The sequence below is a fragment of the Rhizobium sp. 57MFTsu3.2 genome (assembly GCF_012932765.1).
Lineage (GTDB): Bacteria > Pseudomonadota > Alphaproteobacteria > Rhizobiales > Rhizobiaceae > Rhizobium > Rhizobium altiplani.
Window position 1 is genome coordinate 55153 of sequence record NZ_JDWI01000006.1, and the last position, 113129, is coordinate 168281.

Sequence of the window (113129 nt, forward strand, 5' to 3'; positions counted from 1 at the left end):
TTTTCGCTTAGCCGGCAAACTTACCGCTGCGCGGGAAGCCTTTCGGAACGGTCCGACCAGCGGTGGCACGATCGCCAAGCCATTCGGCAAGCTCGTCCTTGTTCTTCGTGAAGGTGCGGCCCGCGCTGTCTTCCCAGACGAGGCCGTCTGATATTGCGAAGCAGCGTACGTCGGAAATGCCGCCATCCTTGTAGCGCTGCAGGCGGACGCCCTTGCCGCGACCCATTTCCGGGACCTGCGACAGCGGGAAGACGAGCAGTTTGCGATTGTCGCCGACGACAGCGATATAGTCGCCACTGACGGGAACGATCAGCTTCGTCTCATCAGGCATGGAGACATTCATTATCTGCTTGCCCTTGCGGGTATTGGCGACCATGTCGGTCTCGGCAACAACGAAGCCGTTGCCCGCCGTCGAGACGATCATCTGCTTGCGGGCAGGATCGTGAACGAAGGCGGTCAGGACGTCCTGATCGTTGTCCATATCGATCATGATGCGCAGCGGTTCGCCATGACCTCGACCGCCGGGCAGCTTGTCGCCGCCAAGTGTGTAGGCCTTGCCACCGGTGGTGATGATCAGGATCTTGTCGGTCGTCTGCGCAGGGAAGGCAACCTTCAGCGCGTCGCCTTCCTTGAAGGTCAGGGTCGCGGTGTCGGAGATGTGCCCCTTCAGAGCGCGTATCCAGCCCTTTTCGGAGACGACGACGGTGATCGGCTCCTTCTCGATCATCGCCTGCTGGATAGCCTGCTCGTCGGCTTCCGGCGCGTCGGCGAACTGGGTGCGGCGACGACCGAGCTCGGTCGCCTTGGCGAACTTCTTCTTCACTTCGCCGATTTCCCAGGCGACGGTCTGCCACTGCTTTTCTTCCGATGCCAGCAGTGCCTCGATCTCGCCCTTCTCCTTGGTGAGTTCGTCGAACTCGGTGCGAATCTCGAACTCCTCGAGCTTGCGCAACGACCGCAGCCGCATGTTGAGGATCGCTTCGACCTGATTGTCGGTCAGGGACCAGCGCGCGATCATCACCGGCTTCGGCTCGTCCTCTTCGCGGATGATGCGAATGACCTCATCGATGTTGAGGTAGGCGATCAGCAAGCCGCCGAGGATTTCCAAGCGGCGGTCAATGGCCGCCAGGCGGAAGCGCGAGCGGCGCTGCAGCACTTCGCGGAGATGGTCGAGCCACTCCTTCAGGACCTCGTTCAACGCCATGACGCGCGGGATGCGGCCCATGGAGAGAACGTTCATGTTCAGCGGGAAGCGGCTTTCCAGTTCCGTCAGCTTGAACATCGATTCCATGAGGATCGTCGGATCGACCGTCCGGTTCTTCGGCACCAGCACGACGCGGACATCTTCGGCGGACTCGTCGCGAATGTCCTCGAGCAAGGGCAGCTTGCGCGCCAAGAGAAGTTCGGCGATCTTTTCGATCAGGCGGGACTTCTGTACCTGGAACGGGATTTCGGTGACGACGATCTGATAACCGCCGCGGCCAAGATCCTCGGTCTCCCACTTGGCGCGTGTACGGAAACCGCCACGGCCAGTCTTATAGGCCTCGATGATGCTTTCACGGCCATCGATGATGATGCCGCCGGTCGGGAAATCCGGACCGGGAATAAACTCGACCAGCTTCTCGACGGTAGCATCGGGATGCTTGATGAGATGGAGGGCCGCGTCGCAGAGTTCGTGGACATTGTGCGACGGAATGGACGTCGCCATGCCGACTGCAATGCCCGACGAGCCATTCGCCAGCAGGTTCGGAAAGGCGCCCGGCAGGACGACCGGTTCTTCGTCTTCCTCGTTGTAGGTCGGGCGGAAATCGACCGCGTCCTGATCGATACCCTCAAGCAAGAGGCCGGCCACATCCGTCATGCGCGCTTCGGTGTATCGATAGGCGGCAGCGCTGTCGCCGTCGATATTGCCGAAATTTCCCTGCCCGTCGACGACAGGGTAACGCTGTGAGAAATCCTGCGCGAGACGCACGAGCGCATCGTAGACAGACTGGTCGCCATGCGGATGGAACTTACCGATGACATCGCCGACGATGCGAGCACATTTCTTGAACGCGGAATTGGGCCGAATGCCCATTTCGCTCATGGCGTGAATGATGCGGCGATGCACCGGCTTCAGGCCGTCGCGCACGTCAGGGAGCGCACGATGCATGATCGTCGATAGCGCATAGGCCAAGTAACGCTCTTCAAGCGCCGCCTTCAAATCGACCGGAAGGATACTGTCGTCGTCTCCGCCAGAGGGCGGCAAAATCTCTTGTCCCATATGTCCTGACTAGCCGAGATGGTTGTTTTGAGCAAGGAATCCGGGCATTCCGGCTGTGGATGAAGTCTTGGCGTACGAGAAAAGAATGACCCGAGACGCTTTGCCTGAATTTCGTCGTTGTTTCGTTTTCCCTTCAACACAAATTTAGAAATCCGCAAATATAAACCACGACCGAACCACAATAGACCGACGGCGAATTCTCGCTCGCCGCACAACGCCGCCACCAGAGGACCCAAATGACTTTTTACCGGACGACACGGCTGATGCTTTCGAGCGTCGCCTTTCTTTCTCTCGCCGGCTCGGCTTTCGCGCTCGACGGCCAGGATCTGCTGAAGAAGATCAACGCAGCCTATAGCCAGCAGGGCGGTACGATCGTTGCCGACGGCGTCGATGTCAACGGAACCACCGTGACGCTGAAGAAGGCAAGCTTCAAACCAAACAGCGGCGAAGCGGTGTCCATCGGCGACATCACCATGACCGGCGTAGAAGCAGACGAGGATGGCAGCTACTATGTCGAGGAAGCATCCTTCCCGAACGTCAGCGCCACGAGTGAAGGCTCCACCTTCACGGCATCCGACCTGACCCTGAGCGGCATTTCGATCCCCGCGGATCCGAAGGGCGAAGGGCTCGACGCAATGCTCCTCTACGAAAATGCCCACAGCGGCCCCGTGAAGGTTGTCCAGAATGGAGAGGAATTGTTCTCTCTCGCCGAAAGCGACCTCAATCTGACGCTTCGCGAAGATGACTCCGGCTTCGATTTCGATGGTGCCTTCAAGGGCTTGAAGGCCGATATCAGCAAGGCAAGCGACGCACAGAGCAAGGAAGCAATCGAGAAGCTTGCCCTCCAGCATATCCAGGGCGACATCACGATGAAGGGCGCCTGGGACCTGACGCCCGGCACGATCGACGTTTCCGAGTTCGCCTTCGACTTCAACAACGTCGGCAAGCTGAACCTGGCCTTCAAGATCTCCGGCTATACGATGCCCTTCGTGAAGTCTCTGCAGGAAGCCGCCAAGCAGGCCGAAGCGAACCAGAACAAGGAAGAGGCGCAGCAGGCCCTCGGTCTCTCGATGCTCGGGCTAATGCAGCAGCTGTCGTTCGAGAGCGCCCGGATCCGCTTCGACGACGCTTCCATCACCAAGCGTGCGCTCGACTACGCCGGTGGCCAGCAGAACATTTCCGGCCAGCAGATGGCGGACTCGCTGAAGGCAATGACGCCGATCATGCTGGCACAGCTCAACATTCCGGAGCTGCAGAACGCCATATCGGCAGCCGTCAACACCTTCCTCGACAACCCGAAGAGCCTGACGCTTGCCGCCGCACCGGCGAAGCCCGTTCCGTTCCCGATGATCATGGGCGCTGCCATGGGCGCACCGAACACGCTGCCGCAGGTGCTTGGGGTCAAGGTTTCGGCGAACGACTGATGCGCCGAGCTCGAGTTTTTGATACCCGGCGTGCAGTTGCCCGCCGGGTTTCTTTGTTTTTGCAAGGTGGTCGCTGCCGGTTAGGCGGCGTAGCGGCGTAGCTCGTTCATAGCGTGCCCGACCATCTCCAGCAGTTCTGCAGTCGTGGCACCGTCACGCGCCTGTACCGACATGCCCTGGACGATCGCACCGAGGAAGCGCGCAAGCGATCCGGCGTTCGCATCCTGCCTGATATCCCCTTCCTTCATGCCGCGCTCGATGCGAGCGGTGAACAGGCCAAGCGTCTGCAATCGCAACGACGAGACGTGGTGCGCAATGTCCCCGCTCTCGGAAGCACAGTTCAGAACTGCAGTGGAGATCATGCACCCCTTGGGATGTTCCGGGGCGGTGAATAGGGCAGCCGATGTCTCGAGGAAGCGCCTGAACGTCGACACCGTATCGATCTTTTCTTCAAACGGATTGCCGGGATTCGGCCGCGGCATGCGCCGGTACTGATTCAACGCCTCGCGATAGAGTTCCGCCTTCGAGCGGAACGCCGCATAGAGGCTTTGCGGGGTGATCCCCATCGAGGCGGTCAGATCGGCAATCGAGCTGCCGTCATAGCCGTGCTCCCAGAAGACGTCGCGCGCGGCCGAAAGAACCGTTTCGCGATCGAAGGCCGGCGGGCGGCCGCGCTTTCTTTGTCCGCTATCTTGTGTGCCGTCATTATTTTTCACAATGGTCACTCTAGAAATATTTCTCGATCCGGTTTATTCAGGAACGGTCATTGTGATTATAGGAGGTTCGATCCGATGAGTCTTCCCCTTGAACCCCAGGATGCACAGCAGACAGTCGGCTTCGCGAACGCGCTCGATGCGGTGATCGACCGCACCATCGCCGCAAAGCGCCTCGTCGGTGCGGTGGTCCTGATCGCCCAAGACGGTGATATCGTCTATAGCCGCACCGCCGGCCTGGCCGACCGCGAAAGGGGACAGGCCATGGCCGAGGACACGATCTTCCGGCTCGCCTCGATCACCAAGCCGATCGTCACGATCGCCGCCATGCGGCTTGTCGAGGAAGGCCGCATCGGCCTCGACGACCCAGTGACGAAATGGCTGCCGGATTTCCGCCCGCGTCTTGCCGACGGCACGGAATCGGTCATTGTCATCCAGCATCTGCTCACCCATACATCCGGCCTCAGCTATGGCTTCACCGAGGAAGACGGCCCCTATGCCCGGGCCGGCATTTCCGACGGCCTCGATCAGCCCGGCCTGCCGATTGCCGAAAACCTGAAGCGGCTTGCGAGCGCCCCTCTTCTCTTCGCGCCCGGTTCGAACTGGCAATATTCGCTCGCCATCGATGTCATCGGCGGCGTCATCGAGAAAGAGACCGGCAGTTCGCTCGGCGAGGCGGTGGCAAGACTGGTGACCGAGCCACTCGGCCTGGCTGACACCGCCTTTGCGGTGCGCGACCGGGATCGGCTGGCCGCCGCCTATATGAGTGCCTCGCCGCAGCCGGAGCGGATGGGCAAGGAAGCGTCCGTGCGGGCGCTGACCGGTTTCGTGCGTTTCGCGCCGGACCGCATCTTCGATCCGAACTCCTATCATTCCGGCGGCGCCGGCATGGCGGGAACGGCAGGCGAGGTGTTGGCGGTTCTGGAGACGATCCGCAAGGGTGGCGCGCCGCTTCTCTCGTCCGAGACGGTCAAGACCATGATGGCGGATCAGGCGAACGGCGTGCGCCAGCCTCTCGATCCGGGCGTCGGCTTCGGCTTCGGCTGGGCGGTGGTGACCGATCCGGTCGCCGCACAGGTGCCGTGGTCGAAGGGGACGATCCGCTGGGGCGGCGCCTACGGCCACAGCTGGTTTGTCGATCCCACAAAGAACCTGAGTGTCGTGGCGCTGACGAATACGGCACTGGAGGGGATGTGGGGGCAGTTTACGGTGGATCTGCGCGACGCGATCTACACAGCGCTCTGAAGCCAGAAACAAAAGAAGCCCGACGCGCGCCGGGCTTCTTTTCAATCATGTACTCTGCCTCAGTCCTTCTTGACCGGCGGGATCGGGCGGATCGCAAGTTCGCGCAGCTGCGTCGGCGTTGCCGGGGTCGGCGCGCCCATCAGAAGGTCCTGCGCCTGCTGGTTCATCGGGAACAGCGAGATCTCGCGCAGGTTCTTGGCGCCGACGAGCAGCATGACGATGCGATCGATGCCGAAAGCGGCACCACCGTGCGGAGGCGCACCGTACTGGAAGGCGCGGTAGAGGCCGCCGAAACGATCTTCCACGTCCTGCTGGCTGAGGCCGATCTTTTCGAAGGCGGCGACCATAGTTTCCGGCGACTGGTTACGGATCGAGCCCGAAGCGATTTCGAAGCCGTTGCAGACCGCGTCGTACTGATAGGCCTTGATGCCAAGCGGATCCTGGTTCATCAGCGCGTCGAGGCCGCCCTGCGGCATCGAGAACGGGTTGTGGGCGAAGTCGATCTTCTTTTCTTCCTCGTTGTATTCGAAGAACGGGAAGTCGACGATCCAGCACAGCTCGAAGCGGTCGCGGTCGATGAGGTTCAGCTCGTCGGCGGCGCGGGTACGGGCTTCGCCTGCAAACTTGTAGAACTTGGACGGCTCGCCGGCGACGAAGAAGCAGGCGTCGCCCGCATCAAGGCCAAGCTGCGTGCGGATCGCTTCGGTGCGTTCCTCGCCGATGTTCTTGGCGAGCGGGCCGGAGCCGCCGATCTTACCGTCTTCTTCCTTCCAGAAGATGTAGCCAAGGCCGGGCTGGCCCTGGCTCTGCGCCCAGGCGTTCATGCGGTCGCAGAATGCGCGCGAGCCGCCGGTCTTTGCCGGGATCGCCCAGATCTCGACCTTCGGGTTCGAGGCGATCATGCCTGCGAAGACCTTGAAGCCAGAGCCGGCGAAGTGATCGGTGACGGCTTCCATGACGATCGGGTTGCGCAGATCCGGCTTGTCGGAACCGTACTTGCGGATCGCTTCGTCGTAAGGAATACGCGGCCATTCCTTGGTGACTGGCTTGCCTTCGGCAAATTCCTCGAAGATCGAGGTCATCATCGGACCCATGGTGTTCCAGATGTCTTCCTGCTCGACGAAGCTCATTTCGAGGTCGAGCTGGTAGAACTCGCCCGGCAGGCGGTCGGCGCGCGGGTCTTCGTCACGGAAGCACGGCGCGATCTGGAAGTAGCGGTCGAAGCCGGCAACCATCAGCAGCTGCTTGTACTGCTGCGGCGCCTGCGGCAGGGCATAGAAGGTGCCGGGATGAATGCGTGATGGCACCAAGAAGTCGCGCGCACCTTCCGGCGAGGAGGCCGTCAGGATCGGCGTCGTGTATTCGGTGAAGCCGATATTGCCCATCTCGCGACGCATGGCAGAGATCACCTGCGTGCGCTTGACGATGTTCTTGTGCAGCGTTTCGCGGCGCAGGTCGAGGAAACGGTACTTCAGGCGCACGTCTTCGGGATAATCGGGCTCGCCGAAAACGGGCAGCGGCAGTTCCTTGGCGGCGGAGAGAACTTCGATCTCCTGCGCATAGAGTTCGATCTCACCGGTTGCCATGTTCTTGTTGACGGTGTCTTCGGTGCGCGCCTTCACGAGACCGTCGATGCGGATGACCCACTCGCCACGAACCAGTTCAGCCTGCCTGAAGGCCGGAGAGTCCGGATCGGCGACGACCTGTGTAATGCCGTAGTGGTCGCGAAGATCGATGAAGAGAACGCCGCCATGGTCGCGAACACGATGGACCCAGCCGGAAATCCGGACGTTCGCGCCGACATCCGACTTGCGGAGGGCTGCACATGTGTGGCTGCGATAGCGATGCATAATCTCAATTCCCGGTATTTGGCTTAAGACGGCAGCAAGGGGCTCTGATGGCTCTCCCGTACCGACAAGAAAATCGGGCGGAAAAGCGCATGGACGGTCTGATTTGTCAAGGGTTGGCGCACCGAGCCTGCGCTTTGCGAGCGGTTATAGCGTGGTGCAACCCCGTGCTGGTGAACAGCCGTGCGGCAGTTTAGCAGCCTCGCACCATATTGCTGAAACTCTCGGTCAACTTTAAAGAGGAGCGATATCGTTCGTGTGGAGCCTCGAAATGCCTCTTCTCACTCGCCGCAATCTGCTGAAAACGTCTGCAGTCGCAGGTGCCTACGGCGTAGGGATCGGGATCGCGGGCAAGTTCGGGCTGGCGGAGGCTGCACCCGCGCCGCAGGTGCTGAAGGCCGTGAGGACGACCGCTGGTATCACCGACGCAGGCATCACGAAGGACATCCTGACCTGGGGCGATGGCGGCATGCCGCCCATCTTGCGAATGACGAAGGGGAAGCCTTTTGCTGCCAGGCTCACGAATACGCTCGACGAGCCGACTACGATCCACTGGCACGGTCTGAGAATCGCCAACAAGATGGACGGGGTGCCCTTCCTGACACAGCCCTACGTCTATACCGGCGACAGCTTCGACTACGCCTTCACCCCGCCGGATGCCGGCACCTTCTGGTACCACCCGCATTGCAACACGCTGACGCAAATGGGTCACGGCATGACAGGCCTTCTCGTGGTGGAGGATCCTGACGACCCCAAATTCGACGCAGAGGTATTGCTCAACTTGCGCGACTGGCGCCTCGGCGGCGATGGCCAGTTCATTGCGGCTTTCCGCCCGCGCGACGCGGCAAAGAGCGGCACCTACGGCACTGTCAGGACAGCCAATTGGCGTCAGGAGCCCCAGTATGATGCGCCCGCCGGCGGCCTCGTTCGGCTGCGGATCGCCGCGACCGACGTCACCCGCATCTTTTCGTTGAGGATGCAAGGGGCCGAGGCGACGATCATCGCAATCGACGGCAATCCGGTGCCAAAACGTTTCTCGCTCGATCTGCTGCTGATCGGCCCCGGCCAGCGTCTCGATCTCGCCGTGCGGATGCCGGATAGCGAAGGCGCCATTGCCGCGCTTGAAGACATCCGCGGTACAACACCGAAGACGATCGCCAAGCTTCGAGCCGTCGGAACATCGCTGAAGCGCAATGTCGGCGATCTCGCCGCGCTCGGCGAGAACCCTGTGGCCAAAGCCGACCTGTCTTCCGCAGAGAAGATCCCGCTCGTCCTCAGCGCCACGGCAGAAAGCGGAGCGGCCGACAGCATCTGTGGCACGCTGGGCTACAACTTCTGGGCCATCAACAAAGTGCCGTGGCCGGGTGACGGGCCAGACCCGACTGCGCCCCTGGCAGAACTGAAACTTGGCAAAAGCTACATCCTGCAGCTCGAAAACGTGACGCCGCACACGCACCCCATCCACCTGCACGGCATGAGTTTTACGGTTCTGTCGTCATCGACGCGGGATGTCACGCCCCTTGTCAGCGACACTTATCTCGTCCAGCCTGACGAAAAGGTGCAGCTCGCCTTCGTGGCCGACAATCTCGGCGACTGGGTGCTGCATTGCCACATCATCGAACATCAAAAGACCGGTATGACCAGTTATGTTAGAGTTGTTTGATAGGTCTTTGCGGGTTCTAGTTGACATATCCGGCCGAAAGGAGAAGGAAGGTTCAACTATGTCTATCCTGCGAATGAATTGAGATGATCGAAACTACCGCCGATTTGGAGGCGGCCTGCAAAGAGCTGGCCAAGTCAGAATTCATTACCATCGACACCGAGTTTCTCCGAGAGACGACGTTCTGGCCGGAACTCTGCCTGATCCAGATGGCAAGCCCGACGACCGAGGTGCTGGTCGACCCGCTCGCCAAGGGTCTCGACCTCCGACCGTTCTTCGAGTTGATGGCCAATCCGGCCGTCCTAAAGGTCTTCCATGCCGCGCGCCAGGATATCGAAATCATCTACAACCGCGGCGGACTGATCCCGCATCCGATCTTCGATACGCAGGTTGCCGCGATGGTATGTGGCTTCGGCGACTCGGTCTCCTATGATCAGCTGGTCAGCCGCACCAAGGGCGTTCAGATCGACAAGTCTTCGCGCTTCACCGACTGGAGCCGCCGGCCGCTTTCTGAAAAGCAGCTGGACTATGCGCTTGCCGACGTGACGCATCTGCGCGACGTCTACCGCTATCTCAAAGCCGAGCTGGAACGCGAAGGCCGCTCCTCCTGGCTGCGGGAGGAGATGGATATCCTTGAGGCCCGCGAGACCTATGACATGCATCCTGATGATGCGTGGCAGCGCCTGAAAATGCGCCTGCGCAAGCCGCAGGAGCTTGCCATCCTGAAATATGTCGCCGCCTGGCGCGAGCGCGAGGCCCGCTCCCGCAACGTGCCGCGCTCACGCGTATTGAAGGATGACGCGATTTACGAGATCGCCCAGCAGCAGCCGAAGGACGCCGAAGGGCTCGGTCGCTTGCGAACGATCCCCAAGGGTTGGGAGCGATCGGCTGCCGGCGTAGCTGTCATCGACGCCGTCAATGCGGCCCTTGCCTTGCCAAAGGCCGACATGCCGCACGCCCCGCGGCAGACGCAGCAGCCGGAAGGTGCTGCCGCTGCCGCCGAACTTCTGAAGGTCCTTTTGAAGCTGATCTCGGAAAAACATGGCGTCGCGCCGAAGGTCATTGCCAACAGCGAGGATCTCGACAGGATCGCAGCGGAAGGCGAAATGGCAGAAGTCGCGGCGCTGCACGGCTGGCGCCGGGAGCTTTTCGGCGAGCCGGCGCTGCAGCTTATCCAGGGCCAGGTCGCTCTTCGCTTCGTCGGCAAGAAAGTGGAGACGGTGGCGCTCTAAGCGCCATCAAGCGGACTTTTTTCGCGCATAGTCATCGCCAGATCGATTTGATCCAAGAACGCCGGCTTGGCGCGCCTTTCGGAAGCGCAGTAGTGTTCCTATATGGCTTGAGCACCGCCGGCGAAGCGACCGCGAAAAGGACGACATGAGGGAAATATCTCCAGTTCAGAACTGGTTGTTGATCGCGCTTGTTATCGCTGCGAGCGGCGTTCTCTACGACATGCGCTTCTATGGCGGCCATCCCTTCGTGGGCGCAACCTTTGCGCTGTTCATCGGCATGCCGATCATGGCCTTTGAGCGCAAGGTGATCCTGCGTGGTCTTTACCGGCGCATGCAGGCGTTGCCGACGGTAACGTTCTTCCTCGCCAAGATCTTCGCCTACGAAATCCTGATGAGCATCGGGTTCGCGATCGCCGGCCTATCCATGTGGTGGCTCGGCGTCTTTAGTCCGGCATCTTGGGTCAATGCCGTTGTCCTGCCTTTCGATGCCTTCCTCTATGCACTTGCGGTGTGTGCGCTTATCATCTTCGTGCTGCGCATCCGCGAATTGCTGGGCCGAGACATCTTCACGAGCATGCTTTTCAGCCGCTACAGGAAGCCAATCAGTGAGGAGCGGGTTTTCCTGTTCATCGACCTGGTGGATTCGACGTCCTTCGCCGAGAAGCATGGCGATCTCCGCGCGCAACAGATGCTGAGCTCGCTGTTTGCCACCTTTGCGGAGCCGGTGAGAAAGTACAGGGGCACCATCGACGACTACGTGGGCGACGCCGCCATCATCAGCTGGCCATTGGAGCGCGGGATCAAGTTCGCGCGATGCGTGAACTGCATCTTCGACATCATCGGATCGATAGAGGCGGATGCCGAGAACTGGCTGAAGACATACGGCCAAGTCCCTCGCCTGCGCGCCGCTCTCCACGGCGGTACGGTGATCACCGCCGAAATCGGGGTCGACCACCATAAGATCACCTATTTCGGCGACACCGTAAACACCGCCTCCCGACTTGAATCGCTCTCCAAGACGCTGAACCGATCAGTCCTGATCTCGAGCGACCTTGCCCAGCGGATCAAGATGCCGGAGACCGTCTCGGTCGAGGACCTTGGAAGCCACGCCGTCAAGGGCCGGGGCCAGAGCCTCGGTGTCATCGCGCTCGCCAAAGCGGACAACCACAAGACGTCACCAAAGCTTCATGCAAGCGTCAACGCACCGACATGAAAGCCTTGCTATTCGAGACCCGCATTCCAATCCCTGGGGGTTTCGATGAAAAATACTCTTCTTGCTTCTGTTTCATTTCTTTTTTTGATCGCCGGTTCAGCCGCCGCTGACCAGCAGGAATTTCCGGCAAAGCTTGCAAGCCAGGCCATCCTACCCGCCAACACGCTCGTGGCGGCTCCCGCCGATGCGCCAGAGTTCCTCAAGCATTCCGGCAAATTCACCACTGCTGACCGCAAGCGCACCGAAGCGCTCAACAGCGTTCCCGGCAAGGACGGCGCACGCGTCACCGATCTGAAACTGCCCTTCGATGGGCAGCCGATCCAGGGCTTCTCCGGCATCAAGAGCATGCCGGACGGCACGTTCTGGACGCTCTCGGATAACGGCTTCGGCGCCAAGGCCAACTCCAGCGACGCGATGCTCTCCCTGCATCAGGTCAAGTTCGACTGGCAGGCCGGCAAGGTCGATGTCGTCAAGAACCTCTTCCTCTCCGATCCGGACAAGAAGGCACCCTTCCCGATCGTGCTCGAAGGCGCCGAAAACCGCTATCTTACGGGTGCGGACTTCGACATCGAATCCGTGCAGCCCGTCGCAGACGGCTTCTGGATCGGCGAAGAATTCGGACCGTACCTTCTCAAGTTCGACACCGAAGGCCGCCTGACCGACGTTACTGCGACCACGGTCGATGGTAAGCCGGTCATGTCGCCCGACAATCCGGTGCTTTCCATCCAGGCAAACCCGACCGCGAAGACGCCGATCTTCAACCTGAAGCGCTCGGGCGGCTTTGAAGGTCTTGCTATGTCCAAGGACGGCAGCAAGCTCTATGGCCTGCTGGAAGGCGCGCTTTATCAGGACGACGGCAAGATGGAATCGGTTGACGGCCACACCGCCATCCGCGTCATCGAATTTGACACTGCTTCCAAAAGCTGGACCGGTCGTACGTGGTTCTACCCCTTCGAAGACAAGGGCGTTTCGATCGGCGACTTCAACATGCTCGATGGCTCGACCGCACTCGTGATCGAGCGCGACAACGGCGCCGGCACCAAGGACAAAGCCTGCGCCGATTCCAAGCAGCCGAAGCCGGATTGCTTTGAAGCCCCAGCCGAACTCAAGCGCATCTACAAGATCGAATTCAACGACGCCAACGTCGGCAAGGCTGTTCGCAAGATCGGCTACATCGACCTCCTGAACATCAAGGACCCCGACAACAAGAAGAAAGCTGGCAGCAAGGATGGCGTCTACGACATGCCGTTCGTGACGATTGAGAACGTCGATCGCGTCGATGCCACGCACATAATCGTCGGCAACGACAACAACCTGCCCTTCTCGGCCGGCCGCGCCGTCGATAAGGCCGACAACAACGAGTTCAGCCTGCTTGAAGTCGGCGAACTTCTGAACGCGAAGTAAGTCTCGGGCTTCGCCAAGAAGCCCCGCTCGGAAGAGCGGGGCTTCTTTGACTGGAATGCTCGATCTACGGACGTTCGAAAGTTCGGCTCAGCGCTCGGTCGCGCCCTTTCCGGCAATAATGTGATCGCGAAACTTCACAATGCGTGACGTGCGCGTAACGGACGTCTTCGCCCCGTTGAGATTGATCACGTAACTCTTCTGTCGCCCGGGCGTCAATTCGTGAAAGGCTTCTGCAAGTTCAGGGTCGGAGTCCAATGCCTCGACCAACTCGTCAGGCAATTCGAGTTCGCTTTCTTCCTTTGGCGGTTTAATGCCTGCCTCTGCATATCCCATCGCCTCCTTAAGGTAGGACAGGATGACAGGTTCCATCTTTGCCACTAGGGCGTTGTCCACAAAGCGGATCATGTCGGGATGCCGGGTATTCGGCCCCTGCTTCTCGAGAACGCCTTCGGAATCCTTCATGAGCGCTGCGTTGAAGAACGTGGCGCGAAAGTCGCTGCGAAAGGCACCGAGAATCACGATATTGCGGCCTTCGTGCATGTAGCAGGGATGCGCCCATTTCACCGTCTCGACGAGCCCGGCCTCGAGGCAAATTCGGCGAAGGTCGTTCAGGCCGTCGATCCATTGCCGCGTCGAACAGTCCGGAGTCGCAAAGCGCTCGCAGCGTCCGCATCCCTTCGTGAAGAAGTCCTCGATATCTGTGATCATGTCTCTGCCCGCATTTCGTTTGTGTCATTGGCCAGTTGAAGCATGTCAAACAGATACGTCAACCTCGCCGATAGCCGCCGGACTGCGCTACGCTGCATGCATCGGCAATATTGGCGGGCCAGGCATCGGGGCATGCGGTCTCCCGCTATCCGCAGCGCCAGCCTTCGGATCACCGGACGTCGATGGGCCATCCGTTGGTCGGCTTTCGCGGAACGTCAGTTCCGCGCCGAGTGCTATTCGAAGCGGAAAGCCAGACGCTTGTCCGCCAGCTTGGCAAGCTGCTGCAGCCGGCCATCGAGACGCTCACCTGCAAAGTCGTGATATTCCGCCGGCACTACGAACTCCAGGTCGAGATCGGGTTTGGACGATTTCTGGAAGGTGAGATTGCGCACGACGCCGGGCATCGATGCCGAAAAGAGATAGACGACACGCAGCAGGCCGCCGAGGAGCTTGGCGCGCTCGATAAATCGCGGCGTTGCGATCGTACCAAGAGGCCCCGTGGCGCCATCGTCATAAGGCCCTTCGAACCTGTAGTAGTTCGTCAGCGCAATGAAGGCGCGGCCAGGATGGCTGATGCCGACAAAGGATGAGTGAGCGATAATGTTCAGCGCCTGCAGGCCGCGGTAATCGGGATGCGCGCGCCAGCTGATGTCGGCAAGCAGACACGCAGCCTGGCGATAGCGCGCCTCCTCTTCCGTCTCCGTGATGCCGAAATAGGGCATCATGCGGCCTGTCCAGTCCGCCAGCTCCCTGGCGTGTTCCGGCGAACGGGCGCGCAGAATGGCGAGTTCGCCAGCGGCCGCCAGCAGTGGATCGCTGCGGCGCTCGCTCTCGGAGAGCAATGAATAGAGGTAGCCTTCACGCACGCCCTGCCCCGAGAACGAGATGACAGAGGGTTTCATCGCGCTCAGGACTTCCTTCATGGCAACCGCGCCGAAGGGAAGCAGCGCACGGCGATGCTTCGAAACGGCCATCCACGCAGGATCCTTCGAGTCCTTGGCAATCTCCACCTGATCGAGGAATTGCATCATCGCATCGAACGGAACCTCATAACCCTGCATCATGTGCAGCGGATATTCCGTCATTTCCATGTGCAGCTTCGCGATGTTTCGCCAGGTACCGCCAACGGCATAGAAAGTGCGCCCAGCCCCCTTCGCCAGCAGCTTCGAACTTGTTTTCACATGCTTGCGAGCAAACGTCCTGGCCTTCTCCATCGAGCCGCCGGCATATTCGGACAGACGAAGCCCACCGAGCGGCAAGGTAACCCCCTTGCCGACTTCCTTGCCCTTGATGTCAATCAATTCCAACGAACCGCCGCCGAGGTCACCGGCAATACCGTCTGGCGCATAGAAGCCGCTGACAATGCCGAGGGCGGAGAATTTCGCCTCTTCCTCGCCGGAGAGAACGCGGACCTTGCGCTGAAGAATGGTCTCGGCCTGATGGATGAAGTCGGGGCCGTTCGATGCTTCGCGGGCAGCCGCGGTCGCGAGAACGTACATGGTGGCAGCGCGCGCCTGATCGGACAAAGCCTTGAACCGGTGCAAAGCCGCCAGAGCGCGCTCGACGCTTGCCTCGTCCATCTTTCCGGTCAGCGCGATGCCCCGTCCGAGGCCGCACAACACCTTTTCGTTGAAAAGGATCGTCGGCGATCGGGACATGCCTTCATAGATGACCACACGGATCGAGTTCGACCCGATGTCGACGACGGAGACCGGGGCAATACCGGGAAGGCGCCCCTGGGCTTCTGATTCAACCATGCAGGTCCAATATTACTTGTTGTTTCGGCCAGAAAGCAGACCGGCGATCAGCTTGGGTGCACTGGATTTCAAGGCTTCGCCACGGCCGGACAGGCTGGGGTTGGTCATGAAATACTGCTGCGCATTGAACGGCTCTTCGCCCTTGCGCACTTCCATGCGCCTTGACGTTCCGTCGGGCAATATCTCGTAGCTTTGCTGGTTGTCAATGATATTGCCGAGCATAATCTGTGACAGGACCTGCTCGTGAACCGTCGGATTCTTCAAGGGTACCAGCGTTTCGACCCGGCGATCGAGGTTACGCGGCATCATGTCGGCCGAGCCGATATAGACCAGCGCCTTGTCCGACGGCAGCCCGTGACCATTGCCGAAGCAGAAGATGCGGCTATGCTCCAGGAAACGGCCTACGATCGATTTCACGCGGATATTTTCAGAGAGACCGGCAACTTGTGGACGCAGGCAGCAGATGCCGCGGATCACGAGATCGATCTCAACGCCGGCGCGGCTTGCCGTGTAGAGCGCGTCGATGATCTCCGGGTCGACAAGCGAATTCATCTTCATCCAGATCGCCGCCGGCGCACCACCCTTGGCGTGTTTGATCTCCTCGTCGATGTGACGAAGGATTCGGGTGCGTAGCGTGTAAGGCGAGACCGCAAGCTTCATGCTTTCTTCCGGTTCGCCATAGCCGGTAATGAAGTTGAAGATGTTCGCCATGTCGTGGGCGACCACCGGATTGCACGTGAAGAACGACAGGTCGGTATAGATCTTCGCGGTGACCGGATGATAGTTACCGGTGCCGAGATGGCAGTAGCTGCGCAGCTTGCCCTCTTCCCGCCGGACGATCAGCGACATCTTGGCGTGGGTCTTGAGCTCGATGAAACCGAAAACGACCTGTACGCCGGCGCGCTCCAGATCGCGGGCCCAGCGAATATTTGCCTCTTCGTCGAACCGTGCCTTCAGCTCCACCAGAGCGGTGACAGACTTCCCGGATTCGGCCGCGTCGATCAGCGCACGCACAATCGGGCTGTCGTTCGACGTGCGGTAGAGCGTCTGCTTTATCGCCAGGACGTCAGGATCGCGCGCAGCCTGGAGCAGGAACTGGACCACCACGTCGAAAGACTCGTAGGGATGGTGAACCACCATGTCCTTTTCACGGATGGCAGCGAAGCAGTCGCCGGCGTGCTCGCGGACGCGTTCGGGAAATCGCGCATTGTAGGGGGGAAATCGAAGGTCGTCGCGCGGTGCCTTGGTGATCTCGGAGAGAGTGTTCAACGCAAGGAGGCCCGGCAAAACCGCGACGCGATTGTCGGGAACGTTCAGCGCCTGCACGACGAACTGGCGCAACGACGCCGGCATTTCGGAATCGGTCTCGATGCGGATCACCGATCCACGGCGGCGGCGCTTCAGCGCGGTTTCGAAGAAGCGCACGAGGTCTTCGGCCTCTTCCTCGACTTCGATATCGCTGTCGCGGATGATCCGGAACGTACCCGAGCCCTGCACTTCGTAGCCAGGATAGAGCCGGTGAATGAAGACGTTCGTCACGTCCTCAAGCGTGACGTAGCGGATCGTATTGCGATCATCCGGCAGGCGAACGAAGCGGTCGAGAGCCGGAGGCAGGCGCAGCAGCGCTGTCATCGGTTCGCGGCCGCTCTTGCTGACAAGCTGCAGGCCGATCGAGAAGCCGAGGTTCGGGATGAAGGGGAACGGATGCGCCGGGTCGATGGACAGCGGCGTCAACACCGGGAAGATCGCCTGCTCGAATTCTGTCGCGAGCCACGCGCGATCGGATTCGCTGAGAGCTCCCGGACGCACGATCAGGATGTCTTCCTTGGCGAGGTACTGCTGGAGCACGGCAAGCGATGCCTGCTGCTCCATCTGCAGATTGTCGATCTCCTGGAGGATAGCATCGAGCTGTTCGGCCGGCGTCTTGCCGTCCGGCGAGCGCATCATAATATTCTGACGTACCTGCCCTTCCAGACCGGCAACGCGCACCATGAAGAATTCGTCGAGGTTTGCGGCCGAGATCGACAGGAAGCGGACCCGCTCGAGCAGGGGATGCTCAGTGTTCAGCGTTTCCTCGAGAACACGGCGATTGAACTGCAACCATGAGAACTCGCGGTTGATGAAGCGCTCGGGGCTAGCCAGCAGTTCTTCTAGCGAAGGCGCAGTCTCATCGGTTTCCGGAGTGGGTTCGTGATGCTCCGTGACTGCGCTGTCCATGGTCTGATTGTCCCGTTTCATTCGGCCAAGCGAATTATATCAGTTTCACGACGGAACTGTGACAGTCAATCCGACGGTTCCGAATTACCCAATTCATTCAACACTTCAGCGGCCAGAGCTCGGGTAATCTTTGTGCCGCGAGAGAGGGCGAGCCGGTCCAGCCTGTCGACGATCGTCTGAGCCGTATTCAGCGATCGTTCCATCCTGACAACGATATAGAGGACCAGTTTGTCATCAATATAAAGCTGGCGGTCTGCAAACAACTTTACCATGACCTGCGACAGCAGTTCCTCGTCCGGCTCGCCAATCTCGACGACGGTCGCGGCCTTGAGGCGCGAGCGCAAATCCGGCAGCTCCACCGGCCACGACATGGGCCAGAGGCGGCTTGTCATCAGAAGGCTGTGGCCGTTCTCCCGCACGCTGTTGATGACATGGAAGAGTTCGTTGTCATCGAACCCTACCCGATCGACATCCTCGAAAAGCACGGGACCGTTCGCCGCATCAATAGCCGCGTTGGCGCCGGCCTTCGGATGGATCTCTACGGCGCCGCTATGGTCCTTCCAGATATTCGCGAGATGCGATTTTCCCGAGCCCACCGGACCGGCGAGGATCACCACGGGAGAAGGCCAATTCGGCCAGGCATCAACGATGGAGACTGCAGCGGCAAGCCGTTCCGAGATCAAGAGATCATCGCGCCCGGTCGCAGCATCGTGCGAAAAAGCCAAGGGAAGCTGCTCGACGGCGGTGCGCCTTGGACCAGCGTTTTTCACATCAGTCATTGGGATCAGCTTTTGTCTTGCCGACCTGGCCCTCTTTCGAGTGGCCGGCATAAAGATCGCTCTGAAGGTAGCGCGAAAGGGCAAAGCGGACAAGCACGCCAACGGCCGCTGCCGCCGGGACGGCAACCAGCAGACCGACAAAGCCGAACAACGCACCAAAGGCAAACAGGGCGAACATCAGCCACACCGGATGCAGCCCGACACTGTGGCCTACCAGCTTCGGCTGCAGGATGTTGCCTTCCATGAATTGGCCACTGAAGAAGACCGCGAGCACCGCGCCGACCCAGATGTAGTCCGGCCAGAACTGAACGATGGCAACGCCGACGGCAAGAACAAGCCCCACCAAGGACCCCACATAGGGAATGAAGCTGATCATGCCCGCAAACAGGCCGATCAACAGGCCGAAGTTCAAACCGACCAACGACAGGCCAACCGCATACCAGACGCCCAGGATCAGGCAGAGCGAGCCCTGCCCGCGGATGAACCCGGCGATCGCCTGATCGATTTCACGCATGATCTGGTGGACGTTCGCCACGTAGTCGCGGGGAATGTACTGATCGACCTTGGCGATCATGCGGTCCCAATCAAGCAGCATGTAGAAGGCCACGACGGGCGTAACGATCATCAGCGAGATCACGTTGACGACGGCAAGGCCGGAACTCCAGACCTGGCCGAAGAGACCGGTGAGCAATCCAAATCCCTGCGACAGGATTTCGGAGAAGTTGTTCTTGATCGTCCCGAGCTGGTTCCTCACCCAATCCGGCATGAGGGAGTTCTGCGAGTTCGTGATAAATGTCTGCAACTGCTCGATGTAGCCCGGCAGGCGACCGGCAAAGTCGCTGAACTGGCTCGCCAAGACCGGTATCAAAATCATCAGGGCCAGCACGATCATGATGATGAAGGCGATCAGTATGACGATCGTCGACATGAGGCGGCTCAGCCCAAGGCGTTCCAACCGGTCCGCGACCGGATCGAGGAAATAGGCCAGTGCCATCCCGGCCAGGAACGGCAACAAGATCGAGCTGAAGATGAAAAGGAAGCCGATGAAGAAGGCAAGAACGATCAGCCAGAAGATCACCTGGCGCTTCAGACCTGCCCCGCTAACCTGCTGTGGCATCACATTCCCCGCTGATCGACTGTCTCGATCTTTCGCACCATACAGATGCAACCTTTCGAGCACATAGGATGTGGCCGAGAGAATGGTCAACCCCGGCGCTAAAAATCCAGAGGGCCTGCGTCAAAAGAGCGGGAAATTGGGGCTTTTTCCATGCAATCCCTTGCATGTAGGCCCGTGTCATGCAATGGCGACCCAAATATTGAGGCGGTGACATTTCCCGCCCCCGCGCAGCCATCGGAGAGCAGTATGAGCCAGTCTGGAAAAAACGGCCTGACCTATAGCGACGCAGGCGTCGACATCGATGCCGGAAACCTTCTGGTGGAGAAGATCAAGCCGGCTGTGCGCTCGACGCGCCGTCCGGGCGCGGACGGCGAGATCGGCGGCTTCGGCGGTTTGTTCGACCTCAAGGCTGCCGGCTTCACGGATCCGGTTCTCGTTGCCGCCAATGACGGCGTCGGCACCAAGCTGAAGATCGCCATCGACGCCGATTATCATGATACCGTCGGCATCGATCTTGTCGCCATGTGCGTCAACGATCTTGTGGTCCAGGGCGCAGAGCCGCTGTTCTTCCTCGACTACTTTGCGACAGGCAAGCTCGATCCCGACCAGGGTGCGGCGATCGTCGAGGGCATTGCTGCCGGCTGCCGCGACGCGGGTTGCGCGTTGATCGGCGGCGAGACTGCCGAAATGCCGGGCATGTACTCCTCCGGCGACTACGACCTTGCAGGCTTTGCCGTCGGCGCTGCCGAGCGTGGCCAGCTGCTGCCGTCAGGCGACATCGCCGAAGGCGATGTGATCCTCGGCCTTGCCTCCTCAGGCGTTCACTCCAACGGCTTTTCGCTGGTGCGCAAGATCGTCGGGATTTCGGGCCTCGCCTGGGATGCCCCGGCTCCGTTCGCGGAAGACAAGAGCCTCGGCGAAGCGCTGCTGACGCCGACCCGCATCTATGTAAAGCCGCTGCTGAAGGCGATCCGCGAAACCAAGGCCATCAAGGCACTGGCGCACATCACCGGCGGCGGCTTCCCGGAGAATATTCCGCGCGTCCTGCCGAAGCACCTTGCAGCCGAGATCGACCTTACGTCCGTGAAAGTTCCGGCCGTCTTCTCCTGGCTGTCGAAGACCGGCGGCGTTGAAGCCAATGAAATGCTGCGCACCTTCAACTGCGGCGTCGGCATGATCGCAGTCGTTTCGGCTGAGAACGTCGCAACCGTCACTGCCGCTCTTGAAGCTGAAGGCGAGACGGTCGTAACGCTCGGCCGGATGATTGCCCGCGCCGAGGGCGCGGCCGGCACGCTCTACAAGGGTACGCTCGCCATATGACGACGTCACGCAAACGCGCCGTCGTCTTCATCTCCGGCGGCGGTTCCAACATGATGGCGCTGGTCACCGCTGCCAAGGCTGCCGACTATCCGGCGGAAATCGTCGGGGTGATCTCCGACAGGGCCGATGCCGGAGGGCTTGCCAAGGCGGCAGCCGAGGGCATTCCGAGCTTTGCCTTCGTTCGCAAGGATTATGCCAGCAAGGAAGCGCACGAAGGAGCGATCTTTGCCGCGCTCGATGAGCTATCGCCTGACATCCTCTGCCTTGCGGGATATATGCGGCTTCTGAGCGGCACCTTCATCCAGCGCTACGAGGGCCGGATGATAAATATCCACCCTTCCCTGCTGCCGCTGTTCACGGGTCTGCATACCCACCAGCGAGCGATCGACGCCGGCATGCGGATCGCCGGCTGCACCGTGCACTTCGTGACCGAAGGCATGGACGAGGGCCCGGTTATCGGCCAGGCCGCCGTTCCGATCCTCTCCAACGACAGTGCAGAAAGCTTGGCCGCCCGTGTGCTCACCGTGGAGCATCAACTCTACCCGCAAGCGCTGCGGCTCCTTGCCCACGGCAAGGTGAAGATGGAGGGCGGCAAGGCCGTCAGCACCGGCGCTGCGGCAGCGCCGGCGGAACGTAGCAGCGTTATCTCGCTGATCGGCGAAGGGGCCTAAAGCACGGCGCGATCTTTTGGTTTCGCTTGCCCTACCTTAGTTTTTTGCTTTCACGCATGTGTTTGTCCTGAAAGCGGTTCCCACTTTCGGAGACATGCTCTTGGCCTCAGGCGGCAAGCGCCCGAGGCTGGTGCAGGGTGCCGTCGCTGTAAACGAAACGGCCTTTGCGGAACGTCGCGCGGATGCGGTGCACGTCGCCGGCTTCAACAACCACGAGATCCGCCTGCTGCCCAACGGCGATCTCGCCGCGATCCAGAAGACCTGCGGAACGCGCCGCATTACGGGTCGCCATGGCAACGGCGTAAGGCAGGCTCGTGCGGTCGGCAATCTTGAAGATGCCGGGCACGAAGGCCGCGGGATGATAATCGGCAGCGATGACGGTCAGCAGGCCAGCGGCTGCTGCATCGATCGCACTGAGATTGCCGGACATGGACTGGCCGCGCAGGGCGTTCGGAGCCCCCATCAGCGTCCAGAGACCGCGATGCCGCGCTTCTTCCGCCGCCGGAAGCGTCACCGGAAATTCGCTGATCGTGACACCGAGATCGTGCATTTGCGCGACTTTCTCGGCGCTATCGTCATCGTGGGAGGCGAGCGACAGCTTGTGTTTCAGGGCGAGATCGACGACCTGTTTCAGCTTGATCTCGATCTCCGGATTGTTGCGCATCTCGATGCGCTTGGCGACCATCTCGGCGGCCATCTCCTCGGAAATGGCCCGGCGCTCGGCAATGCTCAGGATGTAGCTCTGGATGTTGTTATACTGCCCCTGCCCCGGTGTATGGTCGGTCAGCGAGACCATGTCGACGTGGCCGGCTTCAAGCAGCTTCTCGAGCGCCGGCGCGGCACCGAGGTTGGTGATCTCATAGCGCGCATGGACGCGGTGATCGATAAGCAAATCATCCTGGAGTCGGTTGATACCCTCGATGACGGCCGAGGTGGTCTCAAGCGAGCGGACATGGCCGTAGACGCTTTCCGTTGCGAAGGAGACGGCGGCAAACGCCGTCGTGACGCCTGCAGCGGCCAGCTTCTTATCCAGTTCATGGATGCTGAAATCGATCGGCATCGGCGCATTCGGGCGCGGCGCGATCTCGCGCTCCACCATGTCGCCGTGAAGGTCCACGAAGCCCGGCATCAGCAAGCGCCCACCACCATCGATTGCGGTGTTGGCGACCGGTTCCGGCCTGATTTCAGCGATTACGCCGTCCTCGACGCGCACCGAGCCGCGGCTCACGATCTCATCTGGAAGGACGAGAGTAAAATTGCTGAGCCACATCGGTTTTTCTCCAAGCGCGTATTTATGACAAGGCGGAGCGCATAGCGCTGATTCATGACATCGGTGTGAACGACGAACCGCGCATGATTGAACCTGCGGCTATCGCAGCGACCCGCGGTTCAATGTGGCCCATTGCAGCAACGCAATCGTCTTCAGATCAACAATTTCCCCACGCTCGATCATCGCCATCGCCTTGTCGAGCTGCACTTCCAGAACTTCGATATCTTCGTGCTCGTGAGCAAGGCCGCCGCCATCCGATACCCGATCGGTGGTGTCGAACGTCGCGGCGAAGAAATGCAGCAGTTCCATGCTCGAGCCCGGCGAACTGTAGGCCTTGAAAAGGAAGCGCACATCGCGGACGCGAAAGCCGGTTTCTTCTTCAGCTTCGCGGCGGATCGCCACTTCCGGGGCATCACCATCCAACAGCCCTGCCGGGGCTTCGATGACCCAGGCCGGCTCACCATGCAGGAAGACCGGCAGCCGGAACTGCCGCACGAGGACAACGGTGTCTCGCTTCGGATCGTATAGCAGGATCGTCGCCGCCGGCGTGCGATGGTAGACCTCGCGCTGCAACCGATGCGTCTCGCCGTCGGAATCCGTATAGTCGATCTGGAAGTCGCTCAGGCGCGTCCAGCCGTTCGAGAGCGTCTTTTCATTAACGATCTCGGCTTTTGCCTTGTCAAATTTCGTCATGCAACATCCCTGCGGAGCCAGACCTTGTTGTCGTGGACCGCCGCGCCGCCATAGGGCGCGACCGGATCGGCGCCGGTCAGCACGTTGATCCCTTCACCGTCGATATGCGCCTTGTTCGGCCAGAGGCCTTCGGCAATCAACACGCCCGGCTTGACCTCCTCGGTGACGCGCACATGGATCCGAAGGTCGCCACGGTTGTTTCCGATCCGCACGAGGTCGCCATGCTCGATGCCGCCTGCCGTCGCATCGGCGGGGTTCATCATCAGTTCCGGCCGCCCTTCCTTCTGGCGCGAGGTCTTCGTCTCGGAGAAGCTGGAATTCAGGAAGTTGCGCGCCGGCGACGTTGCCAAGCGGAACGGATGCTCGCTATCGGCAAGCTCGATAACATCGACCTGATCCGGAAACGCCGGCAGCTGCTTGTATGGTCCGAGAGCACCGACAGCGGCCGGCGGCTTGTTCGGCGCAGGGCCGTCGACCCAGTCCGGGCGGAAATGGAACTTGCCGTCAGGATGCGCGAAGCCCTTGAGGAAATGCGCATCCTCGAAATCCGGCTGACGGTCGAACCATTTGTGTTCGAGGAAATGGTCGTATCCCGGCAGGTTGCTGGCTTCGAGAAGCCGATCGATCATTTCGCGGGCCGTGAAACCGAAACCGGGGCGATCGGCGACACCGAGACGCTTTGCCAGTTCTTCGATCACGAACAGGTTCGTCCGGACGGTCTCCGGCGGCTCAACCAGCTTAGGGCCGAGCAAAATGTGGTTCTGGCCCCCGGCGCGATAGATATCGTCATGCTCGACGAACATCGTTGCTGGAATGACGATGTCGGCCATCTCGGCCGTCTCCGTCATGAACTGCTCGTGCACCGCGACGAAGAGGTCCTCGCGAGCGAAGCCGCGTTTCACCAGCCGTTGTTCGGGGGCGATGTTCACCGGATTGGTGTTCTGGATCAGCATTGCCGTCACCGGGCCGCGATGGCGGAGCGCCACGGCATCGCCAGTCAACGCGCGGCCGATCTGCGACTGGTCGATCATGCGGATATCCGCATCCTTCATCGCCTTGCCGGTCAGTTCCGCATTGTTCATGCGGAAGATATCGCTGTTGGAATGGAAGGCACCGCCGCCTTCGTATTGCCAGGAGCCGAGCACCGTCGCGATCGAGGCCGCCGCATGCATGGCAACCGCGCCATTGCGCTGGCGGGTAAAGCCGTAGCCGAGGCGGAAATAGGTCTTCTTCGTTATGCCGACGAGGCGCGCGAAGGCTTCGATCTCATCAACGGAAAGGCCGGTGATGGCGGCGGCCCACTCGGGCGTCTTCGTCCTCAGATGCGCTTCAAGGCCGGCAGGATCGTCGGCATACTTTGCCATGTACTCGCGATCGGCATAGCCGTCGCGGAAGGCGATGTGCATGACGGCGCATGCCAGCGCGGCATCCGTACCCGGCTTGACGATCAGCGCCATGTCGGCCTGCTTCATCGTCGGATTGTCGTAGATGTCGACCACGACGATCTTGGCGCCGCGCTCCTTGCGGGACTTGATCGCGTGGGTCATCACGTTGACCTGGGTGGACACCGCATTCGTGCCCCAGATCACGACGCAATCGGTGCCGCCCATCTCACGCGGGTCGGGTCCGCGCAGCGTTCCCGTCGCCATGGTGAAACCGGTCCAGGCCGGGTTGGTGCAGATCGACGAGAAGAAGCCGGAATAGCGCTTGGCGTGGCGCAGGCGCTCGATCGAGTCGCGCTGAACCCAGCCCATCGTTCCGGCGTAGAAATAGGGCCAGATCGCTTCGCTGCCGTCCCTGGCTTCCGCCTTGACGAAGGCTTCGGCGATTTCATCCAGCGCATCGTCCCAGGAAATCTGCTGCCACTGCCCTGCCCCCTTGGCGCCTGTTCGGCGCAGCGGGTGCATCAGCCGGTCCGGATGATAGAGGCGCTCGGCGTAGCGCGCGACCTTCGCGCAGATCACTCCCGAGGTGTAGCTGTGATTGTTTGCTCCGCGCACACGGCCCATGCGGCCATCGTCGCCGATCTCCACCTCCAGCGCGCAAGTGGAGGGACAGTCGTGCGGACAGGCGGTGTGACCGAGCCTAACATTCGACTTGGCGGATTTGGCGTGAATGGGGGTCGCAATGTTCATGGCTTTTCTATATTCGAACCGGAAACCGGCCAAAAGCCACAAATGTCGTCGATCAGGTGAATTCATCACGGGCATCAGCGAAAATGAACTACCGCCATATCTACCACGCGGGCAATTTTGCCGATGTGCTCAAGCACGCCGTCCTGGCGCGACTGATCCGCTACATGCAGAAGAAGGATGCGGCCTTTCGCGTGCTCGACACGCATGCCGGCATCGGGCTTTACGACCTCTCCTCCGAGGAGGCTCAAAAGACCGGTGAATGGAGCGAGGGCATCGGCAAGCTCCTGGACACAGAGCTTGCTCCACAGGTCGCCGAGTTGCTGGAGCCCTATCTATCCGCCGTGCGTGAGCTAAACGCGGAGGGCGGCATCCGCCTTTATCCCGGCTCTCCAAAGCTCGCCCGCATGCTGTTTCGACCGCAGGACCGGCTCTCCGCGATGGAATTGCATCCGGAGGACTTTGCCCGGCTGCATCGGCTTTTCGAGGGCGATCATCAGGTGCGGATCACCGAGCTCAACGGCTGGCTCTCGCTCGGCGCACACCTGCCGCCGAAGGAGAAACGCGGCATCGTCCTGGTCGATCCGCCGTTCGAGGAAGATGGCGAATACGAACGCCTTGTGGATGGTTTGGCGAAAGCCTATCGCCGCTTCCCCGGCGGCACCTATTGCCTGTGGTATCCGCTGAAGAAGGGGGCGCCGATCAAGGAATTCCACGAGGCGCTGCAGGCCCTCGACATTCCGAAGATTCTCTGCGCCGAGCTCATCGTCCGCAGCGACCGGGGGATCAACGGATTGACCGGCTCCGGCCTGATCATCGTCAATCCGCCCTTCACGCTGAAGGACGAGTTGCATGCGCTTCTACCCGCGCTCAAGGACCATCTTGCACAGGATCGCTACGCGTCGCATCGAGCGTTTTGGCTGCGCGGCGAAACCAAGGCGGCAAAGGACGATTGACCGACTCTAGCTGGCGCGAAATAGTCGCGCCAAGACATGACCGTATGGAAGAATGACCATGAAGATCCTTTGCGCACCGACGTCTCCCTATTCCAGCAAGGTGCGCATGGCGGCGCGCTATCTGGAGCTCGACGCCATCGAAATCCGAGTGGATACCAATGCCGGCCCGGCGATCCTGGTCGATAACAATCCGCTCGGCAAAATCCCGACACTGCTAACCGACGATGGGCTGTCAATCTTCGACAGCGTCGCGATCATGCACTATTTCGACCGGCTGAAAGGCAAGAAGCTCTACCCTGCCAAGAACGGCAAGCGGACCGAGGCGGAAATCCTCGAGGCACTATGCGACGGTATCTGCGATTGCCTGCTGGCGATCGTTTATGAGCGGCGCTTCCGCGACGAGGAAAAGGTCCACCAGCCGTGGATCGACCGGCAGTGGAAGAAGGCCGTCAGCGGCTTGAACCATCTCAGTGTGCACCTGCCAAAGATCGGCAAGCGGCTGCACGGCGGCCACTTCGCGCTTGCCGCCACGCTCGGGTATCTCGATCTGCGCTTCAAGGAACAATGGGAAGCCGATCATGCCGAACTGATCGGCTGGGGCCGCGAATTCGAAAAGAAGTTTGCCGCCTACGGCGAACTGAAACCTCAGACCTGAGACGTTCCCTTGTCGGCCCTGACGAAATCGATGAAGGCCCGGAGCGCCGTCGGCAATTGCCGGCGGCTCGGATAATAGAGGAAGAAGCCCGGATAGAAAGGGCACCAATCTTCCAGCACGCGTATCAGCCTGCCCTCTGCGATCGCCGCTTGCGCCTGCTCTTCGAAAAGGTATCCGAGACCGCAACCGCGCAGCACGGCATCCTGGATAATGTCCTGATCGCCCAATGTCAGGGGACCACTGACTTCGATCTCCAGTTCGATGCCGCCGCGCTCGAACTCCCATCGATAGAAGGCGCCACCGGCAAAGCGGTAGCGCACGCATTCGTGGTCACGCAGATCGTGCGGCGTCAACGGACGGTTCCGGCTCTCGAAGTAGCTCGGCGCGGCAACTACCGCAAAACGGTGGCGCGGACCGATCGGCACCGCAATCATATCGGCCTCGATGCTTTCGCCAAAGCGCACACCGGCATCGAAGCCCGATGACACCATATCGATCAGTCCGTCATCGATGACAATCTCGACCTCGACGGATGGATAGGCCTTCAGGAAACGAGAGACGATCGGCAACAGCACAAGCTTGGTGGAGACCCGCGCCGCATTGATGCGCAGCTTGCCATGCGGTTGGCCGCGGAAGCTGTTGAGATCGTCGAGGGCTGCATCGATGTCGAGGAATGCCGGTCGGATGCGGTCGTACAGTCGCTCGCCGGCCTCGGTCAGAGCTACGCCACGGGTCGTCCGGTTGACGAGGCGGACTGCCAACCGTTCCTCGATTGCCCGCAGCGCGTGACTGAGGGCAGACGCCGTGACACCCAGTTCGACCGATGCCTTCCTGAAGCTTCGGTGGTTGGCGATCGCCAGGAAAATCGCAAGATCGGTCGAACGGACACGTTTCATTGATGAATTTTTCTCAGCACCCTATGAAACACAACGTAAATTCTCTCAGTTATGCCAATACGCTACCTTCACTCCGTAAGCAAATCGCAGCGCAACGGACAAAGGAGATCGTCATGCGTGTTTGGTTCATTACAGGGGCATCGCGTGGTTTCGGCGCCCTCATCGCCCAGGAAGCTCTCAATGCCGGCGACGCCGTTGTCGCTACGGCGCGTAACCCGAAGGGTCTTGAAGAGAAATTCGGCAATCATCCCAATCTGCTCGCCGTGTCGCTTGACGTGACGGACGAAGCCTCGGCGCACAAGGCAACTGAAGCAGCCGTCAAGCGCTTCGGCAAGATCGACATCCTGCTCAACAATGCCGGTTTCGGCCTGCTCGGCGCCGTGGAAGAAGCAACCACTGAGGAGATCGAAAAGCTCTACGCAACAAACGTCTTCGGCCTGCTGAAGGTCACCCGCGCGGTCCTGCCGCACATGCGTCGCCAGCGCTCGGGGCAGGTGCTGAATATCTCGTCCATCGGCGGCTACGAGTCGCATGCCGGCTGGGGTATCTATTGCTCGACCAAGTTCGCGGTCGAAGGTATCTCCGAGGCTCTCGCTGCTGAAGTGGCCCCACTCGGCATCAAGGTGACGGTCGTCGAGCCCGGCTTCTTCCGCACCAACTTCCTCGACGAGAGCTCACTGGCCGTTAGTCCCAGCTCGATTGCCGACTACAAGGAGACGCCGGTCGGCGCGATGCGCGAATTCGCAGCCGGCCATAACCACCAGCAGCCCGGCGACCCTGCTCGATTTGCCAAGGCGATGGTCACGCTGGCGCATTCGGACAATCCTCCGCTGCGCATGCCCTTCGGGAGCGATACCGTGGCGGTGATCGAAGCCAAGAACGCCCATGTCGCCAAAGAACTCGCTGCATGGCGTGAGCTTGCCGTCTCGACTGACTTTCCCAAATAGGCCGCAAGCAGTTCATCGCAGAAACAAAAAAGCCGGGATGGGAACCCGGCTTTTCCGCATTCGATGTTCGGCTTAGAACTTGACGCCGATACCGACCTTGACGCTGTGCTCGTCGTAGCCACGCGAAATGTTCGCGCCGCCGACGTGGAAGTCGCTGTCAGCGTAGTTGGTGTAGCGGTACTCGACACGGGCCGTGATGTTGTTGGTGACGAAGGTTTCCGCTCCTGCACCAACCGTGTAGCCGAGCGACGTGTCAGTGTCGGAGCCAGCGGCGTTGCTGAACTTGTTCTTGGTCGCAGCGAGACCGGCCGTGCCGTACAGCAGGAACGGATTCAGGTCGTAGCCGATACGGCCGCGGATCGAGCCGTTGACTTCGTTCTTGCCTTCGCCGCCGCCAGCAGCGCCGTCAGCACCGGAATAGCCGATGTCGGCTTCGGCACCGTAAACGATCTGGCCAGCCTGCCAGTTGTAGCCGGTGTAGACTTGGCCGCCGAGCGCACGCGCGTTGTACTTGTTGCCAAAGCCGCCCATGTTGTAGGTGCCGGCACCACCGAGGTAGAAGCCCTGCCAGTTGGCAGCGGGAGCCGGCTCATTCTGTGCAACCGGAGCTTCCGGGATCTGATCAACGGCATCGGCTGCATAAGCGGCGGAAAACCCACCAAGGGCAACGGTCGAAACCAACAGGCTAGCAATAAACGTACGCATACTCGTCTCCTTTCAGACCCGCGCCCTTCGTCAACTGTCCTACAGCGAAGCATTCGCGGGTTATTACAAATGTCCCTTGCGGTTCGGAAGGGAAATTGATGCCCAATTAAGGATTTGAAAGAGCCAAATTGTGATTTGATTGTGGCGCGGGGGCGGCTGAAATTCGATGTTGCTTTGCCGCAACAGACTATTTGTTAACCATAATGAATGGTTAAATCATGAATACTTATTTTACGGAATTATATTCTTAAATAATACATACAGTAATTCCGGCAACATCGCAATGAAAACGGCTATTTATCTCATCTTCTCCCGCGCCTATATAAGCAGCGAACAGAGTTGCGCGGCGAAAAGGCATTATTTTGAACAAGAAAAGACTTCGAACGGCGCTGGTGACGGGCGCGGCGAAAAGAATAGGCCGGGCAATCGCTGTGGATTTGGCTGCGAATGGCTTTGCGGTCGCAATCCATGCCAGCCGCTCGATTGAGGAGGCCGAGAATTTCGCGGCGGAATTGCGGCAAAACGGTTCCCGGGCGATTGCCGTAAGGGCAGACCTTACGGAAGTTGGCGAGACGAGCGACCTGATAAAAAGGGCATCGGAAGCGATCGGGCCAATCGATCTCCTCGTCAACAACGCCTCTGTTTTCCACGAGGACTCCGTCCGCCACATCGATGCCGACGCCTGGGACGAGCACTTCGCGGTCCATGTTCGCGCCCCCTCGATTCTGTCGGCCGGCTTTGCGGCGCAATTGCCCGACGAGACGGATGGTCTCGTCGTCAACATCATCGACCAGCGCGTTTGGGCGCTGCGGCCGAGCTTCTATTCCTACACACTGTCTAAGTCCGCCCTGTGGACGGCGACGCAGACCATGGCGCAGGCGCTCGCGCCGCGTATCCGTGTCAATGCGATCGGTCCCGGCCCCTCGATGCCGAGCGAGCGACAGTCGCAAGAAGACTTCCAAGCGCAGGTTTCAGCGCTTATCCTCAAACGAGGGCCGCAGCTCGGGGAATTCGGCAAAACGATTCGCTTCCTCTACGAAACGCCCTCGATCACCGGTCAAATGATTGCCCTGGATGGCGGCCAGCATCTTGCCTGGCAGACGCCCGATGTGGCGGAGATTACGGAATGAATTCAAGAAAGCTGCCGGATGGCGGCGTTCTTTACGACGAAACGGACGACGCAGACGACGAAATCGAAGTGGAGAGCGACGTCTCCGCTGCGCCCACCACGACTGCGATCGATTGGAACGAAGGCGGGGTGAACGAAACCGGCCTCGTCGGCGCCGACCTGATCGCCGAATTCGTCAAGCGACTGCCCAACAGCCCTGGCGTCTACCGCATGTTCAACGAAGCCGGCGACGTGCTTTACGTCGGCAAGGCCCGCAGCCTGAAGAAGCGCGTCAGCAACTACGCGCTCGGGCGCGTGCACTCCAACCGGATCGCCCAGATGGTACGGCTGACGGCGAACATGGAGTTCGTGACGACCCGCACCGAGACGGAAGCGCTGCTGCTTGAAGCGAATCTTATCAAGCGCTTGCGGCCTCGTTTTAATGTGCTCTTACGTGACGATAAGTCGTTTCCCTACATTCTGATCACGGGGGACCACCGCGCCCCGGCCATCTTCAAGCACCGCGGCGCCCGCGCTCGCAAGGGCGACTATTTCGGTCCCTTCGCGTCAGCCGGCGCCGTCGGTCGGACGATCAACTCGCTGCAGCGCGCCTTCCTCATCAGGACTTGTACCGACAGCGTCTTCGAGACGCGCACCCGCCCCTGCCTTCTCTACCAGATCAAGCGCTGTTCGGCGCCATGCACGCATGAGATCAGTGACGAGGGCTACGCCGAGCTCGTGCAGGAGGCCAAGGATTTCCTCTCCGGCAAGAGCCAGAAAATCAAGGAGCATATGGCCGAGGCGATGAATGTCGCTGCCGAGGATCTCGACTTCGAACGCGCCGCCGTCTACCGCGACCGCCTGGCTTCGCTGTCGCATGTTTCCAGTCACCAGGGCATCAACCCCGCGGGCGTGGAAGAGGCGGATGTCTTTGCGATCCATCATGAGGGCGGGATCTCCTGTATCCAGGTGTTCTTCTTCCGCACTGGGCAGAACTGGGGCAACCGCGCCTATTTCCCGAAGGCTGACCCGCAGCTCTCGGCTGCCGAGGTGTTGAACGCCTTCCTCGCGCAGTTCTACGACGACAAGCCGGTACCGAAGCAAATCCTGCTGTCGGAGACCGTCGAGGAACTCGAACTGCTCGCTGCCGCGCTCGGCGAAAAGGCCGGACACAAAGTATCGATCCTCATTCCGCAGCGCGGAGAGAAACGTGACCTCGTGGAGCACGTGATTGCCAATGCCCGCGAGGCGCATGGCCGCAAACTCGCTGAAACCGCGTCGCAATCGCGGTTGCTCGAGGGGTTCAAGGCGACCTTCAAGCTTCCCTATGTGCCACAGCGCGTCGAGATCTACGACAACTCGCACATCATGGGCACCAATGCGGTCGGCGGCATGGTCGTCGCGGGACAGGAAGGCTTCGTGAAGAGCCAGTACCGGAAGTTCAACATCAAATCGACCGACATCACGCCGGGCGACGACTTCGGCATGATGCGCGAGGTGATGACACGACGCTTCTCGCGTCTGCTGAAAGAAGAAGGCATTCCCGATCGCAGCCAACCGGCATCGCCGGCGGATGCCGCCGACATGCCCTTCCCCGCTTGGCCCGACGTCATCCTGATCGACGGCGGCCAGGGACAGATGACGGCCGTGCGTGCGATCCTTGAGGAATTGGGGATCACCGACAGTGTGATCGCCATCGGCGTTGCCAAGGGCGTCGACCGCGACGCCGGGCGCGAGCGCTTCTTCCCACCGGGACGCGAGAGCTTCACGCTGCCGCCGCGCGATCCCGTACTCTATTTTATCCAGCGCATGCGCGACGAAGCGCACCGCTTCGCCATCGGCTCGCATCGCGCCCGGCGCAAGAAGGAGATGGTCAAGAACCCGCTTGATGAGATCGGCGGGATCGGACCGTCGCGCAAGCGCGCCCTGTTGCAGCACTTCGGAACCGCGAAAGCGGTCTCCCGCGCCGCTTTGTCCGATCTGATGACCGTCGAAGGCATTTCGGAGACCGTCGCCAAGCAGGTTTATAATCATTTTCATGATGACGCCGCGAAATAGGTGGCGTCAGTCGCAAATTCCACGCAAAGGCAGCGAAAAAATAGAAAGAATGTTGACGCTTTACGCTCAAAGCCGTCATCTACGAGCACATAACTTCAGAGACATGTTTCATGGCATCGCGCGCATATAATATACCGAACCTGCTGACCTATGGCCGCATTCTGGCAGTACCGTTGATCGTGCTGTGCTTTTTCCTCGAAGGAAAGCTGGCGATCAGCAATACGGCACGATGGGTGGCGCTGTGGATCTTCATCATCGCGTCGATCACCGACTTTCTCGACGGCTATCTCGCCCGCATATGGAACCAGACGTCGAACATCGGCCGAATGCTCGATCCGATCGCCGACAAGCTGCTGGTCGCCTCCATTCTTCTCCTGGTAGCGGCCGACCAGACGATTGCCGGTTGGTCGATCTGGGCTGCAATCACCATTCTCTGCCGCGAGATCCTGGTCTCCGGTCTGCGCGAATATCTGGCGGCCCTGAAGGTCAGCGTGCCCGTGACACGGATTGCCAAGTGGAAGACGACGGTGCAGCTGGTTGCGATCGCGTTCCTGCTCGCTGGCCCTGCTGGCGACGAAATCTTCCCTTACACAACGAAGACCGGCATCGGCCTTCTCTGGATCGCAGCACTGCTGACGATCTATACCGGCTATGACTATTTCCGGGCGGGCCTCAAGCACATCGTGGATGATGAAGAATGACAAAGCTCGTCTATTTCGCCTGGGTGCGCGAACGGATCGGCAAGGCCGAAGAAGAAATGACCTTGCCCTCTTCCGTCGTTTCCGTTGCCGACCTTCTGAATCATTTGAAGACGATGGGCGAAGAATATGAGACCGCGCTTCAGTTTCCAGACGTCATCCGCGTCGCGGTCGACCAGGAGCACGTCGAGCATGACGAACCGATCGGCAACGCCAGGGAGATCGGCATCTTCCCGCCGATGACCGGAGGCTGAAGTGAGCAGCAAGGTCGAGCCTTATATTCGCGTCCAACGCGAGGACTTCGACCTTCAGGCGGAAGTCGATCGGCTCAGTACGCAAACCAGCGGCATCGGCGCGATCGTCACATTCTCGGGCCTGTGCCGTGACGAAGGCGGCAAGCTTGCAGCACTCGAACTCGAACACTATCCGGGCATGGCCGAGGCCGAGATGAGCCGGATCGCCAACCTTGCGATCGAGCGCTTCGGGCTCCTCGGGCTGACCGCCATCCACCGTTACGGCAAGATCGCCGCACGGGAGAATATCGTGCTTGTCATCGCCGCGGCGCCGCATCGGCAGGCCGCGTTCGATGGCGCGAACTTCGTGATGGACTATCTGAAGACAGCCGCTCCCTTCTGGAAGAAGGAGCACGGCAAGGATGGTTCGACGGGCGGATGGGTCGCGGCCAAGGATGCGGATGACGCTGCCCGCGACAAATGGAAATAGTCAGGGTATCGCCCGCTCCCTCCGGCTGAGGACGAGAAGAAGCACGAGCAGCGAGAACACCACAAGGTCACGCCAGAGATAAGGGCCGTAAGCGCTCCACATCGTCTCCGCGACACCGAGACCGGCGGCACCGCCGGCCGACTTCAACGGATCTGAATATCCGCCGACGGCTGCCACCATCAGCACCTTGAGGCCGAACATCAGGCCAGCACCGAAATCCATCGTGCCGTAATAGAAGGTCGCAAGAATGCCGCATGCCGTGGCGATCAGGGCAGCCGCCGCGTAGGCGACGAGAAAGACGCGATCGGCGCTGGTGCCACATAATTCTGCGGCCAGGGGATCGTCGGTCACGGCCCGCCAGACGCGGCCCCAGGAGGTCAGCCTCATGACGGCAACGCCGAGCGCGATCATGGCGCACATCAATGCGGTATTGATCAGCTGGATCTCAGTGAGCGTCACCTTAAACGCCCCGTCATTCCAGAAGACGACGACGCTGTTCAGGAACGGCGAAAGCCATAGGCTCTTGGTGTCGGATGCGAGCCTCGCCGTCTCCATCAGCACGATGGTGATGCCGAGCGCCGCGACGATCACGGTGTTCGACGACTGGCGAACCAGCGGCAGCATGATGGAACGGCCAATCCAGACCGCGGCCAGCATCGAATAGATGAGCGAGAACAGAGCCCCCAGCGCCAGCGCAGCCGGCAGGATCAACCAGAGCCTGTTGTAGCCAAGATCCGTGAAAAGCAGGAGAATCTGGCCCGAGAACGCGAAGATCGCGCCATAGGTGATGTCCGCACGCTTAGTGACCCCGAAGGCGACGGCGTAGCCAAAGGCAAGCGCACCATAGAGCGCAGCCAGCGGTACCGCGTTCGCCAATTGCTGCAGCAGATAGGCCATCAAAAGCTCCTGATTGCATAAATCATAACTAGCAAAACTTATTTTACCAGTTATATTTTCATCATGAGCTTTGCCTGGACCCCACACCGCTTTTCCGGAGGCGCATTGGCGCTGGATGTCGCCAACAGCGTCGTGCTTCGCCATGACGGGGCGCGACGGATCGACCGTTTCGAAGCACCCGCTCAACTGGAAGCCTTTCCGCAGGCAGCGGCGGAATTCTGCGCTGAGCGGGCGCTCTTCGGCGACATGGCCGCTCCGGCCCCACAGAACAAAAGAAACTTTCTGGAGTTGCGCGAGGCGACGGACAGGTATTTCCGGACTCGTGTTTCAGGCGAAACCGATGACCGGCTGCTCGCCGATCTTCTGGAAGCGCTGGCGCGCACGTTGCGTGGCGCCAATGGAGCAAACGGCCTTGATGCGGCAACAGCGCATTCGGTGTTGCGGCTGATCGCGATGCCGGATCCCGAGCGCATGAAGATCTGCCGCAACTGCGGCTGGCTCTTCATCGACCGGAGCAAGAACAGAAGTCGCGCCTGGTGCGACATGGCGGTGTGCGGCAATCGCGCCAAGGCGAGCCGCCACTATCGCCGCAGGAAAGAGGAGGAAGCGCCATGAAAGCGCTGTTGATGGCCGTTTCCGTTGCAGCCGCAATGCTGACGGGATGCCAGCGAGAGACCGACAAGCTGGTCGAGATCAGCGGTCGCGTCTTCGTTTTCAACTACAGGATCGCGGTCGCGACCTATGTCGTGACCCTGAACAAGAAGGCGCCGATACCGGAAGGCACCGTCGCCATCGCGGAGTTCGAGAACCCGGCGGGCGGTGACGTGCTGGTCACAAACGAAAAGATCTATCCGTTCTGGGACAAGATCACGCTGCAGAGCCCCGCACTTCATTGCGTCAAGAAGGATAAGCCTTACGCGGTGAACGTTCGCCTCGTCGATGCCAGGGGCGAAACCTTGCAGAGCCTGAAGACCGAGGTGATCTCCAGCCTCGATCAGTCGGTCATGCCCGGCAAGCCCCTCGTCGTTGGGCCGCTCTATACGAAGAACCCCGAGGTTTTCAAACCTGACGGCACCGTGGACTACGATACTGCCGCAACCTGTCCTTCAACGTAGAAAAGCCGGAGCAAAGCCCCGGCTTTCAGTCAATTCAAAAGCTTCAGCGGTTTCGCTGAGAGCCTGAATCAGCCGACGATTTCGGTGTCGGAGAACCAGTACTTGATTTCCTGGGCAGCGGTTTCCGGAGCGTCCGAGCCGTGAACCGAGTTTTCGCCGATCGAAAGGGCGTGAACCTTACGGATCGTGCCTTCGTCAGCGTTTGCCGGGTTGGTCGCACCCATGACTTCGCGGTTCTTGAGGATGGCACCTTCGCCTTCCAGAACCTGAACGACGGTCGGGCCGGAGGTCATGGTTTCAACGAGTTCGCCGAAGAACGGGCGTTCCTTGTGAACGGCGTAGAAGCCTTCAGCTTCCCGCTTGCTCATCCAGACGCGCTTGGAGGCGACGACACGCAGGCCGGCATCTTCGAGCATCTTGGTAATAGCGCCCGTCAGGTTGCGCTTCGTTGCGTCCGGCTTGATCATCGAGAAAGTGCGTTCAATCGCCATGGGTCAAATTCCTTTATTTCGTGGGAAAAGTGGGCGGTGTTTACCCGCCCGATAGCCTGAAAACAAGTGGGCATGGGCAATTTCACGCGCCTGTCATGTAACGATTGCCCCTCGTCGACTGATAGCGACGTCTCCAACACGCGCTTCGCCACACGATACCGGTTCCGCTACAACCAACATCCAACGTCCGCCAGGACAGTAAATGTCAGATGGATACGCTCCATTAACCGCGTTTCACTGTTCAGCACCACAATTCAACTACAAACGACCGAATTTAAGCTATTTTTAGCGCGGTAGTTGCATAGAGAAGCCAACCGCCGGCGCCACAGTCGGCACGAGGGGAACGTCATGCGAACTGCGCCAAACTCACAGGTACAACGAGAAGCCGCACCGCGCCCGCCCGCCGCCCCCACCGATATTCAGCGGATCGCCCAGCATATGACGCGGCTCGCGATTGCCGGCCTGCCGCGCAACTACGAACTCCTGTACGAGGCGATCATCGGCCAGAATGCTGCCCTAGCACAGGACATCGCGGCGCTCGGGCCAAGCCCGCGGCAAGCCTCGCTCGATGAAATCGGCCTGAAGTATCGGCTCGTCAGCCATTGCGGTCTCTCAAGCGAAATCTCGCATGCAGAGACAAGCAGGATGCTGCGCGACGCGGCGGACCGACTTTCGGACAGCTTGCGCCAGAAGCAGGCATTCCTGCGCGCTGCAGAAACAGCATTGCAATCCATTGCAGGAAAACCTGACCAAAGCCTCGGCTCCTTCATGAGCGAGATGGAGTATCTGTCGACCTCCCTCTCAAACGTGCTCGCTTCGGAAAAGGAGATCGAGGCCCGGCTGGAGAGCGACGTCGAACGCCTTGAAGCAATCGAGCTTGGTATCGCTGCTGCTCATTCCGCGTCGGTCACCGACAAGCTCACAGGGATCCCCAACCGCATCGCCCTCAATAAGGCGATCGCCGATCTCTACGACCGGGAGGAAGGTGCTGCCGGCAGCGCCCTCATCATGGTCGACGTCGACGACTTCAAGGCATTCAACAGCCGCTACGGCACACAGATCGGCACGCGCCTCCTGAAGAAGCTCGCGGATCTCTTCCGCAAGTCGATCAAGAAGAACGATCTTGTTGCGCGCACCGATGGTGACGAGTTCGCCTTCCTGTTCGCCAATGTCGGGATGCAGGAAGCTCTGGCGATTGCCGATCGCCTCCGAGCGTCGGTAGAAGATCACATGACATTCGCGGCATCCGACAACGCTGCCCCCTCGGGCCTTACGATTTCGCTCGGCATTGCTCTAAGCGCCGACGCAACGACGGCATCGCAGCTGCAGGCAAATGCACGCGTTGCCCTTCACGCCGCTCAGTCAAATCGACGGCAGCCCGTGCAAGCCTTCGGTCGCTGAGCCGGAGGCTCTTGCGCTGATCGCGGCTTTCGGCCAAAACGCCGGCCATGATCACGATTTCCGATATCTCCGCACGTATTGCCGGCCGCCTGCTTCTCGATCACGCCAGCGTTTCGCTGCCAGCCGGCACGAAGGCCGGTCTTGTCGGTCGGAATGGCGCCGGCAAATCCACACTGTTTCGAGTGATCACCGGCGATGTAGCCGCGGAAAGCGGTTCCGTGTCGATCCCGAAGAATGCACGCATCGGACAGGTCGCTCAGGAAGCACCGGGAACGGAAGACGCGCTGATCGAAATCGTACTGGCAGCCGACAAGGAGCGCTCAGCCTTGCTGGCGGAGGCGGAAAGCGCCACCGATCCGCATCGCATCGCTGAAATCCAGATGCGGCTGGTGGATATCGACGCCCATTCCGCGGAAGCGCGTGCTGCCAGCATCCTCGCTGGCCTCGGTTTCGACCAGGAGGCGCAATCGCGTCCGGCGTCGTCCTTCTCGGGCGGCTGGCGGATGCGTGTTGCCCTCGCCGCGGTGCTGTTTTCCGAGCCCGACCTGCTGCTCCTCGACGAGCCGACCAACTACCTCGACCTCGAAGGCACACTGTGGCTCGAGGATTACGTGCGCCGATATCCGCACACCGTCATCGTCATCAGCCACGACCGCGACCTGCTGAACAACGCCGTCAACTCGATCGTCCATCTCGATCAGAAGAAGCTGACCTTCTATCGCGGCGGATACGACCAGTTTGAACGGCAGAAGGCCGAAGCGGACGAGTTGCAGACGAAGGCGCGAGCCAAGAACGAGGCGGCGCGCAAACACCTGCAGAGCTTCATCGACCGCTTCAAGGCAAAGGCCTCCAAGGCACGCCAGGCGCAGAGCCGCGTCAAGGCGTTGGAGCGCATGGGAACGGTGGCTGCCGTCATCGAAGACCACGTACAGCCGATCACCTTCCCCGAGCCGGAAAAGCAACCTGCCTCCCCGATCGTGGCTATCAGCGGCGGCGCTGTTGGCTACGAGCCCGGCAAACCTATCCTGAAGGGCCTTAATCTGCGGATCGACAATGACGATCGCATCGCGCTGCTCGGCTCCAATGGCAACGGCAAATCCACCTTCGCGAAATTCATTTCCGGTCGCATGTCGGCGGAGGCGGGCGAGGTCAAGCTCGCGCCTAACCTGAAGATCGGCTTTTTCGCGCAGCACCAGCTCGACGATCTGATTCCGGACCAGTCGCCGGTTGATCACGTGCGCCGTTTGATGCTCGACGCGCCGGAAGCGAAGGTGCGGGCGCGAGTCGCTCAGATGGGTCTTGCGACCGAAAAGATGTCCACCGCGGCCAAGGATCTTTCCGGCGGGGAGAAGGCGCGCCTGCTGATGGGGCTCGCGGCTTTCCACGCGCCCAACCTCCTGATCCTCGACGAACCGACCAACCACCTCGACATCGACAGCCGTCGGGCGCTCATCGAGGCGCTGAACGATTACGAGGGCGCGGTCATTCTCATTTCGCACGACCGCCACCTTATCGAGGCAACCGTCGATCGGCTGTGGCTCGTCAACAAGGGCACCGTCACGACCTTCGAAGGCGATATGGACGAGTACCGCGATCTCGTTGTCGCATCGGGCAAGAAGAAGGACGAGAAACCACAGCTTGCTGAAGAACCCGCCTCGAGGGCCGACCAGCGCAAGCTCAATGCCGAGAAGCGCGCTTCGCTGGCGCCGCTCAAGAAAAAGATCAACGAAATCGAATCCTTGACCGGCAAGCTGGAGAAATTGATTCAGGCGCTTGATGCAGAACTTGCGGATCCGCTGCTTTACGAAAAGGCGCCTGCGAAGGCTGCGGAAAAGGCCAAGCAACGTGGCGAGGCTGCAGCAAAGCTCACCGCCGCCGAGGAGCAGTGGCTGGAGCTTTCCTCCGAATACGAAGAAGCGATGGCAGGATAGCCACAAGTATGGCTGGAAGCTTGTCGGGTTGAGCACGATTCGACGCGTTCCGGGGCGATCGAAACCGATCGTTAACCATAATCATCAAGGTTGCCTCAACTTTCATTACTGATTTGTTGAGCCCTTTTATACATCGCTTTGCCCTTCCGGTGCCATCTTGAGCATGGCCCTGGCCGGCTGCCAATCCACCAGGCATCCTGCGCCTGACACCACAATGACCACCTCCTCCATCGTCGCGCCTGAAGGCAGCCCGGCAACGGGGACCGATGCTGCCCTGCCCCAAATGTCGAGCGACAGCCGCCTGCATCACCTCGCCGGTCGAGCACTCATCGTCGCGTCCATTCATGACCTGCACCTCCAGGACAAGGAGGTCATCCTCAGCTTCGATGACGGTCCGATCCCCGGCCGCACGGACCGTGTCCTCGCGACACTGGACCACTTCGGCGTCAAGGGGGCCTTCATGATGGTCGGCGAAATGGCGGAACGACATCCGGAGCTTGCCCGCAAGATCGCGTCTGAAGGCAACGCGATCGGCAGCCACACCTACCAGCACGAGAACCTGGCGACGCTGACCTTCGACATGGCCATGAAGGAAATCACACCCGGCGAGGCCGCCGTGACCAAGGCGACCGGCGGCGACGTCAACTTCTTTCGCTTTCCATACCTTGCCGATAGCCGGAAGCTTCGTGGCGCCGTGGCAATGCGCGATATGGTGGTGATGGATGTGGACGTCGACAGCAAGGACTACTTCAATACATCGCCAGCCGCCGTCACCAAACGGACGATGGACCTGCTGCACAAGCGGGGCCGCGGCATCATCCTCATGCACGACATCCACAATCGCACGGCGACAATGCTGCCGACGCTCCTTTCAACCCTTGAGGCCGAGGGGTATAAGGTCGTAACGCTGCAGTTCAAGAAGCCGACGGCACCGGCCGAAATGGCGTCCATCTGACGGGCCTATCGACGCTTGCCCCCCGGTTTCTTTCTGCTAAAACAGGCGCAAAATAAATCATACTTTTGAGCGAAACACCGAACGCGAGCACCAGCATGTCACCTATCAACCTCGCCATCGTTGGCGTCGGCAAGATCGTCCGCGACCAGCACCTCCCCTCGATTGCAAAGAATCCGGACTTCAAGCTCGTTGCAACGGCGAGTCGCCACGGCACCGTCGAAGGCATCCAGAGCTTCACGACGATCGATGCAATGCTCGACGCCGTTCCGGCGATCGATGCCGTTTCGCTCTGCATGCCGCCGCAGTATCGCTACGAGGCAGCGCACAAGGCGCTTTCCGCCGCCAAGCATGTGTTCCTCGAAAAGCCTCCGGGCGCGACTCTAAGCGAAGTGGCCGATCTCGAAAAGCTGGCGGCCAGCAAGGGCGTTTCGCTGTTTGCGAGCTGGCATTCCCGCTACGCAGCAGCTGTCGAAGCCACGAAGTCCTTCCTCGCGTCGACGACGATCAAGAGCGTTCATGTCATCTGGAAGGAAGACGTTCGCCACTGGCATCCGAACCAGGACTGGATCTGGCAAGCCGGCGGCCTTGGCGTCTTCGACCCGGGCATCAACGCCCTTTCGATCGTTACCCACATCCTCCCAAAGGCGATCTTCCTGACAGGCGCAACGCTCGAATTCCCGGAAAATCGCGATGCGCCGATCGCCGCGGATCTGCACTTCCAGAACGCTGACGGCGTGCCGGTTCATGCCGAATTCGACTGGCGTCAGACCGGCAAGCAGAGCTGGGACATCCTCGCGGAAACCGAAGCCGGCCATGTGGAGCTTGCGGAAGGCGGCTCCAAGCTGTCGATCAATGGCGAGCTGAAGTTTTCGGCGCCCGAGGAAGAGTACCCCGCGCTTTACCGGCGCTTTGCGGAAATTGTCAAAGCCGGCAAATCCGACGTCGATCTGGCGCCGCTTCGCCACGTTGCCGATGCCTTCATGCTCAGCAGGCGCAAGTTCGTCGACGCCTTCCACGATTGATTTCAAATGAAAAAGCCCGCTTGAAGCGGACCGCTTGAAGCGGGCTTTTTCATGCTTTTTTTTCCCAACGCCCTTCCGGGGTCTGTTGCCAATAGGTGAGGTTATGTCCTTCGCCTTTCAGCTTCTTCCATTGCGCGCGAGCCCCTTCGAGCTGCGCCTGGTCGTAACCATCGAACATGAAGACGATCCGGCTATAAGGCTCGACCGGCGGCGGCTCAGCTCCATCGACGATAAATCGTACCGTCGCCGCGTTGGAATTCCCTTCGGAAACCGTAAGGAGAACCGGCTGATCTGCCGCCAGGTCCCCCTCATCCGTGCCATGCGGCAGGAAGCTATCTTCGCGAAATGTCCAGAGATGCTGATCGAGCAGGTCGCGTCGCGCAGCGTCTTTCAACTGCACCGCGACCCGCCAGCCGCGCTCGACGCTTTTCTCGAGCAACGGCGGGAGGGCATCCTCCAGCTTGGATTCCGTCAGATGGTAAAACAGAACTTCCGTCATGACTCGTAGTTGGCACGCACCAGCTCATCGAGCAGGCGTACGCCGTAACCGGAACCCCAGGACTGATTGATCTCATCCTGCGGCGAGCCCATTGCCGTTCCTGCGATGTCGAGGTGTGCCCAAGGCGTTTCCTCCACGAATCGCTTCAGGAAATGAGCGGCGGTGATCGATCCCGCATGACGGCCGCCGGAGTTCTTCATGTCGGCGAACTTGCTGTCGATCAGCTTGTCGTACTCCTTGCCGAGCGGCAAGCGCCACAGCTTTTCGCTGCTTGTCAAGCCGGCAGCGGTCAGCTGCGCGGAGAGCTCATCGTCATTCGAGAACAGACCGGCGTGGACATTGCCGAGCGCAACAAGGATAGCGCCGGTCAATGTTGCCAGATTGATCATGAATTTCGGCTTGAAGCGATCGTTGCAATACCACAACGCGTCACACAGAACGAGCCGTCCTTCAGCATCGGTATTGATGATCTCGATCGTCTGGCCCGACATCGAGGTAACGATGTCGCCGGGACGCTGCGCGTTTCCGTCGGGCATATTTTCGACCAGACCGATGATGCCGACCGCGTTCACGGCTGCCTTGCGGGCAGCGAGGACATGCATCAGGCCGGTGACAGCGGCAGCACCGCCCATGTCACCCTTCATTTCTTCCATGCCGGCAGCGGGCTTGATCGAAATGCCGCCGGTATCAAAGACCACGCCCTTGCCGATGAAGGCGACCGGACTCTCGCCGCTCTTGCCGCCCTTCCACTGCATGACCGCCAGACGCGGGGGTCTGACCGAGCCTTGTGCCACGCCCAGCAGGGCGCCCATGCCAAGCTTTTGCATTTCCTTCTCGGTGAGGATTTCCACCTCGACCCCAAGTTTCTGCAATTCGCTTGCCTTGGCGGCAAACTCCACCGGACCCAGAACATTCGGCGGCTCGTTCACAAGATCGCGGGCCAGGTTAACGCCCGCCGCAACGGCTTCCGAGAGCTTGAAGGCTTCTGCCGCCTCTGTCGCTTTGGCGGTAACGATCTTGATCGGCACCTGCCCGTTCCGGCCATTGCCGTCCTCGTCCTTCTTCTTGGTCTTGTAGGTATCGAAGCTATAGGCGCGCAAAAGCATTCCAAGCGCAAAATCCGCCGCTTCCTTCGCTCCGACGCCGGCACCCGGCGCATCGACGAAGATTGCGACCTTTTCGGCCTTCTTGATCTTGGATGCGGCGACGCCGCCAGCCTTCAGCCAATCGTGAGCGGTCAGCTCTTCAGGTTTGCCGAGTCCTACAACGATAAGCCGCTCAGCTGCGGACCTCTCGGGCGCAACGAGATCCAGCACAGTCGTCGCCTTGGCGGAGAAGCCGGCGATCTTTGCTGCTCTCGGGATGACGCCAGCGGGATCCGCAAGCTTGCCCCCGGCGGCAAGGTCCGCTCCGCTTGCCTGCAGGAGGATCGCGTAGCCACCGGCGATCTCGGTGGAGCTTGCAAATGAGATATCGAACTTGGCTGACATGTCTTCTCCAGTGGGATTGTCCTAAATCCGCTCTATCCGATCATTTCGGGTTTCACCCCCGAAAACAAGTCTTCGGGATGAGGCCGTGGCGGCCTGACTAACCGCCAACCCGTTAAAGGGATGTCATCTTCGGCGCATATTCCTCCCGCGGAATTAAGTCCACAGGAATTCCGAATTGCTTTCCCTTTTGATGTCTGCAGGGACGAGGACGTGTTGGCGCATACAAATGCCCGACAGCGATCCCGCACGTGTGTTTATAGGTCTTTTCTGTCTGTGGTGGCTGCTGCTTCTGCTGTTCAACGGCTTTCCGCAGATCGATGTCTACGCATCAGCGCATTTCTTTGTGCGCGAGGCATGCAGCACTCCAGCCACATTCGGAAAAAACTGCGGCTACTTTCCTTACCGGCACGAGGCTTATCTCGGGTTCCTGAGAACGCTGTTCTTCCGGCTTCCCTACCTCATCGCCATCGTCCTCTTGTGGAAACTTTTGGAGTGCTACGGGCACTGCGGGGCCACTTTCAACCTCGCGCGCGCCCGCGCCTTCAAGATTGCTCTCGGCTCGCTGGTGATCGGCCCCGTGATCCTCACCAACCTCATTCTCAAGACATACTGGGGTAGACCGCGACCGTCCCAAACGCTGGATTTTGGTGGCCACCTCGACTTCGTGCAGGCGGGCTCCATGATCGGAAAATGCGTATCGAACTGCTCTTTCATTTCCGGCGAAGCGGCAGGCGCCGGCTGGGTTTTCTGTCTGATTTTCCTGATACCACAGCCGGCGCGCTTCGCGCTTGCCCTCCCCCTCACAGCAATCGCCTTTCTGACACCGGCCATGCGTCTTGCATTTGGCGCGCACTACCTTTCAGACGTCATCCTGGGTTGGCTTTCGTCCGTTGTTGTCTTTGCAGGTCTTCTTGCGCTTACCGATTCGCCACAGGGCAAAAAAAAATCTGAAATTTGAATGAATTTTCGACTCCAGCTTGTCGCAAAAGAGACCCAAACAGCGTAGATGGATTTCGCTGCGTAGCGGCATTGGTTCGCAAATGGCGTTCAAGGGCATTAATGAAACTGCTTGAAACATACATACTCCGGCGCGTTGGCCAGATGTTTCTCGTTGCCCTGTTGCCGGTGCTCGCGATCATTTGGACGACTCAGGTCCTGCAGCGCGTCAATCTCGTAACCGACAGCGGCCAGTCGATGGGATCGTTCGCCAAGCTGGCAACGCTGATTCTACCGTCGATCATTCCGATCGTGCTGCCGTTCGCACTTGTCATCGGTGTGACGCAGACCCTGACGACGATGAACAACGATTCGGAGCTGACCGTCATCGACGCGGCTGGCGCCAAGCGCAGCATTATCCTGCGCCCGATCCTCATCCTCGCCGCCGTCATTAGCATCTTTTCGTTTCTGGTGGACAACGTCGTCGAGCCGAAGGCCAAGACGGGGGTTCGCCAGATGGTGGCCGCTGCCTATGCGGATCTGCTCTCGACCGTGATTGAAGAGAAGAACTTCCGCCGCATCGACACCGGCCTCTACGTACAGATATCCGAGAGATTGGCCGGACGCGTGCTCAAGGGCTTGTTCGTCGTCGATGAGCGCGACCCCGCATTCGAGCTTATCTACTACGCACGTGAAGGCGCCGTTGACGAGAAGGGCACGTCACTCATCATGCATGATGGCGAGGTTCACCGCAAAACGCAAACCGGTGAAGTCTCCGTCATTCGTTTCGATTCCTACTCCTTCGACCTGTCCGATCTGACCCAAAACCGCGGTCAGGCGACTCTTCGCGCATCCGACCGCGAGCTTGCGTTCCTCTTCAATCCGGATCCGAACGACAAGGATTACATCGCCAGACCCGGTAGTTATCGTGCCGAATTGCACCGCCGCATGACGGATTGGGTTCTTCCGATGGTGTTTGCGCTGATTTCGCTCGCGATCGCCGGTGATGCTCGCTCCCACCGCGAAGCACGGTTGCACCCCATGGTCGCGGCGCTCATCTTCGCGTTCGGTATTCGTTGGGCGTCGTTCTACGCCGCCAACCAGATCGACACGGATCCAGAGTATATCGGCGTGCTCTATGCGATTCCCGTGGTCGCCAGCCTTTTGGCAATCGCATCTCTGTCGCACCATAAGCGCCTGTCGGTCGTGTCCGCGATGAGCGACCGAATCTCCGCCTCTTGGCAGAGACTGTCGCGACGCTTTGGTCGGTCGGCAGATCCCTCCGCCGGAGGCAGCGCATGATTCTCGGGACACTCGGCCGTTACTTCTTCCGTCGATACCTGCTGACCACAATGTGGTTCTTTCTCGGCGTGATTGGCATCGTCTACCTCGTTGATTTCAGCGAGACCGCTGGCCGACTCTCCGGTCTTCCCGGCTACACCGTGACCGGCGGGCTCGCGATGACGGCGGTGCGTCTGCCGCTCATCTTGCAGCAGACCGTGCCCTTCATTGCCCTCTTTGTGGGCATGACCGTTCTAATCGGGCTCAACCGAAAATACGAACTGGTCGTGACGCGTGCTGCCGGCATCTCGGTTTGGCAGTTCATGTCTCCCTTCCTCGCAGGCGCCTTTTTGCTCGGCGTCCTGGTCATGACCGTCCTCAACCCGCTGGCAGCCTGGGGGCAACGTCAGGCTGCCGTCATCGAGAGCAACTGGCGTGGAGAAGTCTCAGGGTCGAACGCCGCGCCGCAAGTTCCGTGGATTCGCCAGATCAGCGGCGGGGACGACGTGATCATCGGAGCGAATACGATTCTCGAAAACGGCACGCTGCTTATGAACGCCGTGTTCGTGCATTTCGATTCGTCCGATCACATCATCCTGAGACAGGACGCCGCGTCGGCAAAATTGGAAGATGGTTACTGGCTTCTTAAGAACGTTGTCGAGCGTCGTCCGGGCGAAGTCGCCACACGGCTCGATGAGGTGCGCGTAAGCACCAATTTGAAACAGGATTTCATCCAGCAGAGGCTGACAGCCCCTGAAACTATTGGATTTTTTGATCTCTCGAGCCGAATTGACGCGGCGAGATCCTTCGGGATTCCGACCAAGGCGCTTGAGACCCAATTTCATTCGTTGTTGTCCCAACCACTGTTGCTTGTCGCAATGACTCTCATTGCTGCAACAGTGTCCCTAAAATTTAGCCGGTTCAACCAGTCGAGGTCGGTGATTCTGGGTGGAATCCTGTCGGGCTTCGTGCTTTATGTGGTCACCGTGCTTGTAAAAGCATTCGGAAGCAGTGGGGTTGTCCCGCCTTTCGTGGCAACGTGGATTCCGGTCATTGTTGCCTTGGCTTTGGGTGCAACAATTCTGCTTCATCAGGAGGATGGCTAGTGGCGGCAGGCGACCGCAAGACTCTTAGTAAACAGTTGGTTGCCCTGCTCCTAGGCGCGGCCCTGTCTACCTATTCGAATGGCTTTCCTGCTGCTTTCGCCCAGGATGCCCTGCAAGGCTTGAGGCCGAACGTGTCCGCCGACCAGAAGCTGATTCTGTCGGCAAACGAACTCGTCTACAACAAGGACGCGCAGATCGTTTCGGCCATCGGCGGTGTACAGATTAACTACGCCGGCTACAGATTGGTGGCGCAACGCGTCGAGTACAATCAGCAGACCCGCCGCCTGATGGCGCTCGGCAACGTGGAGTTGATCGCCCCCGACGGCAACCGCATGTACGGTGACAAGATTGACATCACCGACGATTTTGCCAACGGGTTCGTAAACGCGCTCCGAATTGAGACCCCCGACAATACGCGCCTGGTTGCCGAAACCGGCCAGCGTGTTGGGGGCACGCAAATGATCCTGAACAGGGGCGTCTATACCGCCTGTTTGCCTTGCGCTGAAAGACCGGAACGACCTCCCTTCTGGCAGGTAAAGGCTGAACGCGTCATTCAGGACGGCGTCAAGCATACGATTCGCCTTGAAAAGGCGCGCTTCGAGCTCCTTGGCCACCCGCTCGCCTACGTTCCGTGGATCGAGGTCCCCGACAATACCGTGAAGCGGAAGTCCGGCTTCCTTTTCCCGACCTTTAGCGCATCGCAGAATCTCGGCTTCGGCCTTTCTGTCCCGTACTATTACGTCATTTCGCCGAGCAGCGACGTCACGGTGACCGGCACGGGTTACACCACCCAGGGTTTCCTGGCGGACGCGGAATTCCGCCAGAGATTCGAGAACGGCACGCACACCTTGCGCGTGGCCGGTATCGACCAGCTCAGCCCGGGGACCTTTACGCCCGGCACCAGCGATGCCGAAAATGACTTCCGCGGTGTCGTAGCGTCGAAGGGGGCCTTCCAAATCAACCCGCGATGGGCGTTTGGTTGGGACGTGATGGTTCAGAGTGACAACAACTTCGCTCGCACCTATAACCTGAAGGGTCTGGACGAAAGTACACATACCAACCAAGTTTACCTGACGGGTCTCGGCAAGCGGAATTATTTCGATCTGCGCTCGTTCTATTTCGACGTTCAGAACGCCGATCCGAATGATATCGCCGAGAAGCAGCAGGCAATCGTTTACCCGGTGATGGACTATCACTTCGTGGCGCCGCAGCCGCTCGCCGGAGGTGAACTATCTGCCGATGTCAACTTCACGAACCTGTCGCGCACGCACGACGACTTTTATAGCGTCGCAGGCTTTGATCGGTTCCGCGGCCTTGAGGGCCAGACATCTCGCCTGACGGGCGAACTGGAATGGAAGCGGACCTTTGTCACGCCTCAGGGCTTCTTGATCACTCCGCTGCTTGCAGCCCGCGGCGATGCCTTGGCGTTGAACATGACGCCGCCGCCGACCTCCGGCACCTTTGTCTATGACGGCAATTACGACGACGGTAATGCAGCGACGCGTTCGATGTTTACCGCAGGGTTGGAAATGCGCTACCCGATCCTCGGTACGACCGCGAACAGCACACACCTGTTCGAACCGATTGTTCAGCTTTATGCACGGCCCGACGAACGGCTTGCCGGCTCTCTTCCGAACGAAGATGCGCAGAGCTTCGTGTTCGATGCGACCAATCTTTTCGAGCGTGATAAGTTCTCCGGCTACGACCGTATCGAAGGTGGCACGCGCGCCAATGTCGGCTTCCAGTACACCGGTACGTTCGACAACGGCTACAAGCTGCACGGTATCTTCGGCCAATCCTACCAGCTCGGCGGCCAAAACTCCTTTGACACGGCTGATCTGGTAAACGTCGGCGCCGACTCCGGCCTCGAAACGGACGTCTCCGACTTCGTCGGACTCGGCGGGATCGAAACGCCACAGGGCGTTGCCCTTGCAGCTTCCTATCGGCTTGACGACAAGGACCTGGATTTCCGTCGTGGCGATTTGACGGCCGGTTACCAGACCGACAATTTCCAAGGTCAGATGATCTACACGCATGTCTCAGCGCAGCCGGAATACGGCTTCGCCGAGGACAATGATGAGATCCAGGCCAAGGCTGCTGTTAAGTTCAAGGATTATTGGACGGTATTTGGCGGCGTCGCTTGGGACCTTCAGGACAACACTGTTGTCAGGAAGACAATCGGCCTTACCTATGAAGACGAATGCACCATCTTCACGATCGCATATATCGACAAGCGCGATACCACCGCGGAAACCGCGAGCGACTGGAGTATCGGGGCGAGGTTGACCTTCCGGACGCTGGGCGACATCAATCTCGGCACGCCCATAGATGCCAGCCCAACCATCTACCAGAATTAACTGTCAGTTCTGTAATACGGCGAAAGAAAGGGCCTTTCTTTCGCCGTAAGACTATGCAGGACATTGTCGCCAGTTGAGATCTAAGGCATATGCTGAATTTTCAATTTGCAGCGGTAATGCCCGTGTGTCTCGGGAAGGTATGCGCGCCGCGACGTGAGTGCGCGGCGTCAATGGGAAGGGTCGATAGATGATTGGCGCAAGAAGAACCGTAAGGACGATGATTGCCGGCGCGACTTTCGCGATGCTGGCGGCTTTTGCCTCGCCGCAGACCGGCTCAGCTTTTGCTGCAAGCGAAGTCAGAGTTGTCGTCAACGGAACAGCAATCACCAGCGGTGACATCGCCAAGCGCCAAGCATTCCTGCGCCTGCAGCATCAAAAGGCTGATGCGAAAGCAGCGGAAGAACAGCTGATCGAACAGACGCTGAAGCAGCAGGAAATTTCCCGCGTCCGCATGTCGGTTTCCAAGGACGACGTCAACGCATCGTTCGCGCGGTTCGCGAGCGGCAACAAGTTGACGACGGACCAGATGACGCAAATTCTCGAACGCGCCGGCGTCGGTGTTGATCATTTCAAGGCTTTCATTGCCGTGCAGATGAGCTGGCCGCGCCTTGTCAATGCCCGCTACGGTTCGAGCAATCGCATGTCGAATTCCGACCTTGTTGCCCGCATGATGGAGAACAAGCAGAAGCCGGAAACCACCGAATATATTCTGCAGCAGATGATCTTCGTCGTTCCCGCCAACAAGAAGGGCATCGTCGGCAAACGCAAGAGCGAAGCCGAGGCGTCTCGCGCGAAGTATCCGGGTTGTGACCAGGCAAAGGTCTTCGCAGCAACGATGCTTGACGTGTCAGTCCGTGACCTTGGTCGCGTTCTTGCACCGGAACTTCCGGCCGAATGGAAGCCGCTTGTCGAGCAGGCAAAGGGCAACACGACCGCCACGCGCGTGACCGACAGAGGTGTCGAATACATCGCCATCTGCAGCCAGCGCCAGGTTTCTGATGACCAAGCCGCCGAAATGGTGTTCCGCCAGGAAGACCTTGATAAGGCGAAGGCAGGGAAGAACGCCCCTCCGGAAAATCCGAACGCCCAGAAATATATGGAAGAGCTGCGCAAGAAGGCGCAGATCATGCGTCCCTGAGCAAGATGACACTCTCGTTCTCGCGCCCGCTTGCTCTCAGCCAGGGCGATCCGGCCGGCGTCGGCCCCGATGTCACACTTCTGGCCTGGATGCGGCGCAGGGAGCTGGGTCTGCCTCCGTTCGTGTTCATTGGCGACCCTGATGTGCTGGCATCGCGTGCCAAGCTCCTAGGCTTGACGATCGCCATTCGCGAGACCGATTGCACCAACGCCAATGATGTCTTTGCAGATGCCCTCCCCGTGCTCCCCATTGCCGCAGGTATCGACGTTGTAGCGGGTGAGCCGCATGTGGCGACGGCAAAGAGCACGATCGCCGCGATCGAAAGAGCTGTCTCGCTGACAATGAGTGGCGAAGCCCTCGGCGTCGTCACCAACCCGATCGCCAAGTCCGTTCTCTACGAATCCGGCTTTCCCTTCCCCGGACACACTGAGTTTCTGGCCGATCTCGCCGCACGTGCGACTGGACAGGCGGGGATACCGGTGATGATGCTCGCGGGTCCGAAGCTCCGCACCATTCCTGTTACAATTCATATTCCGCTCAAGGATGTGCCTCAGGCACTGACGGCCGATCTCATCATCGAGACTTGCCGGATTGCTGATGCCGATCTCAGGCGTCGCTTCGGGATCGAGCAACCCCGGCTCGCGATAGCCGGTCTCAATCCACACGCCGGAGAAGACGGTGCGATCGGCAAAGAGGATGAAACGGTCATCAAACCGGCCATCCAATTCCTGAGATCCGAGGGGATAAACGCAATCGGTCCGCTGCCTGCCGATACGATGTTCCACGACGACGCCAGAGCGCGTTACGACGTTGCGATCTGCATGTATCACGACCAGGCCCTGATACCGGCCAAGGCACTTGGCTTCGACGACGCTGTCAACGTCACGCTGGGATTGCCCTTTGTGCGCACCTCGCCCGATCACGGCACCGCCTTCGGGATCGCCGGCAAGGGCCTTGCGCGTGAAAACAGTCTCGTCGCGGCGCTGAAGCTCGCCGGTCACCTCGGACGCACCACAGAAGGGCATCGTTGATGGCTGCCTTGGATGGGCTGCCGCCCCTTCGCGATGTCATTCAGCGCCATGGCCTCGATGCGCGCAAGGCGCTCGGCCAGAACTTCTTGCTCGATCTCAACCTGACGCAGAAGGTTGCTCGCACAGCCGGCTCCTTGGAAGGAGCCACGGTTTTTGAGGTCGGTCCGGGTCCCGGCGGCCTGACGCGCGCCATTCTGGCATTGGGTGCAAAGAAGGTGATCGCCGTCGAGCGTGATTCTCGCTGTTTACCCGCGCTTTCGGAAATCGCGGATCACTATCCGGGGAGGCTCGAGGTCATCGAAGGCGATGCGCTGAAGACGGACTTCGAAGCTCTGACGCCCGAGGGACCGGTGAAGATCATTGCCAACCTGCCCTACAATGTCGGCACGCAGCTGCTGGTCAATTGGATCCTGCCGAAGCAGTGGCCTCCTTTCTGGGACTCGCTGACGCTGATGTTTCAGAAGGAAGTGGGAGAGCGCGTCGTTGCGGCCGAAGACGACGACCACTATGGACGTCTTGGCGTGCTTTGCGGATGGCGTACGAACGCACGGATGGCGTTTGACATTCCGCCGCAAGCTTTCACGCCGCCGCCGAAAGTAACGTCGACTGTCGTTCATCTGACCCCAAAGGAAAGCCCGATCCCCTGCTCGGTCGCCGATCTGGAGAAGGTCACGCATGCCGCCTTCGGCCAGCGACGCAAGATGCTGCGGCAGAGCCTAAAGCCGCTGGGGGGCGAAGTCTTGTTGAAGAAGGCGGATATCGACCCGCAACGACGGGCCGAAACGCTTTCAGTCGAAGAGTTTGTTCGACTGGCGAATTGCCTCTAGCCAGCGTTCGCTTAGGGCACGCCGACTTTCCAGGATAGTGAATCGCGTGACAGCATATCGGCCCGGTCAGTTGATCTAGCCGCAAGCACCATTGCATCGACCGTGCAGGTCCTAAAGGTTCGGCTCTTCAGTCAGCAGCCCGTTGACGAAATCGAACAAGCCGTAACGCCGGTCGCGGCGGACGCGTTCGGCATTGACGATGCAGCTCACATTGCGAAAAGCCTCATCGAGATCGTCGTTGACGATGACATAGTCGTATTCGCGCCACCGTTCGATCTCCGCGCGCGAATTCAAAAGCCGCGTACGAATGACCTCTTCCGAATCCTCGGCCCGGCGATGCAAGCGAGACTGCAGTTCGGTCATGGTGGGCGGCAGCACGAAGATCGAAACGATATCGGCCTTCATCTTGTCCTGAAGCTGCAAGGCACCCTGCCAGTCGATATCGAACAGCATGTCGCGACCTTCGGCCATGGCCGATTCCACGGGCTCGCGCGGCGTGCCGTAAAAGTTGCCGTGAACCTCCGCCCATTCGAGCAGATCGCCTGAGTCGCGCATCCTCTCGAACTGCGGTACAGTGATAAAGTGATAATGCTTGCCGGCAATCTCGCTCGGCCGCTTGGCCCTGGTCGTAACGCTGACAGAGATTTCGAGGCTGTGGTCGTCTCGGAGAAGGTTGCCAGCAATTGTCGACTTGCCTGCGCCCGAGGGCGAGGACAGGACAAGCATCAGCCCGCGCCGGGCGATTTTGGTGGGTGTGCTCGACTGGGCCGGGCTCATGTATCACTCCAGATTCTGGACCTGCTCGCGGAACTGGTCGATGACGACTTTCAGTTCGATGCCGGCGGCGGTGATTGCCGCGGCATTCGACTTCGAGCAGATAGTATTCGATTCTCGGTTAAATTCCTGTGCAAGGAAATCCAGCTTACGCCCGACCGGGCCGCCCTTGCCGAGCAGGTCGCGAGCGGCAACCACATGCGCTTTCAGGCGATCGATCTCTTCACGGAGATCCGCCTTGGTGGCGAGCAGAGCAGCTTCCGCATGCAGCCGGTCGCGATCCAGCTTTCCCGATCCATCCATCAGCAATGCGACCTGCGCGGCCAATCTCGTCGAGATCTCCTGCGGAGAGCGGGAGGGGTCACGCTCGATCACCTCTGTCAATCCCTCGATGGTGGCCACATGGTCGAGAAGTACGCGCGACAGAGCGGCACCTTCCGTCTCGCGCATGTGCCGTAGGTCGGCGAGAGCTGCGATCAGGCCTTCCACAATATCGGAATCGCGGGCGGCGATCGCTTCATCACCGTCCTCGCTCTCGCGGAATTCGATGATACCCCGGATGGCGAGCAATGTATCCAGCTGCAACGGCGCGGGATCGATGATGCCGCCAAGCTGATCGCGCAAGGCGAGCACAGCGGAAAGCGCTTCCTGATTGAGGACGGTTTCAATGCGGCTCTCACCGGCAGAGACGGAAAGCGACGCCTGCATATTGCCTCGGCTGAAGCGCTCGCCGGCAAGGCGACGCACGTCACTCTCCATACGCTCCAGCCCCGGCGGGAAGCGCAAGCGCAGGTCAAGGCCCTTGCCGTTGACCGAACGCAACTCCCAAGCCCAACGCCAACGGCCGCTCGTGCCTTCTCGCCGCGCAAAACCGGTCATGGACTGCAAAGCCATGCGAGCCTCCAAAAATCAGTTCGTCTTCTTTTTCTTTTGGGCAGCAGGCGCGGCAGGTGTGTCCGGCTGCGTCTGGCTCTCGGGCTGTCCGTCGACCGCAATATTGGGATCGGCTCCCTTGGCGGCTTCCAGTTGGCGCCAGCGCTTGACGTTCGCGTTATGCTCCTCAAGAGTGGCTGCAAAAACGTGCCCGCCGGAACCATCGGCGACGAAATACAGATCCTGCGTCTTCCATGGATTGGCGACAGCCTCCAGCGCATCACGGCCCGGATTGGCGATCGGCGTCGGGGGAAGCCCCTTGATCACGTAGGTGTTGTAGGGCGTTTCCTTCTTCAGGTCCGACTGATAGATCGGGCGATCCGTCGGCTTTCCGTCGCCGCCGAATAACCCGTAGATGATTGTCGGATCTGATTGAAGGCGCATCCCCTTGTCCAGCCGGTTAAGGAAGACGGAAGCCACGTGGGCACGCTCATCGGGAACGCCAGTCTCCTTCTCGACGATCGAGGCGAGGACGACCAGTTCGTCCTTTGACTTGAGTTGCAGCGACGGGTCGCGCTTGTCCCAAACCTGCTCGACCAGCTTCTGCTGGGCCGCAGCCATCTGCTCGATGATTTCGACCCGCTTCGTGCCGCGCGAGAACTTGTAGGTATCCGGGCGGAGGCTTCCCTCTGCGGGGACGACAGCCGGGAGATCGCCTTCCAGCACGGCATCCTCGTTCAGGCGATTGAACATCTGGCGGACGGTGAGGCCCTCGGGGAAGGCGACGGAATACAGGATCGACTTCCCGGATTTCAGCAGTTCCATGATGTCGTTCATGGAAGCATGTGCCTTGATTTCGTACTCACCCGCCTTGAGGCTCTCGCCATCATCAAGGTGGGTTGCCGTGAGGTAGCGGAAGATACGGGCATCCGAGACGATGTTGTTTCGTTCAAGGCTCGCGGCAATTTCAGCAACGCCGGCACCATTTCGCACGATGAAGTTCGTATTCGTTTCCAGCGGACCAGGATCTTGGTAGGCCGAGATCGCGTAGTAGAAGAGGAAGACAGCGGCTGCGCAGCCGAGGACGACCAGCGTCATCAGGAAGTTCAGGAAAATGATAACCTGGCTGCGCGCTTTCTTCGAGCGCTTCGGCGGCTCGGGCACGCGTTCCGGCCGCAGCGCCTCGCTTGGCGACTTGGGAATGATCGGCCCACTCTGCGTCTGCTGGCTCTCCTCGCCGATCGTCCCGTTGTTTTGGTTCGTATCGTTCACCGGCAATCCTCTAAACTTGGCCTCAAGTCCCGCTTCTTGCTAAGCAATGCGGCAAAATGCAGGTGGGGCCACGCCGCGCAAGGTGCAGCCCCACCGCCAGAACGTCAACGCCTGAACTCAGGCGACGTAGCGGCGCAGCACCAGCGAGGCATTCGTGCCGCCGAATCCGAAGGAATTCGACAGGGCGACGTTGATTTCCCGCTGCCTGGCCTTGTGCGGGACGAGGTCGATCGCGGTCTCGCGCTCAGGATTGTCGAGGTTGAGCGTCGGAGGCGCGACATTGTCCCGGATTGCAAGCGTTGCGAAGATGGCCTCGATCGCGCCGGCAGCACCGAGCAGATGACCGGTCGCGGACTTCGTCGACGACATCGAGATCTTGGAGGCTGCATTACCAACCAGACGCTCCACCGCGCCGAGCTCGATCGTGTCGGCCATCGTCGACGTGCCATGCGCGTTGATGTAGTCGATATCGGCAGCGGTCAAGCCGGCTCGCTTCAACGCCATCGTCATGCAGCGCTGCGCGCCTTCACCGTCCTCGGACGGAGCCGTGATGTGATAGGCATCGCCCGAGAGGCCATAGCCGACCACTTCGGCATAGATCTTGGCGCCGCGCGCCTTGGCATGTTCCAGCTCTTCGAGAACGACGATACCGGCCCCCTCACCCATGACGAACCCATCACGGTCCTTGTCATAGGGGCGCGACGCTTTGGTCGGATCGTCGTTGTGCTGGGTGGAGAGCGCCTTGCAGGCGGCAAAGCCGGCGAGCGAGATGCGGCTGACCGGGGACTCGGTGCCGCCAGCAACCATGACGTCCGCATCGCCGAACGCGATGAGACGGGCAGCGTCACCGATCGCGTGAGCGCCAGTCGAGCATGCCGTGACCACCGAGTGGTTCGGCCCGCGCAGCTTGTGGCGGATCGACACCTGTCCGGATACGAGGTTGATCAGACGGCCAGGAATGAAGAAGGGCGAAATGCGGCGCGGGCCCTTGTCGCGCAGCGTGTAGCCTGCTTCGACAATGCCTTCGATGCCGCCAATGCCGGAGCCGATCAAGACGCCGGTCGCAACCTGGTCCTCATCGCTCTCGGGGTGCCAGTTCGCATCTTTAAGCGCCATATCGGCGGCGGCCATGCCATAAATGATAAACGGATCAACCTTGCGCTGTTCCTTAGGCTCCATCCAGTCGTCGGCGTTGAAGGTGCCGTCGCTGCCGTCACCAACCGGAATGCGGCAGGCAATCTTTGCGGGCAGATCGTCGACTTCGAACTCAGTGACCAGGCGGGCGCCGTTTTGACCCGCAAGCAAGCGGGACCACGTCACTTCCGTTCCGCATCCCAAGGGCGATACCATGCCGGTACCTGTTATGACGACCCGTCTCATCGACTGCATTCCCCCGCCTTTTATGTTCTTGGAGAACCATGCCAGAAATAAAAAGGGCGGACTCCGGGTCCGCCCTTTTCTCAATCGCTCAGGATTAAGCCTGAGCCTTTTCGATAAACTTCACGGCATCGCCGACCGTCAGGATCGAGTCTGCAGCGTCGTCCGGAATCTCAACGCCGAATTCTTCTTCGAACGCCATGACCAGTTCGACGGTGTCGAGCGAGTCAGCGCCCAGATCGTCGATAAAGCTGGCGCTTTCAACAACCTTGTCGGCGTCGACGCCAAGATGATCAATAACAATTTTCTTTACGCGTTCTGCGATATCGCTCATGTCGGTTTCCTCGACCTTATATCCTGATCAGAATGCCTTGTGACATCCCTACCCTGTTTCAGCCTGCGGCGCCGTTAAGCCACCCTCGGCAAACTCTTTGAACCCGGCTACCAGAAATGTCCCAGGCTTGCACAAAAGCCCGCCGGTCCGTCTGCTTTCTCGGGAGACTGTTCACAGTCATGGCCCGCTTAACACGGTTTAAGTCTGCCGCAAAGCCAGAAAATCAACCCCATCGGGTTGCTCAACACGCTATTGCGGCGAAAACTGCCTCGAAACGCAGTTTCCCGTTTCAGATCATGGCCATGCCGCCGTTTACGTGCAGCGTCTGGCCTGTCATATAAGCAGCTTCCGACGAGGCGAGATAGGCAACCGCAGAGGCGACTTCCGCGCCGGTGCCCATGCGTTTCATCGGGATCGCTCCCATGATCGCTTCCTTCTGCTTGTCGTTCAGCTTGCCGGTCATGGCGGACTCGATGAAGCCAGGCGCCACGCAGTTGACCGTGACGTTGCGGGTTGCGATCTCCTGAGCCAGTGACTTCGTGAAGCCGATCATGCCCGCCTTGGAGGCGCAGTAATTGGCCTGGCCCGGATTGCCGGTCACGCCTACGACCGACGTGATGTTGATGATACGGCCATAGCGGCGGCGCATCATCGGGTGGGTCATCTCGCGCGTCAGGCGGAACATCGCCGTCAGGTTCACTTCGATGACGCTATCCCAGTCCTCGTCGCTCATGCGCACAAACAGGCCGTCCTTGGTGATGCCGGCGTTGTTGACGAGGATGTCCACACCTTCGAGATCGGCTTCCGCCTTGACGCCGAGCGCCTTGACTTCGTCGCGGTCTGCGAGGTTGGCCGGGAAGATCTTGACGCGATCGCCGAGATCGTTGGCCAGCGCCTCAAGCTTCTCGACGCGGGTGCCATGAAGGCCGACGATTGCGCCCTGCTTATGCAAGATACGGGCGATTTCTTCGCCGATGCCGCCGGATGCGCCGGTAACCAGAGCCTTGCGGCCGGAAAGGTCGAGCATGGGTAGTGTTCCTTGTAATCGTTAAATCTATCAGGCCATCAGGGCGGCAACGGCCGCGTCGATATCAGCAGGCGTGTTGACGGCGATGCCGTTCACCGTCTTGTCGATGCGGCGTGCAAGGCCGGTCAGGACCTTGCCGGAGCCGACCTCGTAAAGCGTCGTCGCGCCATTGGCCGCGAACCACTCGACAGTCTCGCGCCAGCGGACCTGGCCCGTCACCTGCTCCACCAGCAGCTTTGCAATCTCGTCGGCGTCGGTCACCGGCGCAGCGCGCACGTTGGCGATAAGAGGCACGACCGGGTTGGACTTCCTCACGCCGGCCAGCGCTTCGCGCATCGCTTCTGCAGCTGGGGCCATCAGCGAAGAATGGAAGGGAGCGGAGACCGGAAGCAGGATCGCGCGCTTGGCGCCCTTCTCGGTCGCAATCGCAGCGCCCTTTTCGACGGCCGCCTTCTCGCCTGATATGACGATCTGACCGCCGCCGTTGTCGTTGGCGATCTGGCAGGAGCCGACGGCCGAGGCTTCCTCGCAGACGGCGGCGACATCGGCATGTTCAAGGCCAATAATGGCCGCCATCGCGCCGACGCCGACCGGTACGGCGGCCTGCATGGCGTTGCCGCGGATGCGGAGCAACCGTGCAGTGTCGGCCAGCGAGAAGGTTCCTGCGGCGCAGAGCGCTGAGTATTCGCCTAGCGAATGACCGGCGACATAGGAGACCTTTGCCTTTAGGTCGACGCCGTTGGTTTCGAGGACCCGGATAACCGCCATCGACACCGCCATCAAGGCCGGCTGCGCATTGGCCGTCAGGGTCAGCGTATCTTCCGGCCCATTGAACATCGTCTCGGACAGCTTCTCGCCCAGCGCTTCGTCGACTTCTTGGAAGACGGCGCGTGCCTCGGCGAAGTTTTCAGCGAGATCCTTGCCCATGCCGACAGCCTGGCTGCCCTGCCCCGGAAATGTGAAAGCGATGGTCATCCTATGTCCTTTATAATTGGACCTCTGGTTATTTCGCCTCCAATTGACATTCTTTCCTGCAGAGTCAAGTGCCGGAGCCCCGCGCTCCAAGGCTTTTGCAGCTGCGAGAACGCAGCGTTTTGGCCCCTTGCGCTTACTCAATTCCAGTCTAGATTTGCGCCGCCCCTCCAGACCATTTCTTTTTCAGATCACTTTCAAGGCTTTCAGATGAAATACAGGAAACTTGGCCGCACGGATATTTCCGTGTCCGAAATCTGCCTCGGCACCATGACGTGGGGCACGCAAAACACCGAGATCGAAGCGCACGAGCAGATGGACCATTCCGTCGAGAAGGGCGTCAACTTCTTCGACACGGCCGAGCTCTATCCGACTACGCCCGTTTCGGCGGAAACGCAGGGGCTGACCGAAGACTACATCGGCAGCTGGTTCCAGAAGACGGGCAAGCGCAAGGATATCGTGCTCGCGACGAAGGTCGCGGGCCCCGGCCGTTCCTACATCCGCAACGGCGACGGTGCCGACGCGAAGAATATTCGCCTGGCGATCGAGGCAAGCCTGAAGCGCCTGCGGACCGACTATGTCGACCTCTACCAGATTCATTGGCCGAGCCGCGGACATTTCCATTTCCGTCAGGCTTGGCACTACGATCCCTTCAAGCAGGACCACGCCAAGGCCGTCGCCAATATCACGGAGATATTGGAAACGATGGGTGCTCTTGTGAGGGAAGGCAAGGTTCGCGCCTTCGGCCTTTCCAACGAAACCACCTGGGGCACCCAGAAGTATCTGACGCTCGCCGAACAGCTCGGCCTGCCGCGCGTTGCCACGATCCAGAACGAATATAATCTGCTCTACCGCCACCACGACCTCGATCTGGCGGAGCTGTCGCATCACGAGGATGTCGGCCTGCTCGCCTATTCCCCCCTCGCCGGCGGCATCCTGAGCGGCAAGTATATCGACGGCGCCAAGCCGGAAGGCTCGCGCGGGGCGATCAATGGCGATCTCGGCGGTCGGCTGCAGCCTTTGCAGGAAGCACCGACGAAGGCTTATCTCGATATCGCTGCACGGCATGGGCTCGATCCTGCTGCGATGGCGCTCGCCTTCTGCCTGCATCGCCGATTCATGGCTTCGGTGATTATCGGCGCGACGACGATGAAACAGCTCGATACAGACCTGAGCTCCGTCAATCTCAAGCTGTCGCACGACGTTCTCGTGGAAATCGAGGCGGTTCATCGCCAGTACCCGATGCCGATCTAAGGCAACCGGACGATGCATCACGATCTGGCCGTCGACGGCCAGATCACTGCCCTGAAACCATTGCATCGGGGCCCGCCCCACGCAAGTCGCCACAACGACAAGTTTCGAGAACTTTGCCCGCGCGGCAATTTCCGCTTCTCCGTCCTGCGCAATTCAGCTACGTTTATAGGGCTCTGTGTAGGGCCGCGGGGAGCTCATTCCGTGGAACGGAAGCTCGCAGTCATCCTTGCCGGCGACGTGGCCGGTTACAGCCGCCTTGTTGCAGCCAACGAGGAGGATGCGCTTGCGACCCTGAGCGTCTACAGCACCACGATTGGTGACCTCGTTTGCGAGCATGGCGGGCGGATTTTCGGCAGCTCCGGAGACAGCGTGGTGGCGGAATTCCACAGCGCAGTGCAAGGCGTTCGCGCAGCGGTCGCCATCCAGCGCGCGCTCAATCGCCGAAACGCCGACTTGCCTGTGGATCGCCGAATGGAGTTTCGCCTCGGGCTCAATCTCGGGGACGTCGTGGTTTCCGGCGATAACCTGCTCGGCGACGGGGTGAATGTCGCCGCCCGCCTTCAGGAGGTGGCGCTACCTTCGGGTATCTGCATCTCTGGCGCCTTGCGCGAGCAGATCGAAGGGAAGCTGGACTTCCCTCTCGTGCCGATGGGCGATCGTACGCTGAAGAACATTCCGCGCCCGGTGCCTGTGCATAAGGTCGACTGGACCGGCGAGGACCCCGTGGAGGGCGGCGCGCTCGGGGGGCCGCTCCGACTGCCTGACAAACCCTCGATTGCGGTATTGCCCTTCGTCAACATGTCCGATGACCCAGAGCAGGAGTTCTTCGCCGATGGCTTGACCGAAGACATCATCACCGCGCTTTCGCTCTACCGCTGGTTTTTCGTCATCGCCCAGAATTCTTCCTTCGCCTATAAGGGGCGGGCCGTCGACGTGAAGCAGATTGGACGCGATCTCGGTGTCCGCTATCTCGTGGAGGGTAGTGTGCGCAGGTCCGGGACGCGGGTCCGCGTCACGGGGCAGCTGATCGAAGCGGAGAGCGGCGTTCACCTCTGGGCACAGCGCTACGACCGCGAAATCGCCGACATCTTCGCCATCCAGGACGAGCTCACCCAAAATGTCGTCGGCGCCATCGAGCCGGAAATCCTGATAGGCGAAAGCCGCCGGGCACTGCTTAGAACGACGGACAATCTTGATGCCTATGAAAGCCATATGCGCGGCACATGGCTCCACAATGCCCAGGATACCGCCGAACACTTCATCGAATCCATAGCCTGGCATCGCCGAGCCATCGAGCTCGACCCCGAATTCGCACGCGCTCACATGATGCTGGCTCGCTCGCTCTACGCGCGCTGTTTCCACGGCTTCAGCAGCGATGTCGACAGGGACAGCACGGAACTTCGGGCGGAGGCAGAGCGCGCAGTGGCGCTCGATCCGCGCGATCCCTATTCCCACTACGCCATGTGTCTTGGCCATTTCGTCGCTCACAACGCCCCGGCCGCAGTAGAAGAGGCACAGCAGGCGATCGATCTCAATCCCAATTTCGCGCTGGCGCATATGGGACTTGGGTGGGCCAGAATCTTCACTGGCCACTTTGCGGCAGCTTGCGATCCACTCCATATGGCCCTGCGGCTCAGCCCGCATGATCCCCTGGCCTACCTCATCCTCGACCGGCTGGCGCTGTCGAACTACCATCTCGGCAACTACGAGGAAGCGATCCACTATTCCGAGCGCGGCCTTTCCCTGCGACGCGCCTATTTCAATCGCGTCGTTCTTCTTGCAAGCCTGGGGCAATTGCAGCGGCGCGAGGAGGCACAGCGCCTGATCCCGGAAATTCTCGCGAATGTCCCCGCCGACCTGGAGCATTACTGGAAGATCCTGACGCCCTACGTCGACCCCGGTCACTACGACCATTTCGTCGACGGGCTGCGCAAGGCCGGGCTACCGTCGTTGAACTCGCAACGAGAACATTGCTGACTGTCCCTTGCGTTTCCGCCAAAAATCCGTATAAGCGCCCTGTTCGCAAACCCGGTCTTCTGGCTGGTGGCTGAACGGAGGGCCGGTTTCCTACGGGAAATCGTTCGGAACGGAAGCGTTCCAGCCTCCCGTGTCTCCGCTCTCGACCGTCTCGGAAACGCTTTTCTTGCCTGGGTCCGCCCATTCAGGAGCAGTCGTTGAGGCTTAGCCGCCGAATATCGGGTTGAATAAACGCAAGAAAGGCAAAGCTGTCATGGCTCTTTATGAACATGTATTCCTTGCCCGACAGGATATTTCCGCTCAGCAGGTTGATGCCCTCGTAGAACAGTACAAGGGTGTTATCGAAGCTAACGGCGGTAAGGTCGGGCGCGTAGAAAACTGGGGCCTCAAGTCCCTCACCTACCGTATCAAGAAGAACCGCAAGGCTCACTACGTTCTCGTCGACATCGACGCCCCGGCTGCTGCCGTGCAGGAAATGGAACGTCAGATGCGCATCAGCGAAGACGTCCTGCGCTACATGACGATCGCTGTTGAAAAGCACGAAGAAGGCCCGTCTGCCATGATGCAGAAGCGCGACCGCGACGACCGCGGCCCGCGTGAAGGCGGCGACCGTGGCCCGCGCCGCGAGTTCGGCGACCGTCCGCCGCGCCGGGATGGCGACTTCCAGCGTGGTCCGCGTCCGGACCGTGCTCCCCGCGAAGACCGTGCATAAGGAGATCTAAGAATGTCTGAAGCTTCCTCCGCTCCGGTTCGTCGCCCGTTCCACCGTCGTCGCAAGACTTGCCCGTTCTCCGGCGCAAACGCTCCGCGCATCGACTACAAGGACGTTCGTCTCCTGCAGCGCTACATTTCCGAGCGCGGCAAGATCGTTCCTTCCCGTATCACGGCTGTTTCCCAGAAGAAGCAGCGCGAACTCGCCCAGGCGATCAAGCGCGCTCGTTTCCTTGGCCTGCTGCCGTACGTCGTCGCTTAATCAGCCGACGAGACCAAATCGAGGGAAGGCAGCAGTGCCTTCCCTTCTCCCTTTCGCGATGGGCGCGGATCGGAACTCTTAAAACCCATGTTGAGGCTTTTCTGAAGCTGTTCAGAAGAACCCTCTAACTGCTCGATGAAGCAGGACAGCGACCGTGAACCGACTGAACACAAAAACGCTAAGCATTGGCGCACTCGCCGGAGTGACCGCAGCACTTCTGGTGCTCGGCGCGAGCCTGCAGCCGTCGTTCAGCGCGGTCCTCTACGCTGCTTCGGCACTTCCCATTCTTCTCGTCGGCCTCGGCTGGGGCAACATGGCGGCAATCTCTGCCGTCGTCGCAGCCGCTGTAGTCGGCGCGATCGCCATCTCGCCGTCCTTCGCGCTGATGATGACGCTGGTCACGCTGCTTCCGGCCGGGTGGCTCAGCCACCTTGCGAATCTTGCCCGTCCCGCCTCGGAGCTTGGCGGGCCTGAGCATCTGATGGCCTGGTATCCGCTTTCGGATATCCTGCTGCATCTCTGCGGCCTCGTCACCATCGCGGTGATCGTCGTTGGCGTGATGATCGGTTACGGTCCTGAGCTCATCGACCGGCTGGTCGATGTCCTGTTCGGCTCGCTTGCGCAGCAGCAGCCAGAGTTTTCGCCCGATCCGGCAGTGACGGCACAAACCAAATCGCTGGTCCTGCTCATGCTGCCTGCCATCCAGGGCGGCATGTGGGTGGTCATGCTGTTTTCCGCCTACCACATCGCAACCCGGATCGTCAGTGCATCCGGCCGTGGTCTGCGTCCGCGTGAGGACATTCCTTCGGCACTGCGCATGAACCGCAATTCAATCTTCGTTTTTCTCGTTGGGCTTGCCGCCACGTTCTTCGGCGGCATACCGGCGATGATCGGAGCAACCGTCGTCGGCACCTTCGGCGCCGGCTTCCTGCTTTCCGGCTTCGCCGCGCTGCACTTCCGCACGCGCGGCAAGGATTGGCGCCTGCCGGCACTCATCCTCTGCTACCTGGCATCGCTCGTCCTGATGGTGCCAGCCTTTTTCATCCTCGTGGTGGGACTGAGCGATACCCGCAAGGCGATCGCACTGACCCCGAACAAGGATGTCGATGCCCCCAAACAGACAGACACGAAAATCTAAAGACACGAAAGGAACACCAACATGGAAGTCATTCTTCTTGAACGCATCTCCAAGCTCGGCCAGATGGGCGAAACCGTAAAGGTTCGCGACGGCTTCGCTCGTAACTACCTCCTGCCGCTCGGCAAGGCTCTTCGCGCCAACGAAGCCAACAAGAAGCGTTTCGAATCCGAGCGCGCAACGCTCGAAGCTCGTAACCTCGAGCGCAAGTCGGAAGCACAGAAGGTTGCTGACGTTCTCGACGGCAAGTCCTTCATCGTCGTTCGCTCGGCTGGCGAAACCGGCCAGCTGTACGGCTCGGTTGCTGCTCGCGACGTCGTTGAAATCCTCGCTGCCGAAGGCTTCAACATCGGCCGCAACCAGGTTCACCTGAACACCCCGATCAAGTCGATCGGCCTGCACAAGGTTGAACTGCAGCTCCACGCTGAAGTCGAAATTCACGTCGAGCTCAACGTTGCGCGTTCGGCTGAAGAAGCTGGCCGTCAGGCGAAGGGCGAAACCCTCACCTCCGTCGATGCCATCTACGGCGTTGACGAAGACGCCCTGCGTCCGGAAGACTTCTTCGATCCGGAAGCCGACCTCGAAGGCGACGAAGCTTAATCTTCAGAGAAACCTCTCTGGAATGTACGAAAGCCCGGCTCACGCCGGGCTTTCTGCTTATTTGGATGCTGTGTTCTGTTGCGGCGCGGCACTTTTGTCGACATCGACGACGACCGAGAGACCCGGGCCCAAGTCCTTGACTGCCGGCTGGTCGGGATCGAAGCGGATGCGCACGCCGACACGCTGCGCGATCTTCACGAAATTGCCGGTCGCATTGTCAGCCTTGATGACCGCGAACTCCGATCCGGCGGCCGGCGAGAAGCGCTCGATGTACCCCCTCAGCTGCCGCCTGCCGAGCGCATCGACGGTGATGGTTACCGGCTGGCCGACCTGCATGCCGTAAAGCTGCGTTTCCTTGAAATTCGCGACGACCCAGACGTCCTCCGGCACGACCGCCATGAGCTGCGTGCCGGCCGTCACGTACTGCCCGATTCGAACCCCGACTTCGCCGAGGTGACCGTCGCGTGGCGCCAGGATCCTGGTGTTCTGGAGGTCGATTTCCGCCAGATGCACCACGGCTTCAGCGCTTGAGACGTTGGCTTCCAGCAGCGAACGGTTGACGATGATCGTCGCAAGGTTTTGCTTGGAAACCTCGAGTGCGGCCTTCGCCTGGTTCAGGGCGGCCTTTGCCTGGTCAAGCGTCGCCTGTGCGGCCTCTGTCTCACTCTGCGATGCGATCCCGCGGTTGCTGAGGTTGTTTACGCGATCCCAGGCCTGCTGCGCGCGCGTCAACGCTGCGTTCGCGCTATCGATCTGCGCCTCGCTGGAGGCGATACTCGCCTTTGCCGCAAGCTCGGACTGGCGGGAATTCTCGAGCGACGCCTTCTGCCCGTCGAGCGCAGCACGCGCCTGGGCAAGCTTCTGGACGTAAATGCGGTCATCGATCTGGGCGAGCGTGTCGCCCTGCTTGACCTGCTGATAGTCCTTCACGGGCACATCGACGACATAGCCGCTCACCTGTGGACTCAAGATCGTGACGTAGCCTCGAACATAGGCATTGTCGGTCGTCTCCACTGACGTGACGAACGGCGGAAGGCGCCATGCATAGAGAACGAGAAGGACGCCGGCGATGCCGGCGAGCACTGCGATGATGGTCGAGGGGGACCGAAGAAATTTCAACATGCTGACGCCCTGAGATCACGATTGAGCGGGGATTGCATCGGACTGGCCTGTCCCTGACCACGGCAGCCGGCGCCACGCTTGATGCAGAAGAATGACGATCAGGCCGAAGACGGAGGAGTAGCCGATGACAAGGAACGTATCGTTGTAGGCGAGAATATAGGCCTCGCGGCTGACCTGCTGCGCGAGCAACATCAGGGCCTCCGCGTTGAGCAGCGTCTTGTCGCCAAGCACTTTGCCGTAGGCCGCGCTCATCTGGGAGATGCGCTGCGCCACGATCGGATCTTGCAGCAGAATATGCTCGACGAGCACGTTCGAGTGGAACTTCTCCCGGATCGTCACGAAAGTCCCGAGCATCGCCGAGGCAAAGAGCGAGCCAATGCTCTGCGTGAAGACGAAGATCACCAGGAAATTCACGATATACTGCACGCCGCGGGAGATCGCCGCCTTGAAGCCATTCGCCATGACAGGCGGCAGGAACATCGCCGCACCGGCGGCGACCATCGCCTGGCTCAGATACATCTGAGGCGGACGCGTCAGGCTCGTCGACTGGCTGTCCATGAAGGCGCCGGCTGCAATAAGGGCGAGCGCCAGCACGTGGGCGGTCTCGACGTAACGGGTCGTCATCAGAAATGCGCAGAAAAGACCACCAACCAACGAGGCGAGGAGAATGATCGCGTAGAGCGTCACGGTCTGATCGTTCAGAAGCCCGAGCTGCTGATAGAAATTGGCAGCGGTTGACGACTGCTCGGAGGAGACGAAGCGGAAGAGCAGCAGGACGCCTGCCATCCGCAGGTTCGCGCCGGTGAACAGCCAGCGGAAATCGATCAGGGGACTGGCGCGTGGCAACTCCATGGCGAGCATGAGCGCAAGCGAGCCGACCGACACCGCCAGCAGCACGCCGATCCACGGCGCCTCGAACCACCAATAGAGCCGGCCAAGCGTCAATACGACGGCGAGACATCCGAAGCCGACCGCCAGCAGGAGATAGCTCACTATATCCTGCCGCTGGATGACATTGGCCCGCGGCGGTGCTGTGAGCGGCAGCAGATAGATGATTGGAAAGGCGACGAGCGCGAGCCCCATCTCGAACATATAGAGCGCCTGGTAGCCGCCGAAATGAAGCAGCGAGGGCGAGACGATGCGCGCCACCGGCGAAGCAAACAACGTACACATCAGCGCAAGGCTGATCCCCAGCGAGAGCTTCTTTTCCTGGGGGAAAGGCTCCAGCATGTAGAGGAAGCCGAGCGTCGACAGCGGTGCTGCAGCCATGCCGCTCAGCGTGCGCACGACGATTGCGGAATGCAGGTCGGTGATAAGAAGATTGAGCACCGCCGCAGCGACGAAGCAGATAATGCCGAGTTCAGCGAAACGGCGAAGGCCGTATTGGCTACGGATCTTGAAGAGTGCAATCGACATGCTGGCGTAAGGCGCCATGTAAGCCGCCGACAGCCAGGAGAGTTCAGTCGTGGTCGCCGAAAACGAACCCTGCAGCTGATAGATATTGGCGGTGAGCAGGTTCATGCCGAGGCCCTGCGTCAGAAAAAGCAGGACCGACGCCGCCATGTAGAGCGGCATTTTCCAGGCCGGCATCGGTACGCCCGCCGCTGGAGGCGGCGACGGCATCGGTTGCGTGTCCGGCTTCGCCTCCCCGGCTGGCCTTGGCGCCACATTGTCGTTGGCGGTCTGGGCGAGGCTCATCGGCAGGACCTCAAATTCCCCGAATGCCCTGCAGGTTGGCTTGCATGGCCCGTATCACGTCCAAAGTAGTCTTCAGATCGCTTTCGGGAATACCGGCAATGACCTGCGCCCGCACTTTTACTGCGATGTCTTCAATCTCACCCGCCACGACCTTGCCGGTCTCGGTGATGTAGATTTCCTTGGCACGGCGATCGGAGCCGGCCACGCGCCGCTGCACGAAGCCCTGCGCTTCCATCGCATCGAGGATCCTGACGAGCGTTGGCGTCTCCAGCTCCAGCCGTTCGGCAAGTTCGCGCTGATTGATCCCATCTTTCTTGTTGAGCGTGAAGAAGACCCGGGCGCGCGGCAACGTCATGCTGCGCTCCCGCACTATCTTGTCGAAGACGGCCCTAAGCTTGCGATTGAAGGCAGCAAGGTCTTCGATTAGCTCACGCCCAAGGGTGGGTTTTGCCATATATTTCAGCCCCATTTTGTTAGTGCACTAATTATATCCTTACTACCTATATTATTTTCCGTTGTTTTTCAAGTGCCGACGCGCCTGCTCGGATGCAAGTCTCCTCCGACAGGCCTAGACTACCAAATAAGGCACAATGGAAGTGAGTCGTTTTGGCCGTGTTCCGCAGGTGACACTTTCGGTATTTTTGCATTAACCGCAAGTGAGACTGTGGAGAAGTCGAACAATGGGCAAAGCTCCCCTGTATCGACGGCGGCATTGGCGTCTTCTCTCTTCCGCACTTGATTTTGTCGCGCGCGCGCGCCACACCCGAAGCTGAACAAGACAGAACGGATCAAGATGAACGACGTCGCTCGAAAGATTGCCGCCGTTGCTCCCGCGGAGCAGCACTACCGGGAAGCCCCGAACAATATCGAGGCCGAACAGGCGCTTCTCGGCGCGATCCTGATGAACAACGACGCCTATTATCGGGTGTCGGACTTCCTGAAGCCGATCCATCTCTACGAACCGCTGCATCGCAAGATTTTCGAAGTCGCGGGCGACATCATCCGCATGGGCAAGATCGCCAATCCGGTGACGATCAAGACCTTCCTCAAGGCTGAGGAAAAGGTCGGTGACATGACGGTCTCCGAATATCTGGCGCGTCTTGCCCGCGAAGCCGTCACCATCATCAATGCCGAGGACTATGGTCGCGCGATCTACGATCTGGCGCTGCGTCGCGCGCTGATCACCATCGGCGAAGACGTCGTCAACATCGCCTATGACGCCCCGCTCGACATGCCGCCGCAGACACAGATCGAAGATACGGAACGTCGTCTGTTCGAACTCGCCGAGAACGGCCGCTACGATGGCGGCTTCCAGTCCTTCAACGATGCCGTGGCGCTTGCGATCGACATGGCAGCCGTCGCCAAGGAGCGCGACGGGGGTCTGTCCGGCATCTCCACCGGCATCCATTCGCTTGACGGCAAAATGGGCGGTTTGCAGCGTTCTGACTTGATCGTGCTTGCCGGTCGTCCGGGTATGGGCAAGACTTCGCTAGCGACCAACATCGCCTACAATATCGCGGCTGCCTATGAAGGCGAAGTGCAGCCCGATGGCAGCTACAAGGCCAAGAACGGCGGCGTCGTCGGCTTCTACTCGCTCGAAATGTCCTCCGAACAGCTGGCCACCCGTATCATCTCGGAACAGACGGAAGTCTCCTCCTCGAAGATCCGCCGCGGCGACATCAACGATGCCGACTTCGAAAAGCTCGTTGCCTGCTCGATGATGATGCAGAAGGTGCCGCTCTATATCGACCAGACCGGTGGTATCTCGATCGCGCAGCTTTCCGCCCGCGCCCGCCGCCTGAAGCGCCAGCGCGGCCTCGATTGCCTGGTCGTCGACTACATCCAGCTGATGACCGGCTCGGGCAAATCAGGCGAAAACCGCGTGCAGGAAATCACCCAGATCACGACGGGCCTGAAGGCGCTCGGTAAGGAACTCAACGTTCCGATCATTGCACTCTCCCAGCTGTCGCGTCAGGTCGAAAGCCGCGACGACAAGCGCCCGCAGCTTTCCGACCTTCGTGAATCCGGCTCGATCGAGCAGGACGCCGACGTCGTGCTCTTCGTGTTCCGTGAGGAATACTACGTCAAGAACCTCGAGCCGCGCGATCCGAACGATCCGAAGTATGCCGAATGGGAAGCGCTGTTCGACAAGGTGAAGGGTACGGCCGACGTCATCATTGCCAAGCAGCGCCACGGGCCGACCGGTACGGTGAAGCTCGCCTTCCAATCGGAATTCACCCGATTCGCCGACCTCGCCGATCCCTCCTTCATTCAGTACGAAGAGCACTGACGGGACCCTTTCCGTGAGCACACTGCTCGATCTACAAGCCGGCAGTTCGCAGGATGGCAACGGTCGCCACACCGACGGCAACACTTGCGAGCATCGGCAGCCGCCGCGCTGCGAGCGCCGTCACCAGGGAGGCCGCCGTTTCGGCCCAGCCTGTCGCAAAGGCGGTGGGCGCGATGACAGCCATCAGAACCGCTGGCGGTATCGCCTCGATGGCCGTGCGAGTCTGTTCCGTCATCTCGACATGGCGAAGGAGAAACAGGCCGCTCATGCGGGTCAGCACCGTTGCAGCCGCCATGGCGAGGATCGCAAGAAGCGTATGTAAGTCCAGGGTCATGCCGTGACTGCCTTTGTCTTGCCTGTCCAAAGCGCCGCGGCAAGTCCAGCGAGGGCCCCAGCTGCGATGTACCAAACGCCGGGCACGAATTGGTGCACCAGAACAGCGGCCAGCGCACTGGCGGCGAGCACCGAGCCCGTCGCGCGTCCCTTCCAGAAACCCATTGTCAGCACGACGAAGACTGCCGGAAAGGCGAAGTCGAGCCCGATCGCGGCAGGGTTGCCAAGGAAGGCCCCGAGCGATGCGCCAACCAGGGTCGACCCGACCCAGGCTGCATAGAACGGCGCCGCGACGCCCGCAAACCATGATGGCGTCAGTCGCGCTACGCCCACACGGAACTCTGCGATCGCCCATATCTCATCGGCGAGGAACAGCATGGCGGCATACTTCCGCAAGCCCGAGAAGGCCTGCATCTTCGTGCCGATCGATGCGCTCATCAGGACATGGCGGATATTGACAAGCAGGGCGGCAAATCCGACGCCCGCCCAACTGGCGGGGTGCGTCCAGATATCCATAGCGACAAACTGCGAGCCACCGGCAAAGACGAGTGCGCTCATCAGAGTGGCTTCGAGAGCAGACAGCCCTTTCGTGGCCGAAACCGCGCCAAAGACAAGACCGATCGGAATGACGGCGACGACGAGCGGCAGGATTGCCTTTGCCCCGGCAAGAAAATCGTCTGTCCGTCGCCTTTGAGTGAACATTGAAACCTCCAGAACTGCGAAAGTTCGGAGGGTGTTAAGCCGTTGCACGGCGATGGTCTTGAACGAAAGTGATCAACCCACGCGATACTGCCCCGGCGTGACGCCCGTGCGTGCCTTGAAATGGCGGGTGAAGTGCGCCTGGTCGGCGAAACCGCATTGGATCGCCACATCGGCGGGCGCTTGCCCTGCCCGCAACAGCTTGCGCGCCTCGCGCACCCGCTTGTCGGTCAGGAAGGCATGCGGAGTGATGTGATATTCGCGCCGGAATGCCCGGATGAGATGCGCGCGACTCAGACCCGCGACGTTAGCCAATTCGTCCAGCCCGACGTCGCTGTCGAAATTGTCGGTCAGATAGTCTCGCGCGCGGCCGACTGCGGTGCGCTCCTTGGTGTCCACCGGCACGACGATCGTGCTGCCGTAACGCTGGAAGATCGCAGCAAGCACGCGAAACATCGCCTCCTCGGATTCCAACGCTCCGGCGCCGCTCTCCAAGACGCGATGGGCGGCGTGGAAGGTGGCGGCCATCTCGGGATCGCTGAGAAGCTCCTTGGGGAAGGATGGGGTGGCGTTGAAGGCCTTGCCGGTCACGTCTTCGAGGATATCGACGAAGAGTTTGGTGTCCGGATAGATCATTCGGTAGCGATAGCCATCGCCACCCGGCACACCGTCATGCACGACGCCCGGGTCGATGAGATAGAGATCGCCTGCGCCGGTTTCCTCCCGGACGCCCTTCATCGTCGCGATCTGCGTGCCGCTTTCGATCGCGCCGATCGAGAAGGTGTCATGGGCATGCGGCGCATATTCATGCGTCACGAAGCTCGCGCTCAGGCACTCCATGTTACGGAAACGCCGGTCGCGCCAGAACCGTGCCCGCTCCATGCCTGCCAGCGGCATCGCGTCGGCCGCCTCTTTCTGCGATACGTTCTCCATCGAACCAAACTACTGCAGGCGCGCCCCTGCGTCTTGAACAAAAGTGATCGCAAGATGGATATCTCCTTGGCTTGCTTCCACTTTGCCTTATTGATCTCTAGACTGCGACCCGACTAGCACTCTCCCTATTTTTGTGAAGCACGATGACTGATTTTGTTGATAGTTTCGAAGATGAAGACCCATTCGACTCCGCTGGCCTGCGCCTGACCGTCGATCTGACGGCGCTGACGGAAAACTGGAAGGACATGGCGCGGCGCTCCGGCAAGGCGCGAGCCTCCGCGGTCGTGAAGGCGGATGCCTACGGCACCGGGATCGAAGACGCAGGCGAGGCGCTTTTCATGGCCGGCGCACGCGATTTCTTCGTGGCGACCGTCGATGAGGGCGTGACGCTTCGGCCTTATGCGCCCGACGCCCGCATTTTTGTCCTGTCCGGCGTCTGGCCTGGTACAGAGCGGCGGCTCTTCGAAAACGACCTCGTCCCGGTCATCTCATCGGAGGAGCAACTCGCCTTTTGGATGGCGGTTCTTGCCGACTACGGCGACTACCCCTGCGCGCTCAATGTCGATACGGGCTTCAACAGGCTGGGCCTTTCCATTGAAGAGGCAATGGCGCTCGCTGACGACGTTTCACGCCCGGCAAGTTTTGCGCCGGTGCTCGTCATGAGCCATCTCGCATGCAGTGACGACCATTCCTCGGAGATGAACAAGCAACAGCTTGAATCATTTCGGCAGTTTAGCGCGGCGTATGAAGGCATCGATTCAAGTCTTGCGGCGTCGGGCGGCATCTTCCTCGGCAGCGACTATCACTTCGATCTCACGCGCCCCGGCATAGCACTCTATGGCGGCGAAGCGGTCAACGGCCTGGCGAACCCGATGCGACCGGTGGTGACCGCCGAGGCGCGGATCATTCAGGTGCGCACGGCCAAGGCAGGCGAGTTCGTCGGCTACGGCCGTGCCTTGCAACTGACCCGCGACAGCAGGCTCGCCGTCGTGTCGGCGGGCTATGCCGATGGCTACCTGCGTAGCCAGTCGAGCGGTGGCGTGCCACTGCGACAGGTCGTGCCCGAGGGAGGTTATGGCTTCCTGGCTGGCCGGAAGATTCCCATTGCCGGCCGAATCACCATGGACCTGACGATTTTCGACGTCACTGACCTTCCGGAAAACGCAGTGCGCGCAGGCGATTACGTGGAATTGTTCGGAAAGAACGTGCTGGTCGACGACGTCGCTAGGTCGGCGGGTACGATCGGCTACGAAATCCTGACCAGCATCGGCCTTCGGCACGAGCGGCGTTACCTGCACGAGGAAGACTAAGGACCTAGCGCGTCGTTAGCGCCAATCGCACGCCCAGTGCCACCAGCAGCGCGCCAAGGCCGCGATCGAGCCAGAGGCCGATACTCTTTCTGCGTTTGATGAGATCGGCGAGGCGCCCTCCCGCCAGGATGAGCGGCGGCTCGATGAAGGCTGCAACGACAATGATGAAGACGCCATGGACCGCCAGCTGCAGCCACGTCGGTCCGGCACCCTCCACCACGAACTGCGGGAGGAAGGCGAGGAAGAAGACCGCGACTTTCGGGTTCAGCAGCGAAACGAGGATGCCCTCCTTGTAGACGCGGCTCCAGGGCAGGACATCCTTCGCCGCATTGACCAGGCCTCCTCCGCCCTTCGAGCGCAATGCCTGAATGCCGAGCCAGACGAGGTAGATCGCGCCGACCCACTTCACCACCGAGAAGGCCAGCGAGGAGGCGGCGAGGATCGCCGAAAGACCAAATGCCGCCATCGCCACATGCAGGCCGGCGCCCGTCCAGATGCCGAACAGCGCGGCGAAGCCGGTCCTCGTGCCGCTTTTGACGGTGTGGCCGAGAATGAAAGCCATGTCCGGACCGGGCGACAGATTGAGCAGGACCGCCGCGGTCAAGAACGCGATCCAATGCGCAAGCGAGTAATCCAGCATCGTCGTGGCCTCCAAGACAGTGGAGAACAGGTGCCACCGCAGCCCCTGATAGGGAAATCATTAGTTTTGATCGGTGCCGGGAATGATTATTTGAGCCATCAAAGTGATTCGATGCGACGCGTTGCGGCCATCCAACCGAAAGCATGATTGATGGCGAAGGCCAGGACACATTTCATCTGCCAGAGCTGCGGCGCGGTCCACAACCGCTGGGCGGGCAAATGCGATAACTGCGGCGAGTGGAATACCATCGTCGAAGAAGACCCGATGGGCGGCATCGGCGGCGGCCCGGCGAAGACGCCGAAGAAGGGCCGGCCGGTCACCCTGACGACGCTGTCAGGCGAAATCGAGGAAGCTCCACGCATCCACACAGGCATTTCCGAACTCGATCGGGCTCTCGGCGGCGGCTTCGTGCGCGGCTCGGCCGTGCTGATAGGCGGCGATCCCGGCATCGGCAAATCGACGCTGCTGATGCAGGGAGCGGCAGCTCTATCGCGCCATGGCCACCGCGTCATCTACGTATCGGGTGAAGAGGCGGTCGCCCAGGTACGGCTGCGGGCGCAGCGCCTGCAGGCTGCCGACACCGATGTGCTGCTCGCCGCGGAAACCAATGTGGAGGACATTCTGGCGACGGTCGCCGAAGGCAAGCGGCCCGATCTCGTGATCATCGACTCGATCCAGACGCTTTGGAGCGAACTGGCCGAGTCCGCGCCCGGAACCGTAACGCAGGTACGCACCGGCGTTCAGTCGATGATCCGCTTCGCGAAACAGACCGGTGCAGCCATGGTTCTTGTCGGTCACGTCACCAAGGACGGACAGATCGCGGGGCCGCGTGTCGTTGAGCATATGGTCGATGCCGTGCTCTACTTCGAAGGCGATCGCGGTCACCACTATCGCATCCTGCGAACGGTCAAGAACCGCTTTGGGCCGACGGACGAGATCGGTGTCTTCGAGATGTCGGACAAGGGATTGCGCGAGGTTGCCAATCCATCCGAGCTATTCCTTGGCGAGCGCAACGAGAAATCACCGGGAGCGGCCGTCTTTGCCGGCATGGAGGGCACGCGCCCGATCCTGGTCGAAGTGCAGGCGCTCGTTGCCCCGACATCGCTCGGCACCCCGCGCCGCGCAGTGGTCGGCTGGGACTCGGCGCGCCTGTCGATGATCCTTGCCGTACTCGAGGCGCATTGCGGCGTTCGGCTCGGTCAGCACGACGTCTATCTGAACATTGCAGGCGGTTACCGCATCTCGGAACCGGCGGCCGATCTCGCCGTGGCCTCGGCCTTGGTTTCATCGCTCGCCGGTATTGCCCTGCCGGCCAATTGTGTCTATTTCGGCGAAGTCAGCCTGTCGGGCGCCGTCCGGCCGGTTTCACAGACGTCCCAGCGCCTCAAAGAAGCCGAGAAGCTGGGCTTTTCTGCCGCGCTGCTTCCCTCGGCGTCAGCCGACCTGCCAAAGGGTTCCGGCGGTCGCTGGAGCGAGATCGAGAGCCTTCCGGACCTGGTTGCACGCATTGCCGGTTCGAAAGGCGCACTGCGACGTGTGGAAGAAGAGGTTTGATCCTTTCATCGCCTACACCGGTGATGTTATAGGAAGCACGCAATGAGGCGCGACCAAGCCGTATATAAACGGCGGTCCTGGAGTTGAATTTATATGCCCATTACGATTTTCGACGGTATTGTCATCGGCGTCGTTCTTTTCTCCGCCGTACTTGCAATGGTCCGCGGCTTCTCCCGCGAAGTTCTTTCTATCGCAAGCTGGGGCGGCTCTGCAGCCGCCGCATACTATTTCTATCCCTACCTCGTCCCCTACGCGAAGAAGTACACCGACGACGACCGCATCGCGCTCGTCGGTTCGGCAGCTGTCGTGTTCCTGATCGCGCTGATCGTGATCTCCTTCATCACCATGAAGATCGCGGACTTCATCATCGACAGCCGGATCGGGGCGCTGGACCGCACTTTGGGCTTTCTCTTCGGCGCGGCTAGGGGCATACTTCTTCTCGTCGTGGCCGTCGCCTTCTGGAACTGGCTCGTGGACGCGGATCACCGCCCGGCCTGGGTGAACAACGCCAAGTCGAAGCCGTTCCTGGACTCGATGGTCGTCAAGTTGCAGTCCGTACTACCAGCGGAATTCGCGCAAATGGTGCGGGCGAGCGTGATGGACAAAATTCAGCCGCAGGGCGGCAATACTGACAGCGGCAACGCGCCGGCATCCGACCAGGCGGCGCCAGCCGAAGATGCAGCTCCTGTCCCTGCAACCGGCGCACAGCAGCCGTCTAATTGACGCAGTGTTCAACAGCTTGACCCGCCGCCTGGCAATTGCCATCTGAGCGGAACGTGAATAAAGGTCCGGCCGGGCATCCGCTCTGCCGGGCCTCAGCCGTTTAAAACGCATGATCACGGCGTCATGCTATGGAAAGCCGATCCATTCTTGTGAGAGCAAAGGCCCGCATCGATGAACCAGTCCCATTCCTTGACGCTTAATGACGAATTCGATGGAGACACCCTCCACGAAGAATGCGGCGTCTTCGGCATTCTTGGCCATGACGATGCGTCTACCCTGACCGCGCTCGGCCTGCATGCACTTCAGCATCGCGGGCAGGAAGCAGCCGGCATTGTCTCGTTCGATGGACTGCGCTTTTATTCCGAACGTCACATGGGTCTCGTCGGCGACCATTATACCAATCCGACCACGCTTGCTCGCCTGCCCGGAAACATCTCCATCGGCCACAACCGCTATTCAACGACCGGGGAAGTCGCCCTCCGCAACGTGCAGCCGCTCTTCGCCGAACTTGAAGTCGGCGGCATCGCTATCGCCCACAACGGCAACTTCACAAATGGCCTGACCCTTCGTCGCCAGTTGATCGCCGGTGGCGCCATCTGTCAGTCGACCTCCGATACGGAAGTGGTTCTCCACCTCATCGCCCGCTCGCGCTACACCTCCACGGCCGACCGCTTCATTGATGCTATTCGCCAGATGGAAGGCGGCTATTCGATGCTCGCCATGACACGCACGAAGCTCATCGCGGCACGCGACCCCACGGGTATCCGCCCGCTGGTTATGGGCGAACTCGACGGCAAGCCGATCTTCGCTTCCGAGACCTGTGCACTCGATATCATCGGCGCGAAATTCATCCGCGACGTCGAGAACGGCGAAGTCATCATCTGCGAGATCCAGCCTGATGGTTCAATCTCGATCGACGCGCGCAAGGCCGGTAACGGCCAGCCGGAACGCCTCTGCCTGTTCGAATATGTCTATTTCGCCCGCCCTGACTCGGTGGTCGGCGGTCGCAGCGTCTATGTCGCGCGCAAGAACATGGGCATCAATCTTGCAAAAGAAGCCCCGGTTGACGCCGACGTCGTCGTTCCGGTTCCGGATGGCGGCACGCCGGCTGCACTCGGCTATGCTCAGGAAAGCGGCATCCCCTTCGAATACGGTATCATCCGCAACCACTATGTCGGCCGCACCTTCATCGAACCGACGCAGCAGATCCGCGCCTTTGGCGTCAAGCTGAAGCATTCCGCCAACCGGGCGATGATCGAAGGCAAGCGCGTCGTGCTCGTCGACGATTCGGTCGTGCGCGGCACGACGTCGCTGAAGATCGTGCAAATGATCCGCGATGCCGGTGCCAAGGAAGTGCACCTGCGCGTCGCAAGTCCGATGATCTATTATCCTGATTTCTACGGCATCGACACGCCTGATCGCGAGAAGCTTCTCGCCAACCAGTACGACAGCCTAGAGGCCATGTGCAAATATATCGGCGCGGACTCGCTGGAATTCCTGTCGATCAACGGCCTTTATCGCGCCGTCGGCGGCGAGGATCGCAATGACGCCCGTCCGCAGTTTACCGACCACTACTTCACCGGTGACTATCCGACCCGCCTCCTCGACAAGGAAGGCGAAACGATGGGCCGCAAGGTTTCCCTGCTCGCGACCAACGGCTGACAGCCATTGGCTTTGACATTTGATTAAGGGGCGCTTATTGCGCCCCTTAATTCTTCAGCGACGCAGGACCGGGGCACAATGACTATCAACCTTGAAGGCAAGATCGCGCTCGTTACCGGCGCATCCCGAGGTATCGGCTATTTCACGGCGCTGGAGCTGGCAAAGGCCGGAGCGCATGTGATTGCCTGCGCCCGCACGGTCGGCGGCCTCGAGGATCTCGATGATGCGATCAAGGCCGCTGGTGGCTCCGCCGCTACCCTCGTCCCGTTCGACCTCGCCGACATGAACGCCATCGATGCGCTCGGTGCCTCGATCTTCGAGCGCTGGGGCAAGCTCGACATTCTCGTCGCCAACGCAGGTGTGCTCGGCGTGATTTCGCCAATCGGACATGTCGAGGCAAAGACCTTCGAGAAGGTGATGAACATCAACGTCACCGCGACATGGCGGCTGATCCGCTCGGTCGATCCGCTGCTTTCGCGCTCCGACGCCGGCCGCGCCGTCATTCTCTCATCGGGTGCTGCGCACAAGTGTCGTCCGTTCTGGGGCCCCTACTCCGCTTCCAAGGCAGCCGTCGAAGCACTGGCGCGCACGTGGGCTGGCGAAACGCAGCGCACGCCGCTTCGGATCACCAGTGTCGATCCGGGTGCGACCCGCACTGCTATGCGTGCCCAGGCTGTCCCGGGAGAAGATCCCGAGACGTTGCCGCATCCCTCCGAGGTCGCCAAGGCGATCCTGCCGCTGGTCGGCCCTGATGTGACCGAAACCGGTAAGCTCTTCATCGTCCGCGAGAACAAGCTCGTCGACTACCGCCTACCGGAATAAGCACGCTTCACTTGGCGGCCAGAGCCGGGAACAGGTGCGCGAAACCTGTTTCCGATGGGCAGAGCGCGTTAAGGTCGACCGAACCCTTAATGCCATCCAGCCCGCCGTTGTCAGCGAATTGCCAGATCGACCAACCGCCGCAGTCCTCCCGTTTCGGCGCCTGGCCGATGCTGCGTAGCCAGAGATAGTGATCAGGAAAACGTGCCTCGTTGCCCTTCAGGTACTGATCGAAGAATTGCTGGTTCAGGTAGAAGATCGGTTTGCCGGGATAGGCACCATTCAGCTCATCAAAGAACGCGCTGATCTCGGCGCTCAACTCCTCGAGCGTCGGCACCTTGCCGCAGTTTCCGGTAAATTCGAGGTCGATCGCGATCGGCATCGCATCCATTTCGACCGGGACGGTTCCCATGACATTGCGCGCCTGTTCGCGGCCGGGGCGGCAGAAGGTGAAGAAGTGATAGGCGCCACGCACGATGCCGGCGTCCCTCGCCGCCTTCCAGTTTTCGGCAAAACGCTTGTCGCGGTGGTCGCCCCCCTCGGTCGCCTTCATGATCGCGAAACGGACGTTCGGCTGGCGTGCCAGCGCTTGCCAATCTATGGCACCCTGATGGTGGCTGATGTCGACGCCCTGTATGGGATAGTCCGCAAGCGTCGGAGGTGTGAACGGTGCCATGGCGCGATCGTATGCCAGATACGATGCGACCGCGACAGCTAGAATCACCACCGCGAGGACTGTTCGATAGAGGGTTTTCATCACTCCAATGGTCTTTCGTTTTCCTTGACGCGTTGTAGCAGAATTTCGTGAGGTCGCGGCGGATGGCATCAGCCCGGCCCTGCGCTTGCGCTTCGGGCGTTCGGCGCTGCAATCGATTCACTGGATAGATTGCTCCGGTTAGGGGCCGGACCGCTTCTCACCCCCCTTGACCAAACCGGGTTAGCGCGCCATAAAACCCGCCATGAAAACGGTTATCTGCATTATCTGCCGGAAGATTATTCGCTAGCGCGCTCGCTGGCCTGGCCGTTTTCGTCTCCTGAAAAGTCCAAGATGAGAAACGCCCCGGCCCGCCGGGTAGCAGCATTTTTTTCGGATCATTGCATTTGGGAGAGTAGACATGGCCGGCGCGCCAGACACAAAGAAGCCGGAACTGAAGCTTTACAACACGCTGACGCGCGAAAAGACGGCCTTTGCGCCGATCGATCCGCAGAACGTGCGCATGTATGTCTGCGGCCCTACCGTCTATGACTACGCCCATATCGGCAATGCGCGCCCGGCCATTGTCTTCGACATTCTGTTCCGCCTGCTCCGGCACGTCTATGGCGCCGAGCACGTCACCTATGCGCGCAATATCACTGATGTCGATGACAAGATCAATGCAAGGGCTCTGCGGGACCATCCCGGTTTGCCGCTGAACGAGGCGATCCGCCTGGTCACCGAAAAGACCGAGACGCAATATCTCGAAGATGCAAAGGCGCTCGGCTGCCTCGACCCGACGATCCAGCCCCGGGCGACAGAAAACATCGCCCAGATGATCGAGATCATCGAGAAGCTGATCGCCAAGGGCCATGCCTATCAAGCGGCCGGCGAAGTGCTGTTCGACACGAAATCGATGGTCGACTATGGCCAGCTTTCGAAGCGCAATCTCGATGAACAGCAGGCCGGAGCCCGCATCGCCGTCGATGCGCACAAAAAGAACCCCGGCGACTTCGTGCTCTGGAAACTCTCGAGCGAGAGCGAGCCAGGCTGGGAGAGCCCCTGGGGCCGTGGCCGCCCCGGCTGGCATATCGAATGCTCGGCCATGAGCGAGCGCTATCTCGGCGAGGTCTTCGACATCCACGGCGGCGGTCTCGACCTGATTTTCCCGCACCATGAGAACGAGATCGCACAGTCGCGTTGCGCCCATGGCACCAAGGTCATGGCGAATGTCTGGATGCACAACGGCTTCCTGCAAGTCGAAGGCCGCAAGATGTCGAAGTCCGAAGGCAACTTCGTCACCATCTATGAACTGCTGCATACTCAGAAGTTCGGCGGTCGGCAGTGGCCAGGCGACGTGCTGCGCCTTGCAATGCTGATGACTCATTATCGCGAGCCGATCGATTTTTCCGTCAAGCGGCTGGAAGAAGCCGAGCGCCTTCTCGCCAAATGGCCAGCAGCCGATGCCGCGGGCGCAGAGCCCGATGCCACGGTGGTCAGGGCCTTGGCCGACGACCTCAACACGGTGGCGGCGATCCAGGCGCTGCATACGCTTGCCCAGTCCGGCGATCACGCAACGTTCGCCGCGAGTGCCGCGCTGCTCGGCGTCCTTCCTGAGATGGCCGAGATCGACGAGGCGGTTGCGATCGAAATCGACCGGCGCGTGAAGGTACGGCTCGAATTGCTGAAGGCGAAGAACTTCGCCGAGGCCGACAAGATCCGCGAGACGCTGCTTGCCGAAGGCATCCAGCTCAAGGACGGCAAGGATCCGGCTACTGGCGAGCGGGTAACGACATGGGAGGTGAAGAGATGAACACCTATACCGGCGGATGCCAGTGCGGAGCAATCCGCTTCCGGGTTCGCGGAACCTTGAAGGATTCATCCATCTGCCATTGTCGCATGTGCCAGAAGGCGTTTGGCGCCTACTACGCACCTCTGGTTTCCGTCCGTGGCGCAGAGTTCGAGTGGACGCGCGGCGAGCGCAAGCGCTTCCGCTCGTCGAACCTGGTCGAGCGCGGCTTCTGCGCCGATTGCGGTACGCCACTGACATACGAGGCGCCGGATGGCATGGCGATCGCGGCTGGCGCCTTCGACGATCCCTCGGCGCTTCCGCCGGTCATTCAGTTCGGCACGGAGCGCAAGATCGGCTTCGTCGATCACCTGCATGAGTTGCCCGCGCGCGAGACCGAAGAGGACGTTGAGGCTGCGCCCTTCGTGCTCGACATCGTTTCCTACCAGCATCCGGATCACGACACGACCACCTGGCCCGAGGAGAGGAACCCGTGACAACAGCTGCGGCTCTGAGCGGAGGTTGCCAATGCGGCGCGGTTCGCTACCAGGTCGTGGGTGAACTCGGCTATCCGCACCTTTGCCACTGCCGCATGTGCCAGAAGGCGGCTGGAAACTACTTCATGCCGCTCGCCGCCGCCAAGCGAAGGGTTTTTGCGCTGACGCGTGGCGAACCGAAGTGGTTTCACTCGTCCGATATCGTCCGCCGCGGCTTTTGTGCCGACTGCGGGACGCCGCTTTTCTATGATGTTCCGGATGCGGATTTCGTCAACATCGTGCTCGGCTCCTTGGACGATCCCGATAGCGTCAAGCCGGTGATGCAATCGAACACCGGACGCAAGATGAGCTGGTTTCATGAGCTCGACGTACTGCCCATCGAGCCCGAAGCGGAAACGCCCGAGAGCGAAAACGCGATTGCCGCCAGCAATCACCAGCACCCCGACCACGACACAGCACATTGGCCAACCGGAGCGTCAGCATGAGCGAACCCATTCGTACCGGCGGCTGCCAATGCGGCGCGGTCAGATTCCGCACCAGCGGCAAGCTTGGCCGCCCCTCGATCTGCCATTGCCGCATGTGTCAGAAGCAGTTCGGCGGCCTCTTTTCCGCCCTTGTGACCGCGCCTGACGAGGGGATGGAGTGGACACGCGGCGAACCCAGCTATTTCCAGTCGTCGGTCAATATCGAGCGCGGCTTTTGCAAGAACTGCGGCACGCCGATGACCTACCGCCACCCGGGCGGCCTCGAACTGGCGATCGGCACGTTCGACGAGCGCAGCGACCTGGCCCCGCAGATCCAAGTCAACTACGACGCCCGCATTCCCTGGGTCGAGACTATCTTCGACCAACGCATTCACAAAGAACCCGATTTTTATGCACGGCAGGAGGCGATCATCTCCTTCCAGCATCCCGATTACGATACTGCAATCTGGCCAACCGAAGGCGTAGAACATGACTGAAGTGCTCCGTACCCTCTATCCCGAAATCGAACCCTATGCCTCAGGGCATCTCGACGTCGGCGATGGCCACAAGATCTATTGGGAACGTTCGGGCACAGCGGGTGCAAAGCCGGCAGTCTTCTTGCACGGCGGACCGGGCGGCGGCTTCTCTCCGAGCCACCGCCGCCTGTTCGATCCCGCACTCTACGATGTGCTGCTGTTCGACCAGCGCGGATGCGGCAAGTCCACGCCGTATGCCGATCTCAATGCCAACACCACCTGGCATCTCGTCGCCGATATCGAGCGACTGCGTGAAATGGCAGGCGTCGAGAAGTGGCAGGTGTTCGGCGGTTCGTGGGGCTCGACGCTGGCGCTCGCTTATGCCGAGACGTACCCGGAACGCGTTTCCGAACTGGTCGTGCGCGGTATCTATACGCTGACCAAAGCCGAGCTCGACTGGTACTATCAGTTCGGCGTGTCGGAAATGTTCCCCGACAAGTGGGAGCGCTTCATCGCGCCGATCCCGCCCGAAGAGCGCCACGAGATGATGCTGGCCTACAATCGCCGGCTCACTGGTGCGGACCGGTCCGTTGCCCTTGAGGCCGCTCAAGCCTGGAGCATCTGGGAAGGCGAGACAATCACGCTGCTGCCGGAAAAATCGACCAGCGGCAAGTTCGAGGATGCCGACTTCGCCTACGCCTTTTCCCGGATCGAAAACCACTTCTTCGTCAATGCCGGCTGGATGGACGAAGGCCAACTGCTGCGCGATGCCTACAAGCTGAAGGATATTCCAGGCGTCATCGTGCATGGCCGCTACGACATGCCCTGCCCGGCAAAATACGCCTGGCTGCTGCACAAGGCGTGGCCGCAGGCTGAGTTCCATCTGATCGAAGGCGCCGGACACGCTTATTCGGAGCCCGGCATCCTCGACCAGTTGATCCGGGCTACGGACAAGTTCGCCGGAAAGCAATAACGAGGCACAAGGCCGACAGGACGACCATCATGACACGCGAAAAGATCTACCTCTTCGACACGACGCTCCGCGACGGGCAGCAGACGCCCGGCATCGACTTCTCCGTCGAGGACAAGATTGCGATCGCGAGCATGCTGGATGAGTTCGGCCTTGATTATGTCGAAGGCGGATATCCCGGCGCCAATCCGACGGACTCCGCCTTCTTCAGCGAGAAGCGCACGACACGGGCCCGCTTCGTCGCCTTCGGAATGACGAAGCGAGCCGGCATCTCGGCCTCAAATGATCCGGGCCTCGCAGCCCTCCTGCAGGCTGAGAGCGACGCGATCTGTTTCGTTGCCAAGAGCTGGGACTACCATGTGAAGGTCGCGCTCGGCTGCACCAACGAGGAAAATCTCGAAAGCATCGCCGAGAGCGTCAAGACCGCCGTTGCCGCCGGTAAGGAGGCAATGGTCGACTGCGAACATTTCTTCGACGGCTACAAGGCAAACCCCGCCTATGCCATCGCCTGTGCAAAGACGGCCTATGACTCCGGCGCGCGCTGGGTCGTTCTCTGCGACACCAACGGCGGCACGCAGCCGCCGGAAATCCGCGCGATCGTCGAGGCGCTGATCGTGGCGGGCGTTCCCGGGCACTGTCTCGGGATCCATGCGCATAACGATACCGGTCAGGCGGTGGCCAATTCGCTCGCAGCCGTGGAGGCAGGCGTTCGCCAGATCCAGGGCACCTTGAACGGGATCGGCGAGCGCTGCGGCAATGCCAATCTCGTGACGCTGATCCCGACACTGGCGCTGAAGGAAACCTATTCCCATCGCTTCGAGACAGCGATCGACAGTGAACGGCTGACCAACCTGACGCGCCTGTCGCATGCATTTGACGAACTTCTGAACCGCTCGCCGGACCACCAGATGCCCTATGTCGGCGCTTCGGCCTTCGCGACCAAGGCCGGCATCCATGCCTCCGCGCTGCTCAAGGATCCCCGCACCTACGAGCACGTGACGCCTGATAGCGTCGGCAATTTCCGCAAGGTCATGGTCTCCGACCAGGGCGGCAAGGCGAATTTCATCAACGCTTTGAAGCGCCGCGGCATCGAGGTCGGCAAGGATGATCCGAAACTCGACCGCCTGATTGCGCTGGTCAAGGAGCGGGAGGCTTCCGGTTACGCCTACGAGGGCGCCGACGCGAGCTTCGAACTATTGGCGCGCCGCACCCTCGGAACCATCCCGGAATTCTTCTCGATCGAGGGCTTCCGCGTCATGGTTGAGCGCCGCTTCGATTCCCATGGCCGCGTGAAGATCGTCTCGGAAGCGGTCGTGAAGATCGTCATCGAGGGGCAGACGATCATGTCGGTTGCCGAAGGCGACGGCCCGGTCAACGCGCTCGACCTCGCGCTGCGCAAGGATTTCGGGAAGTATCAGCATGAGATCGACGATCTGGTGCTGGCCGACTTCAAGGTGCGTATTCTCAATGGCGGCACCGAGGCCATCACCCGCGTTCTCATCGAATCCACCGATAGCGACGGCGTGCGCTGGTGGACGGTCGGCGTGTCCGAGAACATCATCGATGCGTCGTTCCAAGCGCTTGTTGACTCGGTCATCTACAAGCTGATGAAGAACCGGCAATTGGCGGGCAAGATCGCGGCGGAGTAGCCGTCAGCGGCTGTAGACAAGGCCCCAATCCTTCTCCGAATACCATTCGTCGCCCTGTCGCTCGGTTTTCCAGCGCAGGGCGCAAACATGTTGCATCCCGCCGCGGCCGAACGAGGCTTCAAGCCGTCTGTAGCTGTCAAATCCGCCGGATACGGCCTCCGCCCAAACGAAAGCCACCGGGCACAGAAACTCCACCGCGTAAGCATCGTCTTCACGGCGAAAAAGGAAAAAGCCGGCATAGGAAGCCAATCCCGTCGGCCCCGTGGCATCGACGTCGGGAACGCCGAGCGGAAAGATTAGCCGACCACCGATCGACAGGTGCTCCACCCAGGGATCGGCGGGACGGTGAACCGCAAAATTGACGTAGACGGCATTGGTCAGTTCGCGTGGCCACTCCACCCCGTTGCCATGGACGACCTTCACATTTGGATAGTCCCGAAGATTGGCCTCAGCGCGCGCCGCCAGTTCCCCGTCGAACTCCACGGCAATCACGCAACCCTCGGCGCCAACGAGCAGGGACATGATCGCTGTATAATAGCCGCTGCCGGCGCCCACATGACAGACCATGTCGCCGCGCCGGAGCGCCAGCTTGTGTATTCCCCGGGCGTGTAGGCTCGGGCTGCCGTTGTTGACGTGCCGCTTGTGCTGAAGCGCAAACAACGCATCCTGATAGACGACGGAGGCATCGCCCGAGGGAACATCGACGTAGCCGTACCAACCTGCCATCCTCCACGGTGGCGGCCCCAGAAAGCGCTCGCGCGGGACAGTCGCGTAGGCCTGCAACAACGCATCGTCGTCCTGAATGCCTTCCTTCGTAAGCACCCGTGATGCATATGCTCTGCGACACTGCGCAAGAGCTTCGTCGTCCATATCCTTCACCATCGCGATGGCCGGCAATATTCACCGAAATGAATTGGCCTATTCACGTCCGTTAAGTTAAGCGGCTCATAACGAGAACAAATATGGAAACACTCGATGTCTGCTAATGCAAGCGCCGCGATTGCCAAAAACGAAGACAGTCCCCGTGGCTTCGCCTTTGCGCTGGTAGCCTATCTTCTGTGGGGTTTCCTACCGATCTACATGAAGGCCGTCGCTCATATCTCGCCGGCCGAGGTCATTGCTCATCGAATTCTCTGGTCCTTGCCCCTGGCAGGTCTGGTGCTCATCGTTCTCGGCCGCACCCAGGATATCCGGATAGCCCTGCGGTCACCGCGGATGCTGGCCATGGCAGCGCTCACGGCAGCGCTGATCACCGTCAACTGGGGTACCTATGTCTGGGCGATCGGCGCCGGCCATTCGCTCGATGCGGCGCTCGGCTATTTCATCAACCCGCTATTCAGCATCCTACTCGGCTCCGTGCTATTGAAGGAGCGGCTGCACCCCATTCAGATCGGAGCGATTGCGTTGGCTGGACTTGCAGTCGTCGTGCTGGCGCTCGATAGCGGCGGTGTTCCATGGGTGTCGCTGACGCTGACGATTTCCTGGGGGCTTTACGCTCTGTTTCGCAAGACGTTGCCGCTCGGCCCGAACCAGGGTTTCTTTCTCGAAGTGCTGATCCTCAGCATCCCGGCGTTTTTCTACATTCTCTATCTCGAACTCGGCAGCGGGGAAGGACACTTCTTTCGCACCGGCGGGGCCGATACGGCCCTGCTGCTCGGTTGCGGCGTCGTTACCGCCGTACCGCTGATGATCTACGCCAACGGCGCCAAGCTGCTGCGGCTTTCGACCATCGGCATCATGCAATACATCGCGCCGACGATGATCTTCCTGATTGCGATCTTCGTGTTCCACGAACCTCTCGGCACCGCACGCATGATCGCCTTCCCACTGATCTGGGCGGGACTCTTCCTCTACAGCTGGGCGATGATCAAAGGGAACCGGGAGCGCTAACTCCCGGCCCTACATCTTCGAAATAACGGCGTCCTCGCCGTCACTGTCGACCGAAGCAATTTCAGCCGCCTGCGCCATGATGCCAGGGATGATCTCGGATATGTCGTCGATGACGAGCGGCTGAACGCGATGGGCGGTGTGGACGAAGCCTTCGTCCGTCATGTGGCGCATGAGCTCCATCATCGGGTCCCAGAAGCCGTTGACGTTGGCAAAGACCATCGGCTTCTCGTGACGGCCGAGCTGCGCCCAGGTCATGATCTCGACGATTTCTTCGAGCGTGCCGATGCCGCCCGGCAGCGCGACGAACGCATCAGAGCGCTCGAACATCGCATGTTTGCGGGTATGCATGTTAGGCGTTACAATCAGTTCATTGAGCTGGCCGAGGGAATGGCGAGTAGCCTCCATGTCGATCAGGAACTCGGGAATGATCCCGGTCACCTGGCCCCCGTTCGAAAGCACGCCGCTCGCCACAGCCCCCATGATGCCCTTGGTGCCTCCGCCATAGACGAGGCGCAGGCCGTAGTCCGCGATTTCCTTACCCAGCGCACGGCCGGCCGCCATATGGCGAGGATCGCTGCCCGGTCGCGAGCCGCAGTAAACACAAATGGAGCGAATGGAATGAGATTGATCTGTCATAGGGGCAAACAACTATTCTCTCTGTCTCCAGTCAAGAAAAATGACGGAAAAGCTGCGTCGTACTATTGCCTTACCGCTTTGACTGCTTGTGCAAAGCAGCGGGAATCGCTAGCAATTTTAGTAAGTCCGGCAAGATTGCCGCCTGGGGAGACGTGATGATGAGAAACCGTGCCGGCTTGCTGGCCCTTGCAGTGCTTGTAATCGCAATTCTATTGATGGTCTTTTTTGTCATGCCCCGCATCGGCGGAGACGCCGCCAAAGTTGGTGATGCAATTAACCAGGCCGGCTCCGAAGTAAAGAAAACAGTCACCGAAACCGCCAAGACATCGCGCCCTTCAGTTCCCGACGATGCAGAGACCACGCAGAAAGTCGGTCGGCTTGCTTCGGAGGCGGGCCAATCCATCTCCGAACTTAAGGCGCTCTTTGCAGACGGCAAGGGTCCGACACAGGAAGTTTTCGAGACAGCCAAGTCGAAGGCGACGACCTCACTGCAGGCACTTGCGGACTTTGCGATTCCTGATGGCACGAACCCGGTCACGGCTGCCGCCGCCACCAAGGCAAAAGACGATGCAGCCAAGGCGCTGACGATCGTCAAGGCGCTACCGGAGAATATTGCCGATGCGGCAACGGCGATCGCAAAAGCCGAAGCGGCGCTGACAGGCTCCCCGGAGCCGGCCAGCGAACCGTCGGTCGCGGCCTCGCCTGCGGAAAACACCAACAAGCTCCCCACTTTCGACGTGCTGCGCGTAGAACCGGATGGCTCTACGGTCATCGCCGGTTCGGCAGTACCGAACAGCAAGCTTGAAATCCTGGATGGGGACAAGGTCGTAGCGACGACGGACGTCGGCCCGACTGGCGATTTCGTTGCGGTGCTCGATAATCCGCTCTCCGCCGGCGACCACCAGCTCGTCCTGCGAGCCACCGGCAAGGATGGCAAAGCTTCGACATCGGAAGAAGTTGCGACCGTATCCGTTCCCACGGATGGCAAGAACTCCGAACTGCTGGCGATGGTCTCCAAGCCGGGCACCGCCAGCCGCGTCATAACCGCGCCCAAGCCGGATACTCAGGTCGCCTCCAATGGCAGTACTGCTCCGAGTTCGTCGGATGCCGCGAGCGCGCCGGCTGGTGCAGGTCCGACGACGGCTAACGATGTCATGGTCAGCGCCGTCGAGATCGAAGGCGACAAGATCTTTGTCGCAGGCATGGCGAAGGCCTCGGCGAACGTCGTCGCCTATGCCGACGACCAGCTGATCGGCAAGGCGAAGGCCGGTCCCGACGGTCATTTTGTTGTCGATGGCGTGATGCCGCTTTCGGTCGGCGATCACAAGATTCGCGTCGATGTTCTCAATGACGCCGGTAAGGTCGCCGTTCGCGCGTCGGTGAATTTCAACCGCCCGGAAGGAAATCAGGTCACTGTTGCCGCGCAGAGCGTGAAGCCTAACGGCGGAAGCGCGGCGGGGACCGTGCCACTGGATGAAAGTACGCTCGGAAAGCTGAAGAATGATGCCGCCAAGGCCTTCTCCCTGCTCAACGGGCTCTTCGCCGACGGCAAGATACCGGGAGTGGAAGAGCTCGCGGCTGCCCGCTCTGCCACCGAGTTCGCCCTGCGTGCCATCGTGGAATTCCGCACCGCGGCCGATGCCACAGCCGACGTCAGGCAGCAGGCTTCGACCACAGCCCAGGCCGCAGCCGATGCCCTGAGCATGCTGCAGGCTCTGCCAAAGGATGCGAAATCCGTCGGCGATGCGCTGGGCAAGCTCGGCGCCGGCATCGCCCAGCTGACCGCTCCTTCCACTGCACCGGCCGCGCCGAATGCACCTGCGACCAACGAGATCGCTGGAGACCAGGGCGGTCCGACGACGATCGAGCAGGCGCCGCTCGCACCGAGCAACGAGACGGTCATTATCCGCCGCGGCGATACGCTCTGGCAGATATCGCGGCGCGTCTATGGTGCGGGCGTTCGCTACACGACGATCTATGTCGCCAACGAGGACAAGATCACAAACCCGGACCGCATCTTGCCGGGACAGATCTTCGGCCTTCCCAAGGATGCCCTGCCGAACGCGGAAGAGCTTCACCGCAAGCGGCTGTCGGGCGAACACCTCTAAGGCGATCCCATCTTGATAGAGCGGCCGGACGGATATCACGTCCGGCCGCTCTTTTCCTGCGGCACCCATTTGTTGTATTGGTCCCGCCAACCCCTGTGTGGCGGTGACGACGATCATGTCCGGCGAGCCTCTTTCGGCATTTCCGCGGCTCCCAAATTTGTCGGCAACGCAGCGCCATCAGCGCCTTTCGGCGGGAGATTCGCATGGCAAACGACAAGACAGTCTCTGATTCCAACCTCCTGCGGACGCTGTTCAATCTGTGGCCCTACATGTGGCCAACAGGTCGCCCGGATCTCAAGATGCGGGTCGTCTGGGCTTCGGTTTACCTCCTCGTTTCCAAGTTCGTACTGCTGCTCGTCCCCTATTTCTTCAAGTGGTCGACCGATGCGCTGAACGGGAAGATGGACCTCGCCGGCAAGCTGCCGGACCTGCTTGTCGGCGCGACGGCGTTGGTCATTGCCTACAACCTCACCCGCCTCATCCAGCTCGGTCTGAACCAGTTGCGCGACGCGCTCTTTGCCAGCGTCGGGCAGCATGCTGTCCGGCAATTGGCCTACAAGACCTTCGTGCACATGCATGAACTGTCGTTGCGCTTTCATCTCGAACGCAAGACGGGTGGACTTTCGCGTGTCATCGAGCGTGGCACCAAAGGGATCGAGACCATCGTGCGGTTTACGATCCTCAACTCCGTGCCGACGCTGATCGAATTTTTGCTGACGGCCATCATCTTCTGGTGGGGCTACGGCTTTTCCTATCTCGCCGTCACCGCGTTCACCGTCTGGGCCTATATCTGGTTCACGATCCGCGCCAGCGACTGGCGCATCGCGATCCGCCGGGCGATGAACGACAGCGATACCGACGCCAATACCAAGGCTATCGACTCCCTCCTCAACTTCGAGACGGTCAAGTATTTCGGCAACGAGGAGATGGAGGCCCGGCGCTTCGACAGGTCGATGGAACGCTACGAGAAGGCGGCCACGGATGTCTGGACCTCGCTCGGCTGGCTCAACTTCGGCCAGGGCGTGATTTTTGGCCTGGGCACGACGGTGATGCTCATCCTGTCGGCCCTTGCCGTCCAACGTGGCGAGCAGACGGTCGGCGACTTCGTCTTCGTCAACGCCATGCTGCTGCAGCTTTCCGTTCCCTTGAACTTCATCGGCTTTGTCTATCGTGAAATTCGCCAGGGGTTGACGGATATCGAGCAGATGTTCGATCTCCTCGAAGTCAAGGCTGAAGTGATGGATGCGCCCGAGGCGGCGCCTTTGGATATCAGGCAAGGTGCCATCTCCTTCAAGGATGTGCACTTTTCCTATGACCCTGCCCGTCCGATCCTAAAAGGTATCTCCTTCGAAGTGCCTGCGGGCAAGACGGTCGCCGTGGTTGGTCCGTCGGGCGCCGGTAAATCGACCTTGTCGCGCTTGCTCTATCGTTTCTATGACATTCAAAGCGGTTCGGTCTCGGTCGATGGCCAGGACATCCGGACAGTGACCCAGAAGAGCCTGCGATCGGTCATCGGGATGGTCCCGCAAGACACCGTCCTTTTCAACGATACGGTTGCCTACAACATCCGCTACGGGCGTCCATCGGCTACTGATGCAGAGGTCAAGGCAGCAGCCGAGATCGCCCAGATCGCTCACTTCATCGATCTGTTGCCCGAGGGCTTTGATACCAAGGTTGGCGAGCGTGGCCTGAAACTCTCCGGCGGTGAGAAACAGCGCGTTGCGATCGCCCGAACGGTCCTAAAGGCGCCGCCGATTCTGATCCTCGACGAGGCAACATCGGCCCTCGACACCACCACCGAGCGCGATATCCAGACCGCACTCGATGTCGTATCCAAGAACCGCACAACGCTCGTCATCGCCCACCGGCTGTCAACGGTTATCGGCGCGGACGAAATCATCGTTCTGAAAAGCGGCGAGATTGCTGAACGCGGCACCCACACCGCACTTCTCCAGAAAAATGGCCTATATGCCTCGATGTGGAACCGCCAGCGCGAGGCCACGCAGGCCGAAGAGCATCTGAAGCAGGTCCGCGAGAGCGATGACATGGGGGTTGTGAACAGGCTTGCTCCGGCGAGCTAGCCTGAATGGACGGCATTTGAGCTGCTTTGCTGTTCAGAAGCCCGTCATAGATGTGTGGTCAAGGAGCCGCAGCATTGCCCCAGCTGCGGTTTCCCTGTAACCAGCGATGAGAAAAGAGCGTCAAAGCACAACGCGATCTTTCAGATTCGCTTGTTGCGCTTTAGTTCTTTGTTTTCACGCATGTCTTTGGCCCGAAACCGGTTGCCGCTTTCGGGAGACATGCTTTAGGAGCGCGGCATAAATGAGCTTGTTCAATACGGTACGCAACACGATCGTTCCGGTGCACAAGGAAGGTTATCCCTTCATCGCCGCCTTCTTCGTCGCCTCGCTCATTCTGGGCTGGATCTTCAAGCCGCTGTTCTGGATCGGGCTGATCCTGACGCTGTGGTGCGCCTATTTCTTCCGTGATCCCGAGAGAATGACGCCGCAGGATGACGATCTCGTCATCTCGCCGGCCGATGGCAAAGTGTCGTCGGTCCAGATGGTCGTACCGCCCGCCGAACTGAATCTCGGCAGCGAGCCGATGCTGCGGATCTCGGTGTTCATGAACGTCTTCAACTGCCATGTGAACCGCTCCCCGGTGCGCGGGCGGATCGTCAGCGTCAACTACCGGTCGGGCAGCTTCGTGAATGCCGAACTCGACAAGGCAAGCGAAGACAACGAACGCAACGGTCTTGTCATCGAAACCTCGCACGGCCAGATCGGGGTCGTTCAGATCGCCGGCCTCGTTGCTCGGCGTATCCTTTGCTGGGCCAATACCGGCGAGCCTCTGGATGCCGGCGAACGCTTCGGCCTGATTCGCTTCGGTTCGCGCCTTGATGTATTTCTCCCGGCCGGCGCAGCGCCCCGGGTGACGCTCGGCCAGACGGCAATTGCCGGAGAAACCGTGCTGGCCGAATTCGGCTCCACCAAGGGCCCGGTCGTCAGCCGTCGAAGCTAGACTGGAGCGCGACATGGAAACGCCCTTCCCGCCTTTCGAGCCCAACGGTCCGCCTGACGATTCGGGCCGCGGACCACGGCTTCGCGAGATCCCGCTTCGCCTTATCATTCCCAATCTCATCACGATCCTGGCGATCTGTGCCGGCCTCACCGGCATCCGCCTTGCATTCGAGAACCGGTACGAGCTTGCGGTCGGCATGGTGCTTCTCGCCGCGTTCCTCGATGGGATCGACGGCCGCGTTGCCCGCCTGATGAAGGCGACGTCGAAGTTCGGCGCGCAGATGGATTCGCTGGCTGATATCGTGAATTTCGGCGTCGCGCCCGCGCTTGTCGTCTATGTCTTTGCACTGGATCAGGCCCGCTCCATCGGCTGGATCGCCGCCCTGATCTACTCCATTGCGGCGGGCCTTCGTCTGGCTCGCTTCAACGTCATGGCCGAGCGCGAGAACAAGGCAACCTGGCAGTCGGAGTATTTCGTCGGCGTGCCCGCGCCAGCCGGCGCAATGCTGGTGCTGCTCCCTGTCTATCTCGGCTTCCTTGGGCTGACGACCGATCGCACTTTCGCTTATTTTTCATCCGTTTATACGGTTCTGATCGCGTTCCTGCTCATTAGCCGCCTTCCTGTCTGGTCGGGCAAGTCCGAGGGCAGCAGGCTGCGGCGTGATCTGGTGCTGCCGGTCATGCTCGGGGTCGTTCTCTACGTGGCGCTACTGTCGAGCTTCACATGGGAAGTCATGGTCGTGACCGCCGTCATCTACCTGCTGACGTTGCCGTTCGGCGCGCGCAAGTGGAAGCGGAAATACGGCACGCTGACCATCGAGGAACCGGGTGTCGGCGAGGACGATATCGGCCGTCACATCTGACATTTTTCAACTCTCCTTTGCCGAAGAATGCCTGACTCAAGCCTCGCGAAATATGCATCGGATACACAATTCCTGATAAGCGGCGCCTCGATTTTGTCGCTATTACACGCAAAAGAGCAATAAATATAAGAGTCTAGGGACAGCACACGTGAGGAGAGTATTGTGACCCCGAAGAAGACAAGCGTCGAACAGCCGGCGAAGTCCGACCTCAGCGCCAACTACCGCCCGCTCGGCCTGAAGGCCGTTCTTGCGGCCGCCCTGATGCTCAAGAGCAAGCCACCGCTCGTCAAGAAGATTGCCTAGGGCGAGGCAAATGCCGCGCTGTCGATGGGACCGACAGCGCCAAGACCAGGCTCTTGCCTCCATGCTTCATTGAAAATCCAACGCGCGTCCTTATCCCGCGCGACGTGGTTGAACCGAACTGCTAGGATGTCCATAGGCCAGTTCGGAGGCGATATGACCGACGTCCAGACAAATCGCAAGCTCAGTGCGATCCTTGTCGCTGATGTCGTTGGCTATTCGCGGATGATGGCAAAGGATGAGGCAGGCACACTTGCCGCGTTGAAGCATCACCGGCTGTCTGTCTTCAATCCTGAGGTCGAGAATCACAACGGCCTCGTCATCAAGCTTGTTGGCGACGGCGCTCTCGTCGAGTTTGGCAGCGCCGTTGATGCGGTCAAGTTTGCGCTTTCGGTGCAACGCACCGCCGCCGCTTCGGGCAACGACGCCTCCCATCCAGGAATCACGCTGCGCATCGGGATCAATCTCGGCGATGTCGTTATCGATGGTGACGATATTTATGGTGACGGCGTAAACATTGCCGCGCGTCTGGAACCGCTGGCGGAACCCGGCGGTGTCTGCATCGCATCGAGCGTCAGGGAGAACATCGTAGGCCGCGTCGACGCGGAATTCGAGGACGGTGGCGACGTCCAACTCAGGAACATCGATCGGCCAGTCCGGATCTGGAAATGGCAGCCGGACGCTCACCCAAGCCCTACCAGTGCTCTCTTGCAAAAGGCAAAAGACAACCTCCGGCCGTCGCTGGCCGTGCTTCCCTTCCAGAATATGAGCGGCGATGTCCAGCAGGAGTATTTCGCCGATGGCGTTGTCGAAGACATGATCACGGCGCTCAGTCGTTTCCGCTCCTTCGCGGTGATCGCCCGCAACTCCTCCTTTATCTACAAGGGCCGCGCGATCGATGTGCGCCAGGTCGCTCGCGAGCTTGGCGTACGCTACGTGCTGGAAGGCAGCGTGCGGCGCGCCGGTAACCGCTTGCGCATTACCGCACAGCTCGTCGAAGGCGCGACCGGTGCGCACCTGTGGGCAGAGCACTACGATGGCTCTGCGGAAGAAATTTTTGATTTCCAGGATCGCATCACTGAGAGCGTCGTCTCGATTGTTGAGCCCCAGATCAAGTCTGCCGAGATCGCGCTTTCACGAAGGGAGTGGCCAGAGAGCATTGAAGCCTATGATTTCTACCTTCAGACCATGGGAAGCTTCTACTCCGACATGCCAGAGCGGAACGACGCCTCCCTCGCCCTGATCAACAAGGCAATCGCCCTCGAGCCTAACAACGCGACCTATCTTGCGACGGCAGTCGGGTTGCTCATGCAACGCGGCACTCTGGGCTGGAAGCTGCCGGGGGTCGAGGATCAGCGAGCACTCTGCGAGAACTACATCGAGCGGGCGCTTGTGCATGGCCACGGCGACGCGTCCGTCGTGGGGATCTGCGGCAATACTCTGATGCAGTACCTGAAGCAGTACGATCGAGGTTTCGAGTTGGTCTGCCAGGCCGTTGCCTTCAACCCCAACAACCTCGACGTCGTCAATTATGCGGGCGTCGCGAACCTCCATTGCGGCAGTCTCGATGAGGCCGTCACATATTTCCTGCGCGCCGAACGACTGAGTCCAAACAGCCTTGGTGCTCATTGGAACCTTACCGGGCTGGCTCATGTCGAAATGGTCCGCGGGAACTATGAAGAGGCTCTGGCCTGGGGGCGCAAATCCATGGCGGCGAATGCCTATTACGGTCCGTGCTTCTGGATGATGATTGCGGCCAATGCAAAACTCGGACGCATGGACGAAGCGCGGCGGCACCTTGCGGGTCTGCTTGCATTCTCGCCCGGCGTCACAGTCGCCCGCATCCGCGCCGGCCAAGCCGCCAAGAACCCTAACCGGATCGAACCGATCCTCACAGGGTTGGCGCTCGCCGGCATGCCGGAAGCCTAGGCCGGGTGGAAGAAGCGGACCAGCAGACTGATCGCCAGCAGCCCCATGACAATGCCGATGATGACATCGAGAACCCGCCAGGCTGCGGGTTTTGCAAAAACCGGCTGCAACAGGCGAGCGCCGTAGCCTAGGCCGAAAAACCAGATGAACGACGCCGTCGCGGCACCGACACCGTAGGCGATGCGGTCTGCACCGCTATAGGGCGCGGACAGACTGCCAATCAGAACGACCATGTCCAGATAGACGTGCGGGTTCAGAAAGGTAAAGGCTAGGCAAGACGCGACTGCAGCCTTCAGACCCAGTGTCTGCGGAGAACCCGCCTGCATCGCGCCGGGATGGAGAGCGCGACGGAATGCCAGAACGGCATACGAACCGAGAAAAATTGCCCCACCTAGCGTCACAGCCGAGATGAGAGTCGGCGACTGGGCAACAAGCGTTCCCAGCCCGGCAACGCCGGCTGCGATCAGCACTGCATCCGATACGGCGCAGATCAGGCACAGGATGAAGACGTGTGAGCGCAGCAGGCCTTGGCGCAGAATGAACGCATTCTGTGCACCAATGGCGATAATGAGCGACGCACCAAGGAAGAAGCCGGAAAGCGCGGCAGAAATGGAGATCATGTGATTTTCCGGAAGAATTATGCGGTGGGATTATCAGCTTAGAAGAAGCTGAGCTGGCCGTCATCCGGCTTTTTCTTTTCAGGCGGCGACGGCAGCTTATCAACAGCCACCTTATCCTGGAGGTCGGACCCCATATTGGTCACTTTGTTGACCTTGTCGGAGACGGGGATCGCCTCGAAGAAATCTTCTTCGACCGGCTTCATCAAGTCGGCGACGTCCCGTGGCTCCTGTGTCTTGCAATCCAGCCAGCGCGAAAAGTCTTCCGGCTTGATGACGACGGGCATGCGGTCATGGATCCGAGCGATGGCGGCATTTGCCGCGGTCGTCAGGATCGCGCCGGTGTCGACTTCCGAACCGTCTGCGGACGACCATGTTTCCATCAGGCCGGCGAACGCCACAATGCCGCCGCGGCGCGGCCTGATCCAATAGGGCTGGGACTTCTCGCCCCTCTCCCTGCCGGGGCGATGCCATTCATAGAAGCCGGAGGCTGGCACGAGCACGCGCCGATGGCGCATCGCCGCACGAAACGACGCCTTGCCGATCGCCGTTTCGGCGCGGGCGTTGATCAACAGCGGAAATTGCTTGGGACCCTTCACCCATCCCGGCGTAAAGCCCCATCGTACGAGCACCGCGCGCCGCTCCGGGAGGTTGCTGCCTTTCTCCCGCGTTTCATCCGAAACGACGACGAGGATGGGCTGGGTCGGCGCAATGTTGTAACGCGCGGGAAAGTCCTCGAGATCCATGATCCCCAGAACTTCCTTCAACTCCTCCGGGGATATTGTCAGGGCATAACGTCCACACATTCTGATGTCTTTGCACTCCGTCCGGCGACGGTCAAGGCTAGCCGCCTCAGCCGCGCGGTGCGAGTAGGATGATTGCCGAGCCGCAAAGGCAGACGAGCGCGCCACCAATGTCCCAGCGGTCGGGCACACGGTTCTCGACGATCCACAGCCAAATCAGAGAAGCCACGATATAGATGCCGCCATAGGCAGCGAAGGTGCGGCCGGCGGCCTCACTCGGCACGAAAATGAGGAGCCATGCAAATAGCGCGAGGGACACCATACCAGGCGCCAGCCACCAGACGGGCTTTGCCATTCTCAGCCAGGCCCAGAAGGTGAAGCAGCCGGCAATCTCGAAAACAGCGGCTGCAGCATAAATGATATAAGTCACGAGGGCTCCATCGAATCGCCGCGTTCAATATCCGGCGGAACGATGGCGGCGCCAAGCACATCCCAACAGAGACCAACGCGGCAACCCCATGAGTTCCATTCCGAAGGCGGCCTCCTCAGCCATCCTCCAGCGCGGCAACCGGTTCCTCCTCGTGCTTCGGCGCAATCCGCCGGCGGCCGACATCTATGCGTTTCCGGGAGGACGGGCCGAACCGGGCGAAACGCCGGAGGAAACAGCGTTGCGCGAGTTGGAGGAGGAGACCGGCATAAAAGCTCGCAGCCCTCACCTCTTCGCGACATACGATTTGAAGACGCACGCCCCTGACGGCGCGGTCGTCAACCACTTCTTTCTTTCCGTATTTCGGGTCGAGGCCGGCGAGACGGCTATCGGCCTTGCGGCCGACGACGCCGCCGATATCGGCTGGTTCACCGTTGAGGAGATCCGCCGGTTACCCGTGCCTCAAAGCGTGCTTGAATGTGCCGAGCGCCTGGCGTCCGGCAGCGAATAAGCAGGTGGAAACTCAAGCAAGCGCCTTGTTCCCGTCACTGTCAGGGTATCAACTGTCAACATGATTCCCGTTCGACGCGCGTTCCTGTTTCTTGCATTGTGCGCAAGCGCCGCCCTACCCGCCCCTGTATGGGCACAGGGTACAACGCCGCCAGTGTTGCCAGAGCAGAGTGCGCCAAAAGCGGTCACCGTGCCATACGACGAAAAGCTATCGCGGCTTGCCGAAGTGTTGGGCTCGGTTCACTACCTGAGGACTTTGTGCAAGGCGGAAAACAGTAGCGAGTGGCGAGGGCGCATGCAGCAACTGCTTGATTCAGAAGCCAAGGACGAGCCGCAGCGCAAGGAACAGCTGACCGCGGCTTTCAATCGCGGATACCGCGCTTTCGCGTCTGTTTACACGGATTGCACGCAGGCAGCCATCGTGGCAGAAGAGCGATACCGTGCCGAAGGTGCAACACTCGCCACAGAAATAACATCAAGGTTCGGAAATTAACGGTTAATTAACCTCTTTTCACTGGCGGCCGTGTCGTTTTGGGAAAAGGCTGATAAGGTCGTTAACTAGGCAGTAAGGCATGCAGTTTGAGGAAATGACAATGGAACCAAGCCTCAATGACATCGACGACATGATCGTTCATGAGAAGACTCAGGCGGCTTTGGAGTACCATAACGAAGCCTGGGCTGATGGCATGGCAGACGGAATCGAACCCGAGATCATCGCCGATACAGCAATCATCCACGCGCTACGGGAAACTATTCGCCTCCATGGCGAGAATAGTGCCGAAGCGCTTCTGGATTCCTTGCGCGAGCGCATGCTTGCCGGCGAGTTTTCTCCGAACCGCACCCTGCAATAACGATCACAGAGAGTTTGATGCATTCCGCTAGGGACAATGCTTCGCGGCCCGCGATCGCGCCGCTTTTGCTTGCAATCGGCCTTAGCGCCAGTAGCTTTCTGACCGGGACTTCGGCCCTGGCACTCTCAGAGCTGCAGAAGACCCCAGGACAGGTTGAACAAAGCGCTCCTGGCCAAGGCGGCGACAAGCCAGCCCCCTCCCCAACCTCACCCGGCGTTCCGATGCCCGACCCGCTGGTCAATTCGCAGGCCGGCCAAAGCAACGACAAGACGCCCGGCGCCGAGGACAGCTCGAAGCCAGTCGAAGTCATCTACGATATCAGCAAGGTCCCCGAGCCCGTTCGAAAGATGCGGGAGCAGATCGTCGAGGCTGCCGCTTCGGGCGATCTCGAGCGGCTGCGCCCCCTGCTCGGCACCGGCGCCACTCAGACACAGGTGACGGTCGGAGAGCCGACGGACGACCCCATCAGCGCGCTCAAGGATCTTTCGGGCGATCCGGAGGGCGATGAGATCCTGGCGATCCTGCTTGATGTCATTTCCACCGGCTTCGTTCATGTCGGCCAGGGCACACCGGACGAAATGTTTGTCTGGCCCTATTTCGCCGAGAAGGACCTGAAGGCTCTGACTCCCCCCGAGCGAGTGGAATTGCTGCGCATCGTTACGGCCGGCGACCTGTCCGACATGCAGGAGTTCGGCGGTTATAATTTCTATCGATTGGGCATCACCCCCGGCGGCAAATGGAAGTACTTCACCGCCGGCGACTGAGGCTTGCGATCCCCTCACCGAAGACATACTTCTGAGCGATAACGAACGCGACAGGTGCGCCATGCCAGCCGTATTTCTGAAGAACCGCTCGCTTATACGGGTGAGCGGTCCGGAGGCCCAATCCTTTCTGCAGAACCTGATCACGACCGATCTTGCCGCGCTCGCAGCGGATGAAGCACGGCCGGGCGCGCTGTTGACGCCGCAGGGCAAAATCCTGTTCGATTTCATGATCTGGCAGGACGGCGATGGGTTCATCATCGATACGGACGATGATCAGCGGGATGCGCTGCTTAAGCGACTGGGGATGTACAAGCTCAGAGCCGCCGTCGACCTTTCGCCTGCCGGCGAGGGCGTCACGGTTTCTTGGGACGGCGCAAATACGGGTCCAGCCGATAGCCGCTTTGCCAAAGCTGGCGTGGCGCTCGTCCGCCAGGCGGGGCAGCACGGTGCCAATGACCGCGAAATCTATGACGCATTGCGCATCGCGAGCGGCGTTGCCGTATCCGGGCAGGACTATGCGCTGCAGGATGCCTTCCCGCACGATGTCCTGATGGACTTTAACGGCGGCCTCTCCTTCAAGAAGGGCTGCTATGTCGGCCAGGAGGTCGTCTCGCGCATGCAGCATCGCGGCACGGCGCGCCGCCGTGTCGTCACCGTGAAAGCCGAGACGGCGCTGCCGCCCTCCGGGACGGAGATCACCGCCGGGGGCAAGCCGGTCGGCACGCTCGGATCGGTCGTCGGAAAAGGCGGCCTCGCGATCGTTCGCATCGACCGTGCCGGTGAGGCCATTGCGACAGCGACGCCTCTATTGGCAGGCGAGACGGCCGTCATTCTCGAACTACCCGCCTGGACAGGGCTGACGTTCCCGTCGGCGGCGGACGAGGCCAGCGCGTGACGACAAGGGCGCCGCGCGCGTGGCAGCGCATGCTCTCGGGCCGCCGGCTTGATCTGCTCGACCCCTCTCCTCTCGACGTCGAGGTGAGCGATATTGCGCATGGGCTTGCGCGCGTTGCCCGCTGGAACGGGCAGACCTCGGGAGATCACGCCTTCTCCGTCGCCCAGCATTGCCTTGTCGTGGAGGATATTTTCCGCCACCTCAACGAGGCGACAGCCGATCAGCGCCTGATGGCGCTGCTGCATGATGCGCCGGAGTATGTCATCGGCGACATGATCTCGCCGTTCAAGTCGGTCGTCGGCGGCGGATACAAGGCCGTCGAAAAGCGGTTGGAAGCGGCCGTCCACCTTCGGTTTGGCCTGCCGCCCCACCCTACGCGCGAACTCAAGGAGAAGATCAAGAAGGCTGACACCATCGCTGCGTATTTCGAGGCAACTCAGCTTGCCGGGTTTACGTCCATTGAGGCAAAGAAATTCTTCGGCCAGCCGCGCGGAATCACAAAAGACATGTTGCTGATGACGCCACTGCCGGCAGTCGAGGCGCAGCGCCTGTTTTGCGAGCGCTTCGAGACAATTGAGGCCATGCGGAGCAGCAAAGCATGACTGTCATCATTGTCGCTCCGCTTGCCCGGATCGCCGAAATGGCAGTCCGGCATGGCGCCCGTGAGATGATCAGCCTGATGGCGAAGGAACAGGCTTTCCACCGGCCTGCCGTGATTCAGGCGCACCGGCATCTTCTCCTCCATATGAACGACATCGCGTTCAAGGGAACCGGTAACCTTGTCGCGCCGGATGAAACGCATGCGCGGGAGATCATCGGTTTTGCCCGCGAGTGGGATCGCGCTGCGCCACTCTTGATCCACTGTTGGATGGGCGTCTCCCGGTCGCCGGCGGCGGCCTTGATTACCGCCCTTTCCGTGTCGCCGGAGCAGGAGGATGCGGCGCTCGTTCGCCGGCTGCGCACTGCATCGCCTTTTGCCACGCCAAATGCGCGGCTGATCCAGATCGGCGATGACCTGCTCGGCCGCGGAGGGCGGCTGGTCGATGCGGTTCGAACCATCGGCCGTGGCGCGGACGCGGATGGAAACGCACCTTTCACACTGGCTTTGGACGAGCCGACCGCTGGAACGTTTTGAGTCGATACCGGTTATCCCTCGAGGAGGTTGATCGATGTCGCTGCAGAACTATCGCGATACGTTTGTGCGATGCTTGGCTACACTCAGGAGCCTGACAAGCGCGCGCGACGAATATGCGTGGTTCCGGTGGCAAGCGATCTATCTCACACGTGATCGATTTTCCTACTTCTTTCGCGGCGATCTGGATGGTGTCAAAGTCCGCTTCCTCGGCCAACAGATAGATTTGACCACCGGCGCCACCAGCTCGGTTCCGATACGTTCGATTGCGCTGTACGGGGCAACATTCGGCCTGAATGAGGCAATCACTGCTTATCGCGGGCCTCAGAAGTCTGTTATCGACGTTGCGCATACCTTCAGCGAAAAAGGCGCTGCAGATTACCAGGCCGAGTTCTTCTATGTCAGGATGCGGCTGCTCTACTCGGCCGATGACAGCCGCACGGGTTTCGGCACCGATCCCAGACTGCGTGAAAACACGAATATCATATTCGTCGGGCTGGAAGATCACGCGACGGCCGACCTGCTCGAAACAAGTCGCGTCGGGCAATGGGTCGCGACGGATAGGCCGGTTGCATCAAGCGAGTGGTATGCGGAGCGATACTACTATCACTGACCGGAAAGACTGCCTACTTGATGACGCCGCAGGCAAGGCGCTCACCCGCATCGCCTGCAGGTTGGCTGCGATAGTCATCAGAATTGGCATGAACGATCAGCGCTCGGCCGCGGACGCCATCAGTCTTGCCGTCGAGTGTGACCATGCCGTCAAACACCTGCGCTCGCAGAACGCCATCCTGATCAACATACTGGTTGGGCATGTCGCCGGCATGGGGTCCCATTGCGGACAGCAGGCCGTGCTCGGCATTGGTCGGATTGAAGTGCTTTCCGGCTGACTCGTGATGGCCGGCTGCATCGCAACTGCCGGTCTCGTGGACATGGAATGCGACCCATTTGTTGGCAGGCAGCCCAGCCACTTCGGCTTCGATCAATACGCCCCCAGTTGCCGCCGCCGTTAGCGTGGCCCGACCGCTTGCCTTTCCGTCACGCCCGATAAAGTCCGCCGTGGCCGTTTGCTTGTCCTGAGCCATCGCAGCGGAGGAAACGGCCAAGAGCGTCAGAGCCGCGAACGAGAGGATTGTTTTCATTGGAGCTTCCTTTGCATCGTCGTTTCCCAACGTGCGAGGTACGAAGCAGTTCCCAAAACGGCGGCAACGAAAAAGCCGGCTCTGAGGCCGGCTTCGCAAATTCAGCGCACCACGTGATCAGGCGACAGTGTCGAGATCATACTGACCGTATGTGCTCTTATACAGATCGTAAGAGGCGTTCTGCTGGGACTGCGGATAGAAATTACGGCTACCCGTCTCACTTGCAGCCATCATGAAGGCAAGCACGCCATCCGAGAGCTTTGGTGCAAAGTCCTGAGCATTGCTCCCTTCTGAGCCCAACTGCTTCAGAATGCCCGGCTTGTCATCAGCCGCCCGCTCGCCACGGCTCAGCACGCCGTCGCCATTTGTGTCCAATCGCGACAGGGTCGCGAGATACGCATAAGATGTATCACTAACCGATGAAACTTGGCTCATACAAACCTCCATTCACCGCTGTTTCGGTGATGTTTGTACGCAATACGAAATGGAAAAATCTAAGACTGAACGGTCGTTAAACTGATTTGCGCACTGCGTCAATAAGCTGTTAACACGCCATTAACCATGATTGATAAAGTGTGATTTCAGCGCATCAGCCGCGCGCGGTCTGGGCTCAAATGCCCACATTTCCAGGCAGTTCGTGACCAGCAGTCAAATATAATGCCAGCAATATATTCGTTTGCGTTGCAATAGAATTTTAATGCGACCGATGGATTATCTTCGCCACGTCAGCATAGGGGCCGGTCGAATTTGAGATTGCCTAGACGATAATTTTGGATTGTTTCAAAAGGTCTTTTCATGTCTGGCGCGCCGCGTCGAAACTGCAGGCTTGCAGCACGCTCACAGGGCTCCGCTCACCCTCCCCTCGCTCCCGAAACAAAGATTGCCGAAAATGGACGCTGAAGCCCTTTTCCGGCAACAGTGCACGACCGCCCTCAATGAGGATCGCTCTGCCAACGCTGAGCGCCTGATGAATCTTGTCGTCGAGACATATCGACTGCAGGCAGGAAAGAAGCGCGCCGCGGAAGACCATTCTCACCTGCTGAGCGAAGAAAACACCACGCTTAAAGGCAGCCTCGTTGCCACGAAAGAAGATCTCGCGGAACAGCAACGCCTGTTCGGGATCGTTCTCGACAACCTGCCGCAAGGTCTGAGTGTCTTCGACGCTGAGCAGCGATTGATCGTCTGCAACACGCGCTTCCGACAAGTTTTCGGCTTCAGCGTCGAAGCTGCCTCTCCCGGCGCCTCGCTGAAAACACTCATCTCGATGATCCGCGGCACCGAGCGGATCGAGAAAAAGGTCTCGCGTCTGCGCGCCGCCACCGAAGGTGGACATATCCGCCACCGCGAATGGATCATGGAAGACGGGCGCACCATCCAGAGCGTCATCACCGTCCTCCCCGATGGCAGCAACATTTCCATTCATGCGGACGTTACCGAAGACCGAAAGGCGGCCGAGCGCATAGCTTATCTCGCTCATCACGACCCGCTGACCGGACTGCCGAACCGCATCAGCCTCAGGGAGCGCATCGACGCCGCGCTGGCCGCCTGTAAGCCGGACGAGCAGATTGCCCTTGTGCACCTTAATCTTGACCGCTTCAAATCGATCAATAACACCCTCGGCGTTTCGGCCGGTGACAAGATCCTGCGGCAGGTGGCTGAGCGCATCCGCATGTCGGCAGGCGGTAATGTGCTGGCGCGCCTCGGCTCGGACGAATTCGCGATTCTTCAATCCGGACGGCAGCAGCCATGGAACGTCACGGCTCTGGCCGACCAGATTCGCCGCGAACTCTCGGAGCCGTTCTTTCGTGGAGACAAGGCCGTTGAACTCAGCGTGTCGATGGGGATCGCAATCAGTCCGCAGGACGGAATTGAAACGGACACCCTGCTGAAATACGCCGGCGTCGCACTGTCGCATGCCAAGAGCAGCGGTGGAAAGGGCGAGCGCTTCTTCACGGCCGAAATGGAAGCGCAGATCGAAGCACGGCATACACTGGAAGCGGATTTGCGCAAGGCGATCGAACGCGAGGAGTTCGAGCTTCACTATCAACCGCTCTATGACCTCGGCCAACAGAAGATCTGCGGTTTCGAGGCGCTTCTGCGATGGAACCACCCGACGCGCGGACGGGTGCCGCCCATGGAGTTCATTCCCCTTGCCGAGGAGGTTGGCCTCGTGGTCGATATCGGACGCTGGGTCATACGCCGCGCCTGCCGCGATGCCATGGATTGGCCAGAAGATATCAAGGTTGCGGTCAACGTATCGGCGATCCAGTTTACGAACAGTGATTTGCCGAGCGATGTCGCCGCGTCGCTGGCCGAAGCGGGGCTGCCAGCTAACCGTTTAGAAATCGAGATCACCGAAAGCGTGCTGATGGAAAACCTCGATGAGGCCCTGCCTGTACTGCACGCGCTCAAGCAGAGCGGCATCCGGATCGGCATGGACGACTTCGGCACCGGCTATTCGTCGCTGAGCTATCTCCGACGGTTCCCCTTCGACAAGATCAAGATCGACAAGTCGTTCGTCAACGGTATCGTTGAAGACAAAGAAGCCTTTGCGATCATGCGTGCCATCATCCTTCTCGGCGATGCGCTCGGCATGCGCGTGACCGTGGAAGGCGTCGAAACGGCCGAGCAGTTGGCCATGCTCCAGCGCGAAGCCTGCGATGAAATCCAGGGCTACCATATCAGCCCGCCACGGCCGGCCGTGGACGTACCTTACCTGTTGGCTTGGCCGCAGGCGCACCCGAGCGCCCGCGCCAGCTAGTACGCTCTTCGTTGCGACTCGTGGTTCCTGCGTTTATGGAAGGACACCCTCTTCCCACGCGGTGATCCCATGTTCCAGGCGAAGGCCTTCGCTCCATTTGAAAAGCTTGCCGCCGCGCTCGTACCGCATTCGTCGGAGGGCGATGACGGCTCGCATGACGTGGCGCATGTCTTGCGCGTTTTCAAGAACGCCATGCGCATTCAGGCTGTCGAGGGTGGCGATGCCAGGATCCTTGCGGCTTCCGTCCTCCTGCACGATTGCGTCGCCGTGGAGAAGAACTCCCCCATGCGCTCAAAGGCGTCCGCTTTGGCAGCAGCGAAGGCCTCGGCCGTTCTCGCGAAGCTTGGCTGGGCCAGTGACGACATCACCGCCGTTGCGCATGCGATTGTCGCGCATAGCTTTTCCGCCAATGTTACGCCCGAGACCCTGGAGGCAAGGATCTTGCAGGATGCCGATCGCCTGGATGCGATCGGCATGGTCGGCGCGGGACGCTGCTTCTACATTGGCGGCCGAATGTCCTCCGCGCTCTACGATCCGTTCGATCCGGCAGGCAGCAACCGCGAGCTTGACGACAAGCGCTATGTCATTGACCACTTCCAGACAAAATTGTTCAAACTCGCGGACGGCTTTCAGACGAAGGCCGGGCGGGCGCTCGCGGCCACACGCGACCAGCGCCTGCGCGACTTCCTTGCGGCTTTCATGGACGAAATCTAGGAGCACTTGATGCGTATTACAGGCCTTTTCATCTATCCGCTCAAAAGTGCTCGGGGTATCGCGCTGCAGTCCTCGGAGATCGATGCATTCGGGTTGCCGGGCGACCGGCGCGCCATGATCACCGATCGGGACGGACACTTCATCACCCAGCGGGAGTTGCCCGATCTCGCTCGCATCGCCGTGCAGGCGGGACCGTCGGGCCTCCATCTCACCATGGGCGACAAGAAGATTGACGCGCAGATTCGAACGGCCTCAAAACGGATGGACGTCTCGATCTGGAAGTCCATCGTCAATGCGGCGGTTGCCGATGATGCTGTGAATGCTGAACTTTCGGCCTGGCTCGGGCGAGAGGTGAGACTGGTGTTCTTCGATCAGGATGCCAAGCGTTCCGCCAGTGCGGAATGGGCCGGCGAAGGCACACCGGTCACATTCGCCGATGGCTACCAGATCCTTGTCACCACGACAGGCTCCCTGCGGGCACTGAATGCCGATCTCGAGGCGCACGGCGAAGGGCAAGTGGGCATGGAGCGGTTCCGGCCCAATATCATCCTTGATACCGAGGAAGGTTGGCAGGAAGACCGGTGGGCTGCGATTGAGATCGGCGGCATTCGTTTCGATCTCGTCAAACCTTGCGCACGTTGCATCATGACCACCCAGGACCAATCGACCGGATCGCGCGACGTTCCTAGTCCGATGCCCGCCATGGGGCGCATTCGGATGTCTGCGGACCGGCGTGTACCCGGTCCGCTCTTCGGCTGGAATGTCACGCCTCGCGGGACCGGTCGGATTGCGGTCGGCGATACAGCCAAAGTCATCGAGGAGAGGCCCGAAGGCTGGGCCTTCAAGGTCCGCAACCGCGGCTAGGCGCGAAGCTGCGCGAGTGCCTCATCGATTTCATCCGTGATAGCCGGCGATAACGGGCCTTTGGCCAGCGCGCCGGCGTTTTCTTCAACCTGGGCAACGGTGCGAAAGCCCGGGATCGGCAGGGTTCGGGGCGAACGCGCCCACAGCCACGCCAGGGCGCCTTGTGTGAGAGTTCGACCATCGGACGTCAGCAACTCGCGAACCGCTTCCAATCGCGCTGCAAATTCCGGCGCGATCCGGCCGTCCTTGAAGTAGACCATCCAGTCAAGGCTCGCGCCGCGAACATCCTTGTCACCGATTTTCGTGTCGGCGCGGAATTTTCCGCTGAGCAAGCCCATCGCGAGCGGCCCGCGGTTGATCGAAATCAGCCCATGCCGTTCGATCACCGAGATCATGTCAGGCACCGGCTCGAAGACGTTCATCGTGTGCTGGACGGCAACAAAACCCAGGCGTTCCGAGTGTCGCGCGGCACGATCGGGATAATCCGTGCTCCACCCGAAGGCGTCGATCTTCCCCTCGTCACGGAGCGTCTCAAGGATTTCGAAAACCTCGTCCGACTGTTCAAGCGGAAAGTCGTTCAGATGAAATTGAAGCAGATCGAGGCGATCCCGTTTCAACCTGCGCAGCGACGTCTCGGCCGAGCGGCGAATGAAGACAGCATCGGCGAAGGCGCCGGTTGCCTGCTTCGTCTCCGGATCGGTGGCAAAGCCGAACTTGGTCGCGATGACAATGTCGCTGCGACTACCGATCGCACGCCCGAGAACTTCCTCTGAATGCCCGGCCCCATAGTTCGAAGCCGTATCGAAGAAACGGATGCCGAGTTCGATCGCGCGATGAATGGCGGCGACGGACTTGTCGTCGTCGACCTCGCCCCAGCCGAGCGGCGTGTCGCCGGCATAGAAGGGACCGCCGATTGCCCAGCAGCCCATACCCAACCGGGGTATTTCATAATCGTTCCAGAGATTTATCGTCGTCATCGCATCCGGTTTGGTCAGCATCGCATTCCTCCAATCGCTGGGCTGCATGCGATCGAAATAGGAAGATGCGTGAGACACGTAAAGCGCCTGATCCGAATGATGTTTTTCGCCAATGAAAAACGGTCGGTCAGGCGGACAATTCGTCCTGCGGTGCGGCCGCCTTGAGTGCTTTCAGAGCTGCCTGTACGAAGCCCTCGCGCGCAGCTGCCGCTTCCACGCCGCGCGGCTCATAGACATGGCGATGGAGAAAGAATGCCGTCAGGCGGAACGCGGCGCTGAGGCCGTCGATATCAGCCGCGCGGTTTTCCTCACTGTTCAGGAATGGTGGCAGGAGCAACATCTTGTCCGCCCAGGGAGCACCGGCAGTCCGGCTGACCGCCCTGCCCGACTTCGGCGACACATAAGCAAGGTCGGAACGACTGCCCGTCGCGGCGCACTCGGTCAAATCGAGACCAAAGCCGAGGTCGTTCAGAACGGCAAGCTCGAAACGGACGAAGAGCTCACCGGCATCCGCCGGATTGTGGAGATTGTCGAGGATGACTTCGAGCGCTTCGAAGAGATGCGGATGCGGATCGCGCTCCGGCAGCAAGCGCAGCAGTGCGCCCATCGCCTGCACGCCATAGACGGCAGTCGCCGTTTCCATCAGCCGCGCGGCCCGTAACGTCAATGGCTCTATACGGAATTCGCCAAGGTGCTCGTCTAGGCGCGCACGCCACGTAACCTCGACCTCGTTGCCGGGTTGAAGAACCGGTTGCATGGCACGAGACCGGCCAGAGCGGACCATGCCAAGATGGCGTCCGCGCTCGCGCGTCATCACCTCGGCGATGACGCTGGTCTCGCCATGGCGCTTGACGCCCAAGATGATTGCCCGGTCATGCCACTGCATCGGAAGCGAACCCTAAACTTACGATTCGATCCTAACGCAAGACCGTTGCCCTGTCATAAAAAGGCATTCAGGCGCTGGCTGGGAACAGTTTCTGGAGGAAGTCGCGCATCGCCGATTCTCCAAACGGCTTGACGAGCAGCGGCACGTTCCGAAGGTCTTCGGGGAAGTCCTTTGTATCGGAATAACCGCTCACAAACCCAAAGGGGATGTTGCTGTTCGCCAGATGACGGGCAAAGTCGAAGCTCATGACTTCGCCAAGATTGACGTCCAGCAGCGCGAAATCGAAGGTCGCGGTCTTGGTCGCCTCCATCGCCTGTTCAAGGCTGCTGACGATTCCAATCGTTTCCACGCCCACCTGGCGGAGAATATCCTCCGCCTCCATCGCGATGATCAAACTGTCCTCGAGGACAAGAACACGGTTTGCCTTCATACCCAATACGCCCCTCGCTGAGTATCAACTAAGATGCTCGGCACCTGCATTTCCCGGATTTCAACCTCTGACGCCCCATGGCTCATTGGCGACGACTATATACCGCTTAGCTTGCATAGCCGCTTTTTCGTTTCGGGTCGATAAAAAGCAGGGCAGGAAGAAAGATGGCAGGGTGACCTTACGAGCGTGCCGCTCAGAAGGCATTTAAATAAGACATGTCGCTTACAGCTATTATATGAACGGACGGCCCCTCTCTCCAAGCCCCTCCCAACCGGCAGCAGCCTTGAGCCCCTCCCCATCAAGCACCTCGCAGGCACGCTCCTGCCAGCGGATGAGGTTGCGATTGGCGAGCTTTTTCAATGTCTTGTTTGTATGCACGATCGAAAGTCCCAATGTATCCGCAACGTGTTGCTGCGTGATTGGAATCGATGCGTGGCCGTTGAAGAGCTTCAGCTGCCTGCCGCGCTCGAACAGGAAAGCGATGAGATAGGCGGCGCGCTCGAGCGCTGTCCGGCGACCAATGCTCAATAGGTGTTCGTCAAGGATACGTTCTTCCTGGGCGGCAATCCAGGTGATGTCGAAGGCCAGGGACGAATGCTTGTTGTAGAGGGTCATCAGCTTGTCGCGCTCGAAAACGCAAAGCGATACAGGCGACAATGCCTCGACGGAGTGCTGCATCTCCCCCATAATCGTTCCCTGAAGACCGATCAGATCACCCGGCATCACGTAGTTCAGGATTTGCCGGCGTCCGTCCTCCAGCGTCTTGTAACGAAAACCCCAGCCGGAAAGGACTGTGAACAGGTGAGCGCTGTGCGCACCCTCGACTATGATCGTGGCACCAGCATCCGCGGCCAGCTCGCCTCTCTTGAATTTCGAAACGAAGTCGAGTTCATCGGCGGTGAACTCCCGGAAGACCCGGTTGGCACGCAGCGGACAGTGCTCGCAGGGCGTTTTGAACGAGTGGGTGGGACGCGCGGTCGGCATACAGGCCCTTGTACTCGAATGAAGGACGCTGCCGGAATTGGCAGCGCTTCCTACGAGAACACGCAAATGGCAAGGGTTGTTCCACCCGCGCGGGAATTTTTAACGCAGAAACAACGCGGTAGAAGCCGTCAACTTACGTCGGAAAATCCAGACCCATTTCGCGGAAGCGCTCGGGGTCATCGCCCCAATTTTCACGAACCTTCACGAACAGGAAGAGATGAACCGGCTGCTCGAGGATTTCGGAGAGCTCTCGTCGGGACGCCGACGAAATCGCCTTGATCGTTTCGCCACCCTTGCCGAGCGCGATCTTCTTCTGGCTATCCCGTTCGATGTAGATTACCTGCTCGATTCGAACCGAGCCGTCCTTGCGTTCTTCCCACTTTTCCGTCTCGACATGCGACGAATATGGAAGCTCCTGATGCAGACGCAGGAACAGCTTCTCGCGGGTGATCTCCGCAGCCAGCTGGCGCATCGGAAGGTCGGAGATCTGGTCTTCGGGATAGTACCAGGGGCCTTCTGGCAGCGTCTTTGCCAGATAGTCCATGACGTCGTCACAGCCGGAGCCGTTCTCGGCCGAGATCATGAAGGTATGGGTGAAGTCGATCTTCTGGTTGGCCGCCGCCGCAAGCGCCAGCAGATCTTCGCGTTTGACCCGATCGATCTTGTTCAAGACGAGAATCTTTGGCTGATGTACCTCCTTGAGGCCCTCAAGAATGGCTTCCGCATCGCCGCGCAGACCACGTTCGCTGTCGATCAGCAGCATGATCAGGTCAGCATCCTTTGCGCCGCCCCAGGCTGATGTCACCATCGCGCGGTCGAGCCGCCGACGCGGCTTGAAAATGCCGGGCGTATCCATGAACACGACCTGCGCATTGTTGTGAATCGCGATGCCGCGCACGATGGCACGCGTCGTCTGCACCTTATGGCTGACAATCGAAACCTTGGCGCCGACGAGGCGATTGACCAGCGTGGACTTGCCGGCGTTGGTCGCTCCAATCAACGCGACAAAGCCTGACCGTGTGGCACCCGCAGTTTCAGGGGCGTCGTCCGCCATATCGTGTTCTTCCGTCATTTGTCCCGTCAGTTTCCGGCAGAGGACTTCTGCCAAATGCCTTCGCGTTCCAGCATTCGCGTGGCTGCGACCTGTTCCGCGGCCCGCTTTGAGCGTTCGATGCCCGTTTCGGGCTTAACACCTGTGACCTCTACCGTCACCGTGAAACGCGGATCATGATCCGGTCCGGTGCGTTCTTCAACCCGGTAGATCGGCGTGATGCCGAATTTGGCGTGCGACCACTCCTGCAATTCGGTCTTCGCGTCGCGCCGCGCGCCGTCGGCGCGCGCTGCCCGCTTTTCCCAGAACTTCAGGATGAAACGCCGGGCGACCTCCAGGCCGCCATCGAGGTAGATCGCCGCAATAAGGCTTTCGACGACGTCGGCTCGCACGTTCATCATACGCTTGCCGGTCAGCTTCTTGACGTCGGCGCCAGTCCGGATGAAGAGATGCAGGCCGAGTTCATCAGCGACCTCAGCACAGGTGTCGGCACTGACGAGCTGATTGAGGCGCACCGAAAGTTCGCCCTCGGTCGCCGTACCGAACGTCCGGAAGAGCAGTTCGGCAACGCAGAGGCCGAGGACTCGGTCACCGAGGAACTCCAGCCTCTCGTAGTTGCCGCCCTTCTGCGTGCGGGCACTTGCATGCGTCAGTGCCCGATCCAGCCGCTCCTTTTCGGCGAACTCGTGACCGATCAGGGCTTCAAGCCGTGTTCGATCCGCCGCCGAAAGCGTCTGTGACTTGCTCATTCAACGCCCTTGAACAGACGATCCCACCGCATGTTCGTCGGCCACTTCCAGATCTCGCGGAACGAGGTGTCGTTGCCGAGCGAGAAGAAGATGACGCTGGCGCGACCG

General features: G+C 60.3%; 111 protein-coding genes (1 of these 111 running past the window's edge). 65 read left to right on the plus strand and 46 right to left on the minus strand.

The annotated features are described in order from the left end of the window. Window positions 1-7: 7 nt before the first annotated feature. Window positions 8-2263: a DNA topoisomerase IV subunit A gene (gene parC, locus AF71_RS08850; protein ID WP_169681040.1), complete on the minus strand. Its 2256-nt coding sequence runs from the start codon at window positions 2261-2263 to the stop codon at window positions 8-10. 236 nt (window positions 2264-2499) lie between these two features. Here parC and AF71_RS08855 point away from each other — a divergent pair, with 236 nt between their 5' ends. Then, the gene (locus AF71_RS08855; protein ID WP_169681042.1) at window positions 2500-3687 is read left to right on the plus strand and encodes a hypothetical protein; all 1188 of its coding nucleotides are present in this window, start codon (window positions 2500-2502) and stop codon (window positions 3685-3687) included. 80 nt (window positions 3688-3767) lie between these two features. Here AF71_RS08855 and AF71_RS08860 read toward each other — a convergent pair whose 3' ends face one another. Further along, window positions 3768-4412, minus strand: coding sequence for a TetR/AcrR family transcriptional regulator (locus AF71_RS08860; RefSeq protein ID WP_018859187.1), 645 nt, complete (start codon window positions 4410-4412; stop codon window positions 3768-3770). Between the two features lie 66 nt (window positions 4413-4478). On the opposite strand from AF71_RS08860, the gene AF71_RS08865 reads away from it, so the two are divergent. Next, complete coding sequence (locus tag AF71_RS08865; RefSeq protein WP_169681044.1) at window positions 4479-5645, plus strand: serine hydrolase domain-containing protein; 1167 nt, start codon at window positions 4479-4481, stop codon at window positions 5643-5645. 59 nt (window positions 5646-5704) lie between these two features. On the opposite strand, the gene aspS is transcribed toward AF71_RS08865, so the two are convergent. Next, window positions 5705-7495 (minus strand): aspartate--tRNA ligase, encoded by a 1791-nt coding sequence (aspS, locus tag AF71_RS08870; RefSeq protein WP_113470731.1) that lies wholly within the window; start codon window positions 7493-7495, stop codon window positions 5705-5707. A 268-nt stretch (window positions 7496-7763) separates the two neighbouring features. Between aspS and AF71_RS08875 the strand changes: the two genes are divergently transcribed. The 4 genes from AF71_RS08875 (at window position 7764) to AF71_RS08890 (ending at window position 13001) form a co-directional block, all read left to right on the plus strand. Then, window positions 7764-9155, plus strand: a complete 1392-nt coding sequence (locus AF71_RS08875; protein ID WP_169681046.1) for a multicopper oxidase family protein — start codon at window positions 7764-7766, stop codon at window positions 9153-9155. An 83-nt stretch (window positions 9156-9238) separates the two neighbouring features. Continuing rightward, window positions 9239-10384: a ribonuclease D gene (rnd, locus tag AF71_RS08880; protein ID WP_113470730.1), complete on the plus strand. Its 1146-nt coding sequence runs from the start codon at window positions 9239-9241 to the stop codon at window positions 10382-10384. Window positions 10385-10529: 145 nt separating this feature from the next. Continuing rightward, window positions 10530-11597 (plus strand): adenylate/guanylate cyclase domain-containing protein, encoded by a 1068-nt coding sequence (locus tag AF71_RS08885; protein ID WP_026372048.1) that lies wholly within the window; start codon window positions 10530-10532, stop codon window positions 11595-11597. A 45-nt stretch (window positions 11598-11642) separates the two neighbouring features. After that, window positions 11643-13001, plus strand: a complete 1359-nt coding sequence (locus AF71_RS08890; protein ID WP_113470729.1) for an esterase-like activity of phytase family protein — start codon at window positions 11643-11645, stop codon at window positions 12999-13001. A gap of 87 nt (window positions 13002-13088) precedes the next feature. On the opposite strand, the gene AF71_RS08895 is transcribed toward AF71_RS08890, so the two are convergent. The 5 genes from AF71_RS08895 to AF71_RS08915 all read right to left on the minus strand — a co-directional run bounded on the left by AF71_RS08895 (window position 13089) and on the right by AF71_RS08915 (window position 19579). Further along, window positions 13089-13709: a YdeI/OmpD-associated family protein gene (locus tag AF71_RS08895; RefSeq protein WP_018859180.1), complete on the minus strand. Its 621-nt coding sequence runs from the start codon at window positions 13707-13709 to the stop codon at window positions 13089-13091. 233 nt (window positions 13710-13942) lie between these two features. Then, window positions 13943-15466 (minus strand): exopolyphosphatase, encoded by a 1524-nt coding sequence (ppx, locus tag AF71_RS08900; RefSeq protein WP_018116879.1) that lies wholly within the window; start codon window positions 15464-15466, stop codon window positions 13943-13945. 12 nt (window positions 15467-15478) lie between these two features. Next, window positions 15479-17683, minus strand: a complete 2205-nt coding sequence (locus AF71_RS08905) for an RNA degradosome polyphosphate kinase (RefSeq protein ID WP_026372047.1) — start codon at window positions 17681-17683, stop codon at window positions 15479-15481. Between the two features lie 65 nt (window positions 17684-17748). Next, complete coding sequence (gene hdaA / locus AF71_RS08910; RefSeq protein WP_018859178.1) at window positions 17749-18462, minus strand: DnaA regulatory inactivator HdaA; 714 nt, start codon at window positions 18460-18462, stop codon at window positions 17749-17751. Continuing rightward, window positions 18455-19579, minus strand: a complete 1125-nt coding sequence (locus tag AF71_RS08915; protein WP_018859177.1) for an AI-2E family transporter — start codon at window positions 19577-19579, stop codon at window positions 18455-18457. The genes hdaA and AF71_RS08915 overlap by 8 nt, the downstream gene beginning before the upstream one ends. A 246-nt stretch (window positions 19580-19825) precedes the next feature. Between AF71_RS08915 and purM the strand changes: the two genes are divergently transcribed. Both purM and purN read left to right on the plus strand, forming a co-directional pair. Then, window positions 19826-20899 (plus strand): phosphoribosylformylglycinamidine cyclo-ligase, encoded by a 1074-nt coding sequence (gene purM / locus AF71_RS08920; protein WP_169681048.1) that lies wholly within the window; start codon window positions 19826-19828, stop codon window positions 20897-20899. Continuing rightward, window positions 20896-21570 carry a phosphoribosylglycinamide formyltransferase gene (gene purN, locus AF71_RS08925; protein WP_169681050.1) on the plus strand — a complete coding sequence of 225 codons (675 nt, stop codon included), beginning with the start codon at window positions 20896-20898 and terminating at the stop codon, window positions 21568-21570. Before purM ends, purN begins: the two co-directional genes overlap by 4 nt. A 106-nt stretch (window positions 21571-21676) precedes the next feature. Here the strand turns inward: purN and AF71_RS08930 are convergent, their stop codons facing one another. The 3 genes from AF71_RS08930 to AF71_RS08940 form a co-directional block, all read right to left on the minus strand. Then, entirely contained in the window at window positions 21677-22840 is a 1164-nt protein-coding gene (locus AF71_RS08930; RefSeq protein ID WP_169681052.1) for an alpha-D-ribose 1-methylphosphonate 5-triphosphate diphosphatase, read from the minus strand. Between the two features lie 99 nt (window positions 22841-22939). Then, window positions 22940-23533, minus strand: a complete 594-nt coding sequence (locus tag AF71_RS08935; protein ID WP_169681054.1) for an NUDIX domain-containing protein — start codon at window positions 23531-23533, stop codon at window positions 22940-22942. Beyond that, window positions 23530-25668: a molybdopterin oxidoreductase family protein gene (locus AF71_RS08940; RefSeq protein ID WP_169681056.1), complete on the minus strand. Its 2139-nt coding sequence runs from the start codon at window positions 25666-25668 to the stop codon at window positions 23530-23532. The genes AF71_RS08935 and AF71_RS08940 overlap by 4 nt, the downstream gene beginning before the upstream one ends. An 83-nt stretch (window positions 25669-25751) precedes the next feature. On the opposite strand from AF71_RS08940, the gene AF71_RS08945 reads away from it, so the two are divergent. Both AF71_RS08945 and AF71_RS08950 read left to right on the plus strand, forming a co-directional pair. Further along, window positions 25752-26621, plus strand: a complete 870-nt coding sequence (locus AF71_RS08945; RefSeq protein ID WP_113470724.1) for a 23S rRNA (adenine(2030)-N(6))-methyltransferase RlmJ — start codon at window positions 25752-25754, stop codon at window positions 26619-26621. Window positions 26622-26679: 58 nt separating this feature from the next. Further along, complete coding sequence (locus AF71_RS08950; RefSeq protein ID WP_018116869.1) at window positions 26680-27276, plus strand: glutathione S-transferase; 597 nt, start codon at window positions 26680-26682, stop codon at window positions 27274-27276. Here the strand turns inward: AF71_RS08950 and AF71_RS08955 are convergent. Then, window positions 27267-28172, minus strand: a complete 906-nt coding sequence (locus AF71_RS08955; RefSeq protein WP_029792504.1) for a LysR family transcriptional regulator — start codon at window positions 28170-28172, stop codon at window positions 27267-27269. The genes AF71_RS08950 and AF71_RS08955 overlap by 10 nt on opposite strands. Window positions 28173-28285: 113 nt before the next feature. Between AF71_RS08955 and AF71_RS08960 the strand changes: the two genes are divergently transcribed. After that, complete coding sequence (locus AF71_RS08960) at window positions 28286-29119, plus strand: oxidoreductase (protein WP_169681057.1); 834 nt, start codon at window positions 28286-28288, stop codon at window positions 29117-29119. 72 nt (window positions 29120-29191) lie between these two features. Here the strand turns inward: AF71_RS08960 and AF71_RS08965 are convergent, their stop codons facing one another. Next, a complete protein-coding gene (locus AF71_RS08965) occupies window positions 29192-29824 on the minus strand; it encodes an outer membrane protein (RefSeq protein ID WP_018116866.1) in 633 nt (210 codons plus the stop codon). A gap of 362 nt (window positions 29825-30186) precedes the next feature. On the opposite strand from AF71_RS08965, the gene AF71_RS08970 reads away from it, so the two are divergent. From AF71_RS08970 to AF71_RS08990, 5 genes are all read left to right on the plus strand, one after another. After that, the gene (locus AF71_RS08970) at window positions 30187-30954 is read left to right on the plus strand and encodes an SDR family oxidoreductase (protein ID WP_025659805.1); all 768 of its coding nucleotides are present in this window, start codon (window positions 30187-30189) and stop codon (window positions 30952-30954) included. Next, window positions 30951-32990: an excinuclease ABC subunit UvrC gene (gene uvrC, locus AF71_RS08975; RefSeq protein ID WP_029792502.1), complete on the plus strand. Its 2040-nt coding sequence runs from the start codon at window positions 30951-30953 to the stop codon at window positions 32988-32990. The genes AF71_RS08970 and uvrC overlap by 4 nt, the downstream gene beginning before the upstream one ends. Before the next feature lie 110 nt (window positions 32991-33100). After that, entirely contained in the window at window positions 33101-33691 is a 591-nt protein-coding gene (gene pgsA / locus AF71_RS08980) for a CDP-diacylglycerol--glycerol-3-phosphate 3-phosphatidyltransferase (protein ID WP_018116863.1), read from the plus strand. Further along, complete coding sequence (gene moaD / locus AF71_RS08985) at window positions 33688-33942, plus strand: molybdopterin converting factor subunit 1 (protein WP_018116862.1); 255 nt, start codon at window positions 33688-33690, stop codon at window positions 33940-33942. Before pgsA ends, moaD begins: the two co-directional genes overlap by 4 nt. Before the next feature lies 1 nt (window position 33943). Next, complete coding sequence (locus AF71_RS08990) at window positions 33944-34411, plus strand: molybdenum cofactor biosynthesis protein MoaE (RefSeq protein ID WP_018859166.1); 468 nt, start codon at window positions 33944-33946, stop codon at window positions 34409-34411. Here the strand turns inward: AF71_RS08990 and AF71_RS08995 are convergent, their stop codons facing one another. Continuing rightward, a complete protein-coding gene (locus tag AF71_RS08995; protein WP_029792500.1) occupies window positions 34412-35308 on the minus strand; it encodes a branched-chain amino acid ABC transporter permease in 897 nt (298 codons plus the stop codon). Window positions 35309-35371: 63 nt separating this feature from the next. Here AF71_RS08995 and AF71_RS09000 point away from each other — a divergent pair, with 63 nt between their 5' ends. Beyond that, complete coding sequence (locus tag AF71_RS09000) at window positions 35372-35923, plus strand: CGNR zinc finger domain-containing protein (protein ID WP_029792498.1); 552 nt, start codon at window positions 35372-35374, stop codon at window positions 35921-35923. Next, entirely contained in the window at window positions 35920-36423 is a 504-nt protein-coding gene (locus tag AF71_RS09005) for a hypothetical protein (protein ID WP_018859163.1), read from the plus strand. Before AF71_RS09000 ends, AF71_RS09005 begins: the two co-directional genes overlap by 4 nt. A gap of 68 nt (window positions 36424-36491) precedes the next feature. Here the strand turns inward: AF71_RS09005 and ndk are convergent, their stop codons facing one another. After that, window positions 36492-36914 carry a nucleoside-diphosphate kinase gene (gene ndk / locus AF71_RS09010; protein WP_018116857.1) on the minus strand — a complete coding sequence of 141 codons (423 nt, stop codon included), beginning with the start codon at window positions 36912-36914 and terminating at the stop codon, window positions 36492-36494. Between the two features lie 348 nt (window positions 36915-37262). Here ndk and AF71_RS09015 point away from each other — a divergent pair, with 348 nt between their 5' ends. From AF71_RS09015 to AF71_RS09030, 4 genes are all read left to right on the plus strand, one after another. Then, on the plus strand, window positions 37263-38315 hold the full coding sequence (locus AF71_RS09015; RefSeq protein WP_192304130.1) for a GGDEF domain-containing protein: 1053 nt from the start codon (window positions 37263-37265) through the stop codon (window positions 38313-38315). Between the two features lie 47 nt (window positions 38316-38362). After that, window positions 38363-40246: an ABC-F family ATP-binding cassette domain-containing protein gene (locus AF71_RS09020; RefSeq protein WP_029792495.1), complete on the plus strand. Its 1884-nt coding sequence runs from the start codon at window positions 38363-38365 to the stop codon at window positions 40244-40246. A gap of 163 nt (window positions 40247-40409) precedes the next feature. Continuing rightward, window positions 40410-41201 carry a polysaccharide deacetylase family protein gene (locus tag AF71_RS09025; protein ID WP_169681164.1) on the plus strand — a complete coding sequence of 264 codons (792 nt, stop codon included), beginning with the start codon at window positions 40410-40412 and terminating at the stop codon, window positions 41199-41201. A 95-nt stretch (window positions 41202-41296) separates the two neighbouring features. After that, a complete protein-coding gene (locus tag AF71_RS09030) occupies window positions 41297-42223 on the plus strand; it encodes a Gfo/Idh/MocA family oxidoreductase (protein ID WP_169681059.1) in 927 nt (308 codons plus the stop codon). 49 nt (window positions 42224-42272) lie between these two features. On the opposite strand, the gene AF71_RS09035 is transcribed toward AF71_RS09030, so the two are convergent. Together AF71_RS09035 and AF71_RS09040 are read right to left on the minus strand one after the other, a co-directional pair. Continuing rightward, the gene (locus AF71_RS09035) at window positions 42273-42722 is read right to left on the minus strand and encodes a DNA polymerase III subunit chi (RefSeq protein ID WP_018857362.1); all 450 of its coding nucleotides are present in this window, start codon (window positions 42720-42722) and stop codon (window positions 42273-42275) included. Continuing rightward, entirely contained in the window at window positions 42719-44212 is a 1494-nt protein-coding gene (locus tag AF71_RS09040) for a leucyl aminopeptidase (protein ID WP_169681061.1), read from the minus strand. The genes AF71_RS09035 and AF71_RS09040 overlap by 4 nt, the downstream gene beginning before the upstream one ends. 190 nt (window positions 44213-44402) lie before the next feature. Between AF71_RS09040 and AF71_RS09045 the strand changes: the two genes are divergently transcribed. From AF71_RS09045 to rsmA, 7 genes are all read left to right on the plus strand, one after another. Next, entirely contained in the window at window positions 44403-45170 is a 768-nt protein-coding gene (locus tag AF71_RS09045; RefSeq protein WP_192241545.1) for a phosphatase PAP2 family protein, read from the plus strand. Window positions 45171-45271: 101 nt separating this feature from the next. Continuing rightward, complete coding sequence (gene lptF / locus AF71_RS09050; protein ID WP_025659817.1) at window positions 45272-46450, plus strand: LPS export ABC transporter permease LptF; 1179 nt, start codon at window positions 45272-45274, stop codon at window positions 46448-46450. Further along, on the plus strand, window positions 46447-47535 hold the full coding sequence (gene lptG / locus AF71_RS09055) for an LPS export ABC transporter permease LptG (RefSeq protein ID WP_018116849.1): 1089 nt from the start codon (window positions 46447-46449) through the stop codon (window positions 47533-47535). Before lptF ends, lptG begins: the two co-directional genes overlap by 4 nt. Beyond that, on the plus strand, window positions 47535-49892 hold the full coding sequence (locus AF71_RS09060) for an LPS-assembly protein LptD (RefSeq protein ID WP_018857366.1): 2358 nt from the start codon (window positions 47535-47537) through the stop codon (window positions 49890-49892). Before lptG ends, AF71_RS09060 begins: the two co-directional genes overlap by 1 nt. A 187-nt stretch (window positions 49893-50079) precedes the next feature. Further along, complete coding sequence (locus AF71_RS09065; RefSeq protein ID WP_025659820.1) at window positions 50080-51030, plus strand: peptidylprolyl isomerase; 951 nt, start codon at window positions 50080-50082, stop codon at window positions 51028-51030. A 5-nt stretch (window positions 51031-51035) separates the two neighbouring features. Further along, on the plus strand, window positions 51036-52061 hold the full coding sequence (gene pdxA, locus AF71_RS09070) for a 4-hydroxythreonine-4-phosphate dehydrogenase PdxA (protein WP_169681065.1): 1026 nt from the start codon (window positions 51036-51038) through the stop codon (window positions 52059-52061). Then, complete coding sequence (gene rsmA, locus AF71_RS09075) at window positions 52061-52888, plus strand: 16S rRNA (adenine(1518)-N(6)/adenine(1519)-N(6))-dimethyltransferase RsmA (protein WP_018116249.1); 828 nt, start codon at window positions 52061-52063, stop codon at window positions 52886-52888. The genes pdxA and rsmA overlap by 1 nt, the downstream gene beginning before the upstream one ends. Window positions 52889-52999: 111 nt before the next feature. Here the strand turns inward: rsmA and gmk are convergent, their stop codons facing one another. The 7 genes from gmk to fabD all read right to left on the minus strand — a co-directional run bounded on the left by gmk (window position 53000) and on the right by fabD (window position 59520). Next, window positions 53000-53665, minus strand: coding sequence for a guanylate kinase (gene gmk, locus AF71_RS09080; protein ID WP_018116250.1), 666 nt, complete (start codon window positions 53663-53665; stop codon window positions 53000-53002). Window positions 53666-53668: 3 nt separating this feature from the next. Further along, the gene (locus AF71_RS09085) at window positions 53669-54556 is read right to left on the minus strand and encodes a YicC/YloC family endoribonuclease (RefSeq protein WP_018116251.1); all 888 of its coding nucleotides are present in this window, start codon (window positions 54554-54556) and stop codon (window positions 53669-53671) included. 15 nt (window positions 54557-54571) lie between these two features. After that, window positions 54572-55807 carry an endolytic transglycosylase MltG gene (gene mltG / locus AF71_RS09090; RefSeq protein ID WP_169681067.1) on the minus strand — a complete coding sequence of 412 codons (1236 nt, stop codon included), beginning with the start codon at window positions 55805-55807 and terminating at the stop codon, window positions 54572-54574. A gap of 117 nt (window positions 55808-55924) precedes the next feature. Then, window positions 55925-57187, minus strand: coding sequence for a beta-ketoacyl-ACP synthase II (gene fabF / locus AF71_RS09095; protein ID WP_112656260.1), 1263 nt, complete (start codon window positions 57185-57187; stop codon window positions 55925-55927). A 94-nt stretch (window positions 57188-57281) separates the two neighbouring features. Next, a complete protein-coding gene (locus tag AF71_RS09100; protein WP_003547058.1) occupies window positions 57282-57518 on the minus strand; it encodes an acyl carrier protein in 237 nt (78 codons plus the stop codon). A gap of 289 nt (window positions 57519-57807) precedes the next feature. Next, on the minus strand, window positions 57808-58545 hold the full coding sequence (gene fabG / locus AF71_RS09105) for a 3-oxoacyl-[acyl-carrier-protein] reductase (protein ID WP_018857373.1): 738 nt from the start codon (window positions 58543-58545) through the stop codon (window positions 57808-57810). A 30-nt stretch (window positions 58546-58575) separates the two neighbouring features. Further along, on the minus strand, window positions 58576-59520 hold the full coding sequence (gene fabD, locus AF71_RS09110) for an ACP S-malonyltransferase (RefSeq protein ID WP_018857374.1): 945 nt from the start codon (window positions 59518-59520) through the stop codon (window positions 58576-58578). Window positions 59521-59727: 207 nt separating this feature from the next. Between fabD and AF71_RS09115 the strand changes: the two genes are divergently transcribed. The 6 genes from AF71_RS09115 to rplI all read left to right on the plus strand — a co-directional run bounded on the left by AF71_RS09115 (window position 59728) and on the right by rplI (window position 65456). Continuing rightward, window positions 59728-60771, plus strand: coding sequence for an aldo/keto reductase (locus tag AF71_RS09115; RefSeq protein WP_025659826.1), 1044 nt, complete (start codon window positions 59728-59730; stop codon window positions 60769-60771). Window positions 60772-60972: 201 nt separating this feature from the next. Beyond that, window positions 60973-62748: an adenylate/guanylate cyclase domain-containing protein gene (locus AF71_RS09120; protein ID WP_169681069.1), complete on the plus strand. Its 1776-nt coding sequence runs from the start codon at window positions 60973-60975 to the stop codon at window positions 62746-62748. A gap of 253 nt (window positions 62749-63001) precedes the next feature. Continuing rightward, window positions 63002-63460, plus strand: a complete 459-nt coding sequence (gene rpsF, locus AF71_RS09125; protein WP_018857377.1) for a 30S ribosomal protein S6 — start codon at window positions 63002-63004, stop codon at window positions 63458-63460. A gap of 12 nt (window positions 63461-63472) precedes the next feature. Beyond that, window positions 63473-63721, plus strand: a complete 249-nt coding sequence (gene rpsR, locus AF71_RS09130; protein ID WP_004680498.1) for a 30S ribosomal protein S18 — start codon at window positions 63473-63475, stop codon at window positions 63719-63721. A gap of 154 nt (window positions 63722-63875) precedes the next feature. Then, window positions 63876-64859, plus strand: a complete 984-nt coding sequence (locus AF71_RS09135) for a DUF2232 domain-containing protein (protein WP_018857378.1) — start codon at window positions 63876-63878, stop codon at window positions 64857-64859. Window positions 64860-64880: 21 nt separating this feature from the next. Continuing rightward, window positions 64881-65456: a 50S ribosomal protein L9 gene (gene rplI / locus AF71_RS09140; protein ID WP_025659829.1), complete on the plus strand. Its 576-nt coding sequence runs from the start codon at window positions 64881-64883 to the stop codon at window positions 65454-65456. A 57-nt stretch (window positions 65457-65513) separates the two neighbouring features. On the opposite strand, the gene AF71_RS09145 is transcribed toward rplI, so the two are convergent. Genes AF71_RS09145 through AF71_RS09155 form a run of 3 tightly spaced genes read right to left on the minus strand, consistent with a single transcriptional unit; the run spans window position 65514 to window position 68730 of the window. Then, complete coding sequence (locus tag AF71_RS09145) at window positions 65514-66578, minus strand: HlyD family secretion protein (protein WP_018857380.1); 1065 nt, start codon at window positions 66576-66578, stop codon at window positions 65514-65516. A gap of 15 nt (window positions 66579-66593) precedes the next feature. After that, window positions 66594-68276: an MFS transporter gene (locus tag AF71_RS09150; RefSeq protein WP_169681071.1), complete on the minus strand. Its 1683-nt coding sequence runs from the start codon at window positions 68274-68276 to the stop codon at window positions 66594-66596. A 10-nt stretch (window positions 68277-68286) separates the two neighbouring features. After that, on the minus strand, window positions 68287-68730 hold the full coding sequence (locus AF71_RS09155; RefSeq protein ID WP_018116191.1) for a MarR family winged helix-turn-helix transcriptional regulator: 444 nt from the start codon (window positions 68728-68730) through the stop codon (window positions 68287-68289). A gap of 339 nt (window positions 68731-69069) precedes the next feature. On the opposite strand from AF71_RS09155, the gene AF71_RS09160 reads away from it, so the two are divergent. Further along, window positions 69070-70566 carry a replicative DNA helicase gene (locus tag AF71_RS09160; RefSeq protein WP_018857382.1) on the plus strand — a complete coding sequence of 499 codons (1497 nt, stop codon included), beginning with the start codon at window positions 69070-69072 and terminating at the stop codon, window positions 70564-70566. A 31-nt stretch (window positions 70567-70597) separates the two neighbouring features. On the opposite strand, the gene AF71_RS09165 is transcribed toward AF71_RS09160, so the two are convergent. From AF71_RS09165 to AF71_RS09175, 3 genes are all read right to left on the minus strand, one after another. Continuing rightward, window positions 70598-70900 carry an AzlD domain-containing protein gene (locus AF71_RS09165; RefSeq protein ID WP_018857383.1) on the minus strand — a complete coding sequence of 101 codons (303 nt, stop codon included), beginning with the start codon at window positions 70898-70900 and terminating at the stop codon, window positions 70598-70600. Continuing rightward, the gene (locus tag AF71_RS09170; RefSeq protein ID WP_018857384.1) at window positions 70897-71601 is read right to left on the minus strand and encodes an AzlC family ABC transporter permease; all 705 of its coding nucleotides are present in this window, start codon (window positions 71599-71601) and stop codon (window positions 70897-70899) included. The genes AF71_RS09165 and AF71_RS09170 overlap by 4 nt, the downstream gene beginning before the upstream one ends. A gap of 72 nt (window positions 71602-71673) precedes the next feature. Next, on the minus strand, window positions 71674-72495 hold the full coding sequence (locus AF71_RS09175; protein WP_025659832.1) for an AraC family transcriptional regulator: 822 nt from the start codon (window positions 72493-72495) through the stop codon (window positions 71674-71676). 179 nt (window positions 72496-72674) lie between these two features. Here AF71_RS09175 and alr point away from each other — a divergent pair, with 179 nt between their 5' ends. Further along, the gene (gene alr / locus AF71_RS09180) at window positions 72675-73841 is read left to right on the plus strand and encodes an alanine racemase (protein WP_169681073.1); all 1167 of its coding nucleotides are present in this window, start codon (window positions 72675-72677) and stop codon (window positions 73839-73841) included. Between the two features lie 4 nt (window positions 73842-73845). On the opposite strand, the gene AF71_RS09185 is transcribed toward alr, so the two are convergent. Then, window positions 73846-74481 carry a LysE family translocator gene (locus AF71_RS09185; RefSeq protein WP_169681075.1) on the minus strand — a complete coding sequence of 212 codons (636 nt, stop codon included), beginning with the start codon at window positions 74479-74481 and terminating at the stop codon, window positions 73846-73848. Window positions 74482-74631: 150 nt separating this feature from the next. Here AF71_RS09185 and radA point away from each other — a divergent pair, with 150 nt between their 5' ends. The 4 genes from radA to AF71_RS09205 all read left to right on the plus strand — a co-directional run bounded on the left by radA (window position 74632) and on the right by AF71_RS09205 (window position 79242). Further along, a complete protein-coding gene (radA, locus tag AF71_RS09190; RefSeq protein WP_018857388.1) occupies window positions 74632-76035 on the plus strand; it encodes a DNA repair protein RadA in 1404 nt (467 codons plus the stop codon). A 93-nt stretch (window positions 76036-76128) separates the two neighbouring features. Further along, window positions 76129-76758: a CvpA family protein gene (locus AF71_RS09195; protein WP_169681077.1), complete on the plus strand. Its 630-nt coding sequence runs from the start codon at window positions 76129-76131 to the stop codon at window positions 76756-76758. A gap of 171 nt (window positions 76759-76929) precedes the next feature. Next, on the plus strand, window positions 76930-78420 hold the full coding sequence (purF, locus tag AF71_RS09200) for an amidophosphoribosyltransferase (protein WP_018857390.1): 1491 nt from the start codon (window positions 76930-76932) through the stop codon (window positions 78418-78420). A gap of 78 nt (window positions 78421-78498) precedes the next feature. Further along, window positions 78499-79242, plus strand: coding sequence for an SDR family NAD(P)-dependent oxidoreductase (locus AF71_RS09205; RefSeq protein WP_062369333.1), 744 nt, complete (start codon window positions 78499-78501; stop codon window positions 79240-79242). A gap of 7 nt (window positions 79243-79249) precedes the next feature. Here AF71_RS09205 and AF71_RS09210 read toward each other — a convergent pair whose 3' ends face one another. Next, a complete protein-coding gene (locus AF71_RS09210) occupies window positions 79250-79996 on the minus strand; it encodes a GH25 family lysozyme (RefSeq protein WP_112666415.1) in 747 nt (248 codons plus the stop codon). A 358-nt stretch (window positions 79997-80354) separates the two neighbouring features. Between AF71_RS09210 and cysS the strand changes: the two genes are divergently transcribed. From cysS to cimA, 6 genes are read left to right on the plus strand one after another with little or no spacing between them, the layout of a single operon-like run. After that, on the plus strand, window positions 80355-81746 hold the full coding sequence (gene cysS / locus AF71_RS09215; protein ID WP_025659838.1) for a cysteine--tRNA ligase: 1392 nt from the start codon (window positions 80355-80357) through the stop codon (window positions 81744-81746). Beyond that, window positions 81743-82219 carry a GFA family protein gene (locus tag AF71_RS09220; protein WP_018857394.1) on the plus strand — a complete coding sequence of 159 codons (477 nt, stop codon included), beginning with the start codon at window positions 81743-81745 and terminating at the stop codon, window positions 82217-82219. Before cysS ends, AF71_RS09220 begins: the two co-directional genes overlap by 4 nt. Next, on the plus strand, window positions 82216-82704 hold the full coding sequence (locus AF71_RS09225) for a GFA family protein (protein ID WP_169681079.1): 489 nt from the start codon (window positions 82216-82218) through the stop codon (window positions 82702-82704). The genes AF71_RS09220 and AF71_RS09225 overlap by 4 nt, the downstream gene beginning before the upstream one ends. Beyond that, a complete protein-coding gene (locus AF71_RS09230) occupies window positions 82701-83180 on the plus strand; it encodes a GFA family protein (protein ID WP_169681081.1) in 480 nt (159 codons plus the stop codon). The genes AF71_RS09225 and AF71_RS09230 overlap by 4 nt, the downstream gene beginning before the upstream one ends. After that, a complete protein-coding gene (pip, locus tag AF71_RS09235; protein ID WP_169681082.1) occupies window positions 83173-84132 on the plus strand; it encodes a prolyl aminopeptidase in 960 nt (319 codons plus the stop codon). Before AF71_RS09230 ends, pip begins: the two co-directional genes overlap by 8 nt. A 29-nt stretch (window positions 84133-84161) precedes the next feature. Beyond that, window positions 84162-85778 (plus strand): citramalate synthase, encoded by a 1617-nt coding sequence (gene cimA, locus AF71_RS09240; protein WP_018857398.1) that lies wholly within the window; start codon window positions 84162-84164, stop codon window positions 85776-85778. A gap of 3 nt (window positions 85779-85781) precedes the next feature. Here cimA and AF71_RS09245 read toward each other — a convergent pair whose 3' ends face one another. Further along, window positions 85782-86648, minus strand: a complete 867-nt coding sequence (locus tag AF71_RS09245; RefSeq protein ID WP_169681084.1) for an rRNA adenine N-6-methyltransferase family protein — start codon at window positions 86646-86648, stop codon at window positions 85782-85784. A 105-nt stretch (window positions 86649-86753) separates the two neighbouring features. Between AF71_RS09245 and rarD the strand changes: the two genes are divergently transcribed. Then, the gene (gene rarD, locus AF71_RS09250) at window positions 86754-87668 is read left to right on the plus strand and encodes an EamA family transporter RarD (protein WP_025659843.1); all 915 of its coding nucleotides are present in this window, start codon (window positions 86754-86756) and stop codon (window positions 87666-87668) included. Window positions 87669-87677: 9 nt separating this feature from the next. Here the strand turns inward: rarD and AF71_RS09255 are convergent, their stop codons facing one another. Further along, window positions 87678-88304: a TIGR00730 family Rossman fold protein gene (locus AF71_RS09255; RefSeq protein WP_026371809.1), complete on the minus strand. Its 627-nt coding sequence runs from the start codon at window positions 88302-88304 to the stop codon at window positions 87678-87680. Between the two features lie 155 nt (window positions 88305-88459). Here AF71_RS09255 and AF71_RS09260 point away from each other — a divergent pair, with 155 nt between their 5' ends. The 6 genes from AF71_RS09260 to AF71_RS09285 all read left to right on the plus strand — a co-directional run bounded on the left by AF71_RS09260 (window position 88460) and on the right by AF71_RS09285 (window position 96524). Further along, window positions 88460-90412, plus strand: coding sequence for a LysM peptidoglycan-binding domain-containing protein (locus AF71_RS09260; protein WP_169681086.1), 1953 nt, complete (start codon window positions 88460-88462; stop codon window positions 90410-90412). A 203-nt stretch (window positions 90413-90615) separates the two neighbouring features. Next, window positions 90616-92493, plus strand: a complete 1878-nt coding sequence (locus AF71_RS09265) for an ABC transporter ATP-binding protein/permease (RefSeq protein ID WP_018857403.1) — start codon at window positions 90616-90618, stop codon at window positions 92491-92493. Window positions 92494-92734: 241 nt separating this feature from the next. After that, window positions 92735-93433: a phosphatidylserine decarboxylase gene (locus tag AF71_RS09270; protein ID WP_025659847.1), complete on the plus strand. Its 699-nt coding sequence runs from the start codon at window positions 92735-92737 to the stop codon at window positions 93431-93433. A 13-nt stretch (window positions 93434-93446) separates the two neighbouring features. Beyond that, window positions 93447-94295: a CDP-diacylglycerol--serine O-phosphatidyltransferase gene (gene pssA / locus AF71_RS09275; protein ID WP_018857405.1), complete on the plus strand. Its 849-nt coding sequence runs from the start codon at window positions 93447-93449 to the stop codon at window positions 94293-94295. Between the two features lie 162 nt (window positions 94296-94457). After that, entirely contained in the window at window positions 94458-94598 is a 141-nt protein-coding gene (locus tag AF71_RS09280; RefSeq protein ID WP_007531226.1) for a hypothetical protein, read from the plus strand. Between the two features lie 153 nt (window positions 94599-94751). Continuing rightward, window positions 94752-96524: an adenylate/guanylate cyclase domain-containing protein gene (locus AF71_RS09285; RefSeq protein WP_169681088.1), complete on the plus strand. Its 1773-nt coding sequence runs from the start codon at window positions 94752-94754 to the stop codon at window positions 96522-96524. Here AF71_RS09285 and AF71_RS09290 read toward each other — a convergent pair. Genes AF71_RS09290 through AF71_RS09300 form a run of 3 tightly spaced genes read right to left on the minus strand, consistent with a single transcriptional unit; the run spans window position 96521 to window position 98314 of the window. Next, window positions 96521-97144: a LysE/ArgO family amino acid transporter gene (locus tag AF71_RS09290; protein ID WP_113470698.1), complete on the minus strand. Its 624-nt coding sequence runs from the start codon at window positions 97142-97144 to the stop codon at window positions 96521-96523. The genes AF71_RS09285 and AF71_RS09290 overlap by 4 nt on opposite strands. Window positions 97145-97182: 38 nt before the next feature. Next, the gene (locus tag AF71_RS09295; protein WP_169681090.1) at window positions 97183-97947 is read right to left on the minus strand and encodes an SOS response-associated peptidase; all 765 of its coding nucleotides are present in this window, start codon (window positions 97945-97947) and stop codon (window positions 97183-97185) included. Between the two features lie 46 nt (window positions 97948-97993). Next, window positions 97994-98314, minus strand: coding sequence for a YnfA family protein (locus tag AF71_RS09300; protein ID WP_169681092.1), 321 nt, complete (start codon window positions 98312-98314; stop codon window positions 97994-97996). A gap of 88 nt (window positions 98315-98402) precedes the next feature. Between AF71_RS09300 and AF71_RS09305 the strand changes: the two genes are divergently transcribed. From AF71_RS09305 to AF71_RS09340, 8 genes are all read left to right on the plus strand, one after another. Next, a complete protein-coding gene (locus AF71_RS09305; RefSeq protein ID WP_169681093.1) occupies window positions 98403-98822 on the plus strand; it encodes an NUDIX domain-containing protein in 420 nt (139 codons plus the stop codon). Window positions 98823-98882: 60 nt separating this feature from the next. Next, a complete protein-coding gene (locus tag AF71_RS09310) occupies window positions 98883-99314 on the plus strand; it encodes a TIGR02301 family protein (protein ID WP_026371811.1) in 432 nt (143 codons plus the stop codon). Between the two features lie 100 nt (window positions 99315-99414). After that, the gene (locus AF71_RS09315) at window positions 99415-99672 is read left to right on the plus strand and encodes a hypothetical protein (protein WP_018857413.1); all 258 of its coding nucleotides are present in this window, start codon (window positions 99415-99417) and stop codon (window positions 99670-99672) included. Between the two features lie 17 nt (window positions 99673-99689). Then, window positions 99690-100436, plus strand: a complete 747-nt coding sequence (locus tag AF71_RS09320) for a hypothetical protein (RefSeq protein WP_169681095.1) — start codon at window positions 99690-99692, stop codon at window positions 100434-100436. Window positions 100437-100497: 61 nt separating this feature from the next. Then, window positions 100498-101331 (plus strand): folate-binding protein YgfZ, encoded by an 834-nt coding sequence (locus AF71_RS09325; RefSeq protein WP_169681096.1) that lies wholly within the window; start codon window positions 100498-100500, stop codon window positions 101329-101331. Further along, a complete protein-coding gene (locus AF71_RS09330) occupies window positions 101328-101933 on the plus strand; it encodes an HD family hydrolase (RefSeq protein ID WP_169681098.1) in 606 nt (201 codons plus the stop codon). Before AF71_RS09325 ends, AF71_RS09330 begins: the two co-directional genes overlap by 4 nt. Continuing rightward, window positions 101930-102466, plus strand: a complete 537-nt coding sequence (locus AF71_RS09335; RefSeq protein ID WP_018857417.1) for a tyrosine phosphatase family protein — start codon at window positions 101930-101932, stop codon at window positions 102464-102466. The genes AF71_RS09330 and AF71_RS09335 overlap by 4 nt, the downstream gene beginning before the upstream one ends. Window positions 102467-102500: 34 nt before the next feature. Continuing rightward, complete coding sequence (locus AF71_RS09340) at window positions 102501-103076, plus strand: hypothetical protein (protein ID WP_169681100.1); 576 nt, start codon at window positions 102501-102503, stop codon at window positions 103074-103076. A 13-nt stretch (window positions 103077-103089) separates the two neighbouring features. Here the strand turns inward: AF71_RS09340 and AF71_RS09345 are convergent, their stop codons facing one another. Further along, window positions 103090-103605 carry a superoxide dismutase family protein gene (locus AF71_RS09345; RefSeq protein ID WP_169681102.1) on the minus strand — a complete coding sequence of 172 codons (516 nt, stop codon included), beginning with the start codon at window positions 103603-103605 and terminating at the stop codon, window positions 103090-103092. Window positions 103606-103722: 117 nt separating this feature from the next. Then, a complete protein-coding gene (locus AF71_RS09350; RefSeq protein WP_018857420.1) occupies window positions 103723-104040 on the minus strand; it encodes a hypothetical protein in 318 nt (105 codons plus the stop codon). Window positions 104041-104494: 454 nt separating this feature from the next. Between AF71_RS09350 and AF71_RS09355 the strand changes: the two genes are divergently transcribed. The 3 genes from AF71_RS09355 to AF71_RS09365 all read left to right on the plus strand — a co-directional run bounded on the left by AF71_RS09355 (window position 104495) and on the right by AF71_RS09365 (window position 107944). After that, a complete protein-coding gene (locus tag AF71_RS09355; protein ID WP_169681103.1) occupies window positions 104495-106366 on the plus strand; it encodes an EAL domain-containing protein in 1872 nt (623 codons plus the stop codon). A gap of 69 nt (window positions 106367-106435) precedes the next feature. Then, window positions 106436-107080 (plus strand): HD domain-containing protein, encoded by a 645-nt coding sequence (locus AF71_RS09360; protein ID WP_018857422.1) that lies wholly within the window; start codon window positions 106436-106438, stop codon window positions 107078-107080. A gap of 9 nt (window positions 107081-107089) precedes the next feature. Further along, a complete protein-coding gene (locus AF71_RS09365) occupies window positions 107090-107944 on the plus strand; it encodes an MOSC domain-containing protein (RefSeq protein ID WP_169681105.1) in 855 nt (284 codons plus the stop codon). Here the strand turns inward: AF71_RS09365 and AF71_RS09370 are convergent. The 7 genes from AF71_RS09370 to lepB all read right to left on the minus strand — a co-directional run. Further along, on the minus strand, window positions 107941-108942 hold the full coding sequence (locus tag AF71_RS09370) for an aldo/keto reductase (RefSeq protein WP_169681106.1): 1002 nt from the start codon (window positions 108940-108942) through the stop codon (window positions 107941-107943). The genes AF71_RS09365 and AF71_RS09370 overlap by 4 nt on opposite strands. A 106-nt stretch (window positions 108943-109048) precedes the next feature. Then, the gene (gene recO / locus AF71_RS09375; protein ID WP_018857425.1) at window positions 109049-109807 is read right to left on the minus strand and encodes a DNA repair protein RecO; all 759 of its coding nucleotides are present in this window, start codon (window positions 109805-109807) and stop codon (window positions 109049-109051) included. 67 nt (window positions 109808-109874) lie between these two features. After that, window positions 109875-110237: a response regulator gene (locus tag AF71_RS09380; RefSeq protein WP_018857426.1), complete on the minus strand. Its 363-nt coding sequence runs from the start codon at window positions 110235-110237 to the stop codon at window positions 109875-109877. 231 nt (window positions 110238-110468) lie between these two features. Further along, on the minus strand, window positions 110469-111221 hold the full coding sequence (locus tag AF71_RS09385) for a Crp/Fnr family transcriptional regulator (RefSeq protein ID WP_018857427.1): 753 nt from the start codon (window positions 111219-111221) through the stop codon (window positions 110469-110471). A 133-nt stretch (window positions 111222-111354) separates the two neighbouring features. Beyond that, a complete protein-coding gene (era, locus tag AF71_RS09390) occupies window positions 111355-112293 on the minus strand; it encodes a GTPase Era (RefSeq protein ID WP_169681108.1) in 939 nt (312 codons plus the stop codon). A gap of 8 nt (window positions 112294-112301) precedes the next feature. Next, window positions 112302-113021, minus strand: a complete 720-nt coding sequence (gene rnc / locus AF71_RS09395; RefSeq protein WP_112642791.1) for a ribonuclease III — start codon at window positions 113019-113021, stop codon at window positions 112302-112304. Continuing rightward, window positions 113018-113129, minus strand: partial view of a signal peptidase I gene (lepB, locus tag AF71_RS09400; protein ID WP_018857430.1) — the end only. The gene runs 632 nt beyond the window's last position; 112 of the gene's 744 nt are visible here — the last part of the coding sequence; its start codon lies off the right edge, out of view; its stop codon occupies window positions 113018-113020. Before lepB ends, rnc begins: the two co-directional genes overlap by 4 nt.

Excerpts from the sequence above, each read along its gene's own strand:
- parC (WP_169681040.1), bottom strand. The coding sequence starts at position 2,263 with ATGGGACAAGAGATTTTGCCGCCCTCTGGCGGAGACGACGACAGTATC.
- AF71_RS08855 (WP_169681042.1), top strand. The coding sequence starts at position 2,500 with ATGACTTTTTACCGGACGACACGGCTGATGCTTTCGAGCGTCGCCTTT.
- AF71_RS08865 (WP_169681044.1), top strand. The coding sequence starts at position 4,479 with ATGAGTCTTCCCCTTGAACCCCAGGATGCACAGCAGACAGTCGGCTTC.
- aspS (WP_113470731.1), bottom strand. The coding sequence starts at position 7,495 with ATGCATCGCTATCGCAGCCACACATGTGCAGCCCTCCGCAAGTCGGAT.
- AF71_RS08875 (WP_169681046.1), top strand. The coding sequence starts at position 7,764 with ATGCCTCTTCTCACTCGCCGCAATCTGCTGAAAACGTCTGCAGTCGCA.
- rnd (WP_113470730.1), top strand. The coding sequence starts at position 9,239 with ATGATCGAAACTACCGCCGATTTGGAGGCGGCCTGCAAAGAGCTGGCC.
- AF71_RS08885 (WP_026372048.1), top strand. The coding sequence starts at position 10,530 with ATGAGGGAAATATCTCCAGTTCAGAACTGGTTGTTGATCGCGCTTGTT.
- AF71_RS08890 (WP_113470729.1), top strand. The coding sequence starts at position 11,643 with ATGAAAAATACTCTTCTTGCTTCTGTTTCATTTCTTTTTTTGATCGCC.
- AF71_RS08895 (WP_018859180.1), bottom strand. The coding sequence starts at position 13,709 with ATGATCACAGATATCGAGGACTTCTTCACGAAGGGATGCGGACGCTGC.
- ppx (WP_018116879.1), bottom strand. The coding sequence starts at position 15,466 with ATGGTTGAATCAGAAGCCCAGGGGCGCCTTCCCGGTATTGCCCCGGTC.
- AF71_RS08905 (WP_026372047.1), bottom strand. The coding sequence starts at position 17,683 with ATGGACAGCGCAGTCACGGAGCATCACGAACCCACTCCGGAAACCGAT.
- hdaA (WP_018859178.1), bottom strand. The coding sequence starts at position 18,462 with ATGACTGATGTGAAAAACGCTGGTCCAAGGCGCACCGCCGTCGAGCAG.
- AF71_RS08915 (WP_018859177.1), bottom strand. The coding sequence starts at position 19,579 with ATGCCACAGCAGGTTAGCGGGGCAGGTCTGAAGCGCCAGGTGATCTTC.
- purM (WP_169681048.1), top strand. The coding sequence starts at position 19,826 with ATGAGCCAGTCTGGAAAAAACGGCCTGACCTATAGCGACGCAGGCGTC.
- purN (WP_169681050.1), top strand. The coding sequence starts at position 20,896 with ATGACGACGTCACGCAAACGCGCCGTCGTCTTCATCTCCGGCGGCGGT.
- AF71_RS08930 (WP_169681052.1), bottom strand. The coding sequence starts at position 22,840 with ATGTGGCTCAGCAATTTTACTCTCGTCCTTCCAGATGAGATCGTGAGC.
- AF71_RS08935 (WP_169681054.1), bottom strand. The coding sequence starts at position 23,533 with ATGACGAAATTTGACAAGGCAAAAGCCGAGATCGTTAATGAAAAGACG.
- AF71_RS08940 (WP_169681056.1), bottom strand. The coding sequence starts at position 25,668 with ATGAACATTGCGACCCCCATTCACGCCAAATCCGCCAAGTCGAATGTT.
- AF71_RS08945 (WP_113470724.1), top strand. The coding sequence starts at position 25,752 with ATGAACTACCGCCATATCTACCACGCGGGCAATTTTGCCGATGTGCTC.
- AF71_RS08950 (WP_018116869.1), top strand. The coding sequence starts at position 26,680 with ATGAAGATCCTTTGCGCACCGACGTCTCCCTATTCCAGCAAGGTGCGC.
- AF71_RS08955 (WP_029792504.1), bottom strand. The coding sequence starts at position 28,172 with ATGAAACGTGTCCGTTCGACCGATCTTGCGATTTTCCTGGCGATCGCC.
- AF71_RS08960 (WP_169681057.1), top strand. The coding sequence starts at position 28,286 with ATGCGTGTTTGGTTCATTACAGGGGCATCGCGTGGTTTCGGCGCCCTC.
- AF71_RS08965 (WP_018116866.1), bottom strand. The coding sequence starts at position 29,824 with ATGCGTACGTTTATTGCTAGCCTGTTGGTTTCGACCGTTGCCCTTGGT.
- uvrC (WP_029792502.1), top strand. The coding sequence starts at position 30,951 with ATGAATTCAAGAAAGCTGCCGGATGGCGGCGTTCTTTACGACGAAACG.
- pgsA (WP_018116863.1), top strand. The coding sequence starts at position 33,101 with ATGGCATCGCGCGCATATAATATACCGAACCTGCTGACCTATGGCCGC.
- moaD (WP_018116862.1), top strand. The coding sequence starts at position 33,688 with ATGACAAAGCTCGTCTATTTCGCCTGGGTGCGCGAACGGATCGGCAAG.
- AF71_RS08995 (WP_029792500.1), bottom strand. The coding sequence starts at position 35,308 with ATGGCCTATCTGCTGCAGCAATTGGCGAACGCGGTACCGCTGGCTGCG.
- AF71_RS09000 (WP_029792498.1), top strand. The coding sequence starts at position 35,372 with ATGAGCTTTGCCTGGACCCCACACCGCTTTTCCGGAGGCGCATTGGCG.
- AF71_RS09005 (WP_018859163.1), top strand. The coding sequence starts at position 35,920 with ATGAAAGCGCTGTTGATGGCCGTTTCCGTTGCAGCCGCAATGCTGACG.
- ndk (WP_018116857.1), bottom strand. The coding sequence starts at position 36,914 with ATGGCGATTGAACGCACTTTCTCGATGATCAAGCCGGACGCAACGAAG.
- AF71_RS09015 (WP_192304130.1), top strand. The coding sequence starts at position 37,263 with ATGCGAACTGCGCCAAACTCACAGGTACAACGAGAAGCCGCACCGCGC.
- AF71_RS09020 (WP_029792495.1), top strand. The coding sequence starts at position 38,363 with ATGATCACGATTTCCGATATCTCCGCACGTATTGCCGGCCGCCTGCTT.
- AF71_RS09025 (WP_169681164.1), top strand. The coding sequence starts at position 40,410 with ATGGCCCTGGCCGGCTGCCAATCCACCAGGCATCCTGCGCCTGACACC.
- AF71_RS09030 (WP_169681059.1), top strand. The coding sequence starts at position 41,297 with ATGTCACCTATCAACCTCGCCATCGTTGGCGTCGGCAAGATCGTCCGC.
- AF71_RS09035 (WP_018857362.1), bottom strand. The coding sequence starts at position 42,722 with ATGACGGAAGTTCTGTTTTACCATCTGACGGAATCCAAGCTGGAGGAT.
- AF71_RS09040 (WP_169681061.1), bottom strand. The coding sequence starts at position 44,212 with ATGTCAGCCAAGTTCGATATCTCATTTGCAAGCTCCACCGAGATCGCC.
- AF71_RS09045 (WP_192241545.1), top strand. The coding sequence starts at position 44,403 with ATGTCTGCAGGGACGAGGACGTGTTGGCGCATACAAATGCCCGACAGC.
- lptF (WP_025659817.1), top strand. The coding sequence starts at position 45,272 with ATGAAACTGCTTGAAACATACATACTCCGGCGCGTTGGCCAGATGTTT.
- lptG (WP_018116849.1), top strand. The coding sequence starts at position 46,447 with ATGATTCTCGGGACACTCGGCCGTTACTTCTTCCGTCGATACCTGCTG.
- AF71_RS09065 (WP_025659820.1), top strand. The coding sequence starts at position 50,080 with ATGATTGGCGCAAGAAGAACCGTAAGGACGATGATTGCCGGCGCGACT.
- pdxA (WP_169681065.1), top strand. The coding sequence starts at position 51,036 with ATGACACTCTCGTTCTCGCGCCCGCTTGCTCTCAGCCAGGGCGATCCG.
- rsmA (WP_018116249.1), top strand. The coding sequence starts at position 52,061 with ATGGCTGCCTTGGATGGGCTGCCGCCCCTTCGCGATGTCATTCAGCGC.
- gmk (WP_018116250.1), bottom strand. The coding sequence starts at position 53,665 with ATGAGCCCGGCCCAGTCGAGCACACCCACCAAAATCGCCCGGCGCGGG.
- AF71_RS09085 (WP_018116251.1), bottom strand. The coding sequence starts at position 54,556 with ATGGCTTTGCAGTCCATGACCGGTTTTGCGCGGCGAGAAGGCACGAGC.
- fabF (WP_112656260.1), bottom strand. The coding sequence starts at position 57,187 with ATGAGACGGGTCGTCATAACAGGTACCGGCATGGTATCGCCCTTGGGA.
- AF71_RS09100 (WP_003547058.1), bottom strand. The coding sequence starts at position 57,518 with ATGAGCGATATCGCAGAACGCGTAAAGAAAATTGTTATTGATCATCTT.
- fabG (WP_018857373.1), bottom strand. The coding sequence starts at position 58,545 with ATGCTCGACCTTTCCGGCCGCAAGGCTCTGGTTACCGGCGCATCCGGC.
- fabD (WP_018857374.1), bottom strand. The coding sequence starts at position 59,520 with ATGACCATCGCTTTCACATTTCCGGGGCAGGGCAGCCAGGCTGTCGGC.
- AF71_RS09115 (WP_025659826.1), top strand. The coding sequence starts at position 59,728 with ATGAAATACAGGAAACTTGGCCGCACGGATATTTCCGTGTCCGAAATC.
- rpsF (WP_018857377.1), top strand. The coding sequence starts at position 63,002 with ATGGCTCTTTATGAACATGTATTCCTTGCCCGACAGGATATTTCCGCT.
- rpsR (WP_004680498.1), top strand. The coding sequence starts at position 63,473 with ATGTCTGAAGCTTCCTCCGCTCCGGTTCGTCGCCCGTTCCACCGTCGT.
- rplI (WP_025659829.1), top strand. The coding sequence starts at position 64,881 with ATGGAAGTCATTCTTCTTGAACGCATCTCCAAGCTCGGCCAGATGGGC.
- AF71_RS09145 (WP_018857380.1), bottom strand. The coding sequence starts at position 66,578 with ATGTTGAAATTTCTTCGGTCCCCCTCGACCATCATCGCAGTGCTCGCC.
- AF71_RS09150 (WP_169681071.1), bottom strand. The coding sequence starts at position 68,276 with ATGAGCCTCGCCCAGACCGCCAACGACAATGTGGCGCCAAGGCCAGCC.
- AF71_RS09155 (WP_018116191.1), bottom strand. The coding sequence starts at position 68,730 with ATGGCAAAACCCACCCTTGGGCGTGAGCTAATCGAAGACCTTGCTGCC.
- AF71_RS09160 (WP_018857382.1), top strand. The coding sequence starts at position 69,070 with ATGAACGACGTCGCTCGAAAGATTGCCGCCGTTGCTCCCGCGGAGCAG.
- AF71_RS09165 (WP_018857383.1), bottom strand. The coding sequence starts at position 70,900 with ATGACCCTGGACTTACATACGCTTCTTGCGATCCTCGCCATGGCGGCT.
- AF71_RS09170 (WP_018857384.1), bottom strand. The coding sequence starts at position 71,601 with ATGTTCACTCAAAGGCGACGGACAGACGATTTTCTTGCCGGGGCAAAG.
- AF71_RS09175 (WP_025659832.1), bottom strand. The coding sequence starts at position 72,495 with ATGCCGCTGGCAGGCATGGAGCGGGCACGGTTCTGGCGCGACCGGCGT.
- alr (WP_169681073.1), top strand. The coding sequence starts at position 72,675 with ATGACTGATTTTGTTGATAGTTTCGAAGATGAAGACCCATTCGACTCC.
- AF71_RS09185 (WP_169681075.1), bottom strand. The coding sequence starts at position 74,481 with ATGCTGGATTACTCGCTTGCGCATTGGATCGCGTTCTTGACCGCGGCG.
- radA (WP_018857388.1), top strand. The coding sequence starts at position 74,632 with ATGGCGAAGGCCAGGACACATTTCATCTGCCAGAGCTGCGGCGCGGTC.
- AF71_RS09195 (WP_169681077.1), top strand. The coding sequence starts at position 76,129 with ATGCCCATTACGATTTTCGACGGTATTGTCATCGGCGTCGTTCTTTTC.
- purF (WP_018857390.1), top strand. The coding sequence starts at position 76,930 with ATGAACCAGTCCCATTCCTTGACGCTTAATGACGAATTCGATGGAGAC.
- AF71_RS09205 (WP_062369333.1), top strand. The coding sequence starts at position 78,499 with ATGACTATCAACCTTGAAGGCAAGATCGCGCTCGTTACCGGCGCATCC.
- AF71_RS09210 (WP_112666415.1), bottom strand. The coding sequence starts at position 79,996 with ATGAAAACCCTCTATCGAACAGTCCTCGCGGTGGTGATTCTAGCTGTC.
- cysS (WP_025659838.1), top strand. The coding sequence starts at position 80,355 with ATGGCCGGCGCGCCAGACACAAAGAAGCCGGAACTGAAGCTTTACAAC.
- AF71_RS09220 (WP_018857394.1), top strand. The coding sequence starts at position 81,743 with ATGAACACCTATACCGGCGGATGCCAGTGCGGAGCAATCCGCTTCCGG.
- AF71_RS09230 (WP_169681081.1), top strand. The coding sequence starts at position 82,701 with ATGAGCGAACCCATTCGTACCGGCGGCTGCCAATGCGGCGCGGTCAGA.
- pip (WP_169681082.1), top strand. The coding sequence starts at position 83,173 with ATGACTGAAGTGCTCCGTACCCTCTATCCCGAAATCGAACCCTATGCC.
- cimA (WP_018857398.1), top strand. The coding sequence starts at position 84,162 with ATGACACGCGAAAAGATCTACCTCTTCGACACGACGCTCCGCGACGGG.
- AF71_RS09245 (WP_169681084.1), bottom strand. The coding sequence starts at position 86,648 with ATGGACGACGAAGCTCTTGCGCAGTGTCGCAGAGCATATGCATCACGG.
- rarD (WP_025659843.1), top strand. The coding sequence starts at position 86,754 with ATGTCTGCTAATGCAAGCGCCGCGATTGCCAAAAACGAAGACAGTCCC.
- AF71_RS09255 (WP_026371809.1), bottom strand. The coding sequence starts at position 88,304 with ATGACAGATCAATCTCATTCCATTCGCTCCATTTGTGTTTACTGCGGC.
- AF71_RS09260 (WP_169681086.1), top strand. The coding sequence starts at position 88,460 with ATGATGAGAAACCGTGCCGGCTTGCTGGCCCTTGCAGTGCTTGTAATC.
- AF71_RS09265 (WP_018857403.1), top strand. The coding sequence starts at position 90,616 with ATGGCAAACGACAAGACAGTCTCTGATTCCAACCTCCTGCGGACGCTG.
- AF71_RS09270 (WP_025659847.1), top strand. The coding sequence starts at position 92,735 with ATGAGCTTGTTCAATACGGTACGCAACACGATCGTTCCGGTGCACAAG.
- pssA (WP_018857405.1), top strand. The coding sequence starts at position 93,447 with ATGGAAACGCCCTTCCCGCCTTTCGAGCCCAACGGTCCGCCTGACGAT.
- AF71_RS09285 (WP_169681088.1), top strand. The coding sequence starts at position 94,752 with ATGACCGACGTCCAGACAAATCGCAAGCTCAGTGCGATCCTTGTCGCT.
- AF71_RS09290 (WP_113470698.1), bottom strand. The coding sequence starts at position 97,144 with ATGATCTCCATTTCTGCCGCGCTTTCCGGCTTCTTCCTTGGTGCGTCG.
- AF71_RS09295 (WP_169681090.1), bottom strand. The coding sequence starts at position 97,947 with ATGTGTGGACGTTATGCCCTGACAATATCCCCGGAGGAGTTGAAGGAA.
- AF71_RS09305 (WP_169681093.1), top strand. The coding sequence starts at position 98,403 with ATGAGTTCCATTCCGAAGGCGGCCTCCTCAGCCATCCTCCAGCGCGGC.
- AF71_RS09310 (WP_026371811.1), top strand. The coding sequence starts at position 98,883 with ATGATTCCCGTTCGACGCGCGTTCCTGTTTCTTGCATTGTGCGCAAGC.
- AF71_RS09315 (WP_018857413.1), top strand. The coding sequence starts at position 99,415 with ATGGAACCAAGCCTCAATGACATCGACGACATGATCGTTCATGAGAAG.
- AF71_RS09320 (WP_169681095.1), top strand. The coding sequence starts at position 99,690 with ATGCATTCCGCTAGGGACAATGCTTCGCGGCCCGCGATCGCGCCGCTT.
- AF71_RS09325 (WP_169681096.1), top strand. The coding sequence starts at position 100,498 with ATGCCAGCCGTATTTCTGAAGAACCGCTCGCTTATACGGGTGAGCGGT.
- AF71_RS09335 (WP_018857417.1), top strand. The coding sequence starts at position 101,930 with ATGACTGTCATCATTGTCGCTCCGCTTGCCCGGATCGCCGAAATGGCA.
- AF71_RS09340 (WP_169681100.1), top strand. The coding sequence starts at position 102,501 with ATGTCGCTGCAGAACTATCGCGATACGTTTGTGCGATGCTTGGCTACA.
- AF71_RS09345 (WP_169681102.1), bottom strand. The coding sequence starts at position 103,605 with ATGAAAACAATCCTCTCGTTCGCGGCTCTGACGCTCTTGGCCGTTTCC.
- AF71_RS09350 (WP_018857420.1), bottom strand. The coding sequence starts at position 104,040 with ATGAGCCAAGTTTCATCGGTTAGTGATACATCTTATGCGTATCTCGCG.
- AF71_RS09355 (WP_169681103.1), top strand. The coding sequence starts at position 104,495 with ATGGACGCTGAAGCCCTTTTCCGGCAACAGTGCACGACCGCCCTCAAT.
- AF71_RS09360 (WP_018857422.1), top strand. The coding sequence starts at position 106,436 with ATGTTCCAGGCGAAGGCCTTCGCTCCATTTGAAAAGCTTGCCGCCGCG.
- AF71_RS09365 (WP_169681105.1), top strand. The coding sequence starts at position 107,090 with ATGCGTATTACAGGCCTTTTCATCTATCCGCTCAAAAGTGCTCGGGGT.
- AF71_RS09370 (WP_169681106.1), bottom strand. The coding sequence starts at position 108,942 with ATGCTGACCAAACCGGATGCGATGACGACGATAAATCTCTGGAACGAT.
- recO (WP_018857425.1), bottom strand. The coding sequence starts at position 109,807 with ATGCAGTGGCATGACCGGGCAATCATCTTGGGCGTCAAGCGCCATGGC.
- AF71_RS09380 (WP_018857426.1), bottom strand. The coding sequence starts at position 110,237 with ATGAAGGCAAACCGTGTTCTTGTCCTCGAGGACAGTTTGATCATCGCG.
- AF71_RS09385 (WP_018857427.1), bottom strand. The coding sequence starts at position 111,221 with ATGCCGACCGCGCGTCCCACCCACTCGTTCAAAACGCCCTGCGAGCAC.
- era (WP_169681108.1), bottom strand. The coding sequence starts at position 112,293 with ATGACGGAAGAACACGATATGGCGGACGACGCCCCTGAAACTGCGGGT.
- rnc (WP_112642791.1), bottom strand. The coding sequence starts at position 113,021 with ATGAGCAAGTCACAGACGCTTTCGGCGGCGGATCGAACACGGCTTGAA.